Genomic DNA, 111428 nt, shown 5'->3' with positions numbered 1-111428 from the left:
ATCATGATGATCGAGGTGGCCTTTGCTACGCCCACGCCCTTGGGCGCCAGCCGCCCGCTGAGGGCAATGGCCGTGGCCCAGAAGCCGCCGATGCTGATGCCGAGCAATACGCGGCCGAACAGCAGCAGGCTGAAATCATTAGCGAAGGCCACCACCAAGTTGGCGATGATCATCACCAATGTCAGGCCGATCAGCAAGTAACGACGGTCCATGGCGCCAATGCTGACCGACAGAAACGGCGCGGCGAGGGCAGCCATGATGCCGGGCAATGTCACCATCAATCCGGCGTGACCGGCACTGATGCCCAAATCGCTGGCGACGTCGTTGAGTACGCCCACCGGTAGGAACTCACTGGTCACCAGGGCAAAGGCACCCACGGCGACCGAAAGAATCGCCAACCACTGCTGTTTGACGCTTTGTTGATTATGTTCAGGATGCCCGCTAGGGGCCTGGCTCGCGCTTGGCATGGGATTGGGTTCCGGGAGGAATGTCGCCTGAAGCCAGGCGAGGAGGGAATGTGGGGCGATTATAGGAATCAGTGTCGGCAATCGTTCAGGCGCTCGTTTCGATAGTAATCATCAGTGCTATCGATGTGAGCAATCATTTTTCGGCCAACCGTTCCAGAAGGCACTCAATAAACACCCCCTCCGCCCGACTCAACTTCTGCTCCCGGTTCCACAACAGATGAATATCCACATCCGCAATCCCCTCATCCGGCGGTAACCGCCACAGCAGCCCGCGCTCCACATCGTCCGCCACCACATGAGTGGGTAAGCAGCCCAAGCCAAACCCGGCAATGACCAATCGCCGCACTTCTTCCAGGCTGGAGGATGACGCCACGATCCGCCCGCCAAACCCTTGCTGATCACGGAAAATAGTCAGCGGCGACAACATGCCGCCAATCTGGTCGCTGGTAAAACTCACGAAATTCTCCGATTGCAGATCCCCTTCGACTAACCCTGTGCGTCCGAACAATGGGTGGTGTTTTCCACAAAAGAACGCATAACGCTGACGCAGAAACAGATGCTGTTCCAGGCGCGGTTGCGGCCGGCGATTGAGGCTGAGCCCCAGGGTCGCGGTTTTTTCCAGCAGCGCGGCGACAATGTCGGAGCTGCGCATCACTTCGACTTCCAGATCGACCCGTGGATGTTCGCGATGAAAACCCGCGAGAAAGTCGTCGAAAGTGTCGGAATTAATCCGGCTGATCATCAGCAAGCGCACTTTGCCGATCACTTCATCACCCGGCTTTTGCAGGGCGTTGCTCATCTGCGAGACCTGGCCGTACATCTCTCCGGCAATGGCAAAGATCTGCTCACCGGCTTCGGTGAGCACGAAGCGCGGGCCTCGGCGCAGGATGAGCTGGCAATCCAGTTGTTCTTCCAGGCGCTTGAGCGCCTGGCTGATGGCCGGTTGCGTCAGATGCAGGCGGGCGGCGGCGCGGCTGATGCTCAGTTCCTGGCCGATCACGCGGAAGGTGCGCAGCAGGTTCCAGTCCAGGCGGTCATTGAGCAGAGGGTGAATATCGCGGCGGAATTCGGGCATGGCGGTGCTCGATAATAAGCAGTTCTTATAATCAAGATAATAAATAGAAAATTGACTAATCATAGCCCCTGGCCGAAAAATCGGGTTTAACGAGCGCCACCAGAGCGCACCGGTTTGACTTTCTCCTGCCAAAAAAATAAACAAAGGAGCCAGCCCCATGAAGCCTTCCGCTTCGCCGCAGCCTCGCCGTGCTGCGGCCGCCGCCTTTATCGGCACCATGATCGAGTGGTACGACTTTTACATCTATGCCACCGCTGCAGCGCTGGTGTTCGGTCAACTGTTCTTCCCCTCCGACGATAAATTGTTCAGCACCATGGCCGCGTTCGGCACCTTCGCCGTCGGCTTTTTTGCGCGGCCGTTGGGCGGCATCGTGTTCGGTCATATCGGCGACCGCATCGGCCGCAAGAAATCCCTGGTGATTACCCTCGTGATGATGGGCGTGGTCACGGTGTGCATCGGCCTGTTACCGACCTATGCCCAGATCGGCGCTGCCGCACCGGTGCTGTTGATCCTGTTGCGGGTGGTGCAGGGTATTGCGGTTGGCGGCGAGTGGGGTGGGGCGGTGTTGATGGCTGGCGAGCACGCGCCGAAAGGGCGGCGTAATTTCTTTGCATCCTTCGCGCAGTTGGGCAGCCCGGCCGGTTTGATTCTTTCCTTGCTGGCGTTCAGTGCCGTCACTCGTTTACCTGAAGAGGACCTGCTCAGCTGGGGCTGGCGCCTGCCGTTCCTGGCCAGTGCCTTGCTGTTGATCGTCGGCCTCGCGATTCGCCTGGGTGTGAACGAGTCGCCGGAGTTCCTCGAAGACAAGGCTCTGGCGGAAAAAGCGCGAGCGATCAAGCAGGACCAAGCCCCCGTGCTGGAAGTGCTGAAGACCGCTTGGCGTCCACTGTTGTTGTGCATTGGCGCCAATACGTTGGGGATTGCCGGCGTGTATTTCACCAACACCTTCATGATTGCCTACAGCACTCAGCAACTTAATCTGCCGCGCTCGTTGATTCTGGAATGCCTGTTCTTCGTCGCCATTATTCAGTTCTGCGTCCAGCCTCTGGCCGCCTGGGTGGCGGAGAAGGTCGGCGCTACACGGTTTCTGTGCGCCATGTGCGTGCTGGCAATGGCCTCGCCGTACCCGATGTTCGTCCTGGTCAGCAGCGCTGAGGCGCCGTTGATCATCCTCGGCATTGCCCTGGCGGTGGTGTGCATGGCGTCGTTCTACGCCGTCATCGCAGGTTTTGTCAGCGGCCTGTTTGAAACCCGTGTGCGCTACACCGCGATCTCCCTGGCTTACCAGGTATGCGGCGCGCTGGCCGGCGGCCTGACACCGTTGATCGGCACCTGGCTGGCCCATCAATACCTGGGCCAATGGTGGCCGATGGCAGTGTTTTACAGCGTGATCGCGGCGGTTTCGTTGGTGTGCGTACTGGCCTTGTCCCGCCGCCATGCCACGGCCCACCGCCTGGAAATGGCACACAGTTGAGGGAGTCAGCAATGTTGAAGATTAATGGCGAGCGCCTGTGGCGTAGCCTGATGGACATGGCCGAGATCGGCGCGACCGCACGCGGTGGCAGCTGCCGCCTGGCGTTGAGCGCTGAAGACAAGGCCGGTCGTGAGCTGTTCAGCCACTGGTGTAAAGCAGCCGGCCTGACGTTGAGCGTGGATGCCATCGGCAACCTGTTCGCCCGCCGCGCGGGCACCGACAATGACGCCGCCCCGGTGATGATGGGCAGCCACCTGGATACCCAGCCCGAAGGCGGACGCTTCGATGGGGTGTACGGCGTATTGGCTGGCCTGGAGGTCATCCGCAGCCTCGACGACCAAGGCATCCAGACGCGCAAGCCGTTGGAAATTGCAGTGTGGACCAACGAGGAGGGCGCTCGTTTCACCCCGGCGATGCTGGGCTCGGCGGTATTCACCGGCACGCTCGCCCTGGACAAGGCACTGGCCACCGCCGATGTCGACGGTATCAGCGTGGCCGAGGCATTGCGCGCCACCGGCTACAACGGTGAGCGCCCGTTGGGTGGCGCGGTGGATGCGTATTTCGAAGCGCATATCGAGCAAGGCCCGATCCTGGAGGACAACGCCAACAGCATCGGCGTAGTCACCGGTGGTCAAGCGATTCGCTGGCTCGATGTACGGGTCGAAGGCATGGCCGCGCACGCTGGCACCACGCCGATGCCGTTGCGTAAAGATGCGCTGTACGGCGCGGCAAAAATGATCCAGGCCCTGGAAAACCTCGCTGCCGATTTTGCCCCGCAGGGCCTTACCACTGTGGGTGAACTGAGCATCGCCAAGTCGTCGCGCAACACCATCCCCGGCTTGCTCAACTTTACCGTCGACCTGCGCCATCACCGCGACGCCGACATCGACGCCATGGAGCAGCAAGTGCGTGCACGCCTGCAGGCTATCGCGGACAACCGTGGCCTGAGCGTCACCATCACGCCTCACTGGATCAGCCCGGCTACGCCGTTCGACGCCGAGTGCGTGGCTTGCGTGCAGGCTGCGGTGGACGGCTTGGGCTACAGCCAGCAGACCATCGTCAGCGGCGCCGGCCACGATGCGATTCACCTGGCGCGCTATTGCCCCACCGCGATGATCTTCATCCCCTGCGTCGGCGGCCTCAGCCACAACGAAGCCGAGGATGTCTTGCCCGACGATGTGCGCCAGGGTACCGATGTCTTGCTCAACGCCGTCTTGAAACGCGCCGGGCATGTTCATTTCTAAAGGCCGACGCCGCACCCCTGTGGGAGCTGGCTTGCCTGCGATAGCGGACTGTCAGAGAACAATTTACTGCCTGATTCACCGCTATCGCAGGCAAGCCAGCTCCCACAGGTTCTGTGTTTATCCAGGAGCAACTCATGAAGACGTTTTTTCACCCCGAACAACTCCTGCATCACCCGCGTAGCTACTACTCCCGCGGCCAGATGCGCACGCCCCAAGAGGTTCCCGAGCGAGCGCGCAACTTGCTGCTGGCTGCGCAAACCCTGGGCTTCGATATCCAGCAACCGACTGATTACGGTATGGATCCGTTGTTCGCCGTGCACGGCGGCGACTACCTGGCTTTTCTTCAAGAAGCTCACCAGCGCTGGAAAGAAATCCCCGAAGACTGGGGCGACGAAGTCATGTCCAACATCTTCGTGCGTGAACCCAATGCCTTGCGCGGCATCCTGGCCCAGGCGGCACGCTACCTGGCCGATGGCAGTTGCCCCATCGGTGAGTTGACCTGGCGCTCGGCTTATTGGTCAGCCCAAAGCGCCATCGCCGCAGCGGGAGAAATCCTCGATGGCGCCCCTGCCGCCTACGCCTTGTGCCGGCCGCCGGGCCATCACGCCCGCTTCGACGCGGCCGGTGGCTTCTGTTACATCAACAATGCGGCCGTGGCTGCGCAAGCGCTGCGCCAGGGTTTCCAGCGTGTCGCCGTGCTCGATACCGATATGCATCATGGCCAGGGCATCCAGGAAATTTTCTACGACCGCGACGACGTGCTGTATGTGTCGATCCACGGCGACCCGACCAACTTCTATCCTGGCGTCGCAGGCTTTGCCGACGAAAAAGGCAACGGCACCGGCGAGGGGTACAACCTCAACCTGCCGATGCCCCATGGTGCCAGCGAAGCGGTGTTCTTTGAAAAACTGGAGCAGGCCCTGGCAGCGGTGAATGACTTCTCGGCGGATGTGCTGGTGTTGTCACTGGGCTTCGATATCTATGAGCTGGACCCACAAAGCAAAGTCGCGGTGACGCGGGAAGGCTTTGCGCGGTTGGGAGCCCGCATCCGTGCGCTGGGGTTGCCCTGCGTGATCGTGCAGGAAGGCGGGTATCACTTGGAAACGTTGGACAGTAATGCCCAGGCGTTTTTCGGTGCACCAGCGGCTTGGAACGCGCTATCAGACCCTTTATTAAAGGGTGTTTGAACGCTAAAAGCCTGCTGATCAGTTTTCAGCAGGCTTTTCAGCCCTTGTCGGGTGCTCGTTCTGATCTGCGTGCAACAACGCCGTGTAATCTTGCCCGCCGTAAAACACCCCCACTATTGATACCGTTTTGAAGTCAGGCTTCACCCTGAAAGCAATAATGGTGCTGCGACGATAGTGAGTGATGCGCAAGTCTTTCAGCAGGTCGTCACGGCGCATGCCACGCAAGGGAAACAGGGCAAGGCTTTCACAGTAGCTGACAAGATTGTCGATAAAACGCGCCGCTACAGGAGGGGAGCCGACATCGCTGATGTAGTCTTCAAGGGCATCGAGTTGCGCCAAGACCTCGGGCGAAAAAACTACCGAGTAGCTCACGCTTCCCCTGTGCCTTTGCGCTGACGTCTGGCGGCCATATGTTCGCGGACCTGTTCTGGCGATAACCCAAGCTCAGGCTTCGCCTCAAGGGCGGTCGCTGCGGGGATGACTTCGGCTCTGAGCCAATCCTCCATGGCACGATCACGCGCCAGCAACGCCCGCAGGCCGTCGCGAATCACTTCACTTTCGCTGGCATATTCGCCAGCAGCCACCTTGGCTTTGACCAGGGCCGCCATTTCTAGGGGCAAGGTGATGCTCATTTGCTGGGTTGAGCGCATGGGTGTATCCGCCTGGGGTGAGTGGGATTCAATCCTACTCGACCATTGGCGCGATGCAAGAAGCAACTGATCGATGCCGATGCCCGGCGCCTCGTCGTCTATCCAGAAGGGGTAGGTTTCCATGAGTTGCTACGTCTCCAGTTGTGTAGGTCAGGCCGAAAGTATTGACCCGTTTTGGCGATCGCGTTGCCGTAGGTGGCTGATAACCTGCTGATATGTATGACTTCATATGTGTAACAGGATGATCTTGGCAAACCGTCTCGGCACACATGGCGTCCCACCGGCTCCCATAAGATAATGCTCGCCACCTCGACCACCTTTGGCCTGCCTCCCGTGATCATCAACTTCGACCTCAACGACCTCCAAGCTTTCCGCGCCGTGGTGGACAAGGGCAGTTTTCGTGGCGCTGCCGAGGCCATCCGTATCTCGCAACCGGCCCTCAGCCGGCGTATCGAAAAGCTCGAATCCGCGCTGGATGTAAAGCTGTTCGAACGCACCACGCGACGGGTCAGCCTGACCATGGTCGGGCGTGCATTTTTGCCCCAGGTTGAGCGCATGCTCGACGATCTCGACATCGCGCTGATGGGTATCAGCAACGTCGCCTCGACGCGCATGGGGAATGTCACCATCGCCTGCGTGCCGTCTACCGCGTACTACTTCATGCCCCATGTGATCTCCGAGTTCCACAAGCTATATCCGAAGATTCGCCTGCGGGTGCTGGATGCCAGTGCCGGCGAGGTGTGCAATGCGGTAGCCAGCGGCGAGGCGGACTTTGGCGTGAGTTTCAGCGGTAGCCTGGCCGATGAGGTGGAATTCGAGTTGCTGCTGCAGGAGCGCTACGTGCTGGCCTGTCGGCGTGATCACCCTCTGGCAGGGCGTGACAGCGTGAGCTGGACCGAGGCTTATGAGCATGACTACATTGAGGTGGACAAGACGTCGGGCAATCGCTTCCTGCTCGACCAGGCGCTGCGTGGCGTGCGGGTGAAAAAGCCGAGTATCTGCGAGACGCACCATGTGACCACCATGATCGGGCTGGTGGAGGCGGGGCTGGGCGTAGCGATGGTGCCGTCGATTGCGATGCCGGCGCACACTCACCCGATTCTGGTCAGTGTGCCGCTGGTGGAGCCCCAGGTACTGCGCAATGTGGGCTTGATCAAGCGCCGCGGGCGGACGTTGCCACCGGCGGCGCTGGAGTTGGAGCGACTGGTACGGGAGATGCCGTTCCGATCAGCGTGACACCGAGTCCAGGCCGGTGGATTGCACCTCCTGCTGGGCCTCGGGCGATGCCATGAACTGCAACAGTGCCTTGGCCTGCTCAGGGTGTTTGGCGTTCACTGGAATACCGGCGGCGAAACGGGTAACGGACTGCACGTCTTCCGGGATCTTGCCTACGAACGTCACGCCCTTGACTGGCAACAATTCCGCCACTTGTTGCAAGCCGACCTCGTAATCACCCTTGGCCACCTGTTCGCCCACCGGCACGCGTTGGATCATGGTTCCCTTGGCCGGCATGCCGAGTTTCTTGAACAATTCCTTCTCGACATAAACGCCGCTGGCGCTATCCGAATAGGCCACCGATTTGGCTTTGCTCAGCACGGCCTTCAACTCGGCGTCTGTATTGATCACAGGTTTGGCCGCACCTTCCTTCACCACCAGGCCAATCCGCGAGTCGGCCAGCTCCACGCGGGATGCGGGGTCGACTTTGCCTTGTTTGATCAACTCATCCAGGGCATAGCCGACCATGATCACCACATCTGCCTGTTCGCCACGGGCCAGGCGGTTGGGAATCGCTTCCGGCGCCTTGCCCATGGACGGGCCAAGGATGGTGTCGAGGGTGTCACCGCTTTGCTCGGCGTATTGCGGGCCGAGCAATTTATACGCGGCGGTGAAGCCGCCCGAGGTCATGACCTTGAGTTGTTCGGCCTGGGCTGATAGCGCCAGGGTGCCGAGGACGACAGCAGCGAGGGTCTTGAACAGGGGCTTCATTGCGCAGCCTCCTGCATGACTTGGCCGCGGGTATTGGCGCGGCGATACAACGCCAGGGTCGAACACAATGCACACAGCGCGGCGAAGATCATCCAATACGCAGGTGAAGCCTTGTCTTCGGTGATGTGAATGAACCAGGTGGAGATCGCTGGCGTGAAGCCACCGAACACTGCTGTCGCCAGGCTGTAGGCCAGGGAGAAACCCGCCACACGCACTTCCACCGGCATGATTTCAGTCAACGCCGGGATCATCGCGCCGTTATACATGCCATACAGGAACGAGAACCACAGCAGGGTTTCCAGCATGTGCGCAAAGCTTGGTGCGTTGACCACGTAGGACAATGCCGGATAAGCCGTAAGGACAGTCAGCACCGTCATGGCAATCAGCACGGGTTTACGGCCGAAGCGATCGCTTAACGTGCCGCCGATCGGCAGCCAGAAAAAGTTCGAGATCGCGACCAGCAAGGTCACCAGCAAGGCGTCCGAGGTGCTCAGGTGCAACACGGTTTTACCGAAAGTCGGCGCGTACACGGTGATCAGGTAGAACGCGGTGGTGGTCATGGCCACCATCAGCATGCCGCCGATGACCACGGTCCAGTTCTTCACCAGGGTCGCCATCACTTCACGCATGGTCGGGCGATGCTTGCGGTTGGCGAACTCTTCGGTTTCCTGCAGGTTGCGACGCAGCACGAAGATGAACGGAATGATCACGCAGCCGACGGCGAACGGAATACGCCAGCCCCAATCGGCCACCACCGCAGGTTCCATCCACACGTTCAGGCCATAACCCAGGGCCGCGGCGACGACGATGGAGATCTGTTGGCTGCCCGACTGCCAACTGGTGTAGAAGCCTTTACGGCCCGGCGTGGCCATTTCGGACAGGTACACCGACACGCCACCCAGCTCCGCACCGGCCGAGAAACCTTGCAGCAGGCGCCCCAACAGCACCAGAAACGGCGCCCACAGGCCGATGGTCTGATAACTCGGCACCAGTACGATCAGTAGCGTACCGCTGGCCATGATCGACAAGGTCACGATCAAGCCTTTGCGACGGCCCACGTCATCGATGTAGGCACCCAGAATAATCGCGCCCAATGGACGCATCAGGAAGCCAGCGCCGAACACGGCGAAGGTCATCATTAATGACGCAAACTCATTAGCGGCCGGGAAGAACGCGGCAGCGATATAGGTGGCGTAGAAACCGAACAGAAAGAAGTCGAACTGTTCGAGAAAATTGCCCGAAGTAACGCGCAATACCGCGCCTATTTTCGAGGGGGCAGCCGCAGGCCGGGAAGGGGTCGTCATGGTTTTGTGTCTCCAGCGTTCTTTTTAAAGTGCTTGTTTCGCTTAAGACTTGGGATAGTGGCTGACACATTTAGAAATGATAAGTGACTAATTTGGATGAATTGATGCGTGTTGGCTATCAATCCGTCCCGGCTTCAAAACAACCCGTCGTGTCCTATGCTTGAAGCTGTTTCCAATTCTTATGGGCGGAGGCCGTTATGGGCAACGAACACAAGCAGCACAACGAGCCGGAGCGTGAAGAACCCCGGCGGCAGCGCGAAGACGAAAAGCCGCAAACCTGGAAGCATCCGGACGATGGCACCGAGCTTTCCGAGCGTGACCAGGAGTTCCCGCTCAAGCCTTGAGTCAGGTAACCGCGGTCTAATTGCGGGCTTGCTCGCGAAGGCGGTGTGTCAGTCAACGGAGTCGTCGGCTGATCCACCGCCTTCGCGAGCAAGCCCGCTCCCACATTTTTAAGCGCAGCGGCAACCTTCAAACGCAGATTTACCGTCCCCAACCCGTTTATTGAGCAGTACGCACATAGACGCAGCCCCGCAGCCTTCCTAAACTGCCGCTTGTCTTGGGGAAAGGGGCGGGCGCCGATGAATCGCAATGAATTACGCAAGGCTGACATCAATCTGATGGTGGTCTTTGAAGCACTGATGCTTGAGCGCAATGTGACGCGGGTGGCGGAGAAGCTGTTTCTCGGCCAACCGACCATCAGTTCGGCCCTCAACCGCCTGCGTACCCTGTTCAACGACCCACTGTTTATTCGTGTCGGCCATCGCATGGAGCCTACGGCGCGCGCCGAGGAGATCATCCAGCACCTGTCGCCGGCCCTGGACTCGCTGTCTTCGGCCCTGAGCCTGACCCATGATTTCGACCCGTCCATCAGCACCATGACTTTCCGCATCGGCCTGTCCGATGACGTTGAGTTCGGCCTGCTGCCACCCTTGCTACGGGCCTTGCGTCAGGAAGCGCCGCAGGTGGTGTTCGTGGTGCAGCATGTGGATTATTGGCGCATTCCCGACCTGCTGGCTTCTGGCGATATTACCGTCGGCATCACCCAGACCCGCGGGTTGCCGGCCAATGCCAAGCGCAAGCTATTGCGGCACATCCGCCCGTGCCTGCTGCGCGCCGATGCCTCGGACACCCCGCTGACCCTTGACGAATATTGCGCACGGCCCCACGTGCTGGTGTCCCACACCGCCAATGTGGCCGGGTTTGCCGATGAGTGGCTGGCAGAGGTGGGCCGCAAACGCCATGTAGTGCTCTCGGTGCCGCAATACAGTTCGTTGCCGGCCTTGCTTGCCGGCACCGACATGATCGCCAGCCTGCCGGATTACACCGCCCAGGCTATGGCCGCCAGCGGGAATCTGTTCTGCGAGCCGTTCCCGTTCGAAACCCCGACCCTGGATTTGTCCATGGTGTGGCTCAGCCACGTTGACACAGACCCGGCGGAACGCTGGATGCGCTCGCGGCTGGAGGCATTCATGAGTGATCGCGGGTTGGTAGCGAATAAAGCCTGAGGTTTATACCCGTGCTAGGGGAAGGAGGGGGGCGCCTCAAGAACGGCTAATCCTGAACGTGCTCTTCTTGAACGGGGTTGCCAATCAGCGACGCACGCAAAATACGGATGCGTTGTTCGGAGTGATAGGCGCCTGCTTCCGTAAACCTGAGGAATGCTCGCGCGCAACACTTACAGCCCCAGACGCTTGAAATATTATAAGGAAAGAAATCAAAGCAGATAGGCGCGTCTTCAGACCAGAAATGGGTACCGTTCGGGTGGTATTCCTCAAGGCTGAGTTCTTGTGCCCTATCGGTCGAGATTTCGCCTAGGAAGCGCAACAGGCTGCTCGCCTCGAGTGTTTTGGGTAAGGTTTCCCACCCCTGCGACAAGCCCCGAACACAAGAGCAGGCAGTAGACTCCAGCGAAGAGCGTTCGGCAATCTGCCTGATATTTTCTGGCGTGAGTATCATTTTTATGCAGTTCCAGGCAGTAATAGCTCAGATTCGATTCTTGCTTAAAACCAGTTTGTTCAAATAGCTTTCAACTCTGGGTAAAACAAACTGCAGTATCTTCGGCATGGTGTGAATAGGCAGTTGGCAGCATGCAAAATACAACGCCATTGTGGGCGATAAGCTGACACCAAGAGCAGACCATAATAGCCCAACATTTCTATTGCCACCGTTGAGTGCCATGGTGAACTTGGCGATCAATGACCCGGGATATAAGCAGCCCATGAGGAGCTGCAGGCAGACGTTGATGCAATAGGCAATGGCGATCATTGATATGGCCAACGAAGGGGTCTCCAGAATTACCTGCTGCATGCCCGCCATCGTGCCTACTGCAAAGAGGAAAAGCGCGATGACGACAATACCGTCAATAGCCAGGCCGTGCGTGGCGACGAAGGTGTGCGAAAAACGACGTATCAAAATAGCAGCGCCTTCGGCGCCTCCTATCAACACGGCCAGTCGGATCGCCAGATCAACGGGGTTCAAGGAGAGTGAAAGGCCATCAGCGAATAGGTGGAGTATCAGCGGAGCGGTGACAGGGATAATTGCCATTGAGCAGAGCGCAGTCACCAGGGACATGGAAGGGTCAAGCCCGAGCATTCTCGCGACGGCTGCATTTCCGCTGGCGGGCGGGGCGGCAACAGCGATGGCTATCGCAAGGGAAAGTTCTTGATTGCCGGTGAGGTAAAGCGAAAGCATCCCAAAAATATAAGGGCAAGCCACCACCATCAGGGCTGGAAATATCAGGGATATTTTCAAGTTTCTGGCTGCAGTGATGACTTCAGCGTTGTTAATACGCAGGAGAGTGCCCAGAACAAATATGAAAACCATGACGGGGAGCAATGGCCTCGCCAAGTCTGCAAGATAGGGAATAGCCAATCCAATTGCGCAACCGCATGCGAGTACGGTAGGCCCTCTGCGCGTAATCTCGGGCAGAATTCTATGCATAAGAGTGCTCTCGAGGCGACGTCCCTTTCGGGACGCTGCTATTAGGTACGCAGAGTTATTTCAGGTGTGACAGATGGCGGTGGCGAGTTCCTGGATTGCCTCACGACCAGGCGCCCATCGATCAGAATCGAGGTAATACTTGGAAGGTCACCACTGCTGAAACTTCCAAGTACGCTGGGTTGCGCTCCTCCCAAAGGCCCACAGGCGATCAGAATGTCGGCTTCTCTTCCGACGCCCAGAATCCCGCGATTCAACTTTCTCACCTTGGCGGTGTTACCCGTTGCGAAACAGACGGCCTTTTCCGGTGGAACGTCGCCGAAACTACTGAGCAAGGCAATTGCCCTGAGCATGCCAAGCGCGGGAACCCCACATCCGGCAGGGGAATCCGTGCCAATGACGATACGGTCCAGTTGGTTCATTTCTCGTGCGTAATTCAGGGTGGTGACCGCCGCGAACTCGTTGCCGTTATGTACGATTTCCAGGGCACCCAGACAGCCTTCACACAGGCATCTGATTTGGCTGGGTGCCAGTGCGGTATAGCCGCCATTGATGTGCCCGATGATATCGGGCGCAATTTCAAGGATCTCTTCTGCACCCATGCTCTGGGAGGTAGAAATTGAAGGACCGCCCGTGTGGGTAATGGAGGTCATGCCGTGTTTGCGAGCCATCTTGACCAATTCAGATGCACGACTGACTGACTTGACCGGGCCTATCCCGACCTCTCCCAGTTGGTTGATGCCTTGAGCAACCATTGCGGCGAAATCCTCATCCGAAAATTCATCGTTGAGCAGTGGCGCGCCGGCTTCCATTTTTATTCCGCTAGGGCGCGCATTGGAGAAAGAGCGCTGCGCTGCGATTGCCATGGCGATAGTACCGACCCTGTCGGTCGGTAGCCCCGGAACGTGCACTTCCCCGGCAGAGATCATGGTCGTCACGCCGCCCTGCAAGGAGTGCCAGATCCAATTGTGGTTGCCAGAGCGCGGGCTGTACTCACCCAGGGTCGGGTGAGTGTGGTTGTCGATCAAACCTGGCATGACCGTGCTCTGTTTGGCGTCAATCAGCAGGTCTGCGTGTGAAAAATCCACATCTACTGCCTGACCCACGTAGGTGATCATGCCATCAACACTGACGAGGGTATCTGCTGTAATGAGTGGAGACGCGAGATCACCCGTGAGGAAAGTGCCTATATTATGAATAATTGACGTATATGGCTTATGGTTCGACATTTAATTTATCTCTTTATATCATCGAGTAACGGGTTCGAAGATCCGCGCGCCACACTTGTTGAATGAACGGAAGTTCCACAAGTTATTCGTGATGAACAAACGCTGGATCCAACGATACGCATGCCCCTCTGGATCGAAACTGGGGGTGAACTTGTCACGCGAATGGAGCATGAAACGATTGTTGATGTACACCAACTTGCCAGGTTGAATGTCCAGCGGCCGCGCTACGCTTTTAAGCGCGTTGTAAAACCTCAACAGGGTATTTTGTGCTTCGTGATCAGCGGCAATTACCATGTCCGGGTAAAACGCAGCAGTGACTCTAGGGTGAGTCAGCGGGCCGCTCAGAATTGGGTACACATGAGTTTCTTTCGCGCCTGCGGCACTGTTCCTCCAGCGGTAGGGCTGACGAATGATGAAATGTTTGCCATATAGGATTTCAATATCGGCCTGTTCCAGAACCTGAAGGGCTTCCCTCGCATCGGCCACCCAGGTTTTCGGGCCCACCCCGGCAGGGTCACCGCGAACGCCGAGAAGCAGAAGAGCCAGCGGCGAGGTGTCGCCACGGGAGTCATAAGCCTGAAAGGCATTTTCGGTGTGCAGGTCCAACTCCAGGTCCGAACCGTTGCCGGTATACTCGCCTACGGCCTCCGGATGCGGTACCAAGTCATTGACCAGTTTTGGCCCCTCATGCTTGATGGAGTAGGGCTCCGCTATCAAACTGCCCAGGGCAACCAGCACATTTTCAGAAAGATAACCACTTTTGAAGTTCAAGCTATTAGCGTCGCCTTGCGGGCTGCCAAATGTGTCATCAATCGGAAGGTTCTCAAATACACAATAAGAAGCATCGTCATCTTTAAGTGATTCAAGCTTTTTTAGAAGTCGCGCGGGAAACTTTTGATAAGCGGTCATGCGAATGAGGTGGATGTAGTCTCGCCCTCCCGTTGGCTCGTAACAAATGTCTATGAGCGCGTCCCGAATACTCTCTTTTTCAACAGCCGTCAGCCAGAAGCTGTTGGCGTCTGCACATGAATCGTCCACACGCACTCCTTTATAGATCTGATTGATTTGTCATGAGTTGAGTTATAAGTAAGTTACGACTTTCAAGCGCTGAGGTGGGGGTCTCCGTATCCACGACCTGACAGTGTCCATGCTTTGATAAGGCCCGACCTGAGTGGGTGACTCAACCTAAGAGCTTATCTGTGTACGCACCGGTGAAATGGTGGGTGTTAAATTGGCCATCAGCATCGTAGGGTTGTCCTTCATCGGTGCTGATGATTCTTGATAACCGCCCACGATGGTAGGCAGTCATGAAGTTGAAGAATGGCGTGCTTTCTTCTCTTGTTTCCGTTATTCCGTAAAGCCTCAACTGTTTGGTTATGGCAGCTTCCAGTTGTGGCAACATATACCAAGGGCATGTTGGAAAGCAGTGGTGGGCCGCGTGGTAACCAAAATTCAAAATAATCAGATTGAGGAAGGTAAACTTTCTTGCCACCGGTACGGAGAAGGTATTCTGGATTTCGTAGTGTTTTCCATGGGTTAGCTTTTCTCCCGCCGTATACACCTGCTGGAAAGAGTGCTGGAAACAGTCGACGAATCGTACGATGTGTATCCTAAGGAAGGAGGAGGCTTGCCATACCACCACAAGTATCAGGGAGAACCGGGCAAACGTAGCGAAGGCTACAACGTAAATGCACAGGCTTCCAATACCCCTTGCAACTTCGCGCCTGCTGCCACTGAATATCACGGAGTAAATATTGGTAAGCTTGATCACATAGTAGAAGGCGGGAAGATATATTTTTTCTGCAACAATGATTGCACTGAATAGCCTCGGATGAGCGACAGCAAAGTGACCACTATTGAACCCACCAATATCAATTTTTTCGGCATGATGGCGAACATGATCTTTTCTATAGGCTTCAAATGAAAAGAAAGAGAGGCCGTTAAGGAAAGACAGCAACTCTCCGATGACAGAATTGACTTTCTTCGACTTGAAAACAGAATTGTGCGCGCAATCGTGGCTCAGGTACCAGGACCAGATTTTGGCAAGGGCAATCAAGATAATCGCACCGAGTACCGCAACGATCTGTTGAGTATACGCCAGGAATATGCCCCCTACAGTGAAGGATGCTATTGCACTTAGTATCATCACCGATGGCAACAGTCTTCGCTCTTTAGCTATTGAAATAAGCAGGGTTTTCACGTTGGCGTCTTTGATGGCGCGCAGATAATTATCAGCATACAGTAAAGACATCTCATCACCTTCAAGAGCAAAATCACTGAAACGCTTATTGAGCTGGTAACCGATCATGCCTGGACAGGTGTAATCACTTCCGTGCGCATGTGGAACTAACGGCGGGGTTTGAATATGTGTGCATACACAATGCCAAAGATGTATTGCAGGTGTACGGCTGGCTAGGGTTCTTTTGCTGTTGCATCTGGCACCAGTGAAGGTGGTACTAGCGAGACCGTAGCGTGCGTATCCGCGTCCACGGGTTGTTCGCTGCTACTGGATTTGTAGCCGATCAGTATCACGCCGACGATGCACAATAAAACACCGGCAATATTTAAATAAGAGAGTCCTTCTTTAAGCAGAAATACCCCGATGAAGCCGAGCGCAATATTGATAATGGCGCCGGTAACGATATTGCCCGTACTGAGGTCCCATCCACTGCGATACATCATCAAAAAGCCGATTTCCATCATCAAGATGCAAAACGCGATGCCTCCCTGAAGCCAGGTCATTTGCTTCAAGCCCGCGAGTAACGTTCCACTGCCCAAAAAAAACGGCAACATCAAGGTGGACAGGATAACGATCGCCACATAAATACTGACAATTGAAACCAAGGGGTTGATCGTAGACGGTATTTTCTTCATGAGCATGTGATAGCCCACGGTGCCCAGTATCGCTACGATCGCTGATAGATAGAATGTGTATTCTTTACCTAGCACGTTCAATACTCCTACTAGTTGGGTTCAAGTTCACGAAATGTGGTGGTTTCCAAGAACCTCTGGTCCATGTACTCACCCGCGATGATCGCTCCGTATTTCGCAGGACTGCCGTCTGCGCAACAGCTGGGCAGGCACTCCACTTTGGCGGTGTAGTCTGGGTCCATAAAGAACGCCGCCGAATGGCGTAATTTGCCGGAGGTATTTATCACTCGATGCAGCGTTGCCTTGTAACGGTCATTCGTCCAGCGAGACATTAGATCCCCGACATTGACGACAAAGGCATTTGGGATGGGTTTGACTTTGATCCAGGTGCCGTTGGCACTCTGTACCTCCAACCCCCCGGTGGCACTTTCCGAGATCATCGTGATCCAGCCGAAGTCTGTATGCTCTCCAGCACCCATCGGCGCTCCCTGCGTATATTGGGTGGAGGGATAACGCAGGACTCTCAATTGGGCCATCGGCTTCTTGAATTTATCATCGAAGTAATCGATCGGCATATTGAGAGCAAGGGCAAACACGTTTAGCAGTTTTTTTCCGAACGCAAGCATTTGCGAGTGATATTCCCTCATCGCAAGCTTGAAGTCGGGTAATTCCTCTGGCCATACATTGGGGCCGTAAAAAGGTAATTTGGCTTTTACGAACTCGTCGTCAAGCGACAAGTCCGCGGCCATGTCAAAACCCTCTTTGACATCGCCCAATATGCCATCCGACTTATCAGCGCCTTCGCTAAAGTAGCCACGCATATAGGGGGATTTATGAATTTCGATTTTTTCCTTGGCCTGAACAGGCAGGTCAAAAAACGATTCTATTTGAGAGAAGACAGTTGAAATAAGCGTGTTATCTACACCGTGATTGACGACGGTGAAAAATCCGACCTCCCTGCACGCGTTGTCGATCTCCTTTACTAGACGTGGTGATATCTCTGCTCCCTGCGTCAAACTACCGACGTCAATGATAGGTATGTTCTTTTCCATGAATGCACCACTTGCTCTAAAAAAGGCGCAACGAGACCTACTCCATGAACGCTGAAGTGCACTCAGGGATAGACCGTATATAGGCCAGTGTCATTTAGTTAGACTAAAGAATTTCGTCAATCCGCAAGCGCTGTCAGTATGGACTCGACATTCTCGATCGACGCGCCTCCTGTTACCGGCTAGGTGGCGTAGCCTAGAATTCACTTCTATGAAAGCGAAGGCAAATCAGATAAAGTAAGCCTGGCTTAGTTTTTTTACCATGGAAGGGGGATTGATTAATGTTCGCAAAATTGCCGTTGACAGCCATTCGTGCATTTGAATCTGCCGCAAGACTCGGTGGGTTTAAAGCAGCCTCCGCGGAGTTGTTTGTTACCCCAGCGGCAGTATCACAACAAATAAAAACACTTGAAAACTTACTGGGCAGTATGCTTTTTGTACGCACTCCCCACGGTGTTCAACTCACAGCGAACGGTGAGAGGCTATATTCCAAGGTGCATCTTTCGTTTCTGGATATAAGCGGTAGTATGTCTTCGCTCAAGCCACCCGCCGACTCCAACACACTCCGAGTTTCTACCACGCCGGCATTTGCGTCTTTATGGTTGATCCCTCGGCTGGCGAAATTTTATAGCGAACATCCAGACATTCATGTCAGTGTTGAAACCAGTAATGAAGTGGTGGATTTGTTTCGTGACTCATCTGTTGATTTAGCTATTCGTTGTGGGTTTCGCGATTTTCCAGACTTGTACAGCCACGCGCTTATGCGCGAACAGTTTGGTGTTTTCTCTCATGCCCACTGGAGGCAAGAGGAAGTTAAAACTTCGTTGAAACTTATAAATATACGTTGGGCGACGTCATCGCCCGCTTCAATTAGTTGGGCGTCCTGGTGCGCGGCTGCGAATCATGAAAGTTGGCTATCAAACGCGGTCTATCGTGAATACAACGATGAGCATTTTGCGCTCCAGGCCGCTATTGCCGGGCATGGCTTGACGCTGGCGAGCACGGTCTTGGCGGCAGACTATGTTGCGAATGGATTGCTGATTCCTTACAGACCCGACATCAAGATTCCGGGCGCGCAGTTTTCAGCTGTATGCGTGCCGGGGCGTGAGCGTTCAGGTGCCGTAAAGCAGTTTCTGGCGTGGATGGTCAAAGTAATAGCAGACTGCCATATCGATTGCCCTGTCGCTCGGGATGTCGCGTCACAGGCTGTCACTAAGCGCCGAACGTCACTGGCTATCTGATTAGGGTGTGGAGAGCTTGATCAGGCGCGTTCCTATAACAAACCCTGATCCGCACACACCTTCACCACTTGTTCCCGAAACCAGGTATTGGCGCTGTCCTGCCCACTGGTTTCGTTCCACTGCATATCCAGGGTGAACCCCGGCAAACCGTTAGGTGCTTCGCAAACACCGAATGCCGGCGCCGGTGCCAGTAACTTTTGCACGCGGCGGGGCAAGGTGACGATGAAGTCGGTGCCGGCAATCATCTTCAATGCCGCGCTGTAGCTGTTGGCCCGTGCAATCACCTGACGCTTGCGGGCCTGGCGCGCAAGCCAGCCATCGATCATGTTGGTGTCGGAGGTCCACGGCGTAGGGAATACGTGGCGCCGCTCAACGAAGGATTGCAGGCTGAACGCCTGTTCTCTCGGCGCTGAGCGTTGGTCGCACACGCAGACCAAGTCGTCCTCCAACAGCATCTGGGTCTTGAAGTCTTTGTGAGCGCGGTGAAAGTGCGGGCCGAAGCAGATCACCAGGTCCAGGCGACCCTCACGCAGGTCGTCGGCGGGGATGTCGGTCTCCAGCTTCTGCACATTGACGATTACCGGCAGGTCGGCATGATCGAAGCGCTTCAGCAGGCGCGGCAGGATCAACTGTTCGAAATATTCCGGAGCGCACACATTGAAGGTCACGGCCTGTTGGGTCGGATCAAAAGCCTGGCCACCGGCATGGCACAGGTTGATGCTTTCCAGAATCTTGTGCACGTGCTCGTACATGGTGGTGGCCTTGTACGTAGGACGCATGCCTGCGCGGGTGTTGATAAACAGCTCATCTTCAAAGCTGGTGCGCAGCTTCTTCAGGCTATAGCTCACGGTGGACTGGCTGACGAACAGCGTTTCAGACACCTCGGTAACGCTGCTCTGGTCGTAGACGGCGATAAACACCATCAAATCCTGCATATCGAGCTTTCTGAGCAAGTTACTGTTTAGCATCGGTTTCGTCCGTAAACCCTTTGTACCGAATTCAGTACAAGACTGAGCAAAATGTTAACGGAACGCTCGTACCAATAGAAAGCTCTGTAGGACCCTTCAATGTTTTGTGTGGGACAAAAAATGTTTGTAATACGACGTCAGCGGATATGGCGTGCGTAATGCGCCGGGTTGAAACGCATAACGATCAGCAGCATCAGCCCGCTCACTGCCATCAATGACCACCAGGCCCATTCGAAGCTGCCCAATTGGTCGCGGATCATGCCGGCAATGAGCGGCGACAGGCCGGCGATCAGATAACCGATGCCCTGCACAAACGCGGTAAGGCCACCGGCGCGGCGCGGGTTGTCGAGGTGGTCCAGGGACAGGATCAGGCTCATCGGAAACAGGCCGCCAATCCCCAGGCCGAGCAGGCATGGCCACAACAGGCTCCAGTGTTGCGGGCTGAGAATGAGCCCGCAGAAACCCAGGATGATCAGCACCAGCAACACCGCCACCACGCCACGCTTATCCTGGCGGCGGTTGGCGATGGCCGGGGTGACCAGGCCGGAGATCACTTCCATGGCGGTCAAGAAGCCCAGCAGCAAGCCGGCATTCTGTTCACTCCAACCCTGCTCGACGTAGTAGGGCGCCAGCCACGCCAGCACACAGGTGTAGGACGCGGTGCCGAGGCCAAAAAAGATCGCCAGCAACCAGGCGCGGCGATTGCTGGAAAAAGCCTCCTGAGGGCCCGAGCCGGCTTGAGGCAACGGCGGCAGTGCCGCACGCTGGGCATACCAGAACACCAGGGCCAGCAACGCCAGCAGTGCCCAGATAGCCAGGCCGATACGCCAACTGCCGGTCCGGGCTTGCACCAACGGCGAGAACGAAGCAGCCAGGGCCGCGCCGCCCATGATCGCGGTGACATACAGGCCCATGAATAACGAGACATTGGCGCTGAACCGCGACTTGATCAGCGCCGGCATCAATGCCTGAATCAGCGCAATGCCGACTCCCGCCGCGATGGCACTCACTATCAGCTCCAGTGCCGAATCCAGGAACAACCGCGACAAGGTCGCCAGCCCAATCACCAGCAGCGACAGCACAATGCTGCGATGCTCGCCCACGCGCTTGGCCAGGCCCATGCCAAAGAACATCGCCAGGCCCATGGCCATGACCGGCAACATGGTCAGTAAGGCGGCGCTGCTGAAACTTAGCGGCACATCCGCACGAATCGACGCCAGCAAGGGCCCCACGGCCGCCATCGAGGGGCGCAAGTTGAGAGCGACGAGCACTACGCTGATCATCAGCCATAGTGCGGAGGTGGATTTTGCCTGAACGTTTTCCATGGGCCTGCCTTGAATGAACAAGGGCGAATCAGGCCATGGAGCGTGCAGCAGGGCAAATCAGAAAGTCGCAGGGGCTATTGAAAAAATGCGGATGCCGAGTGGTGAGGTAAGCGCGCATAGGGCGTTGGCTGGCAGGGCGTCACGGGAGCAAGCTCCCTCGCCACAGGTCCAGCGTTGCGGGATTACAGATTCGTCAACTCCCACCGCCCCTGGTCGATTTCAAGCAGCGTCGGCCCCTGGCGATCAGCAGCAGCATGCAATGCGGTGCGAAGATGTTCGATGCCGCGGATGCTTTCTGCCGCGCAACCCAAGGCCGTGGCCACGCCGATAAAGTCCGGCGTGTAGATGTCCACACCCACCGGCTCGATATCACGGTTGACCATGTATTTCTTGATCTCTTCATAACCCTGGTTATTCCACAGCAGCACGATCACCGGTGTACGCGCTTCCACCGCGCTGGCCAGCTCCGGCAGGGTAAATTGCAGGCCGCCGTCGCCGATCAGGCACACCACCGCTTGGCCATCGCCGCGCCCGAGCCAGGCACCCATGGCGGCGGGCAGGGCATAACCCAGGGTGCCGTAACCGGTGGAGGAATTGAACCAGCGGCGTGGGTGGTCGAGGTTAAGGGTCAGGTTGCCGCTGTACACCGGTTGAGTGGAGTCGCCCACGAACACCACGCCGGGCAATTCCTCCAGAACGGCGTTGAGAAACCGGGTTTGCGCACGCGTCGAAGCGTCCCAGGCAGGTTCCAGCTCGGCCCACAAACGGGCGACGCGTGCTGCACCCCAGTCGGCAGTGCGCGGCGCCAGCGGCTGGCGGTTGATTTCGGTAAGCAGGGCTTGGGCGGCAATGCGCGCATCGGCCACCAGTGCCACTTGGGGCGGGTAGTTGCGTACGGTCTGGTCCGGGTCGATATCGATGCGCAGCAGCGTTCCGGGAATGTTGAAACCGCCGGCGAAGGTGACGTCGTAGTCGGTCTCCGCCAACTCGGTGCCGATCGCCAATACCACGTCAGCTTCAGCCACCAAGGCACGGGTGGCGGGCAGTGTTTGCGTGGAGCCGATCAGCAGCGGGTGCGCGGCGGGCAACATACCCTTGGCGTTAATGGTCAAGGCCACGGGCGCGCCGAGGGTTTCTGCGAGGTGGGTCAGTTCGGTGGCGGCGTCAATGGCGCCGCCACCGGCCAGGATCAGCGGGCGCTTGGCCGCAGCCAGCCACTGGCGCATCTGCTCAATGGCAGCCGGGGCTGCGCCGGCACGGGTGACGCTGACAGGCGTGCTGCCCAGCAACGCGTCGGCATTTTCCACCAACACATCCAGGGGGATCTCGATATGCACCGGGCGCGGCCGACCAGCCTGGAACAACGCAAACGCCCGCGCCAGCACGGCGGGCAGTTCGGCCGCTGACATCAAGGTATGGGAGAACGCTGCCACTCCGGCCACCAGTGCGCTCTGGTTCGGCAGTTCATGTAACTTGCCGCGCCCGCCGCCCAACTGGCTGCGTGCCTGCACGCTGGAAATCACCAGCATCGGGATCGAGTCGGCATAGGCCTGGCCCATGGCGGTGGTGATATTGGTCATGCCGGGGCCGGTGATGATAAAGCACACGCCGGGCTTGCCAGAGGTGCGCGCATAACCGTCGGCCATGAAGCCGGCGCCCTGTTCGTGGCGCGGGGTGACATGCCGAATACTGGAGCGCGCCAGGCCCCGGTACAGCTCCACGGTGTGTACGCCGGGAATGCCGAACACGTGGTCCACGCCGTAGCGTTCCAGGAGGTGCACCAATACTTCGCCGCAGGTCGCCATACAGGTCGCTCTTGTGATGGATTCGAAGCGCTATTGGAGCGGTTGGCCGGTGGCGGCAACAATCGATAAAAAGTCATACTCGCCATGTCCTCCCGTCATGGCTGCGCCCCGATGAAACGCCTCCCTCCGTTACCTGCGTTGCACACCTTCTGGGTCACGGCCCAGTGCTGCAACTTCACCCGTGCCGCCGAACACCTGCACATCACCCAGGGCGCGGTGAGCCGGCAGGTGGCCGGGTTGGAAAGCCAGTTGGGCTATGCCCTGTTTCAGCGCCAGGCGCGTGGCTTGAGCCTGACGGAGGAGGGGCGCGAATGGCTGGCGTGCGCGCAACAGGTGTTTGGCTTGCTCGCTGACGCGGTGGAGCACATCGGTGACCGGCGCCGCACCTTGCAGCTCAAAGCGTCCACCTGCGTGATGCGCTGGTTGTTGCCGCGCTTGCTGCAATGGCAAAAAGAACGCCCGGATGTGCCGGTGGAGCTCACCACGACGGTGGCCTATAACGTCGACTTTCGTCGTGAGACGTTTGACGCGGCGGTGATCTATGGGCCCATCGCCGAGCAGTCCGCCGAGGCGCGGCACTTATTCGACGAGCGCCTAACGCCGGTCTGCGTGCCTGGGTTGCTGGGCAGTTTGCGTACGCCGCAGGATTTGCAGCATCAGGTACTGTTGCACCCGACCCGAGACGAGCGCGATTGGACGTTGTGGCTCAAGGCTGCAAATGCCTGTTTGAGCGATCCCATCCAACGGCACCACTTCGAAACCTTGGACTTGGCAATGACCGTAGCGTCCCAGGGCACCGGGGTGGCGATGGGCGACAGTGCGCTGATTGGCGAGGATCTGAAGGCGGGGCGGTTGGCGATGCCGTTTGAACTGCGGGTGTCGACGGGGATGGGGTATTTCCTGGTGTATCCGCCGGGGAAGGAACCGTCGGTTGGGTTGGTCGCGCTGATGGATTGGTTGGTCAGTGAGGCCAGTGCGTGAGCTGGCTTGCCCGTACATCGCCCTATGTAGGAGCGAGCTTGCTCGCGAAAAACGTCAACGATAACGCCTATATCCTGAATGAACGCGGCGCCTGTGAGTTTTTCGCGAGCAAGCTCGCTCCTACAAAAAAGGCAAGCCAGCGTTGGGTCAGTAACCGACGGTAAAGCGCTGGCGCGAATGCTTCGGTGTTTCCACTTCATCCAGCATGGCGATGGCGAAGTCGGCAAAACTGATCGAACTGTTGCCGTCACTGTTCACCAGCAGATCATCCTTGCCCAGGCGGAATTTGCCCGTGCGCTCGGTGCCGTCGAACAGGGCCGATGGCGACAGGAAGGTCCAATCCAGCTCCTTTTCCTGACGCAACGTTTCCAGGAAGTCAGCCCCGGCACTGGCTTCAGCTTTATATTCAGCCGGGAACCCTTCGCTGTCGATCACGCGCCCGCCACCGGGCAACAACAGCGAACCTGCGCCGCCGACCACCAACAAACGTTTCACCCCGGCCTTTTTCACCGGGCCGATCACGGCGCTGGCGGGAAGGGTGGCGAAGTGCGCCGCGCTGATCACCACGTCGCTACCGCTGATGGCGTGTTGCAAGGCCTCGGCATCCAGGGCATCAACCTGTTTGACCGTAACGCCTGGGCGCACAGCCAGCTTGTCGGTATTGCGGGCGATGGCGGTGACGGTATGCCCGCGACGCAGCGCTTCTTCCAGCAGTTGGCTACCGGCGCGGCCGGTGGCACCAATGATTGCAATCTTGCTCATGATGTTCTCCAACAGGGTTAAGGTTTAAAGCCAGTTACCACTTCATTTCGCCCTTGGCGACTTTGGCGCTCAGTTCCAGCGAGCTTTCGTCGGCGAGGGTGGGGTAGCGTTTTTTCATGGCCGCAATCAGGGCGGCGGAGTCCTTGGCCTTGGCGGTTTCGAGGTCGAAGGCCTTGATGTAATCAGCGGTGAAGGTGACCGAGGCCAGCGATGGCGTGCCCAGGTAATGGCCCGGCACCACGGTGTTCGGCTTCAGGTCTTCAATGCGCGTGAGGGTGGCCAACCAGTCTTTATGGGATTGCGCGCTCTGGGTATCGGCCATCCAGACGTGGATGTTTTCAGCGACCACCACACCACCGACCACGGCCTTGATCGACGGAATCCACACAAAGCTGCGATCTGGCTGCGGGCCGTCGAGGCCCACCACTTCAAGCTGCTGTCCTTCCAGGGTCAGGCTGTGGCCTTTAAGTACCTGCGGTACAAGGGTCTTGGCCGGTTTGTCTGCGCCCATTTTCGGGCCCCAGAAGGCCAGCTTGTCGGCGACCGTGGCGTTGATATGGTCGACCACCGGCTGCGGCGCCAGCACCTTGGCGTCGGGGAAGGCGGCGGTGAGGGTGTCCAGGCCGAAGTAGTAGTCCGGGTCGCCATGGCTGATGTAGATGGTGGTCAGGCGTTTGCCGCTGGCGCGGATCTTCTGCACCAGTTGCTCGGCTTGGCCTTTGCCGAATTGCGCATCCACCAGGATCGCGTCTTTCTCGCCGCTCACCAGCACCGAGCTGACCGGGAAGATCGCGGCTTCGCCTGGGTTGTACACGTCCAGTTTCAGCTCTGCCGCCGCTGCGTGGGCAGCGAATGCCAGGGCGGCAGTAGCCAGGGTCAAGCGTTTGAAGGTCGAGAACATCGGGCAGCTCCTGCCATAGATAAGGGATGCACAGAGCTTAGTTGCATAAAACGCGACAAAAAATGCGATGCTGGGACATAGTTTGTTTCTAAAAGCGGGCAAATCATGGATCGTCTTCAAGCAATGCGCGTGTTTGTCACCGTGGTGGACCTGGGCAGCCAATCCGCCGCCGCCGACCACCTTGACCTGTCGCGCCCGGTGGTCTCGCGTTACCTGGCGGAGCTGGAAGACTGGGTGGGTGCACGCCTGCTACACCGCACCACGCGCAAGCTCAGCCTCACTGCCGCCGGGGGTGAAACACTACCGCGTTGTCGGCAATTGTTGGATTTGTGTGGGGATATGCAGGCCGCCGTCAGCGAACCCGATGACGCGCCCCGAGGTCTGTTGCGCCTGAGCGTCAGCACCTCGTTCGGCCAGGCGCAGCTGGGCGCGGCGATTGCCGAATACGTCAAGCTTTACCCCCTGGTGACGGTGGATTTGCAGATGCTTGATCGCACGGTGAACCTGGTGGACGAGCGCATCGACCTGGCGATCCGCACCAGCAACGATCTGGACCCCAACCTGATCGCCCGGCGCCTGACCGTATGTCGCTCGGTGGTGTGCGCCACACCGGCTTATCTGCGCGAGCATCCGGCGCCGCAGAAAGTCGAAGACCTGGCCCGGCACAATTGCCTGACCCACTCTTACTTCGGCAAGAGCCTGTGGCATTTCGAAGAAAACGGAGAGCACGTGTCGGTGCCGGTCCACGGCAATATCACGGCCAATGAGGCCAGCACGTTGATGCGCGTGACGCTGGCCGGGGCAGGGGTGGCGATGCTGCCCAGTTATCAGGCCGGCGAGCTGATTCGCAGTGGGGAGTTGGTGCGCTTGCTGCCGCACGCCGAGCCACGACAAATGAACATCTATGCGGTGTACGCCTCACGCAAACATATGCCTTCGGCGTTGCGTAGCCTCCTGGATTTCCTGGTGCTGCGCTTTCCTGAAGAGCCGGTTTGGGATGTCGGGCTATGAGCTGAAATAAGCGCGCTGAATGACATCGCATCAGGGCAAGTTGACCTATGCTTTAAACAGCACCCTGTAGATCCGTTCAGAGGTCTGTGCCATGAGCATTAAAACCAGAAAGTACCTGACAATTTTCACCCTCTGCGCATTGGCGACAGCGCTGTATGGGACTGCCGCCTACCGCGTCGAGCAAACGCGCATGCAGCCAGCGGCGTTCGCTATCAGCTGCCATCAGGACCAATGCGTTCCCCGCACCGGCAGTTTCAGTGCGCTCAGGTAGGCTGCTCTGCCTTCAGTTGTTCACGAAACGCCTTGGGTGAAAACCCGACCCTGCGGCGAAACAGCCGTGAGAAGTTGGTCGGGTCGGAAAAACCCAGCACCTCGGACATTTCATTGATGGTCATGCTGGTGTAGGTCAGTAGGCGCTTGGCTTCCAGCAATTGGCGGTCATGCATGATCTGCAACGCCGGTTGCCCACCCAATTCCCGACACGTCCCGTTCAAGTGTGAGACCGAGATGCCCAGCTTGTGGGCCAGGTCTTCAATCTTCGGGTGTTCGCGGTAATGCTGTTCGACCAGTTGCGTAAACCGCCGAAAGTACTCACGACCCCGCGGCGCGCGTGGATGGCGGCGCTGGATCGCCTGGCGGCTGACCCATACCAACAACACGCTGACCAGGGCGTGCAGCATCATGTCCCGTGCCGGTTGGTCATCGGCGTATTCGTCCTGCAAGCGTACGAACAGGCTGTTCAAGTAATCGCTGTCCTTGCCCGCCGGGTAGCTGCCAAGTGTGTGCAGGCCATCGACGGTAGAGCCCAGTTGCGCCTGCAAGTGGCTGACCAGCGGCGCCGAAAGCGTTACCACAAACCCTTCCACATCCTCGGAAAAACGAAAGCCATGCACGCACAGCGGTGGCAGCACTTGCAGGCTCGACTCGTTAAGCGTGGTGCGCTGGCCCTCGATTTCCAGTTGTGCCTGGCCTTTGTGCACATACAGCAACTGGCACAGGTCCGCGTGCCGGTGGGGCTGGATTTCCCACTGGTATTCCCGACTGCGCCGGGAAATGGTTTCGCAGTGCAACAAATCGGGAGTCGGCCACTGCTGGCTTTCCCCGTAAAGCTTGAAGACCGGAATCGCGGTTTTGGTCATGGTTTCAATCCGATACTCAGGATAATGGTTCGGTAATCGCCCCGATTGGCGAAAAGCACAGGTTTTGACGCAGTTTTCACCTTCTTATGAGCCTCACTCAAGTGAAAAATGTCAGCCACAAGAGCAATGACAACTCTTTCACTCCATACGTTCGCGTGAAGCTTGAAGGTCATAAAAATAATGAAAACCCTGAAAACCCAAGTCGCCATTATTGGTGCCGGTCCTTCCGGATTGCTGCTCGGCCAACTGCTGCACAACGCTGGCATCCAGACCCTCGTTCTAGAGCGTCAGAGCGCCGATTACGTACAAGGCCGTATCCGCGCCGGTGTGTTGGAACAGGGCATGGTCGACCTGCTGCGCGAAGCCGGGGTCAGCCAACGTATGGACGCCGAGGGTCTGGTGCACGACGGGTTTGATATTGCCCTCAATGGCCAACTCACCTCCATTGACCTCAAGGCCTTGACCGGCGGCCAGTCGGTGATGATCTACGGTCAGACCGAGGTCACCCGCGACCTGATGGCCGCCCGCGCAGCCGCCGGTGCCATCACCCTGTACGAAGCCTCCGATGTTCAACCCCATGACCTGAAAAGTGAACAGCCCTGGCTGACCTTTGAGCACGAAGGCCAAGCCTACCGCCTGGAGTGCGATTACATTGCCGGCTGCGACGGTTTCCATGGCGTGGCCCGCCAGTCGATACCGGCGCAAGCGCTGAAGGTGTTCGAACGCGTCTACCCCTTCGGCTGGCTGGGCGTGCTGGCCGACACGCCGCCGGTACATGCCGAACTGGTGTACGCCAAACACGCGCGGGGTTTTGCGCTGTGCAGCATGCGGTCGCCGACCCGCAGCCGTTACTACCTGCAAGTGCCGGTCGAAGAGAAGCTGGAAGACTGGGCGGATGAACGTTTCTGGGATGAACTCAAAAGCCGCCTGCCCGGCTCATTGGCCGAACAATTGGTGACCGGCCCGTCGATCGAGAAAAGCATCGCGCCGCTGCGCAGCTTTGTGGTGGAACCCATGCAGTACGGGCGCCTGTTCCTGCTCGGCGATGCCGCGCACATTGTGCCGCCCACCGGTGCCAAGGGCTTGAACCTGGCAGCCAGTGATGTGAGCACCTTGTTCCGCATCTTGCTCAAGGTGTACCGCGAAGGGCGCCTGGACTTGCTGGAAAAATACTCGGCAATCTGCCTGCGCCGAGTGTGGAAAGCCGAGCGGTTTTCCTGGTGGATGACCTCGATGCTGCATCAGTTTCCCCAGGCGGATGACTTCAGCCAGCGTATTGCCGAAAGCGAACTGGACTATTTCATTCACTCCCAGGCCGGGCGCAAAACCATCGCAGAAAATTACGTCGGCCTTCCTTACGAGCCTATCGAATAGCCTGCTATCGTATCGAGCATTCCCACCGGTGACCGTTGCCTGTGGGCCCTGCTCGAAGGTTCTGCCGTGACTCACCTCAATCAGCCCGCTCCAACCGTTCCCGCCGTGCGCAGTATCCTGGTCGCGCTGATGATGGCGATCTTCCTGGGTGCCCTGGACCAGACCATTGTCGCCGTGTCCATGCCGGCCATTTCCGCGCAGTTCCATGACGTCAACCTGCTGGCCTGGGTGATCTCCGGCTACATGGTGGCGATGACCGTGGCGGTGCCGATCTACGGCAAGCTCGGTGACCTGTATGGGCGCCGGCCCATGATGCTCATCGGCATGGGCCTGTTCACCCTCGCGTCGTTGTTTTGCGGCCTTGCGCAAAGCATGGAGCAACTGGTGCTGGCTCGGGTTCTGCAGGGTATCGGCGCTGGCGGGATGGTCTCGGTGAGCCAGGCGATCATTGGCGACATTATTCCTCCCCGCGAACGGGGACGTTATCAGGGGTATTTCAGCAGCATGTACGCGGTGGCCAGCGTGGCCGGGCCGGTACTGGGCGGTTATATGACCGAGTACCTGTCGTGGCGATGGGTGTTTTTGATCAACCTGCCACTGGGCGTCGGTGCCTGGTACGTGGCCCATCGCACTCTGGTGGGGCTGCCGGTGCCGCAGCGCAAGCCGATCATCGATTACCTCGGCACGGTGCTGATGATCGTCGGCCTCACCGCCTTGTTGCTGGGCATCACTGAAATCGGCCAGGGCCATTCGTGGCGTGACGATCAAGTGCTGGGGTTGCTGGCCTGTGCCCTGTTGGCCTTGAGCGTGTTTGTATGGCACGAACGCCGCGCACGGGAACCGCTGTTGCCGATGCACTTGTTTGCCAACCGCAGTGCGGTGTTGTGCTGGTGCACGATTTTCGTCACCAGCTTCCAGGCGATTTCCCTGACGGTGCTGATGCCCCTGCGCTACCAGACCGTGACCGGCGCTGGTGCCGACAGCGCAGCCCTGCACTTGCTGCCGTTGGCGATGGGCTTGCCGATGGGCGCGTATTTCGCCGGGCGCATGACCTCGGTGACCGGCCGCTATAAACCGATGATCCTCAGCGGCGCGGTGTTGAGCCCGCTGGCGATTCTCGGCATGGCCTACAGCGCCCCCCAGGCGGTGGCGCTTACCAGCGTCTTCATGTTGTTGTGCGGTATCGCCGCCGGCATGCAGTTCCCGACCTCGTTGGTGGGTACGCAGAACTCGGTAGAGCAACGGGATATCGGTGTGGCCACCAGCACCACCAACCTGTTTCGCTCCCTGGGCGGGGCAGTGGGGGTGGCTTGCATGTCGGCGTTGCTGCTGGCGCTGTTGCACGATTCCAGTTTCGCCCATTTGACGAGCGGCGCACTGGTGGCCGAAGGCAGTTCCGGCAACGTACTGCTCGACGGCCTCAACGCCGCACCCGGCCCGGCGCAGGATGCGTTGCGCGACGAGCTGGCGGTGACGTTCCGGCATTTGCTGATGGTGAGTGCGGCGGTGTCGCTGCTGGGGTTGGCCGCTGCGATAGCGATGCCGAATCGGGTACTGCGCGGCCGTGAAGACAAAGTTAGATAAGCGGACGCGGAGCGTCCCAGGCGGCGTTCCCACGCAGAGCGTGGGAACGATCAGGATCAGGGGCTGTAATACCCCACCGCAACCATGAAATGCCCGCTCTTGCGCACATAGGCATGCTTGTTTTCGACCTTGCCGGTCACCGGGTTTTTCCAGCGGTATTTGTATTCGCCCTGGTCCTGTTCGGCCATCATCTGGAGGATCGGCACACCCACTGGTTTGCCATCCGGGTCCTTGATCTTGGCAAAATCGGTGTTGATCAGGCGCAGGTTGGTGCCATGGGCGACGTAGCGCCGCGTGTTCAGGTCCACCACGAATACGTAGAGATCATCTTGCAGGAAGCCGCCTTGCAAGGAGTTGATCGCCTTGAGCGTGCCGGTTTCATCCTTGACCAACGCCTCCACCGCCTTGTTGCGCAGCGCCCGTGCCTGTTCCGGCGTGGCGCGCGGCAAGTAATAACCGACCGCCAGGATGCGTTCGCCCACCCGCTGATAAAACACATGCTTGTGTTCGACCTTGCCGTCATTCCAGTTCTGCCAGCGGTAGTCAGCCTGCTGGATACCCTGGCCTTCGGGCACGCTAAGGGCTTGTTTGAACGAGGCTTGCAGGTCGGGCCCGAGTACCTCGGACACGTCGCGACCGATCAGCGCGGAGGAGGGCCCGCCACTGGCCAGGAGCACGCCTTTTGTATCGACCACAAACACATAGCGGTCCTGGTCGATGAACTCGCCCTGACGGCTGAAGGCGGCGAACGCCTTGTCACCTTGCTTGTGGTAGTACGCCAAGGCTTTTTCCAGCAGGGCCTTGGCGGCTTGGGCATCCGCTTCCTGTGCCGTGGCGGCATGCACCTGGCTGCAACACAACAGCAGCAGCCAGGTGAATCGGAGCAGTCTCTTCATTTACCCGTCCCTCGTTCTTGTTGGTGTGCCAAGAGCGTAGACGGTTGGCGGCAAATCAGAAGGGTTTGGTCGGCAGGTATTTACCGTCCAGGGTGATGACCGCACGGGAGCCGCCGTCCGGGTCTTCGACTTTCTTGATGTCCAGCTTGAAGTTGATGGCGCTGATGATGCCGTCGCCGAATTGCTCATGCACCAGGGCCTTCAAGGTAGAGCCGTAGACCTGCAGCATTTCGTAGAAACGGTACATGGTTGGGTCGGTCGGCACACCGCTCGGGAAGCTGCCGCGCAGTGGGACGCTTTGCAGCAGTCGGCTGGCGTCCTCGTCAAGGCCGAGTTTGCCGCACACGATGTCGGCCGCCTCCTTGGGCAGCGGGTGCTGGCCGAGCAGGGCTGCGGTGACGAATGCCAGGCTCAGCCCGGTGCCGTCGGTGAGGTCCTGCCACGACAGGTTTTTGCGTGCCTTGAGGTCGATAACGGTGTCGGCCAGGGCCAGACGTGGGGTTTGGGCGAATTGGGATTGCAACATGGTGACGTCCTCTTGGGTTGAATAAGGTTCAGGCAGCGTGGGCGCGGGTGCTGGGGTGGTCGAGCAGGGAGACGAAGCGCCCGGTGTGCCCGTCCAAAGCGTCGATGCCGCCGGTTTCGATGTCGTACACCCAGCCATGCAGGTTCATCCGGCCTTGTTCCAGCGCCAGGGCGACAGAAGGGTGAGTCTTGAGATTAGCCAGTTGGGCGACCACGTTTTCGCGCACCAAGGCATCCAGGCGGGCAGCGTCCGAGGCATGCGTACGGACTGCATTGATCACCTTGGCCGACTCGGCATGGCGCAACCAGTTGGCCACGGCGGGCAGGTGGTCCAGGCATTTGCAGGTAGAAATTGCAGTCATTGCACCGCAGTCCGAGTGCCCGCAAATCACAATGTCGCTGACGCCCAGCACCGCTACGGCATATTCGACTGTGGCCGACACGCCTCCCGGTTCCGGGCCGTAGGACGGCACTATGTTGCCGGCGTTACGGATGACGAATAGGTCACCGGGTTCCTGCTGGGTCAACAGCTCGGGGACTACGCGGCTGTCAGAGCAGGACACGAACAAGGTGCCGGGGTTTTGCGTGGTCGCCAGGTGTTTGAACAAGTCACTGCGCGGGGTAAAGGCTTCACGTTGGAATTTGCGAAAGCCGTCAATGAGGTGCTGCATGGTGGTTCTCCTTGCGTCGCTGATGGGGCAAGGATGGAAGTTTTCGGCTATAGCGTCCAAGACCGGTTTATTATGCTTTCTATAAGTTATGCCTATAGTTGGAGCACTGCCCATGCTGTTGCGTCATATCCGTTACTTGCTGGCCGTTGCCGAGCATCGCAATTTCACGCGTGCCGCCGAGGCGCTGCACGTGTCGCAGCCGACCTTGTCGCAACAGATCAAGCAACTGGAAGAAAGCCTGGGCGCGCCACTGCTGGACCGTTCCGGGCGCAGTGTCAGCCTGACCGACGCGGGGCAGGCCTATGTGCGTTATGCGCGGCTGGCCTTGCAGGATCTACAGGCCGGCACCCGCGCCATACATGACGTGCAGGACCTGCGCCGGGGGCATTTGCGCCTGGCCATGACGCCGACCTTCACCGCCTACCTGATCGGCCCGCTGCTGGCACGCTTCAATGCGTCGTATCCCGGCATCACCCTGAGCATTGAGGAACTGACCCAAGACCGCATCGAAGCCGCCCTGGGCGAGGACCTGCTGGATATCGGCATCGGCTTTACCGGCGAGCATGGGCTGGAGATCGACTGTGAGGCGCTGTTTGTCGAAGAGCTGAGCCTGGTCGTCAGTGCCAGCCATCCAGAACGCACACAACCAGCCTGGCTCGAACAGCCCCTGGTGCTACTGAACACAGGCTTCGCCACCCGCCGCTATATCGACGACTACTGCCACCAGCAAGGGGTTAAACCGCAGATTGCCATGGAGGCCAACTCCATCAGCGCGATCATCGAAATCGTGCGCAGCACGCCCCTGGCAACCATCCTGCCCCGCGCACTGGCCGAGGCCCAGGCAGGCCTGCATGCCGTGGTGATCAATCCACCGTTGCCGCAGCGCACCGCGGCACTGCTGAGTCGCAAGGGCGCGTATCGCAGCGCTGCGTGTGCGGCGTTTGTAGCGTTGATCAAGGCGTAGGACCGGGCTGACGCCCCAGGATCCCAATGTGGGAGCTGGCTTGCCTGCGATGACGGCCGGACAATCAACACCGATCTACCTGACACCCCGCATTTCAAGGCGCAGCCAACCACTGCCCCACAATCCCTGCATACGCCCCCGTCGCCACACTCAAATGCAACCACTGATCCACGTAACTCTTCCAGGCCACATCATCTCGCGGCAACAAAAACGCTTTTTCACTGTACTGCATCGGTTGCTCCGGGTTGACCGCGCACAACCCAGGCTTGAGCTTCTGCTGATAACGCGCCTCGCTGGCGTCGGTAATCATCACATCGGCTTTGCCCGCCAGCAGTTCATCAAAAATCGTCACGTTGTCATGCAGGCGAATCTGCGTCTGGCCCAGGTGCGCACGGGCAAACACTTCATTGGTGCCACCGGCGGGTTCGATCACTCGCACCTGGGGCTGGTTGATCTGTTCCACCGTCTGGTAGCGCTGCACATCGGCGCAGCGCACCAGTGGGATCTTGCCATCGACCCCGAGAGACTGGCTGAAGAAGGCTTTTTTCTGACGTTCCAACGACACGGAAATTCCGCCCACCGCGATGTCGCAGCGTTGGGTCAGAAAGTCCGGCATCAGGGTTTTCCAGGTGGTGGGCACCCAGTTGATTTTGGCGTTGAGGCTCTTGGCCAGGGACTCGGCCATGGCAATGTCGATACCTTCATAGCCGCCGTCGCTGCGCAGCGAGGTGTAAGGCTTGTAGTCGCCGGTGGTACACACGGTGAGGGTGCCGCGCGCAATCACGTCGTCAAGGCGAGATGCAGCGGTGTCGGCCTGGGCGACATTGGCCAGGCTTGCCAGTACACAGAGGGCCAGAGGCGCTTTCATGGAGTCGAATCCTTGGGGCTCGGTTGAAGCAGCCATAATGCCCGTTTTGGTAGGAACGAGCTTGCTCGCGGAAAAGCTGTGTGCGCCGCTGTGAACCAGGCACCCCGCGTTATCGTTAACGATCTTCGCGAGCAAGCTCGCTCCTCCAGACAGAATGTTTAGCCAAACTGCAACCAAACTCCATCAAGCCTGAATTTACCCGTGTAACCTCGCGTGTGACGCTCAAGTCTTTCTATCACTGTGAATCGCGCATGCACGCTTGCCCCGACACTCACACCGCGACATTGCCGTCTGCGCTTGCGTTCTGGGCCTTGTTCCATTGCCGACACGCGCGCCCGCCAGATACCTCTCTCCTACGTTGATCTACCCCAAGGATGACGCGCACCTGTGCGCATCTGCCCGGCGGCGCCTGCGCGCTTGCCTGACGCAAACGTATGAGAATTCCCATGAGTGTTTTTGCCAGCCTGCATGAAGCCCAGACCTTCCTTGAACAGAACCCCGACATTGAGATGTTCGAGCTGTTTATCCTCGATAACAACGGCGTACCGCGCGGCAAGCTGCTGCACCGCGACGAACTGCTGGCGGTGTACGAAAGTGGCCGGCCTCTGCCCAGTACCATCCTCGGCCTGACCATCAATGGCGATGACGTAGAAAACTCCGGGCTGGTCTGGGAGGTGGGGGATATTGACTGCCGCGCCTACCCGATCAGCGGCAGCTTGCAGCGCATGCCATGGCGCTTGATCCCCACCGCAGCGGTGCAAGTCAGCATGCACCCCACCGAAGGCCTGCCCGCCACCGTGGCCGACCCCAGGCACCTGCTGGCCAATGTTATCGAGGCGCTCAAGGCCGACGGTTATTACCCGGTGATGGCGGCGGAGCTGGAGTTCTATCTGCTCGACCAGAAGCCCGACAGCAACGGCCGCCCGCAACCGGCGCGGGATGTGGATGGCAATCGCCCGCGTTCGACGCAAGTCTACGGCCTGCGCGAACTGGAGCAGATCGAGCCGTTTCTTGCCGACCTCTACAGCGCCTGCAAACTGCAAGGGATTCCGGCGCGCACAGCTATCTCCGAGTACGCGCCGGGCCAAGTGGAAATCACCCTCGAACACCGCACCGACGCGCTGCAGGCGATGGACGAAGCCGTGCGCTACAAACGCCTGGTCAAGGGCGTGGCGCACAAACATGGAATGACCGCCTGTTTCATGGCCAAGCCGTTCGACGACCTGGCCGGCACCGGTATGCACATGCACGTCAGCCTGGCCGATGCCCAGGGCAATAACCTGTTTGCCAGTGAAGCGACCGACGGCACGCCACTGCTGCGCCAGGCCGTGGGCGGCATGCTCAGTACCTTGCTCGATTCACTGTTGATGTTCTGCCCCAACGCCAACTCTTATCGACGCTTCCAAACCAACAGCTATGCGCCGCTCGCTGCCACCTGGGGCGTGGACAACCGCACCGTCAGCCTGCGCGTGCCCGGTGGCCCGGCTCTATCCCGGCATATCGAACACCGCATCTGCGGTGCCGACGCCAACCCCTACCTGGCGGCTGCTGCGATCCTGGCCGGGATTCATCGAGGCATCCGCGAACAGCTCGACCCTGGCGCCCCGGTGCAAGGCAACGGCTACGCCCAGGCCAAGGAACTGCTGCCCACCGACTGGCTGACCACCTTGCGCGCGCTGGAAACCTCCCGCTGGGCACCGGATGCGTTCGGGCGCGAATTCCTAAGCGTTTACCTGGCGGTCAAACGTGCCGAATACCGCCAGTTCATGGGCGAGGTGGGGGAGCAGGATTGGCGGTGGTACTTGCATCAAGCGTGACCGGTTTTAGCGGGGTGGGCTTTCGACCTTTTTTTCACGTTGCGAAGGTTAAGCTGCGGATCAAGGTCGTTCACTACCGTTTCATTCACATGAGCCCGCGATGTCGCCACAACCTCCATCCTCCATCGAGACCGAATTCACCGAGCGCTATGACCGTGAGCATGCCAGGGGCTGTGGCGACCCGCGTCCGCCCAGGCTGTTGCAGCGCCTGTCGGCGTGGCGCGATGCGCGGTTGGTACGCCAGGCCCTGAAAGTGGCGGGCGAGCCAGGGCTTATCCTCGACCTGGCGTGTGGTTCCGGGCGCTTCTGGCCGGTGCTGGCCGAACACGTCAACCGTGTGATCCTGGCCTCGGACAACTCCCAGGCGATGCTCGATCACGCGCGCACCCATCACCCGGGCGCGTTGCTCAAGCGTGTCAAAACATTCCAGGGCTCGGCGTTTTCCATTGGCCTTTCGGCGAATGCGGTGGACTGCATTTTCTGCCTGGATTTGTTTCGCCATGTGCCCGGCAGCGATGCACGGCTCATGTTATTGCATGAGTTTCACCGCGTCAGTCGCGACACGGTGATTGTTGCCGTGAACGTGGGCACGCCGGTAGAGAGCGAGTTTCGCCAAGCCGGCTTCAAAATCCTCAATTACCAAGAGTTCCTGCCGGGCTCGCGGCGATGGTGCGTCTACGTTTTGCGTAAGAGAGGATAACGCCCGTTTGTCGGACTATTCTTCATCTCCTGTCGGAGTTTTCATGATGGCGTGTGCACTGCGGATGCTCGCAAGCCCCTTTCGCGATATATACTGCGCGCCATTCTTCAAGGGAGAGCCGTGTGGCCATCGATATTCACTGGATCTGCGACAACGATAGCCTCGGCCAGCATTGCGCCGAATGGCAGCAGTTGCCATTCGTCGCCCTCGACACCGAATTCATGCGGGTCGACACCTTTTACCCTATTGCCGGGCTGATCCAGATCGGTGATGGCGTGCGCGCTTACCTGATCGACCCCCTGACTATCGACAATTGGCAACCCTTGGCCGCCTTGCTGGAGAACCCGGCGGTGATCAAGGTGGTGCACGCCTGCAGCGAAGACCTGGAAGTGCTGTTGCGCCTGACTGGCAGCTTGCCAGTGCCGTTGTTCGACACCCAATTGGCGGCGGCGTACCTCAACCTCGGTTTCTCCATGGGCTACTCGCGCCTGGTGCAGGCGGTGTTGGATATCGAGCTGCCCAAGGGCGAAACCCGCTCCGACTGGCTGCAGCGGCCATTGTCAGAGACGCAGGTCAGCTACGCCGCCGAAGACGCCGTGCACCTGGCCGAGGTTTACACCCGCCTGCGCCCGCAACTGTCGGACGACAAATACGCGTGGGTATTGGAAGACGGCGCCGAACTGGTGGCCAACCTGCGCCGTGAGATCGACCCCTACGAGCTGTACCGCGACGCCAAGCTGGCGTGGAAATTGTCCCGTGCCCAACTCGCAGTGCTGCGTGAGCTCTGCGCCTGGCGCGAGCAGCAGGCCCGTGCCCGCGACTTGCCGCGCAACCGCATCGTTCGCGAGCACTCGTTATGGCCCCTGGCCAAATCCCAGCCGGATAACCTCGCCGCCCTGGGCAAGATCGAAGACATGCACCCGCGTACGGTGCGCCAGGACGGCCAGTTCCTGCTGGACCTGATCAAACGCACTGCCAGCCTGCCCATGGACCAATGGCCGCCTGCCGTGGCAGAGCCGTTACCGGTGGACGCTGCAGCGTTGATCAAGCAACTGCGTGCCCTGGGCCAAACCTTCGCCGAGCGCCTGGACATGGCGCCGGAACTGATGCTGCGCAAGAAAACCCTCGAAGCCCTGGTTAAAAGTGGCTACCCCGATGGGCCTTACCAATTGCCAGACTCGCTGCGTGGCTGGCGCCGCGAGTTGATGGGCCAGGCGTTGCTCGACAGCCTGGCCAATGCCGGAGAACAGCCTTGAAACGTATTTGCTCCATCTACCGCAGCAAGAAAAAAGACGGCATGTACCTCTATGTGCTCAAAAGCGATGCCCTGGAGCGCGTGCCCGAGCCGTTGATGGAAGCCTTTGGCAAGGCGCATCACGCCTTTGACATGGTGCTGACGCCGGAGCGCAAGCTGTCGCGCGAAGACATCGCCGTGGTGCTGGAAAACCTCGACAAGCAGGGCTACCACCTGCAAATGCCGCCGGCCGAGGACGAGTACATCGAGCACTTGCCCGAAGAGCTGCTGCGCCGCAACGACCCGATGTGATCGACCAGTGCCCGCTTCAGGGCACAGCTTCAATGGAATCGTATTAGAGGACGGTGGCCGTAAGGATGCGGGCGGCCGTCTGCACTGTTTTTTCAAAGGTTTGAACCATGCGTGTTCTGATTGCTGAACAGGATCATCCGCTCTACGCCCAATTGCTCAGGGACGCCGCCCCAGACCTCGAAGTGCTGACCAGCGGCGACTCGGCCGAACTCTCGCGCCTGGCCGCCGACTGTCCGGTGTGGCTGGGCCAGCCCGATCTGTTGGCTACCCTGCTGCGCCAGGGCCATCATCCGCAATGGCTGCAATCGACCTGGGCGGGCATCACGCCCCTGCTGGCCGATGGCTTGCCACGCGACTACCGGCTGACCCGCGCGGTAGGCATTTTTGGCCAGGTCATGGCCGAGTTTGTCCTCACCTACATGCTGGGCCACGAGCGTGAAGTGCTGGCGCGGTTGGTCAGCCAGGTGGAGCGCAAATGGGATAACCGCATGGGCCAGAGCCTGGCGGGGCGTAAGGCGCTGATCGTCGGCACCGGTGACATCGGCCAGCGCGTGGCCGAGTTTCTGCTGCCGTTCGGCGTGCAGTTGTATGGCATCGCCAGCCAGGCCCGCGAGCAGGCACCGTTTATCGAAGTGGCGGGGCTCGACCAGTTGGGCCGGCTGGTGGGGGAGGTAGATTACGTGATCAACCTGCTGCCCAACACGCCTGATACCCATGACCTGTACGACGCGGCGCTGTTCAAGCAATTCCAGCCCACCGGGTTGTTTATCAACGTCGGACGCGGCGTGGCGGTGGTGGACGCCGATCTGGTCGAGGCGCTCAAAGAAGGGCACCTGGCCGGCGCGGTGATCGACGTGTGCCGCCAGGAGCCCTTGCCGCAACGCCACCCGTTCTGGACGGCGTGGGGTTTGCTGTTGACCGGGCACAGCTCGGCCCCGACCTCGCCGCCAATGATGGTGGAGTTGTTTGTGCAGAACCTGCGGGCGTATCAGGCCAAGCAAGCGCTGCGCGGGGAAGTGGATTTCGAGCGCGGCTACTGAAGAGCTTGCCCGATGGCCTCATGTAGGAGCGAGCTTGCTCGCGAAAAACTCACAGGCGCCGCGCTTATTCAGAAAGTGCGCGTCATCGTTGACGTTCTTCGCGAGCAAGCTCGCTCCTACAGAGGATGAGAGGGCGATGCTTAGAGACTGAAGTTCCCCTCGGACACCAGCTCGCTCAACGGCTTGCGCGGGCTCGGCATTTCGCGCCCTTGCAGGTACTCCGGCAAACTCGACTTGTCACCCAGCTTGCCCACCGCCACGGCCGCATGCAGCGCATAACCCTGGGGAATCTTGAGCTCCTTGCGGGTCAGTTCCTGGTCGAAACCGGCCATGCCGTGGGTGTGCCAGCCACTGAGGCTGGCTTGCAGCGCCAGGTGGCCCCAGGCCGAGCCGGTGTCGAAGGTGTGCCACAGCGCCGGGGTTTCTTCGGTAGCACCCGGGGCGATGAAGTCGGTTTTCGACGCGATGATGATCAGGGCCGACGCATGCTGCGCCCAATTGCGGTTGAATTCATTCAGCAGGCCCAGGAAGCGCTCCCAGTCCGGCGTGTCACGGCGCGCATACAGAAACCGCCACGGCTGCGAGTTGTAGGCCGAAGGCGCCCAGCGTGCCGCTTCGAAGAAACTCAGCAGCGTCTCCTGCGGGATGCTCTCGCCGGTAAAGGCGCGGGGCGACCAGCGCTCGGTGAATTGGGTGTGGATCGGATAATCGGCAACACGGGGGTTATTGCTCATGGACAGACCCTGATGAAAAAAACGGGATTCAAAACTACTGCGCCCACCCAGGCCTGACAAGTCTTGCAACACCGTCAGTCGTAAGCGCTTGGCCCCAACGGGCTTGGGCACTAGACTGGCGGCCTTTTCACCTTCCGATACTGATGCAGAGCCATGGCCGCCAAAGTCGAACCTTTCTGGATACGCAAAACCCTTGAGCACCTCGACCAAGAGGAGTGGGAGTCATTGTGCGACGGCTGTGGCCTGTGCTGCCTGCAAAAGCTTGAGGATGAGGACGACAACAGCGTCTATTACACGCGTATCGCCTGCAAACTGCTCGACCTGAAAACCTGCCAGTGCACTGATTACCCCAACCGCCGCGCCTCGGTGCCCGATTGCATCCAGCTCACACCGGGCCAGGCCGATCAGTTCAAATGGTTGCCGCCGACCTGCGGTTACCGCCTGGTCAGCGAGCGCAAGGACTTGCCGCTGTGGCATCACCTGGTCTGCGGCGACCGTGACGCGGTACACCACGAACGCATTTCCCAGTCCGGGCGCATGCTCAGCGAAGGCAGCGTGCCCGAGGACGACTGGGAGGATTACCTGATTTTCCGCGCAGGCTGAATGAGGAGTGTGTATGAAGGTGGCCGCCAAGTGGGCAGCGGGCCTGGTCGTGCTGGCGCTGAGCGGGCCGGGCTGGTGCGCGAAGAAAGTCGACCTGGATTACCACATCAAGCTGTTGCCCCAAAGCCAGCAGGCCGAGGTGCGCGTCAGCCTGTCCCAGGGCGCGGCGGTGCGCAGCCTGAACTTCGACCTGGGCCGCGACGGTGACTACAGCGACTTCAAGGCCGATGGCCAGTGGCAAGTCACGGGCAACCGTGGCCTGTGGCAACCCAGCCCTGACAAGGCCAGCCTGACCTACCGGGTGCGCCTGGCCCATGCGCGCAAGCCCGGCGTGTATGACACACGCATCACGCCCGGCTGGGCGTTGCTGCGCGGCGAAGACCTGGTGCCGGCCGCACGTCTCGACCAGCAAGACGGCGTCGAGCTGGTCTCACGTCTGATGTTCGAACTGCCGACGGGTTGGAAGAGCGTCGAAACGGCCTGGCCGCGCATCGGCCAGAACAAATTCCGCATCGACAACGTGTCCCGCCTGTTCGACCGTCCCACCGGCTGGATGCTGGCGGGCAACCTCGGCAGCCGCCGCCTGCGCCTGGGTGAAACCGACGTCACCGTGGCCTCGCCCAAGGGCCAGGGCATGCGCCGCATGGACGTGCTGACGTTGCTGACGTTTGTCTGGCCCCAGGTGGAAGCCGCGTTCCCGCGCCATCCCGGCAAACTGTTGATTGTCGGTGCCAGTGACCCGATGCGGCGGGGCGCTTATTCGTTACGCGATTCGATCTACCTCAACAGCCGCACGCCGCTGGTGGGCGAAAATGGCAGCAGCCCGTTGCTGCGCGAAGTGGTGCAGGCCATCGGACGCTTCAATGACCACGACAGCAGCGACTGGATCAGCGAGGGCTTGGGCGAGTACTACGCGATTGAGCTGATGCGACGTGCCGGTGGCATCACCGATGAACGCTATGCGGCGATCCAGGCGCGGCTGACCAAAGAAGGCAAAGACGTCACCACTCTCAAAGGCGAGCACGTCAACGGCGCGAGGCTGGCGCGTTCGGTGGTGGTATTGCAGGAGCTGGACCGTGAGATCCGCGTGAAGACCCACAACAAACGCTCCCTGGACGATCTGGCGCAGGCGTTGATGCGGGTGAACAGCGTCAACACCAAAGAATTCGTGCAGTTGGCCGAGAGTGTGATCGGTGAGTCGTCGGTGGTACTGGACAGCAAACTGCTGCGCTGATCCAAACCCCTGTGCAATTCAAAATGTGGGAGGGGGCAAGCCCCCTCCCACATTTGAATCTCCAGCATGTCCAAGTCTCAGGTCAGGCTTTAGGTTTCACCGCCTTTTCAGCCGCCACTTCGGCCTTGGTCTTCAGGTTCTTCAACTCTTCACCGGCCCGTTCGATCTTGGTGCGCACGCTGTTCATTTCCTGGCGGCCCTGTTCCAGTTTGTCCTTGAGCGAACTGTGCCCGGTAAAGCCACGGGCCAGTGCCACGCCACCAATCGCCACCTGGATCAAGCCGAAAATCCCGCCGCGGCGCAAGCCTTTACCCACCATCATTACCCCGCCGGCCACCGAGCCGATGCGCTCCCAGCCATGCACGTTCTGGGTGGGTTGAGGCTTCAAGGGGGCGGCTTCGATGATAGGTCGCAAGGTTTTGCTGTCGCTCATGATCAGTCTCCAACAAGGGCAAGTGTTATTAGCTGACTGCGCGCATGTGCCGGATGTTCCCGCAATGTCAGTACTTGGGGCCCGAACGGGTGTTATTGCCCTTGGCCAGTCGGTCGTAGAGCACCACGTTGACCGTGGCCGCCAGGTTCATGCAGCCGGTGGTGGGGATGTACACCACATCCTCGCACCAGTCGCGGATCTCTTTGTCCAGGGAGCCGTCTTCGGGGCCGAAGATATACAGGGCGCGGTCGGGGTGGGTGTATTCAGGCAGCGGACGGGCGCCTTCGACCAGTTCCACGGCCACCGGAATGCAGCCCAGGGGCAGGATCTTTTTCAGGTCGTCAATGCCGATCAGCGGGATATCGTGGTGCACCTTCTTGGTGTCGGTGATGAAATCCCGGGCGCGCTCGTAACGCACGCCGGTGTAGAACACCGAGGCCACGCCGTAGCAGCCGGCGGCACGCATCACCGAGCCGACGTTTTCGGGGGATTTGGGGTTATACAGACCGATGCAGCTGTAGCGTTTATTGCCCACGGGAGTGCCTTTGAAAAAGGCAGCAGTATAGCTGCAAGCTACAAGCTGCAAGTTAAAAACCGAGCGGCTTTTTCTTGAGGCTTGCAGCTTGGAGCATTCAGCTGCCTTTTTTCATCAACCCCGCCAACGCCGCAAACGGGTTGTGCGTTGCCTTGGCAATGTTCGGGCTGCTGGTGGAGCCTTCGCCGAAGTATTGCTGGTCGGTGTAGCGCGAGTGTTCGTTGTCGTGGCAGTACAGGCACAGCAACTCCCAGTTGGAGCCGTCCTGGGGGTTGTCATCATGGTTGTGGTTGCGGTGGTGGACGGTCAGTTCACTCAAGCGCTTGCCGGAAAACTCACGGGCGCAGCGGCCACACACGTGGGGGTACATCTTCAAGGCTTTATCGCGGTAGCCCATTTCGCGGTCGCGCTGGGCATCGGCGAGGATGCGGTCCAGCTTGGCGGTGTGGGAGGGTGGGTTATTCGAGCTCATCATGGCTCCTGGCTATTATTGGGTGGTTCACGGACAAGGTTGATTCTAGCCGCTCCCACAGGGGATTGGCGCTATTGAATCAACCGTGATCAGCCCTTGAGCTTCTCTGCAATCCAGATGGTATGCCGCGTGCCCTTGTTGCCATGGGCAAACACTTGCACTTCCTCGGCCTTGAAACCGGCCTTGCGCAGTTTGTCACTGAACAGCTTGTCGGCGCTGGCCGACCACACCGCCAGCACACCCTTGGGCCGCAGGGCCTTGGCGCACGCGGCCAGGCCACTGGCCGAGTACAGCCAACTGTTAGCTTTTTGCGTGAGCCCCTCGGGGCCGTTGTCGACGTCGAGCATGATCGCATCAAAGCCTTGGGGCTCGGCCTGCAGTACCTTGGCCACGTCTTCCAGGCGGACCACGGTGCGCGGGTCCAGCAGCGGGCGTCCGGATTTCTCCCCCAGTGGCCCACGGTTCCATTCCACGACGCCGGGCACCAGTTCGGCCACCACCACTTCGGCGCTCTTGCCCAAATGCTTGAGCGCCGCGGCCAAGGTAAAGCCCATGCCCAGGCCGCCGATCAGCACCCGTGATCCTGGGCGTCCGGCCACTTTGCGGCAGGGAATCTCCGCCAGGGCATCTTCGGAGCCGTGCATGCGCGTGTTCATCAACTGGCCACCGTCACCGCCCTGGATCTTGATGACGAAGTCCTCGCCGTATTCGAACAGGCACAAGGCACCGCCGTTGTCGGGGATTGGGGTGGTGTCCAGCAGAACAAAACGTTTCATGGAAATCTCATTGGGAAGGGCATTCTTGCGCGGTTGGGAGTAGCCTTAGGGCATTCCGGTCAGGCCATGGAGCCATCGATGAAGTGCAGCATTCTAACGGTCATTGTGTTGAGCGCGCTCGCATTGGGTACCGCGCAGGCTCAGGAGTTACAAACCGTACCGGTCGCGCCCACGCCAACCCCAGGCGCGCCGGGCACGCCAACACCCACGTTGTACCCGCAAGTCACTCCGCCCGTTGCGCCCAAGACCCAGAATGGCTCGCCGCCGCTGGCGCCCATCGTGTTGCCGGCGCCGCCCAAGGACCAGACGGTCCCTGGCCTGCAGCAGAACGACAGCAAGCCGAAAACGCCGGGCGGTTAGACCAGACCGAGGGCCTTGAACACAAAGGCATATTCGAGGGCGACGTCACGTAAGCCCTGATAGCGCCCGCTCATGCCGCCATGGCCGGCACCCAGCTCGGTCTTGAGCAGCAGCAGGTTGTCGTCCGTCTTGATATCCCGCAGCTTGGCCACCCACTTGGCGGCTTCCCAGTACTGCACGCGGCTGTCGTTATAGCCGGCGATCACCAGCGTGGCCGGGTAAGCCTGGGCGCTGACGTTCTCGTACGGCGCGTAAGCCTTGATGCGCGCGTACACCTCGGGGTCCTCGGGGTTGCCCCACTCGTCGTACTCGGTGATGGTCAGCGGCAGTTCCGGGTCGAGCATGGTATTGAGCACATCGACGAACGGCACTTCGGCAATTGCCGCCTGGAACAATTCCGGACGCTGGTTGAGCACCGCGCCGATCAACAGGCCGCCGGCACTTCCGCCGCTGATCGCCAGTTGTGGGGAGGTGGTCAGGCCCTCGGCAATCAAATGTTCGGCGCAGGCGATAAAGTCGCTGAAGGTGTTCTGCTTGTGTTCCTGCTTGCCGTTGCGATACCAGGCTTCCCCCAGCTCACCCCCGCCGCGCACATGGGCGATGGCAAACGCCACGCCACGGTCGAGCAAGCTCAGGCGCGCATGGGAGAACCACGGGTCCAGGCTTGAGCCGTAGGCACCGTAGCCATATAGGTACAGCTGCGTCGGCTTGCCGAGCTGGTCACGCTTGACCACCAGGCTGATGGGTACCTGAGTGCCGTCGGCGGAAGTGGCCCACAGGCGTTGGCTGACGTAATCGTCGGCGTTGAAGACGCCCAGCACCGGAGTTTCCTTGAGCACGACCTGTGCGCCTGTCGCCAGCTCAAGCTGGCGCACTTGGGCCGGGCGGTTCAAGGCCTCATAGCGCAGGCGGATCTTATCGCTGGGGAACTCCAGGCTGTTCTGCACGTAGAGGCTGTAGGCGGCGTCAGGCAATTGCACCCGGTAGGCCGGCACATCCTCAGGGTGCACTTCGATAACCGGCAGGCCACCGATGCGCAAGCTCAAGGTCATGGCGTTGGCGTTCAGGCTCACGCCGTCGAGCATGACTTCGTCGCTGTGGGGGATCAGGTTCTGCCAGTCGGCTTCGGTGGGCGGCGTGCCGGTGTCGGCGGCCACGTACAGCGCATGGTTGATGCCGTCGCGGTTGCTGCGGATAAACCAGGTCCACTGGCCATTGCGCTTGCCGTGGTCGACATCGTATTCGTGGTCTTCGACCCGTGGCGCCAGGCAGGTGAAGGCCAGGTGCGGTTGCTCGGCGTCCAGCACCCAGACTTCGCTGGTGGTCTTGCTGCCCAGGGCCAGCAACAGTTGGCGTTCGGAGCTTGAGCGGTAGCAATGCAGGAAGAAACGGCCGTCGGGCTCGTGGAAGACTTCCTGCGCGGCGGTGCCGTCCAGGCGATAGCGATACAGCTTGTGCGGGCGATGGGTGTCGTCCAGTTCGCCGAAAAACAGGGTCAGGCTGTCATTGGCCCAGGTCATGCTGCCATCGCAGTTGTCGAACGCCAGTTCGCTGACCTTGTCGGTCGCCAATTCCTTCACGAACAGGGTGTAAATCTCTTCGCCGCTGGTATCGAGGCTGTAGGCCAGGCGTTGGTGATCGGGGCTGATGCTGAACGCGCCCAGGGAGAAAAAGCCGCCATTGGCCAGCACGTTTGGGTCCAGCAACAGCTCTTCGCTGCTGGTGTCCACCTGGTTGCTGTCATCGGCCGGGCGGCGGCAGCGGTAGTGGCGGGCGTATTCGTCGCCGGCGGTGGTGCGGGTGTAATACAGATAGGGGCCCCAAGGGGAGGGCAGGGACAGGTCAGTTTCCAGAATGCGGCCCTTGATCTCGTCGAACAGGGTCTCGCGCAACGCTTGCTGATCGGCCAGTTGGGCTTCCTGCCAGGCGTTTTCGGCCTTGAGGTAGTCGAGCACCTCAGGGTTGTCGCGTTCTTGCAGCCAGGCGTACGGGTCTGGGCCTGGGGCCTTGCGGGCAATCGGTGCGGTGGAAATAGGCATGGATAATTCCCTATCTGGCAGACGGTGGCAGGCATTGCAGCCGCGACACGCAAAAGCCGTTATCATAGCCGCCTGTTTGCCAACCTTGCCATGGACACCATGACCGAGAACGACTATCTGACCGCTTGGGGCCTTTACGCCTTCGCCGCTTTGGGCTGCCTGTTGGTGTGGTGGCGCATGACCCGCTGGATCTGGCGCTGGCTGCGCGAGCCCCTGCAATTGCTGATGGCGGTGTTGCTGCTCAGCCCGACCATTGTCGACCCGGTCAAGACCCAGTTTGCGCCGGCCGTGGCCATTACCGCCCTGGACCTGGTGCTCAAAGTCGGCAACAACGCCTGGCGCGCCATTTCCGACCTGTTCATGTACACGATGATCGCGTTTGCCCTGTACATCGTGTTTGTGCTGATCCGCTGGCCCATCGAGCGCGCCGCCAATGCTCGCCGTGAGCGCAAGGCTGCTGCGGATGCGGCCTTGGCCGCCGAGCCGGAAGACGACGAACCGTTCCGTCGTCCGGCGCCTGCCGGTGGTATGCGGGTCGAACCGCGCCTTTAACGTTGTTTGCCCTGCAGCGAGAGCCCTGGCATGTGTGAATTATTGGGCATGAGTGCCAACGTCCCCACCGATATCGTGTTCAGCTTTACCGGACTGATGCAGCGCGGTGGGCGTACTGGCCCGCACCGCGACGGCTGGGGCATCGCCTTCTATGAGGGCCGTGGCCTGCGCTTGTTTCAGGACCCGGCCGCCAGCAGCGAGTCGGAAGTCGCGTTGCTGGTGCAGCGTTACCCCATCAAGAGTGAAGTGGTGATCGGCCATATCCGCCAGGCCAATGTGGGCAAGGTCAGCCTGGCCAATACTCATCCGTTCGTGCGCGAGCTGTGGGGGCGTAACTGGTGTTTTGCCCACAACGGCCAACTGGCGGACTTCAACCCCCGCGCCACCTTCTACCGCCCTGTGGGCGATACCGACAGCGAAGCGGCGTTCTGCGACCTGCTCAACCGCGTGCGCGAGGCCTTTCCCGAACCGGTGGACATCGAACAGGTGCTGCCCGACCTGATCGCCGCCTGCGCCGAATACCGCAGCAAGGGCGTGTTCAACTGCCTGCTCAGCGACGGCGACTGGCTGTTCTGCTATTGCTCGACCAAGCTGGCGCAGATCACCCGGCGTGCGCCTTTTGGCCCGGCGCGCTTGAAAGATGTCGACGTGATCGTCGATTTTCAGGCCGAAACTACCCCCAATGATGTGGTAACGGTGATCGCCACCGAACCCTTGACCGACAACGAAAACTGGACCCGCTACGAACCGGGCCAATGGAGCCTGTGGCGACGCGGTGAATGTGTCAGCCAGGGCGTTACCGAGTAAGGAATCGAGCATGTTGCTTAGCTATCTGCGGTTGGTGCTGTTTGCCGTTGGCTTGTTGGTCGGCGTGCAGGTGCCGGGGTTTATCAATGACTACGCCAAGCGCGTCGAAGCCCACTTGATCGAGGCCCAGACCGGCTTGCGCGGTTTCGAGTCCACGGCGCAGCAGTTTTTCAACGGTGATATGCAAGCCTTGGTGGCGCATTACCGCGCCAGCGATGACCCGGTATTCCAGAGCGACGCCAGCAGCCTGGGCGCTATGCTCGATCGCCAACTCGAGTTGGACAAGCAATACCAGGCCATGCAAGGCCCGTGGTACATCCGTGCCCTGCAAGTGGCGGTGGCTGCCGACCCGGATATCCGTTCGGAGACCTGGAATGGCTACAGCTACCAGATTCTGCTGACGCCTGAAGCCATGGGCTGGGGCCTGGGCGGGGCGATGCTGTTGTCGTTCGGCATCGAGTGCCTGTACCGCTTGATCGACTGGGTGGTGTTGGGCGGCCGGCGCCTGCGCCAGAGCCGGCCCATCGAAGAACGGGACCTCAAGGGCCTCTAACGACCCACCGATCGTTCCCACGCTCCGCGTGGGAATACTTTTTCTGACGCTCCGCGTCGCGCTTCGAGGCGCAGAGCGCCCTAGGCTGCGTTCCCACGCAGAGCGTGGGAACGATTAATCGGGTTTATGCAGTTGCATGCGTTCTGCACCGACTTGCTCGGCATAGCGGGCGACGACTTTCTGGCACAACCCCACAATCTCCTCCACCAACTCCACCCCCACGCGCCACGACACCACTACTTGCAAGTTCGGCAGGCGCTGGGCCATGGGCAGCATCACCAATTCCCCTCGCTCCAGCTCTTCGCTCACCAGCACCGGCGGCAGTGCGCCGATGCCGAAGCCATCGCGCAGCAACCGGGTAATCGCTGACACCGAGTTCACGCAGTTCATGCGCGGTGCGGCCACGCCATTGGCCTGCATCAAACTCAACACGTCCTGATGCGGGTGAGAGTTTTTCGAGTAGGTGATGATGCGCTCCTGGGCCAGTTCGGCGAGGGAGGCGTAGTCGCGGTTGTAGATCGACTGGCTGGCCACGATCCAGGCCATGGGGTGGCTGGCCAGTTCCAGGCTGCGCACGGTTTCCAGGCGCAGCAGGTCGGTTTGCAGGATCAGGTCAAGAAAGCCTTTTTGTAGCTGATCGCTGAGGTTCAGCGCGGTATCGGCGATCAGCTCGATCTCCACCAGCGGGAACAGTTTCATCAGTTCAGCGACCAGCGGGCTGAGCCAGGTGTGGATCACCGTGTCCATCGCGCCGATCCGAATGCGCCCGACCTTGCTGCCGGTGGTCTCCAGAGACTGCTTCAAACCCTGCATGGTCACCATCATTTGCTCGGCATAGTCGAGCACTTTCAAGCCTTCCGGGGTCAGGCTCACGCCTCGCGAGTCACGCAGGAACAGCTTCACGCCCAGCTCGCTTTCAAGCACGGCAATGCGGCTGGAAATCGAGGCCTGGGTGGTGAACAGCTTCTCGGCAGTCAGGCGAAAGCTCTTGAGCCTGGCCACCCAGACGAAGGTTTCGAGGAACTTCAAATTCATGGGATCAACTTTTTCTTATGCATGGATCGGTTTTTATTAGTTGGACGTCGCACCGGGCAAGCGCCAAAAATCGAGCTATTCCACGATAAGCGTCGTCGGGGTGTCAGGACAAGTTGCGAGTTCTGCGTAAAAAATCCCACACTACAAGAAAACAAAGCCTACAGGAGCGACCACCGTGAGCCGCCTGCTACTGAACTGCGACATCGGCGAAAGCTTTGGCAACTGGACCATGGGTCTGGACGCCGAAGTCATGCCGTTCATTGATTGCGCCAACGTGGCTTGCGGTTTCCATGCCGGCGACCCGAGCATCATGCGCAAGACCGTCAGTCTGGCGTTCAAGCACGGCGTACAAGTGGGCGCCCACCCGGCCTACCAGGACCTGCAAGGCTTCGGCCGGCGCTCCATGAACTACACGCCGCAGGAAATCCAGGACCTGTTGCACTATCAGATCGGCGCGCTGGACGGCATCTGCCGCGCTCAGGGCGGGCGCGTCAGCTATGTGAAACCCCATGGTGCGATGTACAACGACATGATGGCCAACCCCGCGCAGTTGCGTGCGGTGATCCAGGCCGTGGCCGCCTACGGCGACCTGCCGCTGATGCTGCTGGCCACCCGGGATAACCGCGCGGCCCAAGCGTTGGGTGATGAATACGGGGTGACGCTGTGGTTCGAAGCCTTTGCCGACCGTGCCTATGACAGCAAGGGCCATCTGGTTTCCCGCCAGTTGCCCGGCGCGGTGCACCATGACAGCGAAACCATTGTGCAGCAGGCCCTGACCCTTTCCCGTGGCGAATCGCTGATTGCCAGCGACGGCAGTCCATTGGTACTCCAGGCCAATACCCTGTGTGTGCATGGCGACAACGCCAGTTCGGTCGCTGCCGTGCAGCGTATCCGTGAAGCGTTGAAAACAGCATGAACCCACGCATCGAAGTGGTGGCGATCGACTGCCTGATGGTGCGCCTGTTTGACGTGATCGCCGAAGCCAACATGCCGTGGATGCTCGCGGCTACCGAGCGCCTGCGCAATGGCTTTGGCTTGGCATTGGTGGACCTGGTGCCGTCCTACACCACCTTGATGGTGCATTACGATCTCACTGCGCTAACCCCGGCCCAGGCCCGGGCGCTGATTGACCAGGCCCTCACCGATCTGCAACCCCAGGCCCAGGGCAGCGGCCAGTGCCATGTGTTGCCAGTGTGGTACGACCTGAGTGTCGGCCCGGAACTGACCTTGCTGTCCCAGCGCAGCGGGCTGGCCGTGGAGGAGGTGGTCCGCCGCCACAGCGCCCACGAGTACCAGGTATTCGCCCTGGGCTTTGCCCCTGGGTTTGCCTTTATGGGGCTGGTGGACGAAGTGCTCGCCACCCCACGCCTCAACACGCCGCGCAAACGCGTGGCCGCTGGCAGTGTCGGTATCGCCGAACGGCAGACCGCCGCTTACCCGGTGGTGTCCCCAGGCGGCTGGAACCTGATCGGCCGCACCCCGGCCAAACTGTTCGACCGTGAGCGCGACGGCTACAGCCTGATGCAGCCCGGCGACACGGTGCGCTTCGAAGCGGTCAGCCACGCGCAATTCATCCACTTGGGTGGCGACGACACGCCGCTGGAGGCGCAGGCATGAGCCGCTTGATCATCGAGGCCAGCACGCCGCTGTGCCTGTTGCAGGACGGCGGGCGATTCGGCGTGCGTCATCTGGGCGTGACCCAGGGCGGCGCGCTGGATTGGGTGTCGATGTCCTGGGCCAACTGGCTTTTGGGCAATGCCCTGGATGCCCCGGTGGTGGAAATTACCCTGGGGGGCTTTACCGTACAGGCCGAGGATTATTGCCTGCTGGCCTTGGCCGGTGCGGACCTGGGCGCCTATGTCGATGAGCGGGCGATAAGCCCCGGTCGCAGTTTTATTCTGCAAAAGGGCCAGCGACTGCGCTTCACCCAGCCGTTCAATGGGGCACGCGCTTATCTGGCCGCGCCCGGTGGCTTTGATGCGCAGGCGGTACTGGGCAGTTGTGCCACGGTCGTGCGCGAAGCGTTGGGCGGCGTGGACGGTTTCGGCAAGGCCTTGGCCGAAGGCGGGCGGTTGGCGTATTCCGGTACGGGCGGTGCAATGAAGGTGCTGGTCAACCCGGATGTGCAATCCGCTGCATCACTGGACGTGATCATCGGCGCGCAGATAGGCCAGTTCAGCGGGCAGAGTCTGTTTGATGCCTTCAACGCCGAATGGTCTCTGGACAGCCGTGCCGACCGCATGGGCGTGCGTTTGCTCGGCACGCCGTTGCAGTATCAGGGGCCGTCGTTGATTTCCGAAGGGATACCGTTGGGCGCGATCCAGGTGCCCCCGGATGGGCAGCCGATTGTGTTGCTCAATGACCGGCAGACGATCGGCGGTTACCCGCGGTTGGGCGCGTTGACACCTTTATCCTTGGCGCGGCTGGCGCAGTGTCTGCCGGGGGAGAAGGTGCGGTTGGCACCGGTGGTGCAGGAGGCTGCGCATCGGCAGCACATCAAGTTTTTGCAGCAGTTTGCCGATCGCTAAAAAGCATCGCAGGCAAGCCAGCTCCCACAGAGGAATGCATTCCAACTTTGAAATGCAGTCAACATGTGGGCGCTGGCTTGCCTGCGATGAGGCCGGTCAAAACACCGCCTATTTCGAGAGAAAGCGCATACCTTCTTCCAACCCGCGCAGCGTCAGCGGGTACATCTGATCCTCCACCAACTCGCGAACAATCCCCGTCGACGCTGTATAGCCCCAAGTGTCTTTTGGGTAGGGGTTAATCCAGATCAGCTTCTTGTACTTGGCCATGAAGCGCTGCATCCACACATACCCCGGCTCCTCGTTCCAATGCTCGACGCTGCCGCCGGCCTGAGTGATTTCATAGGGCGCCATGGCCGCATCGCCGATAAAGATCACTTTGTAGTCGGCGCCGTATTTGTGCAGCAGATCCTGGGTGGACGTGCGCTCCGAGGTGCGACGCTGGTTGTTCTTCCACACCGACTCGTACACAAAGTTATGGAAATAGAAGTACTCCAGGTGCTTGAACTCGGTCTTGCACGCGGAGAACAGCTCTTCGCAGATCTTCACGTGGGCATCCATCGAGCCGCCGATGTCGAACAGCAGCAACAGCTTGATAGTGTTACGCCGTTCGGGGCGCATCTGGATATTCAGCAAGCCGGCATCGCGGGCGGTGTGGTCAATGGTGCCGTCGATATCCAGCTCTTCGGCCGCGCCCTGGCGGGCAAACTTGCGCAGGCGGCGCAGGGCGATCTTGATGTTGCGCGTGCCCAGTTCCACCTGGTCGTCGAGGTTCTTGTACTCGCGCTGGTCCCAGACTTTCACCGCCTTGCCCTGACGCTTGCCGGCGTCACCGACGCGAATGCCTTCAGGGTTGTAGCCGCCAGAACCAAAGGGGCTGGTGCCGCCGGTGCCGATCCACTTGTTGCCACCGGCGTGGCGTTCTTTCTGTTCTTCCAGGCGTTTCTTGAACTCCTCGATCAGCTTGTCGAGGCCACCCAGGGACTGGATCTGCGCGCGTTCCTCATCGCTCAAGGAACGTTCGAATTCCTTGCGTAGCCATTCTTCGGGGATCAGCGCCTGCAGGTGGTCGTCGAGCTTTTCCAGGCCGTTGAAATAGGCGCCGAAGGCCCGGTCGAACTTGTCGAAGTGCCGCTCGTCCTTGACCAGGATCGCCCGTGCCAAGTAGTAGAACTCGTCCATGTCGGCGAAGGTCACGCGCTGTTTGAGCGCGTTGATCAGGTCGAGCAGCTCGCGCACCGACACCGGTACCTTGGCGGCACGCATTTCGTTGAACAGGTTGAGCAGCATCAGCGATTACCGCGACGGCTCATGAACGCCAGACGCTCCAGCAACTGCACGTCTTGCTCGTTCTTCACCAGGGCGCCAGCCAGGGGAGGGATGGCCTTGGTCGGGTCGCGCTCGCGCAGCACTGCTTCGCCAATATTGTCGGCCATCAGCAGCTTGAGCCAGTCGACCAGCTCGGAGGTGGACGGTTTTTTCTTCAGGCCCGGCACCTTGCGCACATCGAAGAACACGTCCAGCGCTTCGCTGACCAGGTCTTTCTTGATGTCCGGGTAGTGCACATCCACGATCTTTTGCAGTGTGGTACGGTCGGGGAAGGCGATGTAGTGGAAGAAGCAGCGGCGCAGGAACGCGTCCGGCAGCTCTTTTTCGTTGTTGGAGGTAATGATGATGATCGGGCGCTTCTTAGCTTTGATGGTCTCATCGATTTCGTAGACGTAGAACTCCATCTTGTCGAGTTCTTGCAGCAGGTCGTTGGGGAACTCGATGTCGGCCTTGTCGATTTCATCGATCAACAGGATCACCCGCTCTTCGGACTCGAAGGCTTCCCACAGCTTGCCCTTCTTCAGGTAGTTGCGCACGTCGTGCACCTTGTCCACGCCCAGTTGGGAGTCGCGCAGGCGGCTGACCGCGTCGTACTCGTACAGGCCCTGGTGCGCCTTGGTGGTGGACTTGATGTGCCAGGTGATCAACCTGGCACCGAAGGATTCGGCCAGTTGCTCGGCAAGCATGGTCTTGCCGGTGCCCGGTTCGCCCTTGACCAGCAGCGGCCGCTCCAGGGTGATGGCGGCGTTGACGGCCAGTTTCAGGTCATCGGTAGCCACATAGGCCTGGGTGCCTTCGAACTTCATCGGTCATTCCTCGAATTCATCAATGGCCTGACTATACCGCGCAGCCCCGGCGACTGTGAACGCAGACGGGGCATTCAGTCTCTGAATGGCGGGTCACATCAGCCCTGGCCCATGCAGGAAGTGTGGGAGCTGGCTTGCCTGCGATGACGGTGTATCAGTGACAGATGAGTTGGCTGACCCACCGCCATCGCAGGCAAGCCAGCTCCCACAGGGTTAATCAGCGCTAGGCTTGGGCTGTTCGTAACGAGCATTGAAGGCCTGGATGAACCCATTGCGCAGAATCGCGATCACCGCAGAAAACGCACTGATATTTTGCTGATGCACGCTACCGCTCAGCTCCACACGGGTGGCGAACTGGTTTTTACGCTGGTTTTTCAGCACGGTTTCGCTGGCGCCCACCACGGCTTCCCAGATCGAACGGAAGATATTCTTGTCCTGGTTTTCAACGTCTTGTTGCCAGTCGAACACCTCCACATCACGCAGCAGTGGCTTGATGTAGCCGGTGAGCTGGCCATTTTCAGCCTGGGCTTCGATCACCACATCACCCGTGCCTGCCTTGAAGTCGAACTTGCCATAGGCCGATGCAAAGTCGTTCATGCGTTTGAGTTGCAGGTCGCGGGCGCGGAAGCGGAACTCGAACTCTTCGAAATCGCTCAGCGGGTCAAAGGTGGCGTTGGCTTCTAGGGGCGCCTGGCCTTGCAGCAGTGCCTTGCCTTCAAAGCGTGCATCGCGCTTGCCTTTGACATCCACCACATTGGTCAGGTTATAGAAGCTGGCGTTGACCCCGGTGGCGTTGATATTCACCTGAGGCTTGGAGCTGAAGTTATGGAAGGCGATCTCGCCGTCTTCGATGCGCACTTCATTGAGGGTAATCGGCAGCAGCTTGCGCAGTTGTTCCTGCCAGTCGGTGCCCTTACCGGTCTGGGACGCCTGTTTGTTGGCCCCGCCGTCGACGAAGTTGATCTGCGGGCGCACAAAATGTCCTTCGGCCACGACGGCATGGTCGTACCACAGCGAATGCCAGCTCACTGCGAACTCGATCAGCGGCGCCTTGACGAACGGCACCGGGACCTTGCCGTCCACCTTGACGATTTGCAGGCCGTTGATCCGGTATGCGCCGCGCCATAGCGCAAGGTCCACATCGGCAATCTCGCCACGGTAATCGCCCATGTTGGCGAGTTTGTCGTTCAGGTAGTTGCGCACCAGGTAGGGCAGCGCGATGTGCACGGCAATCAGGACCAGCACCAGAGCGGCGATTGTCCCTAACGGCCAACTGTAGCGACGTTTCATTGGGCAGTTCTCCTAGCTTGTAGGGGATTGACTGTTCTGATCGTCGCAACGTTCCTCCTTCTGGACGCTTGGGAGCACGAGGCATACCCTTGGGGCCTTTCCCAAAGTCTCGACAACAGGAATCGTCATGAGCCGCATCTTCGCAGACAACGCGCACTCCATCGGTAATACGCCTCTGGTTCAGATCAACCGCATCGCACCGCGTGGCGTGACGATCCTGGCCAAGATCGAAGGGCGCAACCCGAGTTATTCGGTCAAGTGTCGCATTGGCGCCAGCATGGTCTGGGATGCAGAAAGCAGCGGCAAGCTCAAGCCGGGCATGACCATTGTCGAGCCGACTTCGGGCAACACCGGTATCGGCCTGGCGTTTGTCGCCGCCGCCCGTGGCTACAAATTGCTGCTGACCATGCCGTCGTCCATGAGCCTTGAGCGCCGTAAAGTGCTCAAGGCTCTGGGCGCCGAACTGGTGCTGACCGAGCCGGCCAAGGGCATGAAGGGCGCCATCGACAAGGCTGCCGAGATCGTCGCCAGCGCCCCGGCCACCTACTTTATGCCGGCCCAGTTCGATAACCCGGCAAACCCTGCGATCCACGAGAAAACCACCGGCCCGGAAATCTGGAACGACACCGATGGCGCCGTGGACGTGCTGGTGGCAGGCGTGGGGACCGGCGGCACGATCACCGGAGTATCACGCTATATCAAGAACACGGCGGGCAAGCCGATTCTGTCGGTGGCCGTGGAACCCATGGTTTCCCCGGTGATCACCCAGGCCTTGGCGGGTGAAGAGATCAAACCCAGCCCCCACAAGATCCAGGGTATCGGCGCCGGATTCGTGCCGAAAAACCTCGACCTGTCGATGGTCGACCGCGTGGAGCTGGCGACCGACGAGGAGTCCAAAGCCATGGCCCGACGCTTGATGCTGGAAGAAGGCATCTTGTGCGGGATCTCCTGTGGCGCCGCCATGGCCGCGGCCGTGCGCCTGGCCGAGAAGCCGGAGATGCAGGGCAAGACTATTGTGGTGATCTTGCCGGACTCCGGTGAGCGCTACCTGTCGAGCATGTTGTTCAGCGATTTGTTTACCGAGCAGGAAAACCAGGCCTGATCTTAAGGGCAACCCTGTGGCGAGGGAGCTTGCTCCCGCTGGGTTGCGCAGCGGCCCCATTATTCTGGGAGCGCTTCGCACTCCAGCGGGAGCAAGCTCCCTCGCCACAAGGTTGATGTATGTCACCCGGTCGGTCTGGGCCTTCTGCATAATGGCTCAAGTGTTTATCATGGCCGGCTGTTACGTCTGGTTTCCCATTGACGGAAATTTGCTGGCCAGGCGCTTATTTCCAGGAGTTGCTGCATGACCTTTTCTTTGGCCGCCAAACTGTCGGTGTTGCTGCTGTTCATCGGCAGCACGCTGTATGTGCACCTGCGTGGCAAGGCCCGTTTGCCGATGTTGCGTCAGTTCGTCAACCATTCGGCGCTGTTCGCCCCATATAACGCCCTGATGTACCTGTTTTCCGCGGTGCCGTCCAAGCCCTACCTGGACCGCAGCAAGTTCCCGGAACTGGATGTGCTCAAGGACAACTGGGAAGTGATCCGCGAAGAGGCCATGCACCTGTTCGACGAGGGCTACATCCGCGCCGCCGAAAAGAACAACGACGCTGGTTTCGGTTCGTTTTTCAAGAAGGGCTGGAAGCGTTTTTACCTCAAGTGGTACGACAAACCGCTGCCATCGGCCGAGGCGCTGTGCCCCAAGACCGTGGCGTTGGTGAGCAGCATCCCTAACGTCAAGGGCGCGATGTTTGCGCTGTTGCCGGGCGGCAGTCACCTCAACCCGCACCGCGATCCGTTTGCCGGTTCCCTGCGTTATCACCTGGGGCTGTCCACGCCGAACTCCGACGACTGCCGTATCTTCGTCGACGGCCAGGTTTACGCCTGGCGCGACGGTGAAGACGTGATGTTCGACGAAACCTACGTGCACTGGGTGAAAAACGAAACCGAACAGACCCGGGTGATCCTGTTCTGCGACATTGAGCGGCCATTGAGCAACCGCGTGATGACCCGCATCAACCGCTGGGTCAGCAAGCAACTGGGTCGCGCAACCGCACCGCAGAACCTCGATGACGAGCGCGTGGGCGGCATCAACCAGGCGTACGCCTGGAGCAAGACCTTCAGCGACAAGTTCAGTGGCCAGGTCAAACAGTGGAAGCGCAAGCATCCCAAGGCCTACCGCATTGCGCGGCCGGTGCTGGCGGTGGCGGTGCTGGTGCTGCTCTGGAAGTGGTTGTTCGGGTAAAAGCAGTTTCTAGAGACAAGCTACAAGCTACAAGCTACAAGCTGGCAACTTACTTGCAGCTCAAAGCTTGTAGCTTGAGGCTGTCCTTTAGGACGCGATCAACTGGCGCAGCACGTAGTGCAGAATCCCACCGGCCTTGAAGTACTCCACTTCATTCAAGGTATCAATCCGGCACAGCACCTCAACCTTCGCGCTGCTGCCATCCTCCCGCGTGATCACCAGCGTCAGGTTCATTCGCGGCTCGATCTCGGCATCGGTCAGCCCGTGGATGTCGATCTTCTCCTTGCCGGTGAGCTTGAGCGTCTTGCGGTTCTGATCCAGCTTGAACTGCAACGGCAACACGCCCATGCCTACCAGGTTGGAGCGGTGGATACGCTCGAAACTCTCGGCGATCACCGCCTTGACCCCTAGCAGGTTAGTGCCCTTGGCCGCCCAGTCGCGGCTGGAGCCGGTACCGTATTCCTGGCCGGCGATCACCACCAGCGGTGTGCCCGAGGCCTGGTACTGCATGGCGGCATCATAGATCGCCATTTTCTCGCCCGTAGGGACATACAGCGTGTTACCGCCTTCTTCGCCGCCGAGCATTTCATTGCGGATACGGATATTGGCGAAGGTGCCGCGCATCATCACTTCATGGTTGCCCCGGCGTGAGCCGTAGGAGTTGAAGTCACGCGGCTCCACGCCCTGTTCGCGCAGGTAGCGCCCGGCCGGGCTATCGGCCTTGATATTGCCGGCTGGAGAGATGTGGTCGGTGGTTACCGAATCCCCCAGCAGGGCCAGCACGTTGGCGCCCTTGACGTCCTCGATCACCGGCAGCGGGCCAGCAATGTCGTCGAAGAACGGCGGGTGCTGGATGTAAGTGGAATCTTGCTGCCATACGTAGGTGGCTGCCTGCGGTACTTCAATGGCTTGCCATTGCTCGTCGCCGGCAAACACTTCGGCATATTCCTTGTGGAACATGCTGGTGCTGACTTGGGCCACCGCTTCGGCGATTTCCTGGCTGCTGGGCCAGATGTCCTTGAGGTACACCGGATTACCCTGCTGGTCATTGCCCAGCGGCTCGCTGCTGATGTCGATGCGCACGGTACCGGCCAGCGCGTAGGCGACGACCAGGGGTGGCGAGGCCAGCCAATTGGTTTTCACCAGTGGGTGCACGCGGCCTTCGAAGTTACGGTTGCCGGACAGCACCGAGGCCACGGTGAGGTCGGCCTTCTGGATGGCTTTTTCGATCGGCTCGGGCAGGGGCCCGGAGTTGCCGATACAGGTGGTGCAGCCGTAGCCCACCAGGTCGAAGCCAAGCTTGTCCAGGTACTGGGTGAGGCCCGCGGCCTTGTAGTAGTCGGTGACCACTTTGGAGCCCGGCGCCAGGGAGCTTTTCACCCAGGGCTTGCGGGTCAGGCCTTTTTCCACGGCTTTTTTCGCCACCAGCCCGGCCGCCATCATCACGCTGGGGTTGGAGGTGTTGGTGCAGGAGGTAATCGCGGCGATCACCACCGCGCCGTTTTTCAGGCGATAGGTGTTACCTTCGTATTCATAATCCGCCTCGCCGACCAGGTCGGCATTGCCCACGGCAACGCCGCCTCCGCCTTCGCTTTCCAGGCGGCCTTCTTCTTTGCTGGTGGGCTTGAATTGCAGGTCGAGAAAATCGCTGAACGCTTGGCCTACATTCGGCAGGGCGACGCGGTCCTGGGGGCGTTTGGGCCCGGCAAGGCTGGCCTCGACAGTGCCCATGTCCAGGGCCAGGGCATCGGTGAACACCGGCTCCTGGCCGGCGTTGCGCCACAGGCCTTGAGCCTTGGTATAGGCTTCCACCAACTTGACCGTCTCAGCCGGGCGGCCGGACAGCCGCAGGTAGTCCAGGGTCACCTCATCCACCGGGAAAAAGCCACAGGTCGCGCCATATTCCGGTGCCATGTTGGCGATGGTCGCGCGGTCGGCCAGGGGCAAATCGGCCAGCCCGTCGCCGTAGAACTCGACGAACTTGCCCACCACACCTTTCTTGCGCAGCATTTGCGTGACGGTCAGCACCAGGTCGGTGGCGGTAATGCCTTCCTTGAGCTTGCCGGTGAGCTTGAAGCCGATCACTTCCGGGATCAGCATCGACACCGGTTGGCCGAGCATGGCCGCTTCGGCTTCGATGCCGCCCACGCCCCAGCCCAATACGCCGAGGCCGTTGATCATGGTGGTGTGGGAGTCGGTGCCTACCAGGGTATCGGGGAAGGCGTAGGTGCGGCCGTCTTCCTCTTTGGTCCACACGGTGCGGCCCAGGTATTCGAGGTTGACCTGGTGGCAGATACCGGTGCCCGGCGGTACCACGCTGAAGTTGTCGAAAGCGCTTTGGCCCCAGCGCAGGAAGGCGTAGCGTTCGCCGTTGCGCTGCATCTCGATATCGACGTTCTGCTCGAAGGCGCTGGTGCTGCCAAACTTGTCGACCATCACCGAGTGGTCGATCACCAGGTCCACCGGTGACAGCGGGTTGATGCGCTGCGGGTCGCCCCCGGCCTTGGCCACGGCGGCGCGCATGGCGGCCAGGTCGACCACGGCGGGTACCCCGGTAAAGTCTTGCATCAGCACGCGAGCGGGGCGGTACTGGATCTCGCGGTCGGACTGGCGTTCTTTGAGCCAGGCGGCGATGGCCTTGAGGTCGGTGCCGGTGACGGTCTTGGCGTCTTCCCAGCGCAGCAGGTTTTCCAGCAGCACCTTGAGGGACATCGGCAGCTTGTCCAGGTCACCCAGGCTCTTGGCGGCTTCGGGCAGGCTGAAGTAGTGGTAGGTTTTGCTGTCTATTTGCAGTGTCTTAAGGGTTCTCAGGCTATCAAGGGATGACATTACATGACTCCTTATGGTCCGCACGGCTACGGACCTGACGGGACGAACAGAGCTATCACGTTAGCGCTGTTTTCATTAGCAGGCTAATAACTGGACTCTATCGCTGAGTCCAAGGTTCCGAACTCGGCTATCATGCGCGCGTTTTCATGACAGGTATTGCGATAGCGCAACGCCGGTTGATTCACCAGGAGATTCAATGAACACCCTTTTTATGCACTGCCGCCCGGGTTTTGAAGGCGAAGTCTGTTCCGAGATCGCGGAGCACGCTGCGCGCCTGAACGTTTCCGGCTACGCCAAGGCCAAGACCGGCAGCGCCTGCGCCGAATTTGTCTGCACCGAAGAAGACGGCGCCCAGCGCCTGATGCACGGCCAGCGCTTTGCCGAGCTGATCTTCCCCAGGCAGTGGGCGCGCGGGGTGTTTATCGACCTGCCGGAAACCGACCGCATCAGCGTGATCCTCGCCCACCTGCGCGAGTTTCCGCTGTGCGGCAGCTTGTGGCTGGAGATGGTCGACACCAATGACGGCAAGGAACTGTCGAACTTCTGCAAGAAATTCGAAGTGCACCTGCGCAAAGCCCTGCTTAACGCCGGCAAGCTGGTGGACGACCCGAGCAAGCCGCGCCTGCTGCTGACCTTCAAGAGCGGCCGCGAAGTGTTCATGGGCCTGGCCGAGTCGAACAACTCGGCGATGTGGCCCATGGGCATCCCGCGCCTCAAGTTCCCGCGTGATGCGCCCAGCCGCTCGACCCTCAAGCTGGAAGAGGCCTGGCACCACTTCATCCCCCGTGACCAGTGGGACGAACGCCTGCACGGCGACATGACCGGCGTCGACCTCGGCGCAGCACCGGGCGGCTGGACCTGGCAACTGGTCAACCGTGGCATGCTGGTGACCGCCATCGACAACGGCCCCATGGCCGAAAGCCTGATGGACACAGGCCTGGTGCAACACCTGATGGCCGACGGCTTCACCTTCGTGCCCAAGCAGCCGGTGGACTGGATGGTCTGCGATATCGTCGAGAAACCTGCGCGCAACGCGGCACTCTTGGAAACCTGGATCGGCGAAGGGCATTGCCGCGAGGCGGTGGTAAACCTGAAGTTGCCGATGAAACAGCGTTACGCTGAGGTGAAGCGCCTGCTGGAGCGCATCGAAGAGGGCTTCAAGGCGCGCGGCATTCGTGTGGAGATAGGCTGCAAGCAGCTCTACCACGACCGCGAAGAGGTAACCTGTCACCTGCGCCGCCTGGTAGACGTAAAGAAATCCAAAGGCCGCTGATATTAAATGTGGGAGCTGGGTTGCCTGCGAAAGCGGTATAACAGTCGAAGTTTATGTTGAATGTGCCCCCGTCATCGCGGGCAAGCCCGCTCCCACATTGTTGAGCGGTGCCAGTTTTAGGAGTGAAGTATGAGTCTTGAACAGCCTGTCGACGGCACCCTCGACGCCACCGGCCTCAACTGCCCGGAACCCGTGATGATGCTGCACCAGCACATCCGCGACCTGCCGGCGGGCGGCCTGCTCAAGGTCATCGCGACCGACCCGTCGACCCGTCGCGATATCCCCAAGTTCTGCGTGTTTCTCGACCACGAACTGGTGCGTCAGCAGGAAGATGCTGGCACCTACCTGTACTGGATCCGCAAAAAAGCCGATTAAGCCTGCGCCTTTTCGGCCCGTATGCGTCGGCGTGCGCTGCGCGCCAGACGCACCACCAACATCCCCGCCGCACAGCTCAAGCCCACGATCAGACCTTGCCATAAACCGCTCGGGCCGCTGGGCTCACCGAGCCAGTTGGTCAGGCCCAGGGCGTAACCCACCGGCAGGCCCACGCCCCAATAGGCGAACAAGGTCAGCACCATGGTCACCCGGGTGTCCTGGTAGCCGCGCAATGCGCCGGCGGCGGTGACCTGGATCGAGTCAGAGAACTGGAACAGCGCCGAGAACACGATCAGCATCGACGCCAGGTGGATCACTACCGGATCGGGGGTGTAGATCGCTGCAATCTGCTCGCGAAACAACAGCATCAAGCTGCAGGAAAAGCAGGCATACGCCAGTGCGGTGCCCATGCCGACGCCGGCGGCGAAGCGTGCTTCCCGAGGTTCGCCGCGCCCCAACGCCTGGCCGACGCGCACGGTGACGGCCATGCTCAGGGAATAGGGGATCATGAACACCAGGGAGCTGACGTTCAGCGCGATCTGGTGACCTGAGACCACCGTGGCGCCCAGGCTGCCGATCAACAAGGCGATCACCGCAAAAATACTCGATTCGGCAAAGATCGCCACGCCTATCGGCAGGCCAATGCCCAACACGCGCTTGATCACCGCCCACTGCGGCCAGTCGAAGCGCTTGAACAATTCGCTGCTTTGATAGGCCGCGCCCCAGCGCGTCCAGATGGCCAGGCCGATCATCATCACCCACATCGCAATCGCGGTAGCCCAGCCACAACCCACGCCGCCCATGGCCGGTACGCCCAAGTGGCCGTAGATGAAGATGTAGTTCAGCGGAATATTCAGCGCCAAGCCGCACAAGCCCATGACCATGCTCGGCCGTGTGCGGCCCAGGCCGTCACTGAAACAGCGAAACACGTAGTACAACGCCACCGCCGGCATACCGGCGGCGATGCCGTGCAGGTAGCCCATGGACGGCTCGATCAAGTCGGGTTCGACCTTCATCGCATGCAGGATCGGCTCGGCGCATAGCAACAACAGCGCCCCTGCGATGCCAACCACGACGGCCAGCCACAATGACTGACGCACCAAGGGCCCGATCTCGCTGAACTGGCCCGCACCGTAGCGCTGGGCGACTTTCGGCGTGGTGGCCAGCAGAGTGCCGGTCATCAACAGGTACACCGGGATCCAGATCGAATTACCCAGGCCCACCGCCGCCAGGTCCTGCGGGCTCACGCGCCCGGCCATCACCGCGTCGACGAAGCTCATCGCGGTGGTGGCCAGTTGGCCGATCATGATCGGCAAGGCCAGCGTCAGCAGGCCGCGCACTTCCCGGCTGATGCGGGCGGGGCGGGAGAGGGTAGCGGTGGCAGTGTTCACGTACAGGTGTCCAATAAAAAGGCAGTCGCAAGGACGGCGGATTCTACGCGTTGACGCAGCGGTCAGGAAAAAACCTGTGTTAGGGATTTGTAAGCGATGCGCCCAGGCCAGCGCTGACCCCTGTGGGAGCTGGCTTGCCTGCGATGCGGGCACCTCGGTCCATCAGGCAAACCGGGTCGATGCAATCGCAGGCAAGCCAGCTCCTACACAGGATCTTCTGTACACTGCCAATCCGCCAAAGGAGCCTGCCATGCTGATTGTTGCCGACGAAAATATCCCGCTGCTCGATGCATTCTTCGAAGGGTTTGGCGAGATTCGCCGCGTGCCCGGCCGTTCCATCGACCGCGCCACCGTCGAGCAGGCCGATGTACTGCTGGTGCGCTCGGTGACCAACGTCAACCGTGCCTTGCTTGAGGGCAGTAACGTGCGCTTTGTCGGCACCTGCACCATCGGCACCGACCATCTGGACCTCGACTACTTCAGGCAAGCGGGTATCCAGTGGTCCAGCGCGCCCGGCTGCAATGCGCGTGGGGTGGTGGACTACGTGCTTGGCAGCTTGCAGACCCTGGCTGAAATCGAAGGCGCTGACCTCAAGCAGCGTACCTACGGCATCGTCGGCGCGGGTGAAGTCGGCGGGCGCTTGGTCAAGGTGCTCCAGGGCCTGGGCTGGAATGTGTTGGTGTGCGATCCGCCGCGCCAGATTACCGAGGGCAGTAATTTCGTCAGCCTGCAGCAGATCATCGAGCAATGTGACGTGATCAGCTTGCATACGCCGCTGATCAAGTCCGGCAACGGTTCTACCTGGCACCTGCTTGATCGCCAGCGCCTGGAACAGCTCAAGCCAGGCACATGGCTGATCAATGCCAGCCGGGGCGCGGTGGTGGACAATGCGGCCCTGCGCGAGGTGTTGCTGGCGCGCGAAGACCTGCAAGCGGTGCTGGACGTGTGGGAAGGCGAGCCCGAGGTGGACGTCGACCTGGCTGACCTGTGCGTGCTGGCCACGCCCCATATCGCCGGTTACAGCCTTGATGGCAAGCAGCGTGGCACTGCGCAGATTTACCAGGCGCTGTGCGCGCACCTGGGCCATGAACCGAGTATTCGACTGAGTGATTTGCTGCCGGCCCCCTGGCTGGCCGAGATGCACCTGCATCCTGAGACTGACCCGGCCTGGGCGCTGGCGACCTTGTGCCGCAGTGTGTACGACCCACGCCGTGACGACGCGGATTTCCGTCGCAGCCTGGTGGGCACTGTGCAGGAGCAGCGCCAGGCCTTCGACCTGCTGCGCAAGCATTACCCGGAACGTCGCGAGGTCGATGGCTTGAAGGTGCGCATCAAGGGGGAGTCGGCGGTGCTGTCACAGATCGTGACTGCTCTGGGTGCCGAACACCTATAACTGTAGGAGCGAGCTTGCTCGCGAAAAACGTCAACGATAGCGCAGCGTTTCTGATTTAACGCGGCGCCCTCAGGTTTTTCGCGAGCAAGCTCGCTCCTACAGGGGTCATAAAAAACCCGGCCACCTGGGCCGGGTTTGAAAGAGCGTGGGCGCTTCAGCCTTGCTGGGCAGGCTTGACCAGTCGCTGTTCCAGCTCGCTGCAGGCTTGCTGGATCATTTCTTCGGTAATCTGCACTTCCCGGCCCTTGGCATCGATGTACGAGCAAGGCAGTTGCTGCGGCTGGCGGATCACTTCAATCTTGGCGTCGCTGCTATTTTGCAAGGTCATGGCCTGTCTCCTCATCAGGTTGTGTACCTACTTTAATTCCCCCTCATGAACGCGCTGTTACAACTCCTTACACGCTCGTCGGTTCCAACACCCAGTCCACCAGAAACCGGTACATATTTCCAGATGAGTCTTAGACCGATAGCCTCTAGCGGCCTGCATCGGTGGGCATAATTAACCTGACTCATTGTTATTTGTGCAAGTTCCCCCAATGTTGATGTATAGACTCTCCATTGGTGATCCTTCCATGTTCTCAATCCGTCAACGCCGTGCGATTCGCCTGGCCAGCCGCTTTATCGCGCCCTACCGCTGGCAGGCGCTTGGCGCACTGCTGGCGCTGATCGTCACCGCTGGCATCACCTTGTCCATGGGGCAGGGCATACGCCTGTTGGTGGACCAGGGCTTCATGACCCAGTCGCCGCATCTGCTCAACCAGTCTATAGGCCTGTTCATGCTGCTGGTGCTCGGCCTGGCCGTGGGCACCTTCACGCGGTTTTACCTGGTGTCGTGGATTGGCGAGCGGGTGGTAGCCGATATTCGCCGGCAGGTGTTCAACCACCTGATCTACCTGCACCCCGGCTTCTACGAGAACAACCGCAGCTCGGAAATCCAGTCGCGGCTGACCACCGACACCACCTTACTGCAATCGGTGATCGGCTCATCACTGTCGCTGTTTCTGCGCAACGCCCTGATGGTGATCGGCGGCATCGTGTTGCTGTTTATCACTAATCCAAAGCTCACTAGCATCGTGGTGGTGGCGTTGCCGCTGGTGCTGGCGCCGATTCTGATCTTCGGGCGCCGGGTGCGCAGCCTGTCGCGTTTGAGCCAGGACCGTATCGCGGACGTCGGCAGCTATGTCGCCGAGACGTTGGGCCAGATCAAGACCGTGCAGGCCTATAACCATCAGGTGCAGGACGAACAACGCTTTGCCGTCACCGTCGAGGACGCCTTTGTCACGGCACGTAAACGCATCTTGCAGCGCTCCTGGCTGATCACCTTGGTGATCATGCTGGTGCTCGGCGCGGTAGGCGTGATGCTGTGGGTGGGCGGCATGGACGTGATCAGCGGACGCATTTCCGGCGGTGAGCTGGCGGCGTTCGTGTTCTATAGCCTGATTGTCGGCAGCGCCGTCGGCACCCTGAGCGAAGTGCTTGGCGAGTTGCAGCGTGCCGCCGGGGCAGCCGAGCGTATCGGTGAGCTGTTGCAGTCAGGCAACGAGATCCAGGCGCCGGCCACTGGCGGCGTACGTTTGCCGGAACGGGTCAGTGGCCGCATGGAGCTGCAGGACCTACGCTTTTCCTATCCTTCGCGACCGGACAGCTACGCCATCGACGGCTTGAACCTGACCATCAACCCGGGCGAAACCCTGGCGTTGGTAGGGCCGTCCGGTGCGGGCAAGTCGACGATTTTCGATCTGCTGCTGCGCTTCTACGACCCCCAGCAAGGCCGCATCCTGCTCGAAGGCCAGCCGCTGACCGAGCTTGACCCGTTAGACCTGCGGCGCCATTTCGCTCTGGTGTCCCAGAGCCCGGCGTTGTTCTTCGGCAGCGTCGAGGACAATATCCGCTACGGCAACCCCTCTGCCACCATCGCCCAGGTAGAAGCCGCCGCCCGAATCGCCCACGCCCACGACTTCATCCTGAAAATGCCCGACGGCTACCAGACCCATTTAGGTGAAAGTGGCCAGGGCCTCTCCGGCGGCCAGCGCCAACGCCTGGCCATCGCGCGCGCCTTGCTGGTCGACGCGCCGATCCTGCTGCTGGACGAAGCCACCAGCGCCCTCGATGCCCAGAGTGAACACCTTATCCAGCAAGCGCTGCCGCAGCTAATGCAGGGGCGCACCACGCTGGTGATCGCCCACCGTTTGGCCACGGTGAAGAATGCCGACCGCATTGCGGTGATGGACCAGGGAAAGCTGGTGGCGGTGGGCACGCATCAGCAGTTGATTGCGAGCAATCCGCTGTATGCGCGGTTGGCGGCGTTGCAGTTCAGTGATGGAGATGAACAGGTGAATCAGCGCCCATAAAAAATGCCCGCATCTTTCGATGCGGGCAATGAAACCTCTGTAGGAGCGAGCTTGCTCGCGAAAAACTCACAGGCGCCGCGTTTATCCAGGAAGCACGCGTTAGCGTTGACGTTCTTCGCGAGCAAGCTCGCTCCTACTGGTCGTCGAAGTACCGCTCATGCCAATCCACCAAAGGCTGTGGTGAGTTGAGCTTCTGCCCGTAGATCACCGAATAAGACAGCACGTTCTGCACATACTGGCGGGTTTCGTCGAAGGGGATGCTTTCCACCCATACGTCGAAACTCAGGTGGTCTGCGCCGCGCAGCCATTGGCGCACGCGGCCTGGGCCGGCGTTGTAGGCAGCGGAGGCGAGCACGCGGTTGCCGTTGAACTGGCTGTGAACCTGGCTCAGGTAAGCAGCGCCGAGCTGGATGTTTTTATCCGGGTCCAGCACCTGGGCCGGGGAGGCCAGGGGGATGCTGAACTTGCGTGCGGTTTCTTTGGCGGTGCCGGGCATCAGTTGCATCAGGCCGCTGGCGCCGACGCCGGAGCGGGCATCGTCCATGAACGCGCTTTCCTGGCGGGTGATGGCAAAGATCCAGCTGGAGTGCAGGCCACGTACCTTGGCTTCGCGCACCAGGGTGTCGCGGTGGGCCATCGGGAAGCGGATGTCCAGATCGTCCCAGTACTGCGCCTGGCTGATGGTGCGGATGGCCGGAAAGTACCACTTCATGTCGTAGGCCAACTTGGCCTGGGCGACCATCTCGTCACGGTTGAAATGACGACTGACGTGGTACCACTCACGGCGACCGTCGACGATCTGGCCACGGGCGTAGAATTCCAGGGCACGCCGCACCCCAGGGGTATTGCGCACCTTGTTGACCAGCGCCTGGCTCATCACCAGCGGCTTGTTGTTCAACTGGTAAGGAGATTTGGAGCGGTCAGCGGCGAGGAAACCGTAGAAGTCCCGCTCCTTGGCCACGTTTTTGTACAGGACCAAGGCTTGCGGGTTCTTCGGCTCGGCCAGCTCCAGGCTGCGTGCCTGCCAGTAGCGCCAACGGTTGGTGGTGGCCAGGTCCTGTGGGAGTTTGCGGGTCAACTGGTAGGCGTCTTCCCAGCGCGCCAGGCGCAACAGCAGGCGCAGACGCCACTCTGAAACCGTATTGTCGCGCAACTCGGGGTCGTACTTGGTCATGACCTCTAGCGCGCGCGGGTCGAAGCGCTTGGCCAGGGTCAAGCCGATCTCGCGGGCAATCGACACCTTTTCGTCACGGGAGAAGTGCATGCTGCTGGCGTAGCCATCGAGCAGCGACATGGCTTTGTCCGGATCCTGGCGCGCCAGGCGACGCAGGCCCAGGCCCACGGCGTCAGACATGGCCTCGGTGGCCGGCTGGAAGCGTGACGGGTCGCTGAGCATGTCTGGCTTCTGTGCCACATCCACCATCAGGCGGCCCTGGGCGCCAAGGGTCGGCAGGGTTTTCACCAGGCTGTTGGCCAGCGCGTAATTACGCGCTTCGGCGGCGAGCTTGGCGCGGTCCCAGATCTTCTGCTCGGTGAGTTGGCCGGCAGCGGCCCATTGGCCAAACGTGACGTCACAGGCGGCTGGCTGGGATTTGCCGGTCATCCACAGTTTTTCGGCGGTCTTGTAGCCTTCGGCCTTCAGGTTGTGGCTGAGCTGGTATTGGCCATGCAGGCAGTCCAGCTCGACGAAATTGAGCTTGGTGTCGTAGTACTTTTCAAAAGTCTGCCAATCGCCGCGTTCGGCCAGCCAGCGCAGCCAACGCAGTTTCATCCAGTTGGCCTGGGGCAGGTCGCCGTGTTTGGCGAGGAATTGTTCGATTTCCTCGTTACTTGCGGTTTTCAGGCGCGCGGTCAGTTCGTCATAGGCCAGATAGGGCGTGAGCGGGTAGTCGGCCAGGGCCTGGCTGTATTGCATGTAAGGGCCGGTGTCGCCCTTGGCCAGGGCGCGTTTGGCTTGATCGTAATACTGGCGTTGAGTGGTGAGATCCACCGCCTGGGCGGATTGAACGGCAGTGGCGGAAAGGAGCAGACAAGACAAAAAGTTGAAAAGGCGACTGCGCATGAGACGTCCGTGCAGAGAAATCACGACTAGCACCGGCACCGCCGACACTGATTGCCCCTAGCTTAGCCTTTTGCCAGCGGCCCGCGAAAGCTTTGCCGGCTGGTTCGTTCAAGTTCGCCGGAAATGTCCTACAGAACGTGTCTATACAGAAAATCCCGACCGCATCCCACCTTCAACTCAGGTAGAATGCGCGCCCAGTTTTTGGAGAAGCGTATGACCCTGCTCAAATTCAGCGATGTGTCCCTTGCTTTCGGCGCCATGCCGTTGTTGGACAAGGTGTCCTGGCAGATCGCCCGTGGTGAGCGGGTGTGCATCATCGGCCGCAACGGCACCGGCAAGTCCAGCATGATGAAGCTGGTAAAAGGCGACCAGAAGCCCGATGACGGCTCTGTCTGGCGTGCCCCGGGCCTCAAGATCGGCGAATTGCCGCAAGAATTGCCGGTGGCCGACGGACGGACAGTGTTCGACGTGGTAGCCGAAGGCCTGGACGGCGTAGGCGAGTTGCTCGCGCAATACCATCACCTGGCACAGAACTGCGTCACCGAAGAAGACCTGGACAAACTGATGCACGTCCAGCAAGACCTCGAAGCCCGTGATGGCTGGCGCTTGCAGCAACTGGTGGACAGCACCCTGAGCCGCCTGCAACTGCCGGCCGACAAGACCCTCGCCGAATTGTCCGGTGGCTGGCGTCGTCGCGTGCTGCTGGCCCAGGCGCTGGTGTCCGAGCCGGACCTGCTGCTGCTCGACGAACCGACCAACCACCTGGACATCGGCGCCATCGCCTGGCTTGAAGAGGCCATCAAGGACTTCCAGGGCGCCGTCCTGTTTATCACGCACGACCGTGCATTCCTGCAGAGCCTGGCCACGCGCATCCTCGAGCTGGACCGTGGCGGCCTGATCGACTGGAACGGCGACTACGCCAGCTTCCTGGTGCACAAGGAAGCCGCCTTGGCGGCCGAAGAAACCGCCAACGCGCTGTTCGACAAGAAGCTGGCCCAGGAAGAAGTCTGGATCCGCCAGGGCATCAAGGCCCGTCGCACCCGTAACGAAGGCCGCGTGCGTGCCTTGAAAGCCTTGCGCGTGGAGCGCAGTGAGCGCCGCGAGCGTACCGGCAAGGCCAATATCCAGCTCGATACTGCCGACAAGTCGGGCAAGCAAGTGATGGTGCTGGAGAACGTCAGCTTCCATCACCCGGACGGCCCGTTCCTGATCAAGGACTTCTCCATGGTCCTGCAGCGTGGCGATCGTATCGGCCTGCTGGGCGCCAACGGTACCGGCAAGACCACCTTGCTCAAGCTGATGCTCAGCGGTCTGCAACCGACCAGTGGCAAGGTAGAAGAGGGCACTCGCATCGACGTGGCCTACTTTGACCAGCTGCGCCACCAGTTGGACCTGGAAAAGACCGTGATCGACAACGTCGCCGAAGGTCGCGACTTTATCGACATCGACGGCCAGAGCCGCCACGTACTCAGCTACCTGGGCGACTTCCTGTTCAGCCCGCAACGTGCGCGCACGCCGGTCAAGGCTCTGTCTGGTGGTGAGCGCGCGCGCCTGCTGCTGGCCAAGCTGTTCAGCAAGCCGGCCAACCTGCTGGTGCTCGACGAACCGACCAACGACCTCGACGTGGAAACCCTGGAACTGTTGGAAGAGGTCTTGCTGACCTTCAACGGCACCGTGCTGATGGTCAGCCACGACCGGGAATTCCTCGACAACGTGGTCACCAGCACCCTGGTTTTCGAAGGCGAAGGCAAGGTGCGTGAATACGTGGGCGGTTATCAGGACTGGCTGCGTCAGGGCGGCTCGCCGCGCCTGCTGGGCGTGACCGAGAGCAAGTCGGGCAAGGCCGACCTGAACACGGCGGTGGTGGCTCCGGTCGCTGCCGAAACGCCTGCACCGGCTGCTGAAGCTGCGCCTGCCAAGAAAAAGCTCAGCTACAAGTTGCAGCGTGAACTGGAAGCCTTGCCAGGCGATATCGATGCCAAGGAACAGCAGATCGCTGCGGTCGAAGCGGAAATGGCTGACGCCGGCTTCTACCTGCGCCCTGCGGCAGAAACCGCCAAGGTCATCGCCTCTCTGGAGACGCTGAACCAGGAGCTGGAAGCGTTGGTTGAGCGTTGGGCCGAGCTGGATGCCTGACTGATCGACCCGCAATAAAAAAGCCCGGCACTCTTCTATGAGCGCCGGGCTTTTTAATATGAAATGCGATTCAACTGTGGGAGCTGGCTTGCCTGCGATAGCAGTCTGTCAGTTGATGTATCGGGTGGCAGATACACCGCTATCGCAGGCAAGCCAGCTCCCACATTAGACCTTCATCGGTCTTACGAACTCTTTACCAGTTTGACGGCCAGTACATCGCACGGTGCGCCGTGCAATACATCATTGGCGGTCGAACCCAGCAGCAAGGCCAAGCCGTGGCGCCCATGGCTACCCACTACGATCAGGTCACAACCCTGTTCTTTGGCCAGGTGGTGGATTTCCTGGCGCGGTTGGCCGTAGGTAAGATGGGAATTTTCCTTGCTGACCTTGGGATACTTGAGGATCAAACGGTCAAGGCGCTCTTTGGCCTGGTCGAATTGTTGCTGCTGCAGCTGAGAAAGGTCCATCGGCACGTCACCACCAAAGGCCATGGCCATGGGCTCGACGATGTGCACCAGCGACAGTTTGGCGCCATTGGCAATCGCGGATTCCTGTGCGCGCTTGATCACTGGATCGCACTCTTCGGTCAGGTCGACAGCGACCAGAATATGTTCGTAGGGCATGAGGCGTTCCTCCAGGGGGCTGCAATAAGTTCAGTATGGCTGCTTTCAAGCGGATGGGGTTGCCGCAGATCAAATCCGCTCATCTAGAAATTCGGGAGTACACATATGACGGTCTGGATAGTGGTGTCAATCCTTGCGGTGGTTTTAAGCCCCCTGGTATGGCTGCGCCCTTCGCGCCAGCAGAGTGGGCGCATGGCCCTGCGCATGGAGGCACGCCGCATCGGGCTGGCCATGCAGTTGGCGCCCCAGGAGTGGCCGCACTGGCTCAAACAGGAGCCGCCGAGCCCGTGCGCGCAGTATTGCCGGCCACGACGCGGCAACGCGCCCGCAACCTGGAGCTACTGGCAGCTGGAGCCCGGGCTGTGGGTCAATCAGTGGCGTGAACCCTGTGTGGATGAGAAGTTGTTGCCGCATTTTGCAACGCTGCCGGCAAACGTCTACAAGGTCGAGGCCGACAAACAAATGATTGCCCTGTATTGGGGCGAAAAGGGCGAAGCAAGTGTGCTGAAAGACATCGATGCGCTGCTCAGGGCCCTGGCCTGACCCACACCTGTAGGAGCGAGCTTGCTCGCGAAAATCGCCAACGATAACGCGGATAATCAGGCTATACGCGGCGCTCTCCAGGTTTTCGCGAGCAAGCTCGCTCCTACAGAAAAGCCGGCCAATAAAAAGCCCGACATCATCATCGGGCTGGAGCTGGCCAGGCAGGCCGGTAAATCTGTAGGTTGCCGCTAGCCTAGCCGTGTATTGCGTTCTGTACAGCTTTTTCCCACACCTTTTCTATTATTGATCCTGTGAATATTTGAATATTGGCGGGTGGCCAGCCTGTGGGCCGGGTTCTGAAATGACCGGAAAGTCGCGTTTTTCCTAGCCTTTGGAGCGATTGACAATTGCTCGGAATTGGATGAAGGTGGCGTACCCAAATCAAACGGGCGTATGAATTGAGCGTTTGCCTGTCAGACGACTCATACAAAACCCGACTATCGCACTGGCGGGTGTGCCTGGCGGATTGGCGTGAGCATTGATTCAACTGTCAATGTCAAACCAGAGACCAGCGTCCAGTGTGTACTGTTCAGCTTCCATATCGTGGAGATCAGTTGATGATTTACGAAGGTAAAGCCATCACGGTTAAGGCTCTTGAAAGTGGCATCGTCGAACTCAAATTCGACCTCAAGGGTGAGTCCGTCAACAAGTTCAACCGTCTAACCCTGAACGAACTGCGTCAGGCCGTAGACACCATCAAAGCAGATGCTTCGGTCAAGGGCGTGATCGTCTCCAGCGGCAAGGACGTGTTTATCGTCGGCGCTGACATCACCGAATTCGTCGACAACTTCAAGCTGCCCGATGCCGAGCTGGTGGCTGGCAACCTCGAAGCCAACAAGATCTTCAGCGATTTCGAAGACCTCAACGTGCCGACCGTTGCTGCCATCAATGGCATCGCGTTGGGCGGCGGCCTGGAAATGTGCCTGGCGGCAGACTTCCGCGTCATGTCTGCGACGGCCAAGATCGGCCTGCCGGAAGTCAAGCTGGGCATCTACCCAGGCTTTGGCGGTACCGTGCGCCTGCCGCGCCTGATCGGTGCCGACAACGCGATCGAATGGATCGCCGCCGGCAAGGAAAACAAAGCTGAAGATGCACTGAAAGTCGGTGCTGTCGACGCTGTGGTTGCCCCGGACAAATTGGCCGAAGCCGCGCTGAACCTGATCAAGGGCGCCATCAGCGGCGAATTTGACTACAAGGCCAAGCGTCAGCCGAAGCTGGAAAAACTCAAGCTCAACGCCATCGAACAGATGATGTCGTTCGAAACCGCCAAAGGTTTCGTGGCCGGCCAGGCCGGCCCGAACTACCCGGCGCCGGTGGAAGCGATCAAGACCATCCAGAAGGCCGCGAACTTCGGTCGCGACAAAGCCCTGGAAGTGGAAGCGGCAGGCTTCGTCAAACTGGCGAAAACCTCGGCGGCCCAGAGCCTGATCGGCCTGTTCCTGAACGATCAGGAACTGAAGAAAAAGGCCAAGGCCTACGACGAAATCGCCAAGGACGTGAAACAGGCCGCCGTACTCGGCGCCGGTATCATGGGCGGCGGTATCGCCTATCAGTCGGCGTCCAAAGGCACGCCGATCCTGATGAAAGACATCAACGAACACGGTATCGAACAGGGCCTGGCCGAAGCCGCCAAGCTGCTGGTGGGCCGCGTTGATAAAGGTCGCATGACCGCTGCAAAAATGGCTGAAGTGCTTAACGGCATTCGCCCTACGCTGTCCTACGGCGATTTCGGCCACGTCGACCTGGTGGTCGAAGCGGTTGTCGAAAACCCGAAGGTCAAGCAAGCCGTACTGGCTGAAGTGGAAGCCCAGGTCAAAGATGACACCATCCTGGCCTCCAACACCTCGACCATTTCCATCTCGCTGTTGGCCAAGGCCCTCAAGCGTCCGGAAAACTTCGTCGGCATGCACTTCTTCAACCCGGTGCACATGATGCCGCTGGTAGAAGTGATCCGTGGCGAGAAGTCCAGCGAGCTGGCCGTGGCCACCACCGTTGCCTACGCCAAGAAAATGGGCAAGAACCCGATCGTCGTCAACGATTGCCCGGGCTTCTTGGTCAACCGCGTGCTGTTCCCGTACTTTGGCGGTTTCGCCAAGCTGGTCAGCGCCGGTGTGGATTTTGTGCGCATCGACAAGGTCATGGAAAAATTTGGCTGGCCCATGGGCCCGGCGTACCTGATGGACGTGGTCGGCATCGACACCGGCCACCACGGTCGCGACGTCATGGCTGAAGGCTTCCCGGACCGCATGAAAGACGACCGTCGTTCGGCTGTCGATGCACTCTACGAAGCCAAGCGCCTGGGCCAGAAGAACGGCAAGGGCTTCTACGCCTACGAGACCGACAAGAAGGGCAAGCAGAAGAAAGTGGCCGACCCGTCGGTGCACGAAGTACTCGCTCCGGTCATCTACGAACAGCGTGAGGTGTCCGACGAGGACATCATCAACTGGATGATGATCGCCCTGTGCCTGGAAACCGTGCGTTGCCTGGAAGACGGCATCGTCGAAACCGCCGCCGAAGCCGATATGGGCCTGGTGTACGGCATTGGTTTCCCTCCATTCCGTGGTGGTGCGCTGCGTTACATCGACTCCATCGGTGTGGCCCAGTTCGTTGCCCTGGCTGATCAGTACGCTGATCTGGGCCCGCTGTACCACCCGACCGCGAAGCTTCGTGAAATGGCCAAGAATGGCCAGAGCTTCTTCGGTTAAGTGCCCAGACGACTAGAGCGAGAATATTTATGAGCTTGAATCCAAGAGACGTCGTGATCGTCGACTTCGGTCGTACGCCGATGGGCCGCTCCAAGGGCGGCATGCACCGCAACACCCGCGCCGAAGACATGTCGGCGCACCTGATCAGCAAAGTGCTGGAGCGCAACACCAAGGTCGACCCGAACGAAGTCGAGGACGTGATCTGGGGCTGCGTCAACCAGACCCTGGAGCAGGGCTGGAACATCGCGCGCATGGCGTCGTTGATGACCCAGATCCCGCACACCGCGGCCGGCCAGACCGTCAGCCGTCTGTGTGGTTCGTCGATGAGCGCGCTGCACACCGCTGCGCAAGCGATCATGACCGGCAACGGCGATGTATTCGTGGTCGGCGGCGTGGAGCACATGGGCCACGTCAGCATGATGCACGGCGTCGATCCTAACCCGCACATGTCCCTCTACGCGGCGAAAGCCTCGGGCATGATGGGCCTTACCGCGGAAATGCTCGGCAAAATGCACGGCATCACCCGTGAAGCCCAGGACGCCTTCGGCCTGCGCTCCCACCAGCTCGCCCACAAGGCGACTGTGGAAGGCAAGTTCAAGGATGAAATCATCCCGATGAACGGCTACGACGAGAATGGCTTCCTGAAACTGTTCGACTACGACGAAACCATTCGTCCGGACACTACCCTGGAAAGCCTGGCGGCCCTCAAGCCAGCCTTCAATCCAAAGGGCGGCACCGTGACAGCCGGTACTTCCTCGCAAATCACCGATGGTGCTTCGTGCATGATCGTGATGTCGGCACAGCGTGCCCAGGACCTGGGTATCCAGCCGCTGGCGGTGATTCGTTCGATGGCAGTGGCGGGTGTGGATCCGGCGATCATGGGCTATGGTCCAGTACCGGCCACACAAAAAGCGTTGAAGCGCGCAGGCCTTTCCATCTCCGATATCGACTTCTTCGAGCTCAACGAAGCTTTCGCTGCACAGGCCCTGCCAGTGCTGAAAGATTTGAAAGTACTCGACAAGATGAACGAGAAGGTTAACCTGCACGGCGGTGCGATTGCCCTGGGCCACCCATTCGGTTGCTCCGGTGCGCGTATCTCTGGCACTTTGCTTAACGTGATGAAGCAAAATGGCGGCAACCTTGGGGTTGCAACCATGTGCATTGGTCTCGGCCAAGGCATCTCTACCGTCTTCGAACGCGTCTAAACGTTCGGTTGACGGAAGCCGGGGCCCAGTGCCCCGGTTTTTGTTTTTTGGAACTTTTAAATATTTTTTTTCAACAAATTTTGCATGAGGGCCAGAGCATGAAAGTCGAACCAGGGCTCTACCAGCATTACAAGGGGCCGCAGTACCGTGTTTTCAGCGTGGCGCGCCACTCTGAAACCGAAGAAGAAGTGGTGTTTTACCAAGCGCTGTATGGCGAATACGGCTTTTGGGTGCGCCCTTTGAGCATGTTCCTGGAGACCGTCGAAGTTGACGGCGAGCAGGTCCCGCGCTTTGCTTTGGTCACGGCCGAACCCAGTCTTTTTACAGGGCAATAACGGCAGGTCGCGCAGAATGCTGCGCTTGACCTCATCCGGTTGCCACTATATATAGCGTTGCCGCGTCAGGCGCCAACTGCCTTTCACTTCTCGAATTCAGGAATTTTCCGATCCATGGGCAAATCGCTGGTCATTGTGGAATCCCCGGCTAAGGCCAAGACCATCAACAAGTACTTGGGCAACGAGTACGTGGTGAAGTCGAGTATCGGCCATATCCGAGACCTGCCCACCAGCGGTTCGGCTAGCGCCAGCAAGGAGCCTGCCGCCAAGCGCGGCAAGGCCGCCGCGGGCGAAGGTCCGGTACTCACGCCTAAAGAAAAAGCGCGCAAGCAACTGGTTTCGCGCATGGGTGTGGACCCGGACCATGGCTGGAAGGCCAAGTACGAAATCCTTCCGGGCAAGGAAAAGGTCATCGAAGAGCTGCGCCGGCTCGCCAAAGATGCTGACACCATCTATCTCGCGACGGACTTGGACCGCGAAGGGGAAGCCATTGCCTGGCACCTGCGCGAAGCCATCGGCGGTGATGACAGCCGCTACAAGCGCGTGGTGTTCAACGAAATCACCAAGAAAGCCATTCAGGAAGCCTTCTCCAAGCCGGGCGAGCTGGACATCGACCGTGTCAACGCCCAGCAGGCCCGTCGCTTCCTCGACCGCGTCGTCGGCTACATGGTCTCGCCACTGCTGTGGGCGAAGATCGCTCGTGGCCTGTCCGCCGGCCGTGTGCAATCGGTTGCGGTGAAGCTGGTGGTGGAACGTGAGCGCGAGATCCGTGCGTTCATTCCTGAAGAATACTGGGAAGTCCACGCCGACCTCGGCACTGCCAAGGGCGCCAATGTGCGCTTTGAAGTGGCCCGTGAGAAAGGCGAGGCCTTCAAACCACTGAACGAAGCCCAGGCCATGGCCGCGCTGGAGAAGCTCAAGGCTTCCAGCTACAGCATCGTCAAGCGTGAAGACAAACCGACCAGCAGCAAGCCGTCGGCGCCGTTCATCACCTCCACCCTGCAACAGGCCGCGAGCAACCGCCTGGGCTTCGGGGTGAAGAAGACCATGATGATGGCCCAGCGTCTGTATGAGGCTGGCTACATCACCTATATGCGTACGGACTCCACCAACCTCTCGCAAGACGCGGTGGCGATGGCGCGTACCTATATTGAAAGCGAATTCGGCAAAACCTACCTGCCGGAGAAGCCGAACGTCTACAGCAGCAAGGAAGGCGCACAAGAGGCTCACGAAGCGATTCGTCCTTCTGACGCAAACACCACGCCTGCCAAGCTGAGCGGCATGGAGCGCGACGCTGAGCGCCTCTACGAGCTGATCTGGCGCCAGTTCCTGGCTTGCCAGATGCTGCCGGCGCAATACCTGTCTACTACCGTCAGCGTGGGCGCGGGCGATTTCGAGTTGCGTGCCAAGGGCCGTATCCTCAAGTTCGACGGCTACACCCGTGTGATGCCGCAGATCGCCAAGCCTGGCGATGATGATGTGCTGCCGGACATGGCCCAGGGCGACACGCTGAAGCTGATCAAGCTCGACCCGTCCCAGCACTTCACCAAGCCACCGGCGCGTTATTCCGAAGCCAGCCTGGTGAAAGAGATGGAGAAGCGCGGTATCGGTCGTCCGTCGACCTACGCGGCGATCATCTCCACCATCCAGGACCGTGGCTACGTTGCGTTGCACAACCGTCGTTTCTATTCGGAAAAGATGGGTGACATCGTGACCGAGCGTCTGTCGGAGAGCTTCTCCAACCTGATGGACTACGGCTTCACTGCTGGCATGGAAGAGAACCTCGATGACGTGGCCCAGGGCGAACGCGACTGGAAAAACGTGCTGGACGAGTTCTACGGCGACTTCAAGAAAAAGCTCGAAGTGGCTGAGAACCCCGAGAACGGGATGCGCGCCAACCAGCCGGTGATGACGGATATTCCGTGCACTACCTGCGGTCGACCGATGCAGATTCGTACCGCCTCCACCGGCGTGTTCCTCGGTTGCTCGGGCTACAGCCTGCCGCCCAAAGAGCGCTGCAAGGCGACCGTCAACCTGGTGCCGGGCGATGAAATCGCGGCTGACGACGAGGGTGAGTCCGAGTCGCTGGTGCTGCGTGGCAAGCATCGCTGCCCGATCTGCAGCACGGCGATGGACGCCTACCTGCTGGACGAGAAGCACAAGCTGCACATCTGTGGTAACAACCCTGATTGCAACGGCTACGAGATCGAAGAGGGCACCTATCGCATCAAGGGCTATGAAGGCCCGAGCCTGGAATGCGACAAGTGCGGCAGCGAGATGCAGCTCAAGACTGGCCGTTTCGGCAAGTTCTTCGGGTGCACCAACCCAACCTGCAAGAACACCCGCAAACTGCTGAAAAGCGGTGATGCGGCGCCGCCGAAGATGGACCCGGTGAAAATGCCCGAGCTCAAGTGCGAGAAGGTCAACGACACCTACATCCTGCGTGACGGCGCTTCGGGGCTGTTCCTGGCTGCGAGCCAGTTTCCGAAAAACCGCGAGACCCGTGCGCCACTGGTGATGGAGATCGTGCCGCACAAGGACGAGATCGATCCGAAGTACCACTTCCTGTGTGAAGCGCCGAAGAAGGACCCGGATGGTCGCCCAGCCGTGATCCGCTATAGCCGCAAGACCAAGGAGCAGTACGTGCAGACCGAAGTGGACGGCAAGCCTACTGGCTGGAAAGCGTTCTACGACGGCGGCAAGTGGAAGGTCGAGGACAAGCGCCAGGGCGCTTGATCCGCTAGTCTGTTAACGCCAAAAGCCGTCTGTATAGACGGCTTTTGCTTACTGTAGGATTGAGCTTGTTGTGGCGAGCAAGCTTGCTTGCGCTGGGGTGCGAAGCGCCCCCAATAGCTGGCGACTGCTACGCAGTCGAGCGGGAGCAGGCTCCCTCGCCACAGCTAGCTCGTTCCTACACAGCCAGCATCACGCCTATTCGTTGTGGAGATTGCCGTCATGGCCAACGAACTCTATACCCGTACCAATCAGAAAATTTACTTCGCGGGTTTATCCCTGGACGCCCTTGGCCGTGCCGAGGAAGGGAAAGAGATGAATGCCATCGCGCTGGTGCAGGCGGGGCGCGAAGCGGCGTTGTTCCACCTGTACGGTGCCTTGCTGGGGCTGTGCCATGAAATCGCCGGGTTCTACCGCCTACCCCAGGCCGGTGCGCCGCGTGCAGAAATGATCATGAATCGTGAAGTGCTGGACGCCATGGCGATCCCCGAGTTGGCCGAACTGGTGGAAATGGCCCAGAGCCCCGACAGTTGGGTGGCGCGGCTGCTCAAAGCACATGCGGATATGTTTCAGCCGCCGCGTATTCCCCATGTGCCCAAGGGGGATGTCACCCAGCCGCTGATCGTCGCCGTGGCCTTGGAGCAGGATGAGCCCAAGCCGTTGAGCCGTGAGGAGTTGGAAGGCTGGCGCCAGGAGCTGAAGAAGATGGCGCTGCGCTTTCGTGAAGGGCTCAACGAGTGCTGAAGGAGTAAATGAGGGGGGCTGGCTGCGCAGCGACGCTGAACCTGTGGCGATGGAGCTTGCTCCCGCGACGGCCGGACGGCCGACGCTTATCTACCTGACGCCCTAGGATCCAAATGTGGGAGCTGGCTTGCCTGCGACGGCGGCCTGCCAGCCGACACCTATCTACCTGATTCCTTGCGATCAAACTGTGGGAGCTGGCTTGCCTGCGATGGCGGCCTGACAGGCGACCCTGTTATACCCAGTACATATCCATTCCTGCGGTAACGGCCACTTAGGGTTCCGCCTGACGGCGGGTCACTTTCGAAAAGCGCGAAAGTAACCAAAGCGCTCTTGCCCCACCACTCGGCACCTCGCCTAGGCTCGGTGTGCCCGAACACAGGCTTGAATCCGTGGGCCGCCGCCACGCGCCATCCATGGCGCGGGGCGGCTAACCCGGCGTCCTGCCGGGTTACCCACGAATTCAAGCCTGCGTTCGGCCAGCGTGGTTTAACGGGGCGCCTGAGATCAAAAGCCAGATCAAGATCACAAGCAGATCAAGATCAAGATCAAGAGCGGCTCGCTTCGCATCGTGGTTACCGTTGGCTGCTACAGCTTGCAAAGTTCTGTGAATGCCCATGCTGCGATAGAGGCGAGTCAGAAAAGCCCTGAGATAACTGACCACCGCCATCGCAGGAGAGCCAGCTCCCACATTGATTAGCGTTTTGCCATGGCACCATTCATCAAGCCGTCAACAAACCTGTCCATATCCCCTGCGAGGCTGGGTGGATGACTGATATAATCCCAGGCCTTTCGTGGAGAACAGACTTTTATGCCAACGTCCTTTCTGGAAATTGTTGAACTGCCTGACGGCCGAATCGAACTGCGCCGGGCGGAGGACGAGGGTTCTCTGGTTATTCTGGATTTCTCCGAAGACGCCAAGGTCTTCCTGCAAGGCCAGCACGTCGAAGTGGCTAAAGCCATGTTGAGCGTGGGTGTGCAGATGGCAGGTCGCCTTGCCGAAGGCGAGCCGGAGAAAGAAGAAGGGCCGCGCGTTCTTCACTGAGTCCTTCGTGAAGGCTGCTTCGGTGGCGCGCCCATCATTACCCCAATCGAATATTCAAACTCTGTGCATCACCCGTACGCGCAGCGCTGATCAGTTGCTGCTTGGCGCTGGCATTCAGCGGGTTCAACCAGCTCACCACCGTATGGCTACGGCCCAGGCGCAAGGCTTCGCAAGTTAGTTGCTGGGCGCTTTGTGCGCCGCGTGGTTGCAGCAACAGGATGCGCTCGCGGTTGAGCCCGGCGTCCCGCAGCCAGGCCTGGGTGAGGCTGGCGGGCGGGGCGATCAATGTCAGCCAGCGGGCGTCCTGATCTTCGCTCAATTCGCGCAGGATAGGTGCCAGCAGGTTCAGGCAGCTCTCAGCCGCACCGCGCAACGACAATTCACTGAACGCCTCAGGTTCGCCGCCCCAGGGGGCTTCGACCGTTTCCTTGAGGATTGGCGCAAGGGGCTGGGCCATGAAGGCCTCGAACAGCGACAGTTGTGTGTGTTGTGGGGTGTGCACGAGCTGCATGATGCCTCCTTTAACGGCGAATGACGCCGACACTCAAGCCTTCGATCACCAGGTCCTGGTCTTTCAGGTTGACTTCGATCGGGGCAAACTCAGGGTTTTCGGCCAGGAGCCAGACCTTGCTGCCTTCGCGCTTGAAGCGTTTGACCGTGACCTCGTCGCCGATACGGGCAACGACGATCTGGCCATTGCGGGCTTCGCGGGTGGTATGCACGGCCAGCAGGTCACCGTCGAAGATGCCCACGTCCTTCATGCTCATGCCGTGCACACGCAACAGGTAGTCGGCACGCGGATGGAAGAAGGTCGGGTTGATGTTGCAGGATTCCTCGACGTGCTGCTGCGCCAGGATCGGCGCACCTGCGGCGACGCGACCGATGATCGGCAATGTCGACTCGTCTGCCTTGGCTTCGAAGCCAGGGATGCGAATACCCCGCGAAGCACCGGGGGTCATCTCGATCGCACCTTTGCGAGCGAGTGCCTTGAGGTGTTCCTCGGCGGCGTTCGGGGACTTGAACCCCAATTCCAGGGCAATCTCCGCACGGGTAGGCGGGTAACCATTGTCATCAAGGCAGCGCTTGATAAAAGCCAGAATCTCAGCTTGGCGTGGCGTCAGTTTTAGCATGTTGATCGCTCTGTCTTTTTATACAGTGACTGGGATTATATACAGTGAACTGCGCTTGGCAATCATCCTTTTTGGCGGCTCCGCTGGACGGTCATCCGTCAGCCGTCCTACAGAGCAGAAGCGGCGCTGCCTACAGAGCTGCGAGGATATGATTAAATAGCGGTGAAACAGATGACCGACCAGCCGCAAAGCGGACCCGCAGGCTTGACAAGACACACTCTGAAACGTATGTTTCAAACAAGTGTTTGTCAGGCGGAGTAGCCATGGCCCAGTCGGAAACCGTTGAACGCATTCTCGATGCTGCCGAGCAATTGTTCGCGGAAAAAGGATTTGCTGAAACTTCATTGCGTCTGATCACCAGCAAGGCTGGGGTCAACCTGGCCGCCGTGAATTACCACTTCGGCTCGAAAAAGGCTCTGATCCAGGCGGTGTTCTCACGCTTTCTGGGCCCGTTCTGCGCAAGCCTCGACCGTGAGCTGGAACGCCGCCAGGCCAAGGCCGATCACAAGCCCAGCCTGGAAGAGCTGCTGGAAATCCTCGTGGAGCAAGCGTTGGTCGTGCAGCCCCGTAGCGGCAACGATTTATCGATCTTCATGCGCCTGCTTGGCCTGGCGTTCAGCCAGAGCCAGGGCCACTTGCGCCGTTATCTGGAAGACATGTACGGCAAGGTGTTCCGCCGCTATATGCTGCTGGTCAACGAAGCGGCGCCGCGTATTCCGCCTATCGAACTGTTCTGGCGTGTGCATTTCATGCTCGGTGCCGCAGCTTTCAGCATGTCGGGTATCAAGGCGTTGCGGGCAATTGCCGAGACCGATTTCGGTGTGAACACGTCCATCGAGCAAGTCATGCGCCTGATGGTGCCGTTCCTTGCCGCTGGCATGCGCGCCGAAACCGGCGTCACCGACCCGGCCATGGCCACCGCCCAGTTGCGCCCGCGCAGTAAAACCGTACCGGTCGCCGCCAAGGTTTGATCGCTGCGGGTGGGCGCGGTCGCTTGCATCCGCTAAGCTAGCCGCCATGCCGATTTCAGCTATTTATTCACAACCCGTCGTCCTTGCCCTGCCTGGCAGGGACCACGGGTTGTGTGCGTTATTTAAGGAAGGTTTATGACTGCTGCCCTGCAAGGTTCTTTGATGGTCGACGTCGCCGGTACCTGGCTCACGGCCGAGGATCGTCATCTGTTGCGCCAACCGGAAGTGGGCGGCCTGATCATTTTTGCGCGCAATATCGAGCACCCGCGTCAGGTTCGCGAGTTGAGCGCAGCCATTCGCGCAGTGCGCCCGGACCTGCTGCTGGCTGTGGATCAGGAAGGCGGCCGCGTACAGCGTCTGCGCCAAGGCTTCGTGCGCCTGCCGGCCATGCGTGCGCTGGCGGATAACCCCAACGCTGAATACCTGGCTGAGCAGTGCGGCTGGATCATGGCCACCGAGGTGCTGGCGGTGGGCCTGGACCTGAGTTTTGCCCCCGTGCTGGACCTCGACTACCAACGCAGCGCCGTGGTCGGTACCCGTGCTTTCGAAGGCGACCCCGAGCGCGCTGCCGTGCTCGCGGGCGCATTTATCCGTGGCATGAACAGCGCCGGCATGGCCGCCACCGGCAAGCACTTCCCTGGCCATGGTTGGGCCGAGGCCGATTCCCACGTCGCCATTCCCAATGACGAGCGCAGCCTGGAGCAGATTCGCGCCAACGACCTGGTGCCTTTCGCACGCCTGAGCAAGCAATTAGCCGCCGTGATGCCGGCGCACGTCATCTACCCGCAGGTCGATGCCCAGCCTGCTGGTTTTTCGCGTCGCTGGTTGCAGGACATCCTGCGCGGTGAGTTGCAGTTTGACGGGGTGATCTTCAGCGATGACCTGTCCATGGCCGGCGCCCATGTGGTCGGCGATGCGGCCAGTCGGATCGAAGCGGCGCTGACCGCTGGTTGTGACATGGGCTTGGTGTGCAATGACCGTGCGGCGGCCGAGCTGGCGCTCAGTGCAGCACAGCGGATGAAGGTCACGCCATCGGCGCGGATTGCGCGTATGCGTGGGCAGGCGGTTGCGTCGACTGATTACAAACAGGATCCGCGTTGGCTGACAGCGCTTACTGCGTTGCGTGATGCGCAGTTGATCGACTGAAAACCGAAGCGCGGCCATCGCAGGCAAGCCAGCTCCCACATTTTGATTTGTGAATACATTCAGGTGTGGGAGCTGGCTTGCTCGCGAAGGCGGCCTAACAGTCAGCGCTTCTCTTGCTTGTTGGGCAACGGCGCAAACAACGCTTCAATCTCGTCATTGCCCAACTGCCAATCCCCCGTCGTTCGCCCATCCAGCACGCCCGCAGCCAGATCGGACTTCTCCTTCTGCAAATGCTGGATTTTCTCCTCCACCGTGCCCCGGGCAATCATCTTGTACACGAACACCGGCTTTTCCTGCCCGATGCGGTACGCACGGTCGGTGGCCTGGTTTTCCGTGGCCGGGTTCCACCAGGGGTCATAGTGGATAACCGTATCGGCTTCGGTCAGGTTCAAGCCGACGCCGCCGGCCTTCAGGCTGATTAAAAAAATCTGCAACTTACCGCTCTGGAAATCCTTCACCGGTGTACGTCGATCCCGCGTCTGGCCAGTCAGCAGGGCGTAGGCAATGCCGCGCTTTTTCAGTTCGGCCTCGATCAGGCTCAGCATCGAGGTGAACTGCGAGAACAGCAGGATCCGGCGGCCTTCGGCAAACAGCTCGTCGAGCATGTCCATCAGGCTGTCGAGCTTGCCCGAGCTGCTGCCACGGGCGGGCAGGGTGGCGTCGTTGACAAGGCGCAGGTCGCAGCATACCTGGCGCAGTTTGAGCAGGGCTTCAAGAATGATGATCTGGCTGCGAGCCACGCCCTTGCGGGTGATCTCGTCGCGGACCTTTTTATCCATGGCCAGGCGCATGGTTTCGTACACGTCGCGCTGGGCCTCGTTGAGGTCGACCCAGTGGATGATTTCGGTCTTGGGTGGCAGTTCGGTTGCCACTTGTTCCTTGGTGCGGCGTAGCAGGAAGGGTTTGATCCGACCGTTGAGGTGCTGCAATCGCACCTCGCTGGCACGTTTTTCAATCGGCACGCGGTAATCACGGTTGAAGCTCTTCACGTCGCCCAGCCAACCCGGCAACAGGAAGTGGAACAGCGACCACAGTTCGCCCAAGTGGTTTTCCAAAGGCGTGCCGCTCAGGCACAGGCGCTGGCGGGCATTCAGCTCGCGTGCGGCCTGGGCCGCCTTGCTGGACGGGTTCTTGATGTACTGCGCTTCATCCAGGATCAAGACGTGCAAGGGCAGGGCGGCGAGCTGTTCAATGTCCTTGGGCAGCAGGGCGTAGGTGGTCAGCAACAGGTCGTAGTCATTCAGGTTGGCGAAATGTTTCTTACGTCCTGCGCCATAAAGTGCCTGCACTCTCAGTTGCGGGGTGAAGTGCGCGGCTTCATCCAGCCAGTTCGGGATCAGGCTGGTAGGCATCACGACCATGCACGGCCGATCAAGGCGCCCTGCGTTTTTTTCGGTAAGGATGTGCGCCAGGGTCTGCAAGGTTTTGCCCAGGCCCATGTCATCCGCGAGTATCCCGCCCACCTCGAGTTGGCGCAGCGACTGCATCCAGCTCAGACCTTCCAGCTGGTAGGGGCGCAAGGTCGCATTCAGACCTTCGGGCGCCACGCAGGTGAAATCCTTGATATCGCGCAGACGCTGGGCGAAGTTGCGGATCTTCTCGCCGCCTTCCCATTGCAGAGGCAGGTCTTCCAGCGGGTTGAGGCGTATGGCGTCGGCCTTGGCCAAGCGCAGCGCGGTGGTGCCGGCTTCCTGCAGGTAGAACTCGCCGAGGGTCGCCAGTACCGGCTTCAAGCGGCCGTAGGGCAGCGCCACTTGCAGCGGGCCGTGGCCGTTGGGCAGGCCGGGGATGTTCACCAGGATCAGCTCTTCATCGCGGCGCCGCGCGAGTTTCTCCGGGTTGAGGATCTCGGTATGAGAGCGCATCAGGTTCAGCAGGATCGGCAGCAGGCTCAAGCGTTCGCCGTTGACGATGATGCCCAGCTCCAGGTCGAACCAATCGCGTTCCGGCCCTTCATCGACCGTGGCATACCAGTCATCGACGGGGCTGAGGTCAAAGCCGAAGTCTTCATCGATCTGCAGCTCCCAGCCCTCGGCACGCAAAGTGGGCGACACATTGAGGGTGAAGTTCAGCCAGGCACTGTCATTGACCATCTCGAACAACTCGCCGGCGCTTTCCGGCAGGGCCTTGCTCTGGCGCGTGGCGATCTTGAAGCCAAGCAGGCGCAGGTGTTCGCGATAGGCCTGCTCTTGCTCGGGTTGGCGCTTGATCCGCAGGCTCTGCGTCTCCTGGCGCACAATGATGTCGGCATTTTTTTGCCCGCTGACATAGTTGCCCAGGTAGTTGAACGACAGCGCCGCACGGTGCTGGATATAGCGCTGCATCTTGCCGTTGCGCGGTTCGAACGCGCTGAACTCCACGCTGGCCAGCCACAGGCGTGGCACCGGCTGCACGTCGTCCATCACCACTTGCGGCAGGACCACGCGGTTATCGAGCACCGCCTGGAGCTTCTCCAGCAGCTGCGCATCCTGAGCCGCTGCCGGGTAGGCCAGGGTTTCCTGGACCTTGAGCAGCACCGCCGCGATGTGTTTGCAGTTGGTGTGCACCGGGCACGTGCAGCGGCTGTCCACCAGGATCAGCAGGCCCTTGGCCGATTCGCGCAGTGAGATGGTCTGGCGGTAAACATTACCGCCCGAGCCTTCGCAACTGGCGGTGATGGTGCTGTCGCCGCACTCGACGATGCGCACGCGGTTCTCCAGGGCGTAGCGTCGCCCGCGCTCGAGGCTTTGCTCTTTGAAGCGATTGGCCCACGAAGGGGCCAGGGGTTTGGTCAACGACGACGTCAGGGGCATGGCGCGCAATCAGTCCTGAAGGTCGGGCGGTGGTGCGCTGGGTGGCTTGGCGGTCAGCGAGGTGATCTTGATCAGCAGCGCCAGGTGGCCGCCGTCCAGGTAGTTGAGCTGGTTGTTCTTGGTGCGCACGTCTTTCTGGCTCAAGTGTTCGCTGGCGATCACGCTGCCGTTGCCGTCGAACTGGTTGATCCAGAAGTCCGCGTCGATATCGGTAAAGCGCCCCAGTTGCAGGCTCAACACCCCTTCGATAGGGAACTGGCCGAATTGCTCCTGGCCGTCGGTGATCGCCACCTTCACCGGTTGCTCGCCCAGGTTCTGTTCCCAGGCCTTGTGGGCCAGTACCGTGTAGTTGGCGTCGGCGCGCAGCTTGTCGACGATATTGCCCAGGCGCGGCGGGCTCATCCGCTCACCCAGGCGCGGCGCGCCCGCATCCCAGTTTTCCGGGGCGGCGCGGCTGTTGATCACCGGTTCTGCATTCTGGCGCACCAGGATCATTTCCACCTGATACAGGCTGTCGGCAAAGGCCGAAGGTGCGAGTACCACCAACAACAGGCTCAAAATGCGGAACACGCGCATGGGGGCGTCCTTAAACGGATTTCGGAATAAGGCGTTCAAACAGCGCCTCCAAGGTGTTGAAGCGTTCTTCGGCACGTTCCATCGGCACCATGAACTTGAACAGCGTAGCCCCTTCGAACTTGTAGCGGTTGGGCTGGCCCTGGATCAGCTTGATCAGCACCAACGGGTCGACCGGCGTCTGCGCTTCGAATTCGATACGCCCGCCTTGCGGCCCGGCGTCGACTTTCTTGATGCCCAACTGCTCGGCCTGCAACTTGAGCAGGGTCAGGCGCACCAGGTTCTTGGTCGGTTCCGGCAGTAGGCCGAAACGGTCGATCATCTCTACCTGCAAGTCCTTGAGGCCTTCTTCGTCGGCCGCCGAGGCAATGCGCTTGTACAGGATCAACCGTGCATGCACATCCGGCAGGTAGTCTTCGGGAATCAACGCCGGCAAGCGCAGGTTGATCTCCGGGCCGCCGCCCAAGGGTTGGTCGAGGTTAGGTTGTTCGCCTTTGCGGATGGCTTTTACCGCGCGTTCGAGCATCTCCATATACAGCGTGAAACCCACCGCCTGGATCTGCCCGCTCTGGCCGTCGCCGAGCAATTCACCGGCACCCCGGATTTCCAGGTCATTGGTGGCCAATACAAAGCCGGCCCCGAGGTCCTGGGTATTGGCGATCGCTTCCAGGCGTTTTTCCGCATCGGAAGTGATCTGCTGGCGCGGCGGTGTGAGCAGGTAGGCATAGGCCTGGTGGTGACTGCGCCCGACGCGACCGCGCAATTGGTGCAGCTGCGCCAGGCCGAACTTGTCGGCACGCTCGATGATGATGGTGTTGGCGCTCGGCACGTCGATGCCGGTCTCGATGATGGTCGAGGCGATCAGTACGTTGAAGCGCTTGTGGTAAAAGTCGCTCATCACCTGTTCGAGTTCGCGCTCGCGCATCTGCCCGTGGCCAATGGCGATACGGGCCTCAGGTACCAGTTCGGCGAGGTCGGCGGCGCATTTCTCGATGGTTTTCACATCGTTGTGCAGGTAATACACCTGGCCGCCGCGCAGCAGTTCGCGCAGCAGGGCTTCCTTGACCGTGCTCTTGTTCTGCTCCATCACGAAGGTGCGCACCGACAGGCGACGCGCCGGTGGCGTGGCGATGATCGACAGGTCGCGCATGCCCGACACCGCCATGTTCAGCGTGCGCGGAATTGGCGTGGCGGTGAGGGTGAGGATATCGACTTCACTGCGCAGGGCCTTGAGCTGTTCTTTCTGGCGCACACCAAAGCGGTGTTCTTCGTCGATGATCACCAGGCCCAGGTTCTTGATCTTCACATCGTCCGACAGCAGCTTATGAGTACCGATGACGATGTCGATTTTGCCCTCGGCCAGATCGGCGACGGCGGCATTCACTTCCTTGGCGGACTTGAAGCGGCTCATTACCTCCACGGTCACCGGCCAGTCGGCAAAGCGGTCGCGGAAGCTGTTGTAGTGCTGCTGGGCAAGCAGGGTGGTTGGCACCAGGATCGCCACCTGGCGACCGCCGTGTACCGCAATAAAGGCTGCACGCATGGCCACTTCGGTCTTGCCGAAGCCCACGTCGCCACACACCAGGCGGTCCATCGGCTTGGGCGCGAGCATGTCGGCGCGCACCGCTTCGATGGTGGTTTGCTGGTCCGGGGTTTCTTCGAAGGCGAAGCCCGCACTGAAGGTGGCGTAATCGGCTTTGGGGTCAGCGAAGGCATAACCTTCGCGGGCAGCACGGCGGGCATAGATGTCGAGCAGTTCGGCGGCCACGTCGCGCACCTGTTCGGCGGCCTTGCGCTTGGCTTTCTGCCAGGTCTCGGAGCCCAGGCGGTGCAACGGCGCCAAGGCGTCGTCGCTGCCGGTGTAGCGGGCGATCAGGTGCAGGTTGGCCACCGGCACGTAGAGCTTGGCGCCCTCGGCGTATTCCATGGTGAGGAATTCGGCGGCCTGGTTGTCGATCTCCAGGGTCTGCAGACCCAGGTAGCGGCCCACGCCATGGTCGATATGCACCACCGGCGCGCCTTCGCGCAGCTCAGTGAGGTTCTTGATGACAGCGTCATTGTTGGCGTCTGCGCGTTTTTCCCGGCGACGGCGTTGCATCACGCGCTGGCCGAACAGCGGGCTTTCGGCGATCAAGGCCAGCGCCGGGTCATCCAGCTGCAGCCCTTCGTCCAGCGGCGCGATGGTGATTGCCAGGCGTTCTTTGCTGGCGACAAAATCCGGCCAGCTGTCGACGGTTTTTGGCCGCAGCTTCAGGCGTTCCAACAGCTCCAGCAGCACTTCGCGACGCCCGGCGGATTCGGCGGTAAACAGCACGCGGCCCGGGAAGTCACCGAGGAAGTTAGACAGCGCCTCCAGCGGTTGCGTGGCTTTGGCCTGGATCGCCAGATCGGGCAACGCGCTCGCCGGGAAACGCTCGCGGCCGCTGCCGGCGTCCACGTCCTGCTGGCTGGCGACCACACGCGGCCAGTTTTTCAGGCGCGCGAAGCAGTCTTCAACTGGCAGGAACAGTTCAGCGGGCGGCAGTAAAGGCCGTGATGGATCGACGCGGCGTTCTTCGTAGCGGTTGCGCACATCGTTCCAGAAGTTTTCCGCCGCCTGTTCGATACCCGGCAGGGAGAACACCTGGGTGTCCTGCGGCAGGTAGTCGAAGAGGGTGGAGGTTTCGTCGAAGAACAACGGCAGGTAGTACTCGATACCGGCAGGTGTAATCCCGCTGCTCAAGTCCTGGAAGATCGGGCAGCGACGGAAGTCCACATCGAAGCGCTCACGAAAGCGCGCCTTGAAGCGTGTTACCGCGTCTTTTTGCAACGGGAATTCCCGCGCCGGCAGCAGCTTGATCGAGTCGACCTTGTCGATGGAACGCTGGTTCTCCGGGTCGAAGGTGCGCAGCGTCTCGATCTCGTCATCGAACAGGTCGATGCGGTACGGCAACTTGCTGCCCATCGGGAACAGGTCGATCAAAGCGCCGCGCACCGCGAACTCACCGTGCTCGTACACCGTGTCGACGCAGCGGTAGCCGCTGGCTTCCAGGCGCGTGCGCATCTGCTCGACGTCGAGCTTCTGGCCCACGTCCAGCACCAGGCTGCTGCCGAGCAGGAACTTGGTCGGTGCCAGGCGGTGCAGGGCGGTGGTGATCGGCACCACCAGCACGCCGTGGGCCAGTTCGGGCAAGCGGTACAGGCTGGCGATGCGCTGGGAGATGATGTCCTGGTGCGGCGAGAACAGGTCGTAGGGCAGGGTTTCCCAGTCGGGAAAATGCAGCACCGGCAAATCCGGGGCGAAGAAGCTCAGCTCCTGCTCCAACCGTTCGGCACTTTGGCTGTCGGCGGTGAGCAGCAGGGTAAAGCGCTTGGCTGCGCTGGCAGCCTCGGCTATGGCCAGGCTCAGGGCGGCACCGGGCAGGTTGCCCCAGTGCTGTTTACCTGCCGCGGCAGGGAGTAACGGTAGACGCAGAACGGGCACGGAAGGTTGAGCTCCAAGCGTTGCGACAAAGTCGGTAATTGTAACGGCCCCAGGTGCCGCCTGTCAGTTGCTGACTGTGCCTATTACGGTTTGCAGGAAATGTAGTGGCTAAGACAAACAATGGCGGGTTTTGACTCAATATGTAGTGCCAAAAAGCGCGAATGTTTAGGAGAGTTACGGACAAGTCGGCCTGCTCGCCAAACTAGTGGCCTTCTGGAACCCGCGTGTTTCCTGGGCTGTAGCGCGGTGGTATTTTTTTGCAAGGGCTTTTTGTTGCCCTTCGCGCATTGCTCAACGCTCAGTCGGACGACATAATGTAGCCCCTTTTTTCTGCCCCTACATGTGGAAGGTTCCCGTGACTCAGAAGCCCGACCAGTGTCTTGGTGAATGGATCGACCGTGAAGCACTCGCTGAAGCGATGATTCCGCTTATCGGTCAGCTGTACCGCAATAACAATGTGGTGAGCTCGATCTATGGCCGCAGCCTGATCAACCAGTCTGTCATCGCGATTCTCAAAGCCCATCGCTTTGCGCGCCATCGCTCCGCCGACGACAGCGAACTCTCCGTCCACGAAACATTCCCACTGCTCAAAGCCATGAGCGAGCTCAAGCTCGGCGCGGCTTCGGTAGACCTGGGCAAGTTGGCCTACAAATTCCGTAAAGAAGGTGCCGGCCGCACTGCCGAGCAGTTCGTACGTGAAGAAATGGCCGATGTGGTTGGCCAGCAAAACGCTGCCGCCCGCAAAGGCACCGATGTGGTGTTGTACGGCTTTGGCCGTATCGGCCGCCTGCTGGCGCGCATCCTGATCGAGAAAACCGGTGGTGGCGACGGCCTGCGCCTGCGTGCCATCGTGGTGCGCAAAGGTGCCGAGAACGACCTGACCAAGCGCGCCAGCCTGCTGCGTCGCGACTCGGTACACGGCTCGTTCAATGGCACCATCACCATTGACGAAGAAAACAACACCATCACCGCCAACGGTAACCTGATCCAGGTGATCTACGCGAAGAACCCGACCGAGGTGGATTACACCCAGTACGGCATCCAGAACGCCCTGCTGGTGGACAACACCGGCGTATGGCGTGATGCCGAGGGCCTGGGCCAGCACCTGGCTTGCCCGGGTGTCGACCGCGTTGTGCTGACCGCGCCTGGCAAGGGCAAGCTCAAGAACATCGTGCACGGCATCAACCACGCTGAAATCACCGCTGACGACAAGATCGTGTCCGCCGCTTCCTGCACCACCAACGCCATCGTGCCGGTGCTCAAGGCTGTGAATGACAAGTTCGGCATCGTTAACGGCCACGTTGAAACCGTTCACTCGTACACCAACGACCAGAACCTGATCGACAACTTCCACAAAGGCGATCGCCGTGGCCGTAGCGCCGCGTTGAACATGGTGATCACCGAGACCGGTGCTGCCACTGCCGCTGCCAAGGCCCTGCCTGAACTGGCCGGCAAGCTGACCGGTAACGCGATCCGTGTACCGACGCCGAACGTGTCGATGGCCATTCTCAACCTCAACCTTGAGAAAGCCGCCACCCGCGAAGAGATGAACGAGTACCTGCGCTACATGGCGCTGCACTCCGACCTGCATAAGCAGATCGACTTCGTCAATTCCCAGGAAGTGGTCTCCACCGACTTCGTTGGCTCGCGCCATGCTGGTGTGGTGGACGCGGAAGCGACCATCACCCAGGACAACCGTGTTGTGCTGTACGTGTGGTACGACAACGAGTTCGGCTACAGCTGCCAGGTGGTTCGCGTGATGGAAGACATGGCTGGGGTCAACCCGCCTGCGTTTCCGCGCTAAGCCTTTGCGCTGAATGAAGAAGCCCCGACTGGTTCGGGGCTTTTTTATGGCCGTGGGTTTTGTGGTGTCTGGGAGGGCCTTATCGCAGGCAAGCCAGCTCCCACAGTTGAACTGCATTTACCTGTGGGAGCTGGCTTGCCTGCGATGACGATGGAACCGTCCACGCCGCCATCACTTGAATAGCGTGTTGCGCAAACTGTCCGACAGCCCTTTGGGCGCCAGCCAGATACCCAGGTAGGCCTTCGCTAATTCAGCGTCCGGGCTGCTGAACACCACCTGCCCATTAATCTCCAGATTCAACCCGCGCCCCGGACGAAAATCCAGGGCATAGCGATCGCCGCTGCGAATATCCCGAAAGCGCGCGTGCAGCTTGGCTACCTCCGGGTTCAACCCGGCATTGGCCTGCTGGCGTTCCAGGGTGACGGTGGCCGCCTTGATCACATCATCGCGGTCAATGTCGCGAAAGTAGTACAGCGCCAGGCGCACCGCCTTCTGCTGGTCCCAGGCCTGCTTTGCCGGCAGGTCAGCGGGTGCATACAGCGCGGCGGCATACACCTCCGCCCAGAGATAGTTGAACACCGCCTGGTTTTTCAGGGCCAGCCCCTCGACCTGTGCGGGGAAGCTTGCCTGCTTGAGCCGCTGTGCGTCGTTGGCGTGCGCCGTGAGCGACACCATCAGCATCAAACAGAAAAATAGTTGTCGCATAATGGCTCATCCTGAATTCGGCGCTGATGTGCGTCCTGTAGTATGGCAACACTGGCCTACGACGCGACCAAGGGTTAATGTTCGCGGCGCTCGGCCTTCTATAGACTGTGCCCCGGTTCACACACTTGAGCCAAATTGTCCTTCATGCTCGCTGGCCGCGGCATGATTTAGCCCGGCGTCCAATCGTACGCCTGGCCTGTTCTGAGGAGTACGCATGGCTGTCTACAACTACGACGTGGTGGTACTGGGTTCCGGCCCAGCTGGAGAAGGTGCGGCGATGAACGCTGCCAAAGCAGGGCGCAAGGTGGCGATGGTTGATAGCCGTCGCCAGGTCGGCGGTAACTGCACCCACCTGGGTACCATCCCGTCCAAGGCGTTGCGTCACTCGGTACGGCAGATCATGCAGTTCAATACCAACCCGATGTTCCGGGCCATTGGTGAGCCGCGCTGGTTCTCGTTCCCGGACGTACTGAAAAGCGCTGAAAAAGTCATCTCCAAGCAAGTCGCCTCGCGTACCGGCTACTACGCCCGTAACCGCGTCGACCTGTTCTTCGGCACCGGCAGTTTTGCCGATGAGCAAACCGTCGAAGTGGTCTGCGCCAATGGCGTGGTCGAGAAACTGGTGGCCAAGCACATCATCATCGCCACCGGTTCGCGCCCGTATCGCCCGGCGGATATCGATTTCCACCACCCGCGTATCTACGATAGCGACACCATCCTGAGCCTGGGCCATACCCCGCGCAAACTGATCATCTACGGCGCCGGCGTGATCGGCTGTGAATACGCCTCGATCTTCAGTGGCCTGGGTGTACTGGTCGAGCTGGTGGACAACCGCGACCAGTTGCTCAGCTTCCTCGACTCGGAAATCTCCCAGGCGTTGAGCTACCACTTCAGCAACAACAACATCACCGTGCGCCACAACGAAGAGTACGAGCGGGTCGAAGGCCTGGACAATGGGGTGATCCTGCACCTCAAGTCCGGCAAGAAGATCAAGGCCGACGCCTTGCTGTGGTGCAACGGCCGTACCGGCAACACCGACAAGCTGGGCATGGAAAACATCGGGGTCAAGGTCAACAGCCGTGGCCAGATCGAAGTGGATGAGAACTACCGCACCTGCGTGCCGAACATCTACGGCGCCGGTGACGTGATCGGCTGGCCAAGCCTGGCCAGTGCCGCCCATGACCAGGGCCGCTCGGCCGCTGGCAGCATTGTCGACAATGGCAGCTGGCGCTACGTGAACGACGTGCCGACCGGGATCTACACGATTCCCGAGATCAGCTCGATCGGCAAGAACGAGCACGAACTGACCAAGGCCAAGGTGCCTTACGAAGTGGGCAAGGCGTTCTTCAAGAGCATGGCGCGTGCGCAGATTGCCGGTGAGCCGCAAGGCATGCTGAAAATCCTGTTCCACCGCGAAACCCTGGAAGTACTCGGCGTGCATTGCTTCGGCTACCAGGCCTCGGAGATCGTGCACATCGGCCAGGCGATCATGAACCAGCCAGGTGAGCAAAATACCCTCAAGTATTTCGTCAACACCACCTTCAACTACCCGACCATGGCCGAAGCCTATCGGGTAGCGGCCTACGACGGCCTCAACCGGCTTTTTTGAGCGGCTCCGGCCGGTGGCCTGAGCCGGCCGGGGAGACCGATTTCAGTAATTCTCGAGGGTGGCAGTGGCCAAACCGGGAAAGTCTGTAATCAGGCTATCTACGCCGAAGTCGGCGAGCCTGCGCATCAGCGCAGGTTCGTTGACTGTCCACACGGACACATGCAAGCCCTGGCGCTGGGCTTTTTCCAGCCGCTCGGGGGTGCACAGCGTCCAGTTCAATGCCAAATACTCACAGCCGTAGTTCTGCGCGACCTTCAGCGGGTCGAGCCAGGCATATTCGGCGACCAGCCCGCGTGACAGGTCCGGGGTGAGTTCCACGGCGGCCTTGAGCACTTCCCGCGAGCTTGACGTGACCGTGACCTTGTCCATCAAGCCAAAGCGCACAGCCATTTCGCGAATCGCCAGCACAGTGGTGGCGGCACGGGTACGCGAGGCGCTTTTGACTTCCAGTTGCCAGTGATCGAAGTCGCACTGTTCGAACAACTCCTCCAGGCGTGGAATCGGGCAGGGGCTTACCCAGCCTGGGCCGCCTTTGCGCGCGTCCATTTTCACCAGATCAGCCGCAGAGTACTCGACGACCTTGCCGCGCCGGTCGGTGGTGCGCTTGAGGGTCGGGTCGTGGATGACCATCAACTCGCCGTCCATGGACAGGTGCAAGTCCAGTTCGCAACGACGTACGCCGTGTTTGAGACATTCCTGAAAACTGGTCAGGGTATTTTCCGGTGCTTCGCCTTTGGCACCGCGGTGGCCGTAAATCAGGGTCACAGTTGCTCCTTTGCGCCAGGATGGCTGGCGTCGTGAATACGCATTCAGAGGTCTTCGCTTTGTTCTCGCGCCAGGCGGCGTTCCTGGGCCTGTTTCTGCAGGATATAGCGCGCCAGCAGTTGGCGTTGGGCGTCGGTCATGGACTCGAACTCCGTGCCCACATCAAAGCCGTCGCCCTTGGGGTCGCAATGGGTCACCCGCGCGCGCAGCAACAGGCCGAGCGCCTGGGGCATCAGCACCAGCTTGACCGCCAGGTGAGTGTCGGCGGCCAGCGGTGTCGGGTGCTGGAAGTCGATGCCGCCCTCGGAGAGGATCACCGGTTGCGGCGCACCCACCTCGTTCAGCAAACCGCGAGCCATGACCTGGCTGAGCAGATCCAGGCGTTTGTTCTGCACTTTGAGGAAGGCCGCCAGGCTGCGGTCTTTCTCGCTGATCTGGCGCAGCAGGTGCTGGGCTTCGAATTCGCTCAAGTGCAGCTCGCTGAGCAGATTGAACAGCGGTGAATCATCCAGCAACACTTCCTTGCTCGCCGCGTCGGGGCCCGACAGGGGTTTGATTTGAAGTGCGATCATGTCGTCGATACGGTAGTATTCGCGGCGCTCTTCTTCATCTAATGTCGACATGGCGAACCCCAGGTAACGGTAATGGTCTGAGTGTAAAGCTGCTGACCAGACCCCGCCACCGGGACGTCTTCTTTTCCTCCGAACAAGCCCCGACATGTTCAGACCTCTCTTCGTATTTATCGGCACGCGTTATACCCGTGCAAAGCGTCGCAATCATTTTGTGTCGTTCATTTCCTTGACCTCGATGATCGGTCTCGCCCTGGGCGTGGTCGTGATGATCGTGGTGCTGTCGGTGATGAATGGCTTCGATCATGAGATGCGTACCCGCGTGCTGGGCATGGTGCCCCACGCGACCATCGAGGGCGATGCGCCCATCAACGACTGGCAAAGCCTGGCCGCCAAGGTCCAGCAGAACCCCAAGGTGGTGGCGGTAGCACCGTTTACCCAGATGCAGGGGTTGCTGACCAATGACGGCAAAGTGCAGAAGATCCTGCTCAACGGCATCGACCCGGCCCAGGAGCGCAACGTCTCGATCATCGACAAGTTCATGCTGCAAGGTAAGCTCGACGAGCTGTCGCCGGGCAGCTTTGGCATCGTCATCGGTGACAAGGCCGCGGCCAAGCTGGGCGTAGAGGTTGGCGACAAGCTGACCTTCGTCGCCCCGGAAGTCACCGTGACCCCGGCCGGCATGTTCCCGCGCATGAAGCGCTTTACCGTGGTGGGCACCTTCCACGTCGGCGCTGGCGAGATCGACGGTTACATCGGCCTGACCAATCTCACCGACCTGGCCCGCCTGCATCGCTGGCAGCCCGACCAGGTGCAGGGCCTGCGCCTGAAATTCAACGACCTGTTCGATGCGCCGCGCGGCGCCTGGGAAATTGCCCAGCACCTGGGTGAAACCGAGTACTACGCTCGCGACTGGACCCGCACCCACGGCAACCTGTATCAGGCCATCCGCATGGAAAAAGCCATGATCGGCCTGTTGTTGTTGCTGATCGTCGCCGTGGCGGCCTTCAACATCATCTCCACGCTGGTGATGGTGGTGAACGACAAGAAGGGCGACATCGCCATTCTGCGTACGTTGGGCGCCACGCCGGGGCAGATCATGGCGATCTTCATGGTGCAGGGCACCGTGATCGGCGTGGTTGGCACCTTGATCGGCACGGCGGTGGGCATTTTGGCCGCGCTGAACGTCAGCGCCGCCATCGCCCTGCTTGAAAAGGTGATCGGCCACAAGTTTCTCAACGCCGACGTCTACTTCATCGATTACTTGCCGTCCCAGGTGCAAACCCAGGACGTGCTGATGGTGGGCGGCGCTGCGTTGGTCCTGAGCTTCCTTGCCACCCTGTATCCAGCCTGGCGCGCGGCACGTACCCAGCCAGCACAGGCATTACGTTATGAGTGAATCGGGCATGAGTGAAAAAGCAATCCTGAGCTGCCGCAACCTGGGCAAATCCTACGAGGAAGGCCCGGAGTCGGTGGTGGTGCTGTCCAACCTGCAGCTTGAACTGCACCCTGGCGAACGTGTGGCGATCGTCGGCAGTTCCGGTTCCGGCAAGAGTACCTTGCTCAACCTGCTGGGCGGCCTCGACACGCCGTCCCAGGGCAGCGTATGGCTGGCCGGTGAAGAACTGTCGGCGTTGAATGAAAAGGCCCGCGGCCAACTGCGCAATCGCTCGTTGGGCTTTGTGTACCAGTTCCACCACTTGCTGCCGGAATTCACCGCCCTGGAAAACGTGTGCATGCCGCTGTTGATCGGCAAGACCGCGATTCCTGAAGCGCGTCAGCGTGCCACGGCCTTGCTCGAGCGCGTCGGCCTCGGCCACCGCCTGGAGCACAAGCCAGCGGAGTTGTCCGGTGGTGAGCGCCAGCGCGTGGCGATTGCTCGTGCCCTGGTGAACAACCCGGGCCTGGTGATGCTCGACGAGCCGACCGGCAACCTCGACTCCCACACCGCTCAGGGCATCAAGGACTTGATGCTGGAACTGAGCACCCAGATGCGCACCGCGTTCCTGGTGGTGACCCATGACATGAGCATGGCCCGGCAGATGGACCGCGTACTGCATTTGCAGGAAGGTCATCTGGTCGCTATCTGACCTGTTGCAAGCCCGGTTTTTTGAGGTCGGGCTTTTTCATTTTTCCAACGGTGCCCGCGAATGTTCAGACCGTTATCGATTTTTATCGGCACGCGCTATACCCGCGCCAAGCGCCGCAACCGTTTTGTCTCGTTTATCTCGATGACCTCGATGATCGGCCTCGCCCTGGGCGTACTGGCGATGATCGTGGTGCTTTCGGTAATGAACGGCTTTCAGCGTGAAATGAGCTCGCGCATCCTCGGCATGGTGCCCCACGCCACCATCGTCGGCGTAAAGCCGATTGATGATTGGCAGCCGGTGGCCGCGGCCGCGATGAAGAATCCGCAAGTCACCGCCGCTGTGCCCTTCACCCAGATGGATGGCATGTTTTCCTATAAGGGCGCGATGCAGCCGATCGAGATCAGTGGCGTCGACCCGGCCCAGGAAGGCAAGGTGTCGATCGTGGCCCAGCACATCGTGCGCGGCAAACTCGACGACCTCAAACCTGGCGAGTTCGGTGTGGTGGTCGGTGATATCACTGCGCGGCGTTTTCGCCTGAACGTGGGCGACAAGCTGACCCTGATCGTGCCGGAGCTCAGCAGCGCCCCGGGCGGTATCACCCCGCGCATGCAGCGCCTGAATGTGGTGGGCATCTTCAAGGTCGGCGCCGAACTGGATGGCTCCATGGCCCTGATCCACATGGCCGACGCCGCTGAAATCCAGCATTGGCAGCCCAACCAGGTGCAAAGCGTGCGCCTGGCGGTGAAGGACCTGTATGCAGCGCCCAAAGTCTCGGCAGATATCGCCGCCAGCCTGGGCGCGGCTTACAAGCCGGATGACTGGACCCACACCCAGGGCAGCCTGTTCAGCGCGATGAAAATGGAAAAGACCATGATCGGCCTGCTGCTGCTGATGATCGTCGCCGTGGCCGCGTTCAACATCATCGCCACCTTGATCATGGTGGTGAACGACAAGGGCGCGGATATCGCCATCCTGCGTACCATCGGCGCCACACCTCGGCAGATTATGGCGATCTTCATGGTGCAGGGCACCGTGATTGGCGTGGTCGGCACCTTGATCGGCGGCGTGCTGGGGGTGATTGCGGCGCTGAACGTGAGTGAGCTGGTGGGCTGGCTGGAGCGGGTGAGCGGGCAGCATATCTTCAGCTCGGATGTGTACTTTGTCAGCAACCTGCCTTCGGAGCTGCAAGGTGGGGATGTGTTGCTGATTTGCTCGGCGGGGTTTGTGTTGAGCTTCTTGGCGACGATTTACCCGGCGTATCGGGCGGCGAAGATTGAGCCGGCGCACGCCCTCAGGTATTCGTAACCTGCTCGTCTGATCGTTCCCACGCTCCGCGTGGGAATGCCTCACCGGACGCTCCGCGTCCGCTGTTGGGACGCAGAGCGTCCCGGAATGCATTCTCACGCGGAGCGTGGGAACGATCAGCAGTCGCCCTTGGGCAACTCAATCACAAACCTGGTCCAGCCCGCCTGCGACTCACAATAAATCCTCCCGCCATGCGCCCGTACAATCGACTGGGTAATCGCCAACCCCAGCCCCGCATGTTCACTGCTGCCTGCGCGCCTCGACGGGTCGGCTCGGTAGAACCGGTCAAACAGCCTCGGCAGTAACGACGCAGGAATGCCTTCCCCGCTGTTCTCAACCGTCAGTGTCACGCCACTCTCGATCCGCACCCGCACTTCACCGCCCGGTGGGGTAAACCGCAGCGCGTTATCCAGCAGATTCGACAAGGCCCGACGCAACATACCGCGATCGCCCATCGTCTGGGCGGTGCCTTCGCGCACCAGCGTCACCTGTGCGTCCTCCGCTAGCAGGGTAAAGAACTCCAACAGTGCGTCGACCTCATCGCCCAAATCCAGAGCTTCTCGGCTGGGCATCAGCAAGCCGTGGTCAGCTTTGGCCAGGTACAGCATGTCGTTGACCAGTTGCGCCATCCATTGCAGCTCTTCCAGATTGCTGTGCAGCGCCTCGCGGTAATCCTCCAGTGGGCGCGGTTGGGTGAGGGTGACTTGGGTCTGGGTCAGCAGGTTGGACAGCGGTGTGCGCAGTTCGTGGGCGATATCTGCGCTGAAGGCAGACAGGCGCTGGAACGCGTCATCCAGGCGCGCCAGCATGGCGTTGACGGCTTGGGCCAGTTCCGCGAGCTCCACCGGCATTTGTTCTTGGGGTAAGCGTTGCGTTAGGGAGTGGGCGGAGACACTGGCGGCCACTTCGCCCATGCGCCGCAGCGGTCGCAAGCCACTGCGCGCAGCCCAGGCGCCGAGCAGGGCAGTGGCCAGGGCCGAGAGGCCGACGGTCAGCCAGATCAAGCGTTGCATGCGTTGCAGAAAGTGCTGGTGGTGGGTGATGTCGAGGATCAGGGTCAGTTGTGGCGAATCCAGTTGGCTGGGCGTCAAGGGCGCGATGAATACGCGATAGTCGGTGCCTGCGTATTGCAGGCTGTGCAGGCCGGGTGCTTGGGGCAAGGGAAGGTGTGGCGCGCCGTCCAGCCAACGTTGCCCAGCTCCGGTGATGCGCAAGGCGAGGTCGGGCTGGTGATCGAGTTCGGCGCGCAGTTGAGGGGTTCGCCGGGCGAGGTCTTCCGGTGAGGCGACACCTTGCAAGGTGCTGCGCAGGGCTACCAGTTTGCTTTCGAGCTGTTGCTGGTCCAGCTCCATGAAGTGCGCCTCGCTGGCCCGGTTGAACAACACTCCGGCGATCAACGAGACCACCGCCGTGCAGGCGGCAAACAGCAGCGCCAGGCGGCTGGTCAGGGACAGGCGCTTGATCACGTGAACCGTTCCTCCAGCACGTAACCCATGCCGCGCACGGTGTGGATCAGCTTATTGGGGAAATTGTCGTCGACTTTCAGGCGCAGGCGGCGAATGGCGACTTCGATGATGTTGGTGTCGCTGTCGAAATTCATGTCCCACACCTGGGAGGCGATCAGCGTCTTGGGCAGCACTTCGCCCTGGCGGCGTAGCAGCAGCTCCAGCAAGGCGAACTCCTTGGCGGTGAGGTCGATGCGCTGGCCGCTGCGCTCGACACGGCGGCGGATCAAGTCCAGGCTCAGGTCGGCCAGTTGCAGCGTGGTCTCCTGCGGCATGCTGCTGCCACGGCGCAACAAGGTGCGCACCCGCGCCAGCAGTTCGGAAAACGCGAAGGGTTTGACCAGGTAATCGTCGGCGCCCAGCTCCAGGCCATGTACTCGGTCTTCTACGGCATCGCGAGCGGTGAGGAATAGCACCGGGATGTCCAGGCCGGCACTGCGCACCGCCTGCAGGATTTGCCAGCCATCGCGGCCGGGCAGCATCACATCGAGGATCAACAAGTCATAGTCGCCCGTCAGCGCCAAGTGCTGGCCACTGGTGCCGTCGGCCACCAGTTCGGTGGTAAAGCCCGCTTCGGCCAGGCCCTGGCGCAGGTAATGACCGGTTTTGGGTTGGTCTTCGACGATCAGCAGTTTCATTCAGGACTCTTGGAGGTTGGGTACAGGGCTATGCAGGAGCGAGCTTGCTCGCGAAAAACGCCAACGATAACGCGGGCTGTCTGGCTTAACGTGTTGTGCTCAAGCCCTTCGCGAGCAAGCTCGCTCCTACAAAAAAACATTGGGCTTTATACCGTGCTCGTCAGGGTATGGGCGCAAGCTGACAAAGTTGTAATCTAGCAGTCAGCTGGCTGGCAGCGAGGCCATCTTAAAGTGTTGCCCAAGCTGGATACCTATTTTGGAGAGTGAAAGATGGCGTTGCGTACACCTCTGTTATTGGCAGGCTGCCTGATGGCGTTGAGTTTCAATGCCCTGGCAGATGCGACTCACACCTACGCGTTCGGCCAGCCGGCCCCGGCGGATAAAGCCACGCGCACCGTTGAAGTCACGCTGCGGGACATTGCCTTTGAGCCCAAGTCCCTGGACGTCAAGGCCGGTGAAACCGTGCGCTTTGTGCTGGTCAACAAAGGCCAGTTGCTGCATGAGTTCAACCTGGGAGACGCGGCCATGCATGCCGCCCACCAGAAAGAGATGTTGCAGATGCAAGCCAGTGGCATGCTCACCGCCACCGGCATGGGCAAGATGGATCACAGCGCCATGGGCCACGGCGACATGGGCGGCATGAAGCACGACGATCCCAACAGTGTGTTGGTGGAGCCGGGCAAGACGGCCGAACTGACCTGGACGTTCAAGCAGGCCACAGGCCTTGAGTTCGCCTGCAACCTGCCCGGGCATTACCAGGCGGGCATGGTCGGTAAACTGACCGTTGAGTGAGGCGTTTGTTAAGGGGGCGAGCAAAGGCTGGTAGACTGGCGCGGTTTATTTAGCCAGGTTTCCGCCATGCATCCCGCAGCCGAACATTCGCCGCTGGGCAAGTCCAGTGAATACATCAGCACTTACACGCCTTCGTTGTTGTTTCCGATTCCACGCGCCGCCAAGTGGGCCGAGCTGGGCCTGAGCGCCGAGACCCTGCCTTACAAGGGCGTGGACTTCTGGAACTGCTTCGAACTGTCCTGGTTGTTGCCCTCGGGCAAGCCGGTGGTGGCCATCGGTGAGTTCAGCATTCCGGCCGACTCGCCGAACATCATCGAGTCCAAGTCGTTCAAGCTGTACCTCAACTCGCTGAACCAGACCGCGTTTGCCGATACGCAAAGCCTTGAAGCCACCTTGCGCACCGACCTCAGCTTTGCGGCCGGCAAGCCAGTGAGCGTGCGCATTCGCAGCCTGGCCGACATCGAGGCAGAAGGCGTGATGGCGTTGCCGGGCGTGTGCATTGACGGCCTGGATATCAACGTCAGCAGCTACGAACACCCGCGCCCGGAACTGCTGCGTTGCGATGATTCGCGCGTGGTGGAGGAGAGCGTGCACAGCCACCTGCTCAAATCCAATTGCCCGGTGACCAGCCAGCCTGACTGGGGCAGCGTGGTGGTGGAATACCGCGGTGCGGCGCTGGATCACGCCAGCCTGCTGGAATATATCGTCAGCTTTCGCCAGCACTCGGACTTTCATGAGCAGTGCGTGGAGCGGATCTTCCTGGACTTGCAGCGCTTGCTCAAGCCAGAGAAGTTGACCGTGTATGCACGGTATGTGCGTCGGGGTGGGTTGGATATCAATCCGTATCGCAGCACTGAGAACACCCAGTTCCTGAACGTGCGGCTGGCGCGTCAGTAAGCCTTCATACAAAAAACTGTGGGAGCTGGCTTGCCTGCGATTGCGATTTTTCAGTCCTTCATCAAGTGACTGATACACCGCTATCGCCGGCAAGCCAGCTCCCACATTTGGTTTTGTGTTTGGCTTGGGCTCGGGTTAGATGCCGATATTGCCAAGGGTCAGCACGATATTGCGCAACGTCCCGGCAATGCCTGGATGGTCCAGTTCAAAACCTTCCACTGCCCGGTTCACATCGTCAGCGATGCTGGGCGTCTGGGTGGCCGGTTCCATTTCCAATTGGACTTCGAACTTGGCGATCAACTCTTCCAATGCTTGACGTTTCTCGGCGGGCAACTCGGGATGGTTCTCCAGTTGCTCACGCACAATATCGGCCTGCTGTTGTAACTTCTCGCGATCAGGCATGACGTTCTTTCCTTTTATCGATAGGCACTGGCATAGACCGCGGCGCACGGCGAAAGGTCTACGGGCTGACCTGTAGATTAATCCACTGGGGCCAACTGTGCATGATCTCGATCAGGGCTTCTCGCCCTTGAGCTGGCGCAGGCGGATGTCGGCCAGGCAGGTGCCGAGTTCGCCGAGATGGTCGATCACCGAGTGCACGCCCAGGCCATAGAGCGCCACCGTGGCCTTGCCGCGCTTGTGTTCGCGTTGCTGCTCGGTCAGTGCCTGCCATTGCCGGGGCGACAGGCCGCAGAGCGAACCGCAGGAGGCCAGGCCGATGGTCCACAAACCGGCATTCAGGCCCGATTGCAGCAGACGCGGCTCGCCGCTGACCAGTACGCAGCCTTCCAGACGTTCGATGTTCAACTCCATCAGCGCTTGCCAGCAGGCGTGGGGCGCGGGCCAGCGAATGGAGGAGGGCGAGGCGGCCTTGAGCCAGCCAGGCAGGCCGGCGCAGAGTGGCGCGGTCACGGCGGGAGGCAGTTCGTCCAGCCAGGCGCAGGGCACGCCTTGTTCTTTGAGACTGCGCAGGATTTTCAATGCGCCTGGCGTGGACTCGGCGTCGGCGCAAGGTGAGTCGCTGCGCGCCAGGGAACCAAAATCCACCAGGCAGCCACTCAGGCCAAATAACACGGCGGTCAATGAGGGCGCGGCGGCGACGGCAATCTCGGCGTGTGGCATCTGAACGTCCCTGAAATAGCTGCCACGCTATCGGGGCGGCATGACAAGGGGATGACACTGTCGGTATTTGTAGGAATTTTGTGCATTTTCCCTAAGACGATTCTAGGTAGCTGCCTAAATCGACACTTCCGTCATATACTGACAGCCTTATTCAGGGCATAGCGCCCATGACAGACCATTCAAGGAGCAAAAGCTATGCGCTGGAGCCAGTACTTCGCTCAGCTATCGGTGTGTGCCACCATCCTGTTGGCGCCTTTCGCAGCCCAAGCGGCCTCGGAAGATGACCCATGGGAAAGCGTCAACCGCCCCATCTTCACCTTCAACGACACCGTTGACACCTATGCCCTCAAGCCAATCGCCCAGGGCTATCAGTTCGTCACCCCACAATTTGTGCAGGACGGCGTTCACAACTTCTTCCGCAACATCGGTGATGTCGGCAACCTGGCCAACAACGTGCTGCAACTCAAGCCGCACAATGCAGGCGTCGACACCGCCCGCCTGTTGGTCAACACCACATTTGGCGTACTGGGCTTTATTGACGTCGGCACCAAAATGGGGCTGCAGCGCAGCGACGAAGACTTCGGCCAGACCCTCGGCTACTGGGGCGTGGGCAGTGGCCCGTACGTGATGATCCCGTTGCTGGGCCCAAGCACCTTGCGTGATGCGCCGTCCAAATACGTCGACAGCTACACCCAACCGTACCGCTACATGAACGATATCGGCTGGCGTAACAGCACCTTCGGCCTCAACGTCGTTGACGTGCGCGCCAGCCTGCTCGACAGCGAGAAGCTGATCAGCGGCGACAAGTACACCTTCATTCGTAACGCTTACCTGCAGAACCGCGAGTTCAAGGTCAAGGACGGCAAGGTCGTTGACGACTTTTAAGCTGTGACGTTTTGAAATGAAAAAGGCGACCTTTGTAAGGTCGCCTTTTTTGTGCGCGCTGATCGTTCCCCACGCTCCGCGTGGGAATGCATCCCGTGACGCTCCGCGTCACCTTTGCGCAGGGGCTGGATGTTGCGTTAGCGCATTTTCAGAATCTTGAGGCCCAGATGCTGGTCATCGCCTACCGCCTTGGCCCACACCACCTCGGTATCCGCCTCAAGACCCCTGAGCGCGGCGTGCTCTGAATCAATGCGCACGGTCAGCAGGTCGCCCACAGTGAACTGGCGAGGTGCCTGCACCTGCATGCCGGAACTGGAGAGGTCCACGCAGGTGCCGGCAATCTCCTGCCCGGCATGGATCAAAGACACATCGGCATCTATTCGCATGCGGATGAAATCGCGTTTTTCGGCGTAGTCGCGCTCGTGTTCGCTCACAGCATCCATCCTTACTTTGCGTTGTGGTTGTGAGGGTTCTTATAACTCCGGGTGATTTGCGGTGTAAAGACGCCCGGCGACCATCGGCATGAGCTTGAAACCCCTCACGGATGGGAGTACCGTCTGCGCCTTAGAAGGGCACCTCTGCTTTACCGTTGTGCATGGGCCAAATCCCATTGCTTTGTAGGACAGAGAGGCTAGAAAGCGAATCCAGTACGTGAGCCCGGCCATTGCCGAGCCGCCTACGCCAACCTAATTCTGGCGCCGTTTGCCCACATGCAAAAAACCAGTGCCACGCTGCTGATTATCGATGACGACGAAGTAGTGCGCGCGAGCCTCGCGGCCTACTTGGAAGACAGTGGCTTCAGCGTCCTGCAGGCCAGTAATGGCCAACAGGGTCTCCAGGTATTCGAGCGCGACAAGCCCGACCTTGTGATCTGCGACCTGCGCATGCCCCAGATGGGCGGCCTGGAGCTGATTCGCCAGGTGACCGACCTTGCCCCGCAAACGCCGGTGATTGTCGTGTCCGGTGCCGGTGTCATGAACGATGCCGTTGAAGCCTTGCGCCTGGGCGCCGCCGATTACCTGATCAAGCCCCTGGAAGACCTGGCCGTGCTGGAGCACTCGGTGCGCCGCGCTCTGGACCGTGCACGCCTGCTCGTGGAAAACCAGCGCTACCGCGAAAAGCTCGAGACCGCCAACCGCGAGCTCGAAGCCAGCTTGAACCTGCTGCAGGAAGACCAGAACGCCGGGCGCCAGGTGCAGATGAACATGCTGCCGGTGAGCCCCTGGACGATTGACGAGTTCAAGTTTGCCCACCAGATCATCCCGTCGTTGTACCTGTCGGGTGATTTTGTCGACTATTTCCGTGTCGATGAGCGCCGTGTGGCGTTCTACCTGGCCGACGTTTCCGGCCACGGCGCGTCTTCCGCGTTTGTTACCGTGTTGTTGAAGTTCATGACCACACGGCTGTTGTTCGAGTCCAAGCGCAACGGCACCTTGCCGGAGTTCACCCCCTCCGAGGTGCTGGGCCACATCAACCGGGGCCTGATCAGCTGCAAGCTGGGCAAGCACGTGACGATGGTCGGCGGCGTGATCGACGAAGAAACCGGTCTTTTGACCTACAGCATTGGCGGTCACCTGCCGATGCCTGTTTTGTACACTCCTGACAGTGTGCGCTACCTGGAAGGGCGTGGCCTGCCCGTAGGCTTGTTTAACGAAGCCACCTACGAAGACCACATCCTGGAACTGCCGCCGACCTTCAGCCTGACGCTGATGTCTGACGGTATTCTGGACCTTCTTCCAGAGCCTACACTCAAAGAGAAAGAAGCCGCCTTGCCCCAAAAGGTCAAGTCGGCGGGCGGCAGCCTGGATGGCCTGCGGCAGGTTTTTGGATTGGCCACGCTAGGGGAGATGCCGGATGATATCGCCCTATTGGTGTTGAGCAGGAATCTTTGATGAGTACCGGAAGAATCCAATTCGCCGAGCAAGACGGGACCTTCGTCCTGAAGTTTGTCGGTGAAGTGCGCCTGACCTTGTGTTCGGCCCTGGATGCGACGATCGAGCGGATCTTCACTGCGCTGAACTTCTCGGCGATCGTGATCGACCTGACCGAAACGCGCAGTATCGATAGCACCACCCTGGGCCTGTTGGCCAAATTGTCCATTCTGTCTCGGCAGAAGGTCGGCCTATTGCCGACCGTGGTCACCACCCACGAAGACATCACCCGTCTGTTGCAATCCATGGGCTTTGACCAGGTGTTCAACATCGTTGACCGCCCCATCCCGTGCCCTGAGTGCCTGACCGACCTGCCGTCCCAGGACCAGTCCGAGGAAGTGGTGCGGGTCAAGGTGCTGGAAGCGCACAAAATCCTGATGGGCTTGAATGAGTCCAACCGCGAAGCCTTCCACGACCTCGTCAACGCCCTCGAGCGGCACTGACGGCCTCCCTGCCCAAACACACACAGTCCAATGTGGGAGCTGGCTTGCCTGCGATTACGCAGTGTCAGTCGATGACGTGTTGGCTGGCCCACCGCTATCGCAGGCAAGCCAGCTCCCACATCGGACGGCGGTGACACCGACGCACAAAAAAGGGCGACACCCTCACAGGTGCCGCCCTTTTTGCTGCTATCTGCTTTTACAGCTTGGCCGACAACAACGCCTCCAGTTTCTCCTGGTCCCGAGCAAACTGACGAATCCCCTCCGCCAGCTTCTCAGTCGCCATCGCGTCCTCGTTGGACTCCCAACGGAACTGCGCTTCAGTCATATGCACACGGGCCTCACCGGCATGGCCTGGCGCCAATTTGCGCTCCAGCTTGCCTTCATCGGCTGCCAGCTTCTCCAACAGGTCCGGGCTGATGGTCAGGCGATCACAACCGGCCAGTTCCTCGATCTGGCTGAGGTTACGGAAGCTCGCACCCATCACTACTGTTTTGTAGCCGTTAGCCTTGTAGTAGTTATAGATGCGCGTCACCGACTGCACGCCCGGGTCATCGGAACCGGTGTAGTCGTTGCCGTTGGCCTTCTTGTACCAGTCGTAGATACGGCCCACGAACGGCGAAATCAAAAACACACCCGCTTCCGCACAGGCAACGGCCTGGGCGAAGGAGAACAGCAGCGTCAGGTTGGTCTGGATGCCTTCTTTTTCCAGCTTCTCGGCTGCGCGGATGCCTTCCCAGGTGGAGGCGATCTTGATCAGCACGCGGTCGCGGCTGACGCCGGCTTTGTCGTACAGGTCGATCAGACGGTGCGCACGCTTGAGAATAGCGGCCTCGTCGAACGACAGGCGCGCATCCACCTCAGTGGAAATACGGCCCGGCACGACTTTGAGAATTTCTTGACCCACCGCCACCGCAAAGCGGTCACTGGCCAGGCCCACATCGCCGTTGCAGTCCTGCACGCACTCATCCAGCAGCTTGGCATAGCCAGGAATCGACGCAGCCTTGAGCAGCAGGGAAGGGTTGGTGGTCGCGTCTTGCGGCTTGAGCTTGGCGAGGGTGGAGAAATCGCCGGTATCGGCTACGACGGTGGTGAATTGCTTGAGTTGTTCCAGCTTGGAAGTCATGGGCGTGCTCTGTCCTGTGGGTCTAGTGACATTACCCGAGCGCTGGCAGGCGCTCAAGGGCGCAAATGCGTTAGGTCGTTTGCGAGGGCAATAACCTGGAAACGGCCGTTTGAATCACCGGCCGTAGTGCTCAATTGGAGGGCAAAATCGCAGCTAGGTTCAACTGGATTCCACCCGTCCTGCGCCACTGGTTTCAAGCCAGTTGATAGAGGCAATATCAATGTTTTGAAGTTGTGAAAAGTTTATTTTCCAGCTCTTTAGTTGTTGCTGTTTTTACTTGTGCTATACCTGACTGGCAAGCGCTAACTTGGGCCGATAAAAACTCTGATGACATAACTGTCCGCGGCGAAGTGTGTGCGTCTGTGCATTAAAATCTGCTGGTTCGTTAGTTTGAAAGCAAAGGAGAGATGTAATGAAACGGAATATATCAACACTATTCGCCGCCCTGGGTTTTATTTGTTCAACAACGGTATTTGCCGATGTGACGGTACAGCAGGCCCTCAGCGCCGGTTGTTACGATACCCAGGAAATGCGTGGCATCATTGACACTGCCAAGGCAGGTAAACCCATGGGGAGCCGCACCCTGGAAAAGGAAAACGAACTGACCTCATCCTACGGCGGCAAGATCACCGATACCAGAGTGACTGCGCCTGCCACCTGGGTGTACCGCGCGTATGAGAGCGCGGACACCAACAATTGGCACGTCCAGAAACTCAAGGCCGGGGTGATCTACTCCAAAGCGCAGAACGACCTGGACAAATACCTCAGGGACGGTGGTACACCCGAAAAATACTGGGCCATCGATGGGCCTGACCTACACGCGCTGGGTTTTATCGGTGCCACCTACACGACAATGCGACTGCTCGCCTTACAGTCCAGCGACACCCCGAAAAGTCAGTTCGTGAGTTTTGCACTGGACTACGCCACCACCGGAACCTTTGGAGACGCCGTGTATGCACTGCAAGTAAACCCGAACTCACCCATTCTGGGGTTGGTTAACTGCAAAACGCCAGGCGGTGAAGTTCAATTTCAAATACTCGGCGGCACCACATTCAACACGCTTTACCGAAAAGTCAGGACCGATAAAGTTTGGAAAAGGTATAACCGAGACACCGACCAATGGGTAACGGTGCCCAAAGGAACAGTGCCGGAAAACTAAGCAACAGTGCAGCAAGGGCCGGCAGCACCTGCCGCGCTCTTGCAATCACCGCTAAATATGTGGGAGCTGGCCTGCGATAGCGCCGGTACACCCAGTGAGCACTTACCTGACACTCACCAGGCAAAAATGTGGGAGCTGGCTTGCCTGCGATAACGTCGGTACGCCCAATGAGCATCTACCTGACACTCGACCAATCACCGCCCCTCCAACAACGTCCCCGCCTGATCCAGCAACGCCAACGGATCCGCCGCCTTATGAATATCCACCGACAACAACTGCCTGAACTTGCGCGCCCCTGGAAACCCCGTGC

At 60.1% G+C, this 111428-nt stretch carries 107 protein-coding genes and 1 pseudogene (2 of these 108 only partly in view); 55 read left to right on the top strand and 53 right to left on the bottom strand.

Annotated features, from left to right (window positions below; all coding sequences use genetic code 11):
• Together HU730_RS05410 and HU730_RS05405 are read right to left on the bottom strand one after the other, a co-directional pair.
• Nucleotides 1–467, bottom strand: the start of a protein-coding gene (locus HU730_RS05410) for an MFS transporter (RefSeq protein WP_057975665.1). The gene continues 760 nt to the left of window position 1, outside the view; 467 of the gene's 1227 nt are visible here — the first part of the coding sequence; its start codon is at nt 465–467; its stop codon lies beyond the left edge, outside the window.
• Nucleotides 468–600: 133 nt separating this feature from the next.
• Nucleotides 601–1542 (bottom strand): LysR family transcriptional regulator, encoded by a 942-nt coding sequence (locus HU730_RS05405; RefSeq protein WP_034126590.1) that lies wholly within the window; start codon nt 1540–1542, stop codon nt 601–603.
• A 157-nt stretch (nt 1543–1699) separates the two neighbouring features.
• Between HU730_RS05405 and HU730_RS05400 the strand changes: the two genes are divergently transcribed.
• The 3 genes from HU730_RS05400 to HU730_RS05390 all read left to right on the top strand — a co-directional run bounded on the left by HU730_RS05400 (nt 1700) and on the right by HU730_RS05390 (nt 5447).
• A complete protein-coding gene (locus tag HU730_RS05400; protein ID WP_096143712.1) occupies nt 1700–3016 on the top strand; it encodes an MFS transporter in 1317 nt (438 codons plus the stop codon).
• 11 nt (nt 3017–3027) lie between these two features.
• Nucleotides 3028–4260: a Zn-dependent hydrolase gene (locus tag HU730_RS05395; protein WP_060764424.1), complete on the top strand. Its 1233-nt coding sequence runs from the start codon at nt 3028–3030 to the stop codon at nt 4258–4260.
• Nucleotides 4261–4394: 134 nt separating this feature from the next.
• Entirely contained in the window at nt 4395–5447 is a 1053-nt protein-coding gene (locus HU730_RS05390; RefSeq protein ID WP_060764425.1) for a histone deacetylase family protein, read from the top strand.
• An 18-nt stretch (nt 5448–5465) separates the two neighbouring features.
• Here HU730_RS05390 and HU730_RS05385 read toward each other — a convergent pair whose 3' ends face one another.
• Nucleotides 5466–5819: a type II toxin-antitoxin system RelE/ParE family toxin gene (locus HU730_RS05385; RefSeq protein ID WP_034126594.1), complete on the bottom strand. Its 354-nt coding sequence runs from the start codon at nt 5817–5819 to the stop codon at nt 5466–5468.
• A complete protein-coding gene (locus tag HU730_RS05380) occupies nt 5816–6097 on the bottom strand; it encodes a type II toxin-antitoxin system ParD family antitoxin (RefSeq protein WP_034127030.1) in 282 nt (93 codons plus the stop codon). The genes HU730_RS05385 and HU730_RS05380 overlap by 4 nt, the downstream gene beginning before the upstream one ends.
• Before the next feature lie 333 nt (nt 6098–6430).
• Between HU730_RS05380 and HU730_RS05375 the strand changes: the two genes are divergently transcribed.
• The gene (locus HU730_RS05375) at nt 6431–7333 is read left to right on the top strand and encodes a LysR family transcriptional regulator (RefSeq protein ID WP_034127031.1); all 903 of its coding nucleotides are present in this window, start codon (nt 6431–6433) and stop codon (nt 7331–7333) included.
• Here the strand turns inward: HU730_RS05375 and HU730_RS05370 are convergent.
• Entirely contained in the window at nt 7325–8083 is a 759-nt protein-coding gene (locus tag HU730_RS05370) for a substrate-binding domain-containing protein (protein ID WP_034126595.1), read from the bottom strand. The two genes, HU730_RS05375 and HU730_RS05370, sit on opposite strands and share 9 nt — an antisense overlap.
• Entirely contained in the window at nt 8080–9387 is a 1308-nt protein-coding gene (locus HU730_RS05365) for an MFS transporter (protein WP_034126596.1), read from the bottom strand. The genes HU730_RS05370 and HU730_RS05365 overlap by 4 nt, the downstream gene beginning before the upstream one ends.
• Before the next feature lie 197 nt (nt 9388–9584).
• Between HU730_RS05365 and HU730_RS05360 the strand changes: the two genes are divergently transcribed.
• Both HU730_RS05360 and HU730_RS05355 read left to right on the top strand, forming a co-directional pair.
• Nucleotides 9585–9731 (top strand): hypothetical protein, encoded by a 147-nt coding sequence (locus tag HU730_RS05360; protein WP_164919346.1) that lies wholly within the window; start codon nt 9585–9587, stop codon nt 9729–9731.
• Between the two features lie 237 nt (nt 9732–9968).
• On the top strand, nt 9969–10895 hold the full coding sequence (locus HU730_RS05355) for a LysR substrate-binding domain-containing protein (protein ID WP_003189553.1): 927 nt from the start codon (nt 9969–9971) through the stop codon (nt 10893–10895).
• Between the two features lie 46 nt (nt 10896–10941).
• On the opposite strand, the gene HU730_RS05350 is transcribed toward HU730_RS05355, so the two are convergent.
• The 7 genes from HU730_RS05350 to HU730_RS05320 all read right to left on the bottom strand — a co-directional run bounded on the left by HU730_RS05350 (nt 10942) and on the right by HU730_RS05320 (nt 17479).
• Nucleotides 10942–11346: a hypothetical protein gene (locus tag HU730_RS05350; RefSeq protein ID WP_186526603.1), complete on the bottom strand. Its 405-nt coding sequence runs from the start codon at nt 11344–11346 to the stop codon at nt 10942–10944.
• Between the two features lie 27 nt (nt 11347–11373).
• Entirely contained in the window at nt 11374–12213 is an 840-nt protein-coding gene (locus HU730_RS05345; protein WP_252730571.1) for a hypothetical protein, read from the bottom strand.
• Between the two features lie 158 nt (nt 12214–12371).
• Nucleotides 12372–13556 carry an amidohydrolase family protein gene (locus HU730_RS05340; RefSeq protein WP_186526604.1) on the bottom strand — a complete coding sequence of 395 codons (1185 nt, stop codon included), beginning with the start codon at nt 13554–13556 and terminating at the stop codon, nt 12372–12374.
• Nucleotides 13557–13574: 18 nt separating this feature from the next.
• Nucleotides 13575–14594 carry a TauD/TfdA family dioxygenase gene (locus HU730_RS05335; protein ID WP_034126600.1) on the bottom strand — a complete coding sequence of 340 codons (1020 nt, stop codon included), beginning with the start codon at nt 14592–14594 and terminating at the stop codon, nt 13575–13577.
• A gap of 142 nt (nt 14595–14736) precedes the next feature.
• A complete protein-coding gene (locus HU730_RS05330) occupies nt 14737–15864 on the bottom strand; it encodes a fatty acid desaturase (RefSeq protein ID WP_186526605.1) in 1128 nt (375 codons plus the stop codon).
• A gap of 104 nt (nt 15865–15968) precedes the next feature.
• Nucleotides 15969–16505 (bottom strand): hypothetical protein, encoded by a 537-nt coding sequence (locus HU730_RS05325; RefSeq protein WP_052199952.1) that lies wholly within the window; start codon nt 16503–16505, stop codon nt 15969–15971.
• Nucleotides 16506–16519: 14 nt separating this feature from the next.
• Nucleotides 16520–17479: a 2-oxoglutarate and iron-dependent oxygenase domain-containing protein gene (locus tag HU730_RS05320; protein WP_034126602.1), complete on the bottom strand. Its 960-nt coding sequence runs from the start codon at nt 17477–17479 to the stop codon at nt 16520–16522.
• 278 nt (nt 17480–17757) lie between these two features.
• On the opposite strand from HU730_RS05320, the gene HU730_RS05315 reads away from it, so the two are divergent.
• The gene (locus HU730_RS05315) at nt 17758–18717 is read left to right on the top strand and encodes a LysR substrate-binding domain-containing protein (protein ID WP_080757711.1); all 960 of its coding nucleotides are present in this window, start codon (nt 17758–17760) and stop codon (nt 18715–18717) included.
• 32 nt (nt 18718–18749) lie between these two features.
• On the opposite strand, the gene HU730_RS05310 is transcribed toward HU730_RS05315, so the two are convergent.
• The 3 genes from HU730_RS05310 to HU730_RS05300 all read right to left on the bottom strand — a co-directional run bounded on the left by HU730_RS05310 (nt 18750) and on the right by HU730_RS05300 (nt 22815).
• The gene (locus HU730_RS05310) at nt 18750–19685 is read right to left on the bottom strand and encodes a LysR family transcriptional regulator (protein WP_034126603.1); all 936 of its coding nucleotides are present in this window, start codon (nt 19683–19685) and stop codon (nt 18750–18752) included.
• 137 nt (nt 19686–19822) lie between these two features.
• Nucleotides 19823–21010, bottom strand: a complete 1188-nt coding sequence (locus HU730_RS05305) for a cyanate transporter (protein WP_186526606.1) — start codon at nt 21008–21010, stop codon at nt 19823–19825.
• A gap of 182 nt (nt 21011–21192) precedes the next feature.
• Nucleotides 21193–22815, bottom strand: coding sequence for a 5-guanidino-2-oxopentanoate decarboxylase (locus HU730_RS05300; protein ID WP_096143702.1), 1623 nt, complete (start codon nt 22813–22815; stop codon nt 21193–21195).
• Nucleotides 22816–22926: 111 nt separating this feature from the next.
• Between HU730_RS05300 and HU730_RS05295 the strand changes: the two genes are divergently transcribed.
• Complete coding sequence (locus HU730_RS05295) at nt 22927–23796, top strand: LysR substrate-binding domain-containing protein (protein ID WP_054898841.1); 870 nt, start codon at nt 22927–22929, stop codon at nt 23794–23796.
• Between the two features lie 147 nt (nt 23797–23943).
• On the opposite strand, the gene HU730_RS05290 is transcribed toward HU730_RS05295, so the two are convergent.
• Both HU730_RS05290 and HU730_RS05285 read right to left on the bottom strand, forming a co-directional pair.
• Entirely contained in the window at nt 23944–24558 is a 615-nt protein-coding gene (locus HU730_RS05290; RefSeq protein ID WP_096143701.1) for an NAD(P)-dependent oxidoreductase, read from the bottom strand.
• Nucleotides 24559–24592: 34 nt separating this feature from the next.
• Nucleotides 24593–25459 carry an MBL fold metallo-hydrolase gene (locus HU730_RS05285; RefSeq protein ID WP_096143700.1) on the bottom strand — a complete coding sequence of 289 codons (867 nt, stop codon included), beginning with the start codon at nt 25457–25459 and terminating at the stop codon, nt 24593–24595.
• Nucleotides 25460–25564: 105 nt separating this feature from the next.
• On the opposite strand from HU730_RS05285, the gene HU730_RS05280 reads away from it, so the two are divergent.
• Nucleotides 25565–26470 carry a LysR family transcriptional regulator gene (locus HU730_RS05280; protein ID WP_096143699.1) on the top strand — a complete coding sequence of 302 codons (906 nt, stop codon included), beginning with the start codon at nt 25565–25567 and terminating at the stop codon, nt 26468–26470.
• A 91-nt stretch (nt 26471–26561) separates the two neighbouring features.
• Nucleotides 26562–26741, top strand: a complete 180-nt coding sequence (locus HU730_RS26585; RefSeq protein ID WP_003189580.1) for a hypothetical protein — start codon at nt 26562–26564, stop codon at nt 26739–26741.
• On the opposite strand, the gene HU730_RS05275 is transcribed toward HU730_RS26585, so the two are convergent.
• A complete protein-coding gene (locus HU730_RS05275; RefSeq protein WP_014717471.1) occupies nt 26734–27609 on the bottom strand; it encodes a helix-turn-helix domain-containing protein in 876 nt (291 codons plus the stop codon). The genes HU730_RS26585 and HU730_RS05275 overlap by 8 nt on opposite strands.
• Nucleotides 27610–27798: 189 nt before the next feature.
• Between HU730_RS05275 and pobA the strand changes: the two genes are divergently transcribed.
• Together pobA and HU730_RS05265 are read left to right on the top strand one after the other, a co-directional pair.
• Nucleotides 27799–28983, top strand: a complete 1185-nt coding sequence (gene pobA / locus HU730_RS05270) for a 4-hydroxybenzoate 3-monooxygenase (protein ID WP_186526674.1) — start codon at nt 27799–27801, stop codon at nt 28981–28983.
• Between the two features lie 66 nt (nt 28984–29049).
• On the top strand, nt 29050–30567 hold the full coding sequence (locus tag HU730_RS05265; protein WP_186526607.1) for an MDR family MFS transporter: 1518 nt from the start codon (nt 29050–29052) through the stop codon (nt 30565–30567).
• A 56-nt stretch (nt 30568–30623) separates the two neighbouring features.
• Here the strand turns inward: HU730_RS05265 and HU730_RS05260 are convergent, their stop codons facing one another.
• From HU730_RS05260 to HU730_RS05250, 3 genes are read right to left on the bottom strand one after another with little or no spacing between them, the layout of a single operon-like run.
• Nucleotides 30624–31463, bottom strand: a complete 840-nt coding sequence (locus tag HU730_RS05260; protein WP_034126612.1) for a cache domain-containing protein — start codon at nt 31461–31463, stop codon at nt 30624–30626.
• Between the two features lie 55 nt (nt 31464–31518).
• Nucleotides 31519–31989, bottom strand: coding sequence for a cyanase (gene cynS, locus HU730_RS05255; RefSeq protein ID WP_014717475.1), 471 nt, complete (start codon nt 31987–31989; stop codon nt 31519–31521).
• A 28-nt stretch (nt 31990–32017) separates the two neighbouring features.
• Nucleotides 32018–32659, bottom strand: coding sequence for a carbonic anhydrase (locus HU730_RS05250; RefSeq protein ID WP_034126613.1), 642 nt, complete (start codon nt 32657–32659; stop codon nt 32018–32020).
• 112 nt (nt 32660–32771) lie between these two features.
• Here HU730_RS05250 and cynR point away from each other — a divergent pair, with 112 nt between their 5' ends.
• Nucleotides 32772–33623 carry a transcriptional regulator CynR gene (cynR, locus tag HU730_RS05245; protein ID WP_034126614.1) on the top strand — a complete coding sequence of 284 codons (852 nt, stop codon included), beginning with the start codon at nt 32772–32774 and terminating at the stop codon, nt 33621–33623.
• A 94-nt stretch (nt 33624–33717) separates the two neighbouring features.
• Here cynR and HU730_RS05240 read toward each other — a convergent pair whose 3' ends face one another.
• Entirely contained in the window at nt 33718–34491 is a 774-nt protein-coding gene (locus HU730_RS05240) for a transporter substrate-binding domain-containing protein (RefSeq protein WP_034126615.1), read from the bottom strand.
• Between the two features lie 446 nt (nt 34492–34937).
• Here HU730_RS05240 and HU730_RS05235 point away from each other — a divergent pair, with 446 nt between their 5' ends.
• From HU730_RS05235 to HU730_RS05215, 5 genes are all read left to right on the top strand, one after another.
• Nucleotides 34938–36308, top strand: a complete 1371-nt coding sequence (locus tag HU730_RS05235) for a glutamine synthetase family protein (protein WP_034126616.1) — start codon at nt 34938–34940, stop codon at nt 36306–36308.
• 100 nt (nt 36309–36408) lie between these two features.
• A complete protein-coding gene (locus HU730_RS05230) occupies nt 36409–37008 on the top strand; it encodes a class I SAM-dependent methyltransferase (protein ID WP_034126617.1) in 600 nt (199 codons plus the stop codon).
• Nucleotides 37009–37130: 122 nt separating this feature from the next.
• Nucleotides 37131–38264, top strand: a complete 1134-nt coding sequence (gene rnd, locus HU730_RS05225; RefSeq protein WP_034126618.1) for a ribonuclease D — start codon at nt 37131–37133, stop codon at nt 38262–38264.
• A complete protein-coding gene (locus tag HU730_RS05220; protein ID WP_003189597.1) occupies nt 38261–38554 on the top strand; it encodes a YcgL domain-containing protein in 294 nt (97 codons plus the stop codon). The genes rnd and HU730_RS05220 overlap by 4 nt, the downstream gene beginning before the upstream one ends.
• A gap of 107 nt (nt 38555–38661) precedes the next feature.
• Nucleotides 38662–39594, top strand: coding sequence for a D-2-hydroxyacid dehydrogenase (locus HU730_RS05215; RefSeq protein ID WP_054919992.1), 933 nt, complete (start codon nt 38662–38664; stop codon nt 39592–39594).
• Nucleotides 39595–39734: 140 nt separating this feature from the next.
• Here the strand turns inward: HU730_RS05215 and HU730_RS05210 are convergent, their stop codons facing one another.
• Nucleotides 39735–40328, bottom strand: a complete 594-nt coding sequence (locus HU730_RS05210) for a nitroreductase family protein (RefSeq protein WP_034126620.1) — start codon at nt 40326–40328, stop codon at nt 39735–39737.
• A gap of 153 nt (nt 40329–40481) precedes the next feature.
• Here HU730_RS05210 and HU730_RS05205 point away from each other — a divergent pair, with 153 nt between their 5' ends.
• Together HU730_RS05205 and HU730_RS05200 are read left to right on the top strand one after the other, a co-directional pair.
• Nucleotides 40482–40931, top strand: coding sequence for a YcgN family cysteine cluster protein (locus HU730_RS05205; RefSeq protein ID WP_003172524.1), 450 nt, complete (start codon nt 40482–40484; stop codon nt 40929–40931).
• Between the two features lie 13 nt (nt 40932–40944).
• The gene (locus HU730_RS05200; protein WP_057975680.1) at nt 40945–42165 is read left to right on the top strand and encodes a hypothetical protein; all 1221 of its coding nucleotides are present in this window, start codon (nt 40945–40947) and stop codon (nt 42163–42165) included.
• 82 nt (nt 42166–42247) lie between these two features.
• On the opposite strand, the gene HU730_RS05195 is transcribed toward HU730_RS05200, so the two are convergent.
• The 4 genes from HU730_RS05195 to HU730_RS05180 all read right to left on the bottom strand — a co-directional run bounded on the left by HU730_RS05195 (nt 42248) and on the right by HU730_RS05180 (nt 44381).
• Nucleotides 42248–42598, bottom strand: coding sequence for a DUF2892 domain-containing protein (locus HU730_RS05195; RefSeq protein WP_014717485.1), 351 nt, complete (start codon nt 42596–42598; stop codon nt 42248–42250).
• A 67-nt stretch (nt 42599–42665) separates the two neighbouring features.
• Nucleotides 42666–43133: an RNA methyltransferase gene (locus HU730_RS05190; RefSeq protein WP_003189607.1), complete on the bottom strand. Its 468-nt coding sequence runs from the start codon at nt 43131–43133 to the stop codon at nt 42666–42668.
• A gap of 97 nt (nt 43134–43230) precedes the next feature.
• A complete protein-coding gene (locus HU730_RS05185) occupies nt 43231–43605 on the bottom strand; it encodes a YajD family HNH nuclease (RefSeq protein WP_186526608.1) in 375 nt (124 codons plus the stop codon).
• 89 nt (nt 43606–43694) lie between these two features.
• Nucleotides 43695–44381 carry a hypothetical protein gene (locus HU730_RS05180; RefSeq protein WP_034126624.1) on the bottom strand — a complete coding sequence of 229 codons (687 nt, stop codon included), beginning with the start codon at nt 44379–44381 and terminating at the stop codon, nt 43695–43697.
• Nucleotides 44382–44459: 78 nt separating this feature from the next.
• On the opposite strand from HU730_RS05180, the gene HU730_RS05175 reads away from it, so the two are divergent.
• On the top strand, nt 44460–44741 hold the full coding sequence (locus HU730_RS05175; RefSeq protein WP_034126625.1) for a hypothetical protein: 282 nt from the start codon (nt 44460–44462) through the stop codon (nt 44739–44741).
• On the opposite strand, the gene HU730_RS05170 is transcribed toward HU730_RS05175, so the two are convergent.
• Complete coding sequence (locus HU730_RS05170) at nt 44738–46780, bottom strand: S9 family peptidase (protein WP_186526609.1); 2043 nt, start codon at nt 46778–46780, stop codon at nt 44738–44740. The genes HU730_RS05175 and HU730_RS05170 overlap by 4 nt on opposite strands.
• A gap of 24 nt (nt 46781–46804) precedes the next feature.
• Here HU730_RS05170 and HU730_RS05165 point away from each other — a divergent pair, with 24 nt between their 5' ends.
• From HU730_RS05165 to HU730_RS05155, 3 genes are read left to right on the top strand one after another with little or no spacing between them, the layout of a single operon-like run.
• Complete coding sequence (locus tag HU730_RS05165; RefSeq protein WP_034126627.1) at nt 46805–47332, top strand: hypothetical protein; 528 nt, start codon at nt 46805–46807, stop codon at nt 47330–47332.
• A 30-nt stretch (nt 47333–47362) separates the two neighbouring features.
• On the top strand, nt 47363–48139 hold the full coding sequence (locus HU730_RS05160; RefSeq protein ID WP_003189615.1) for a class II glutamine amidotransferase: 777 nt from the start codon (nt 47363–47365) through the stop codon (nt 48137–48139).
• 10 nt (nt 48140–48149) lie between these two features.
• On the top strand, nt 48150–48692 hold the full coding sequence (locus tag HU730_RS05155) for a DUF2937 family protein (RefSeq protein WP_034126628.1): 543 nt from the start codon (nt 48150–48152) through the stop codon (nt 48690–48692).
• Nucleotides 48693–48806: 114 nt separating this feature from the next.
• On the opposite strand, the gene HU730_RS05150 is transcribed toward HU730_RS05155, so the two are convergent.
• On the bottom strand, nt 48807–49727 hold the full coding sequence (locus HU730_RS05150) for a LysR family transcriptional regulator (RefSeq protein WP_186526610.1): 921 nt from the start codon (nt 49725–49727) through the stop codon (nt 48807–48809).
• A 175-nt stretch (nt 49728–49902) separates the two neighbouring features.
• Here HU730_RS05150 and HU730_RS05145 point away from each other — a divergent pair, with 175 nt between their 5' ends.
• From HU730_RS05145 to HU730_RS05135, 3 genes are read left to right on the top strand one after another with little or no spacing between them, the layout of a single operon-like run.
• Nucleotides 49903–50643: a 5-oxoprolinase subunit PxpA gene (locus HU730_RS05145; protein ID WP_034126630.1), complete on the top strand. Its 741-nt coding sequence runs from the start codon at nt 49903–49905 to the stop codon at nt 50641–50643.
• On the top strand, nt 50640–51344 hold the full coding sequence (locus HU730_RS05140) for an allophanate hydrolase subunit 1 (RefSeq protein WP_186526611.1): 705 nt from the start codon (nt 50640–50642) through the stop codon (nt 51342–51344). Before HU730_RS05145 ends, HU730_RS05140 begins: the two co-directional genes overlap by 4 nt.
• Complete coding sequence (locus tag HU730_RS05135) at nt 51341–52255, top strand: biotin-dependent carboxyltransferase family protein (protein WP_186526612.1); 915 nt, start codon at nt 51341–51343, stop codon at nt 52253–52255. Before HU730_RS05140 ends, HU730_RS05135 begins: the two co-directional genes overlap by 4 nt.
• A gap of 108 nt (nt 52256–52363) precedes the next feature.
• On the opposite strand, the gene HU730_RS05130 is transcribed toward HU730_RS05135, so the two are convergent.
• The 3 genes from HU730_RS05130 to HU730_RS05120 form a co-directional block, all read right to left on the bottom strand.
• Entirely contained in the window at nt 52364–53542 is a 1179-nt protein-coding gene (locus HU730_RS05130) for a VWA domain-containing protein (protein WP_003189625.1), read from the bottom strand.
• Nucleotides 53542–54387, bottom strand: coding sequence for a MoxR family ATPase (locus HU730_RS05125; RefSeq protein ID WP_003189627.1), 846 nt, complete (start codon nt 54385–54387; stop codon nt 53542–53544). The genes HU730_RS05130 and HU730_RS05125 overlap by 1 nt, the downstream gene beginning before the upstream one ends.
• A 213-nt stretch (nt 54388–54600) precedes the next feature.
• Nucleotides 54601–55677 (bottom strand): DUF748 domain-containing protein, encoded by a 1077-nt coding sequence (locus tag HU730_RS05120; RefSeq protein ID WP_186526613.1) that lies wholly within the window; start codon nt 55675–55677, stop codon nt 54601–54603.
• A gap of 127 nt (nt 55678–55804) precedes the next feature.
• On the opposite strand from HU730_RS05120, the gene cysK reads away from it, so the two are divergent.
• Entirely contained in the window at nt 55805–56779 is a 975-nt protein-coding gene (gene cysK / locus HU730_RS05115) for a cysteine synthase A (RefSeq protein ID WP_186526614.1), read from the top strand.
• A gap of 243 nt (nt 56780–57022) precedes the next feature.
• Nucleotides 57023–57961, top strand: a complete 939-nt coding sequence (locus tag HU730_RS05110) for an aspartyl/asparaginyl beta-hydroxylase domain-containing protein (RefSeq protein WP_034126635.1) — start codon at nt 57023–57025, stop codon at nt 57959–57961.
• An 87-nt stretch (nt 57962–58048) separates the two neighbouring features.
• Here the strand turns inward: HU730_RS05110 and acnA are convergent, their stop codons facing one another.
• On the bottom strand, nt 58049–60790 hold the full coding sequence (gene acnA / locus HU730_RS05105; protein ID WP_186526615.1) for an aconitate hydratase AcnA: 2742 nt from the start codon (nt 60788–60790) through the stop codon (nt 58049–58051).
• Nucleotides 60791–60986: 196 nt separating this feature from the next.
• On the opposite strand from acnA, the gene rlmM reads away from it, so the two are divergent.
• On the top strand, nt 60987–62063 hold the full coding sequence (gene rlmM / locus HU730_RS05100) for a 23S rRNA (cytidine(2498)-2'-O)-methyltransferase RlmM (protein ID WP_054919968.1): 1077 nt from the start codon (nt 60987–60989) through the stop codon (nt 62061–62063).
• Between the two features lie 129 nt (nt 62064–62192).
• Complete coding sequence (gene tusA / locus HU730_RS05095) at nt 62193–62438, top strand: sulfurtransferase TusA (RefSeq protein WP_054919964.1); 246 nt, start codon at nt 62193–62195, stop codon at nt 62436–62438.
• Here the strand turns inward: tusA and HU730_RS05090 are convergent.
• Nucleotides 62435–63829 carry an MATE family efflux transporter gene (locus HU730_RS05090; RefSeq protein ID WP_014717502.1) on the bottom strand — a complete coding sequence of 465 codons (1395 nt, stop codon included), beginning with the start codon at nt 63827–63829 and terminating at the stop codon, nt 62435–62437. The two genes, tusA and HU730_RS05090, sit on opposite strands and share 4 nt — an antisense overlap.
• A 250-nt stretch (nt 63830–64079) precedes the next feature.
• Here HU730_RS05090 and pdxB point away from each other — a divergent pair, with 250 nt between their 5' ends.
• Entirely contained in the window at nt 64080–65222 is a 1143-nt protein-coding gene (gene pdxB, locus HU730_RS05085; protein ID WP_186526616.1) for a 4-phosphoerythronate dehydrogenase PdxB, read from the top strand.
• Nucleotides 65223–65376: 154 nt separating this feature from the next.
• On the opposite strand, the gene HU730_RS05080 is transcribed toward pdxB, so the two are convergent.
• On the bottom strand, nt 65377–65550 hold the full coding sequence (locus HU730_RS05080) for a PA1571 family protein (protein ID WP_014717504.1): 174 nt from the start codon (nt 65548–65550) through the stop codon (nt 65377–65379).
• Between the two features lie 214 nt (nt 65551–65764).
• On the opposite strand from HU730_RS05080, the gene HU730_RS05075 reads away from it, so the two are divergent.
• Nucleotides 65765–67573, top strand: a complete 1809-nt coding sequence (locus HU730_RS05075; RefSeq protein WP_186526675.1) for an ABC transporter ATP-binding protein/permease — start codon at nt 65765–65767, stop codon at nt 67571–67573.
• Between the two features lie 133 nt (nt 67574–67706).
• Here the strand turns inward: HU730_RS05075 and HU730_RS05070 are convergent, their stop codons facing one another.
• Nucleotides 67707–69635 (bottom strand): transglycosylase SLT domain-containing protein, encoded by a 1929-nt coding sequence (locus HU730_RS05070; RefSeq protein WP_034126641.1) that lies wholly within the window; start codon nt 69633–69635, stop codon nt 67707–67709.
• 213 nt (nt 69636–69848) lie between these two features.
• Between HU730_RS05070 and HU730_RS05065 the strand changes: the two genes are divergently transcribed.
• Complete coding sequence (locus tag HU730_RS05065; protein WP_034126642.1) at nt 69849–71771, top strand: ATP-binding cassette domain-containing protein; 1923 nt, start codon at nt 69849–69851, stop codon at nt 71769–71771.
• A gap of 182 nt (nt 71772–71953) precedes the next feature.
• On the opposite strand, the gene HU730_RS05060 is transcribed toward HU730_RS05065, so the two are convergent.
• Nucleotides 71954–72394, bottom strand: coding sequence for a universal stress protein (locus tag HU730_RS05060; RefSeq protein ID WP_034126643.1), 441 nt, complete (start codon nt 72392–72394; stop codon nt 71954–71956).
• Nucleotides 72395–72499: 105 nt separating this feature from the next.
• Between HU730_RS05060 and HU730_RS05055 the strand changes: the two genes are divergently transcribed.
• From HU730_RS05055 to HU730_RS05020, 8 genes and pseudogenes are all read left to right on the top strand, one after another.
• Nucleotides 72500–72937 (top strand): hypothetical protein, encoded by a 438-nt coding sequence (locus HU730_RS05055; protein WP_186526617.1) that lies wholly within the window; start codon nt 72500–72502, stop codon nt 72935–72937.
• Nucleotides 72938–72958: 21 nt separating this feature from the next.
• A pseudogene (locus tag HU730_RS05050) lies at nt 72959–73045 on the top strand (outer membrane lipoprotein carrier protein LolA); the annotation flags it as partial.
• 449 nt (nt 73046–73494) lie between these two features.
• A complete protein-coding gene (fadB, locus tag HU730_RS05045; protein WP_003189649.1) occupies nt 73495–75642 on the top strand; it encodes a fatty acid oxidation complex subunit alpha FadB in 2148 nt (715 codons plus the stop codon).
• 29 nt (nt 75643–75671) lie between these two features.
• Nucleotides 75672–76847: an acetyl-CoA C-acyltransferase FadA gene (gene fadA / locus HU730_RS05040; protein WP_003189650.1), complete on the top strand. Its 1176-nt coding sequence runs from the start codon at nt 75672–75674 to the stop codon at nt 76845–76847.
• Nucleotides 76848–76945: 98 nt separating this feature from the next.
• Nucleotides 76946–77182 carry a DUF1653 domain-containing protein gene (locus HU730_RS05035; RefSeq protein ID WP_003189651.1) on the top strand — a complete coding sequence of 79 codons (237 nt, stop codon included), beginning with the start codon at nt 76946–76948 and terminating at the stop codon, nt 77180–77182.
• Between the two features lie 114 nt (nt 77183–77296).
• The gene (topA, locus tag HU730_RS05030) at nt 77297–79918 is read left to right on the top strand and encodes a type I DNA topoisomerase (protein ID WP_003189652.1); all 2622 of its coding nucleotides are present in this window, start codon (nt 77297–77299) and stop codon (nt 79916–79918) included.
• Between the two features lie 219 nt (nt 79919–80137).
• Nucleotides 80138–80659 carry a DUF6586 family protein gene (locus tag HU730_RS05025; RefSeq protein ID WP_127881803.1) on the top strand — a complete coding sequence of 174 codons (522 nt, stop codon included), beginning with the start codon at nt 80138–80140 and terminating at the stop codon, nt 80657–80659.
• Nucleotides 80660–81467: 808 nt separating this feature from the next.
• On the top strand, nt 81468–81701 hold the full coding sequence (locus HU730_RS05020) for a hypothetical protein (RefSeq protein WP_003189656.1): 234 nt from the start codon (nt 81468–81470) through the stop codon (nt 81699–81701).
• Nucleotides 81702–81738: 37 nt separating this feature from the next.
• Here HU730_RS05020 and sulA read toward each other — a convergent pair whose 3' ends face one another.
• Nucleotides 81739–82212, bottom strand: a complete 474-nt coding sequence (gene sulA / locus HU730_RS05015) for an SOS-induced cell division inhibitor SulA (RefSeq protein WP_005786162.1) — start codon at nt 82210–82212, stop codon at nt 81739–81741.
• 10 nt (nt 82213–82222) lie between these two features.
• Nucleotides 82223–82831, bottom strand: coding sequence for a transcriptional repressor LexA (lexA, locus tag HU730_RS05010; RefSeq protein ID WP_003172575.1), 609 nt, complete (start codon nt 82829–82831; stop codon nt 82223–82225).
• Between the two features lie 263 nt (nt 82832–83094).
• On the opposite strand from lexA, the gene HU730_RS05005 reads away from it, so the two are divergent.
• Together HU730_RS05005 and nagZ are read left to right on the top strand one after the other, a co-directional pair.
• Entirely contained in the window at nt 83095–83802 is a 708-nt protein-coding gene (locus tag HU730_RS05005) for a TetR/AcrR family transcriptional regulator (RefSeq protein ID WP_034126647.1), read from the top strand.
• Between the two features lie 135 nt (nt 83803–83937).
• The gene (gene nagZ, locus HU730_RS05000) at nt 83938–84948 is read left to right on the top strand and encodes a beta-N-acetylhexosaminidase (protein ID WP_019818244.1); all 1011 of its coding nucleotides are present in this window, start codon (nt 83938–83940) and stop codon (nt 84946–84948) included.
• A 101-nt stretch (nt 84949–85049) separates the two neighbouring features.
• On the opposite strand, the gene HU730_RS04995 is transcribed toward nagZ, so the two are convergent.
• From HU730_RS04995 to mfd, 3 genes are read right to left on the bottom strand one after another with little or no spacing between them, the layout of a single operon-like run.
• Nucleotides 85050–87740: a DEAD/DEAH box helicase gene (locus tag HU730_RS04995; protein WP_034126648.1), complete on the bottom strand. Its 2691-nt coding sequence runs from the start codon at nt 87738–87740 to the stop codon at nt 85050–85052.
• Between the two features lie 9 nt (nt 87741–87749).
• On the bottom strand, nt 87750–88316 hold the full coding sequence (locus HU730_RS04990; RefSeq protein ID WP_078802725.1) for a CsiV family protein: 567 nt from the start codon (nt 88314–88316) through the stop codon (nt 87750–87752).
• Between the two features lie 10 nt (nt 88317–88326).
• Nucleotides 88327–91776, bottom strand: coding sequence for a transcription-repair coupling factor (gene mfd, locus HU730_RS04985; RefSeq protein WP_057975694.1), 3450 nt, complete (start codon nt 91774–91776; stop codon nt 88327–88329).
• A 340-nt stretch (nt 91777–92116) separates the two neighbouring features.
• Here mfd and HU730_RS04980 point away from each other — a divergent pair, with 340 nt between their 5' ends.
• Complete coding sequence (locus HU730_RS04980) at nt 92117–93580, top strand: glyceraldehyde-3-phosphate dehydrogenase (protein WP_032873405.1); 1464 nt, start codon at nt 92117–92119, stop codon at nt 93578–93580.
• Nucleotides 93581–93751: 171 nt separating this feature from the next.
• On the opposite strand, the gene HU730_RS04975 is transcribed toward HU730_RS04980, so the two are convergent.
• Nucleotides 93752–94285, bottom strand: coding sequence for a chalcone isomerase family protein (locus HU730_RS04975; protein WP_186526618.1), 534 nt, complete (start codon nt 94283–94285; stop codon nt 93752–93754).
• 214 nt (nt 94286–94499) lie between these two features.
• Between HU730_RS04975 and sthA the strand changes: the two genes are divergently transcribed.
• Nucleotides 94500–95894 carry a Si-specific NAD(P)(+) transhydrogenase gene (gene sthA / locus HU730_RS04970; RefSeq protein ID WP_003189670.1) on the top strand — a complete coding sequence of 465 codons (1395 nt, stop codon included), beginning with the start codon at nt 94500–94502 and terminating at the stop codon, nt 95892–95894.
• 42 nt (nt 95895–95936) lie between these two features.
• On the opposite strand, the gene HU730_RS04965 is transcribed toward sthA, so the two are convergent.
• On the bottom strand, nt 95937–96659 hold the full coding sequence (locus tag HU730_RS04965) for a glycerophosphodiester phosphodiesterase family protein (RefSeq protein ID WP_014717518.1): 723 nt from the start codon (nt 96657–96659) through the stop codon (nt 95937–95939).
• 44 nt (nt 96660–96703) lie between these two features.
• Entirely contained in the window at nt 96704–97282 is a 579-nt protein-coding gene (locus HU730_RS04960) for a PilZ domain-containing protein (RefSeq protein ID WP_054899069.1), read from the bottom strand.
• Nucleotides 97283–97376: 94 nt separating this feature from the next.
• Between HU730_RS04960 and HU730_RS04955 the strand changes: the two genes are divergently transcribed.
• From HU730_RS04955 to HU730_RS04945, 3 genes are read left to right on the top strand one after another with little or no spacing between them, the layout of a single operon-like run.
• Nucleotides 97377–98627, top strand: coding sequence for a lipoprotein-releasing ABC transporter permease subunit (locus HU730_RS04955; protein WP_054899068.1), 1251 nt, complete (start codon nt 97377–97379; stop codon nt 98625–98627).
• Between the two features lie 7 nt (nt 98628–98634).
• On the top strand, nt 98635–99318 hold the full coding sequence (lolD, locus tag HU730_RS04950; RefSeq protein WP_019818240.1) for a lipoprotein-releasing ABC transporter ATP-binding protein LolD: 684 nt from the start codon (nt 98635–98637) through the stop codon (nt 99316–99318).
• A gap of 60 nt (nt 99319–99378) precedes the next feature.
• Nucleotides 99379–100623 (top strand): lipoprotein-releasing ABC transporter permease subunit, encoded by a 1245-nt coding sequence (locus tag HU730_RS04945; RefSeq protein WP_014717521.1) that lies wholly within the window; start codon nt 99379–99381, stop codon nt 100621–100623.
• Nucleotides 100624–100739: 116 nt separating this feature from the next.
• On the opposite strand, the gene HU730_RS04940 is transcribed toward HU730_RS04945, so the two are convergent.
• Both HU730_RS04940 and HU730_RS04935 read right to left on the bottom strand, forming a co-directional pair.
• Nucleotides 100740–102089 (bottom strand): heavy metal sensor histidine kinase, encoded by a 1350-nt coding sequence (locus HU730_RS04940; RefSeq protein WP_186526619.1) that lies wholly within the window; start codon nt 102087–102089, stop codon nt 100740–100742.
• Nucleotides 102086–102766: a heavy metal response regulator transcription factor gene (locus HU730_RS04935; RefSeq protein ID WP_019818238.1), complete on the bottom strand. Its 681-nt coding sequence runs from the start codon at nt 102764–102766 to the stop codon at nt 102086–102088. The genes HU730_RS04940 and HU730_RS04935 overlap by 4 nt, the downstream gene beginning before the upstream one ends.
• A gap of 270 nt (nt 102767–103036) precedes the next feature.
• Between HU730_RS04935 and HU730_RS04930 the strand changes: the two genes are divergently transcribed.
• Together HU730_RS04930 and queF are read left to right on the top strand one after the other, a co-directional pair.
• Nucleotides 103037–103558 (top strand): cupredoxin family protein, encoded by a 522-nt coding sequence (locus HU730_RS04930; RefSeq protein WP_054899085.1) that lies wholly within the window; start codon nt 103037–103039, stop codon nt 103556–103558.
• Nucleotides 103559–103624: 66 nt separating this feature from the next.
• Nucleotides 103625–104455, top strand: coding sequence for an NADPH-dependent 7-cyano-7-deazaguanine reductase QueF (gene queF / locus HU730_RS04925; RefSeq protein WP_073523316.1), 831 nt, complete (start codon nt 103625–103627; stop codon nt 104453–104455).
• Between the two features lie 135 nt (nt 104456–104590).
• Here queF and HU730_RS04920 read toward each other — a convergent pair whose 3' ends face one another.
• Entirely contained in the window at nt 104591–104857 is a 267-nt protein-coding gene (locus HU730_RS04920) for a DUF4404 family protein (RefSeq protein ID WP_014717525.1), read from the bottom strand.
• Nucleotides 104858–104968: 111 nt separating this feature from the next.
• Nucleotides 104969–105577: a phosphatase gene (locus tag HU730_RS04915; RefSeq protein WP_096143674.1), complete on the bottom strand. Its 609-nt coding sequence runs from the start codon at nt 105575–105577 to the stop codon at nt 104969–104971.
• 195 nt (nt 105578–105772) lie between these two features.
• Between HU730_RS04915 and HU730_RS04910 the strand changes: the two genes are divergently transcribed.
• Nucleotides 105773–106462: a VacJ family lipoprotein gene (locus HU730_RS04910; protein WP_003189688.1), complete on the top strand. Its 690-nt coding sequence runs from the start codon at nt 105773–105775 to the stop codon at nt 106460–106462.
• A 137-nt stretch (nt 106463–106599) separates the two neighbouring features.
• On the opposite strand, the gene HU730_RS04905 is transcribed toward HU730_RS04910, so the two are convergent.
• Nucleotides 106600–106896, bottom strand: a complete 297-nt coding sequence (locus tag HU730_RS04905; protein ID WP_060764547.1) for a PilZ domain-containing protein — start codon at nt 106894–106896, stop codon at nt 106600–106602.
• A gap of 276 nt (nt 106897–107172) precedes the next feature.
• Here HU730_RS04905 and rssB point away from each other — a divergent pair, with 276 nt between their 5' ends.
• Together rssB and rssC are read left to right on the top strand one after the other, a co-directional pair.
• Nucleotides 107173–108354, top strand: a complete 1182-nt coding sequence (rssB, locus tag HU730_RS04900; protein WP_057975702.1) for a two-component system response regulator RssB — start codon at nt 107173–107175, stop codon at nt 108352–108354.
• Nucleotides 108354–108836, top strand: a complete 483-nt coding sequence (gene rssC / locus HU730_RS04895) for an anti-sigma factor antagonist RssC (protein WP_003172602.1) — start codon at nt 108354–108356, stop codon at nt 108834–108836. Before rssB ends, rssC begins: the two co-directional genes overlap by 1 nt.
• A gap of 196 nt (nt 108837–109032) precedes the next feature.
• Here the strand turns inward: rssC and tal are convergent, their stop codons facing one another.
• On the bottom strand, nt 109033–109959 hold the full coding sequence (tal, locus tag HU730_RS04890; protein ID WP_003189693.1) for a transaldolase: 927 nt from the start codon (nt 109957–109959) through the stop codon (nt 109033–109035).
• Between the two features lie 412 nt (nt 109960–110371).
• Here tal and HU730_RS04885 point away from each other — a divergent pair, with 412 nt between their 5' ends.
• Nucleotides 110372–111118: a hypothetical protein gene (locus HU730_RS04885; RefSeq protein ID WP_060764552.1), complete on the top strand. Its 747-nt coding sequence runs from the start codon at nt 110372–110374 to the stop codon at nt 111116–111118.
• Nucleotides 111119–111312: 194 nt separating this feature from the next.
• Here HU730_RS04885 and dusA read toward each other — a convergent pair whose 3' ends face one another.
• Nucleotides 111313–111428 carry the end of a tRNA dihydrouridine(20/20a) synthase DusA gene (gene dusA, locus HU730_RS04880; protein WP_186526620.1) on the bottom strand. 871 nt of this gene lie beyond the right edge of the window, so the window shows 116 of its 987 coding nt (coding positions 872–987); the start codon falls outside the window, past its right edge; its stop codon occupies nt 111313–111315.

It is taken from the genome of Pseudomonas sp. SWRI22, from assembly GCF_014268395.2.
Taxonomy (GTDB): domain Bacteria; phylum Pseudomonadota; class Gammaproteobacteria; order Pseudomonadales; family Pseudomonadaceae; genus Aquipseudomonas; species Aquipseudomonas paracarnis.
The sequence above is the reverse complement of the archived record's forward strand: the minus strand, read 5'-3'. Positions and strand labels throughout refer to the sequence as shown.

Excerpts from the sequence above, each read along its gene's own strand:
- HU730_RS05405 (WP_034126590.1), bottom strand. The coding sequence starts at position 1,542 with ATGCCCGAATTCCGCCGCGATATTCACCCTCTGCTCAATGACCGCCTG.
- HU730_RS05400 (WP_096143712.1), top strand. The coding sequence starts at position 1,700 with ATGAAGCCTTCCGCTTCGCCGCAGCCTCGCCGTGCTGCGGCCGCCGCC.
- HU730_RS05395 (WP_060764424.1), top strand. The coding sequence starts at position 3,028 with ATGTTGAAGATTAATGGCGAGCGCCTGTGGCGTAGCCTGATGGACATG.
- HU730_RS05390 (WP_060764425.1), top strand. The coding sequence starts at position 4,395 with ATGAAGACGTTTTTTCACCCCGAACAACTCCTGCATCACCCGCGTAGC.
- HU730_RS05380 (WP_034127030.1), bottom strand. The coding sequence starts at position 6,097 with ATGCGCTCAACCCAGCAAATGAGCATCACCTTGCCCCTAGAAATGGCG.
- HU730_RS05370 (WP_034126595.1), bottom strand. The coding sequence starts at position 8,083 with ATGAAGCCCCTGTTCAAGACCCTCGCTGCTGTCGTCCTCGGCACCCTG.
- HU730_RS05365 (WP_034126596.1), bottom strand. The coding sequence starts at position 9,387 with ATGACGACCCCTTCCCGGCCTGCGGCTGCCCCCTCGAAAATAGGCGCG.
- HU730_RS05360 (WP_164919346.1), top strand. The coding sequence starts at position 9,585 with ATGGGCAACGAACACAAGCAGCACAACGAGCCGGAGCGTGAAGAACCC.
- HU730_RS05355 (WP_003189553.1), top strand. The coding sequence starts at position 9,969 with ATGAATCGCAATGAATTACGCAAGGCTGACATCAATCTGATGGTGGTC.
- HU730_RS05350 (WP_186526603.1), bottom strand. The coding sequence starts at position 11,346 with ATGATACTCACGCCAGAAAATATCAGGCAGATTGCCGAACGCTCTTCG.
- HU730_RS05345 (WP_252730571.1), bottom strand. The coding sequence starts at position 12,213 with ATGGTTTTCATATTTGTTCTGGGCACTCTCCTGCGTATTAACAACGCT.
- HU730_RS05340 (WP_186526604.1), bottom strand. The coding sequence starts at position 13,556 with ATGTCGAACCATAAGCCATATACGTCAATTATTCATAATATAGGCACT.
- HU730_RS05330 (WP_186526605.1), bottom strand. The coding sequence starts at position 15,864 with ATGATCGGTTACCAGCTCAATAAGCGTTTCAGTGATTTTGCTCTTGAA.
- HU730_RS05320 (WP_034126602.1), bottom strand. The coding sequence starts at position 17,479 with ATGGAAAAGAACATACCTATCATTGACGTCGGTAGTTTGACGCAGGGA.
- HU730_RS05315 (WP_080757711.1), top strand. The coding sequence starts at position 17,758 with ATGTTCGCAAAATTGCCGTTGACAGCCATTCGTGCATTTGAATCTGCC.
- HU730_RS05310 (WP_034126603.1), bottom strand. The coding sequence starts at position 19,685 with ATGCTAAACAGTAACTTGCTCAGAAAGCTCGATATGCAGGATTTGATG.
- HU730_RS05305 (WP_186526606.1), bottom strand. The coding sequence starts at position 21,010 with ATGGAAAACGTTCAGGCAAAATCCACCTCCGCACTATGGCTGATGATC.
- HU730_RS05300 (WP_096143702.1), bottom strand. The coding sequence starts at position 22,815 with ATGGCGACCTGCGGCGAAGTATTGGTGCACCTCCTGGAACGCTACGGC.
- HU730_RS05295 (WP_054898841.1), top strand. The coding sequence starts at position 22,927 with ATGAAACGCCTCCCTCCGTTACCTGCGTTGCACACCTTCTGGGTCACG.
- HU730_RS05290 (WP_096143701.1), bottom strand. The coding sequence starts at position 24,558 with ATGAGCAAGATTGCAATCATTGGTGCCACCGGCCGCGCCGGTAGCCAA.
- HU730_RS05285 (WP_096143700.1), bottom strand. The coding sequence starts at position 25,459 with ATGTTCTCGACCTTCAAACGCTTGACCCTGGCTACTGCCGCCCTGGCA.
- HU730_RS05280 (WP_096143699.1), top strand. The coding sequence starts at position 25,565 with ATGGATCGTCTTCAAGCAATGCGCGTGTTTGTCACCGTGGTGGACCTG.
- HU730_RS26585 (WP_003189580.1), top strand. The coding sequence starts at position 26,562 with ATGAGCATTAAAACCAGAAAGTACCTGACAATTTTCACCCTCTGCGCA.
- HU730_RS05275 (WP_014717471.1), bottom strand. The coding sequence starts at position 27,609 with ATGACCAAAACCGCGATTCCGGTCTTCAAGCTTTACGGGGAAAGCCAG.
- HU730_RS05260 (WP_034126612.1), bottom strand. The coding sequence starts at position 31,463 with ATGAAGAGACTGCTCCGATTCACCTGGCTGCTGCTGTTGTGTTGCAGC.
- cynS (WP_014717475.1), bottom strand. The coding sequence starts at position 31,989 with ATGTTGCAATCCCAATTCGCCCAAACCCCACGTCTGGCCCTGGCCGAC.
- HU730_RS05250 (WP_034126613.1), bottom strand. The coding sequence starts at position 32,659 with ATGCAGCACCTCATTGACGGCTTTCGCAAATTCCAACGTGAAGCCTTT.
- cynR (WP_034126614.1), top strand. The coding sequence starts at position 32,772 with ATGCTGTTGCGTCATATCCGTTACTTGCTGGCCGTTGCCGAGCATCGC.
- HU730_RS05240 (WP_034126615.1), bottom strand. The coding sequence starts at position 34,491 with ATGAAAGCGCCTCTGGCCCTCTGTGTACTGGCAAGCCTGGCCAATGTC.
- HU730_RS05235 (WP_034126616.1), top strand. The coding sequence starts at position 34,938 with ATGAGTGTTTTTGCCAGCCTGCATGAAGCCCAGACCTTCCTTGAACAG.
- HU730_RS05230 (WP_034126617.1), top strand. The coding sequence starts at position 36,409 with ATGTCGCCACAACCTCCATCCTCCATCGAGACCGAATTCACCGAGCGC.
- HU730_RS05215 (WP_054919992.1), top strand. The coding sequence starts at position 38,662 with ATGCGTGTTCTGATTGCTGAACAGGATCATCCGCTCTACGCCCAATTG.
- HU730_RS05210 (WP_034126620.1), bottom strand. The coding sequence starts at position 40,328 with ATGAGCAATAACCCCCGTGTTGCCGATTATCCGATCCACACCCAATTC.
- HU730_RS05205 (WP_003172524.1), top strand. The coding sequence starts at position 40,482 with ATGGCCGCCAAAGTCGAACCTTTCTGGATACGCAAAACCCTTGAGCAC.
- HU730_RS05200 (WP_057975680.1), top strand. The coding sequence starts at position 40,945 with ATGAAGGTGGCCGCCAAGTGGGCAGCGGGCCTGGTCGTGCTGGCGCTG.
- HU730_RS05195 (WP_014717485.1), bottom strand. The coding sequence starts at position 42,598 with ATGAGCGACAGCAAAACCTTGCGACCTATCATCGAAGCCGCCCCCTTG.
- HU730_RS05185 (WP_186526608.1), bottom strand. The coding sequence starts at position 43,605 with ATGAGCTCGAATAACCCACCCTCCCACACCGCCAAGCTGGACCGCATC.
- HU730_RS05180 (WP_034126624.1), bottom strand. The coding sequence starts at position 44,381 with ATGAAACGTTTTGTTCTGCTGGACACCACCCCAATCCCCGACAACGGC.
- HU730_RS05175 (WP_034126625.1), top strand. The coding sequence starts at position 44,460 with ATGAAGTGCAGCATTCTAACGGTCATTGTGTTGAGCGCGCTCGCATTG.
- HU730_RS05170 (WP_186526609.1), bottom strand. The coding sequence starts at position 46,780 with ATGCCTATTTCCACCGCACCGATTGCCCGCAAGGCCCCAGGCCCAGAC.
- HU730_RS05160 (WP_003189615.1), top strand. The coding sequence starts at position 47,363 with ATGTGTGAATTATTGGGCATGAGTGCCAACGTCCCCACCGATATCGTG.
- HU730_RS05155 (WP_034126628.1), top strand. The coding sequence starts at position 48,150 with ATGTTGCTTAGCTATCTGCGGTTGGTGCTGTTTGCCGTTGGCTTGTTG.
- HU730_RS05150 (WP_186526610.1), bottom strand. The coding sequence starts at position 49,727 with ATGAATTTGAAGTTCCTCGAAACCTTCGTCTGGGTGGCCAGGCTCAAG.
- HU730_RS05140 (WP_186526611.1), top strand. The coding sequence starts at position 50,640 with ATGAACCCACGCATCGAAGTGGTGGCGATCGACTGCCTGATGGTGCGC.
- HU730_RS05135 (WP_186526612.1), top strand. The coding sequence starts at position 51,341 with ATGAGCCGCTTGATCATCGAGGCCAGCACGCCGCTGTGCCTGTTGCAG.
- HU730_RS05130 (WP_003189625.1), bottom strand. The coding sequence starts at position 53,542 with ATGCTGCTCAACCTGTTCAACGAAATGCGTGCCGCCAAGGTACCGGTG.
- HU730_RS05125 (WP_003189627.1), bottom strand. The coding sequence starts at position 54,387 with ATGAAGTTCGAAGGCACCCAGGCCTATGTGGCTACCGATGACCTGAAA.
- HU730_RS05120 (WP_186526613.1), bottom strand. The coding sequence starts at position 55,677 with ATGAAACGTCGCTACAGTTGGCCGTTAGGGACAATCGCCGCTCTGGTG.
- cysK (WP_186526614.1), top strand. The coding sequence starts at position 55,805 with ATGAGCCGCATCTTCGCAGACAACGCGCACTCCATCGGTAATACGCCT.
- HU730_RS05110 (WP_034126635.1), top strand. The coding sequence starts at position 57,023 with ATGACCTTTTCTTTGGCCGCCAAACTGTCGGTGTTGCTGCTGTTCATC.
- acnA (WP_186526615.1), bottom strand. The coding sequence starts at position 60,790 with ATGTCATCCCTTGATAGCCTGAGAACCCTTAAGACACTGCAAATAGAC.
- rlmM (WP_054919968.1), top strand. The coding sequence starts at position 60,987 with ATGAACACCCTTTTTATGCACTGCCGCCCGGGTTTTGAAGGCGAAGTC.
- tusA (WP_054919964.1), top strand. The coding sequence starts at position 62,193 with ATGAGTCTTGAACAGCCTGTCGACGGCACCCTCGACGCCACCGGCCTC.
- pdxB (WP_186526616.1), top strand. The coding sequence starts at position 64,080 with ATGCTGATTGTTGCCGACGAAAATATCCCGCTGCTCGATGCATTCTTC.
- HU730_RS05080 (WP_014717504.1), bottom strand. The coding sequence starts at position 65,550 with ATGACCTTGCAAAATAGCAGCGACGCCAAGATTGAAGTGATCCGCCAG.
- HU730_RS05075 (WP_186526675.1), top strand. The coding sequence starts at position 65,765 with ATGTATAGACTCTCCATTGGTGATCCTTCCATGTTCTCAATCCGTCAA.
- HU730_RS05070 (WP_034126641.1), bottom strand. The coding sequence starts at position 69,635 with ATGCGCAGTCGCCTTTTCAACTTTTTGTCTTGTCTGCTCCTTTCCGCC.
- HU730_RS05065 (WP_034126642.1), top strand. The coding sequence starts at position 69,849 with ATGACCCTGCTCAAATTCAGCGATGTGTCCCTTGCTTTCGGCGCCATG.
- HU730_RS05060 (WP_034126643.1), bottom strand. The coding sequence starts at position 72,394 with ATGCCCTACGAACATATTCTGGTCGCTGTCGACCTGACCGAAGAGTGC.
- HU730_RS05055 (WP_186526617.1), top strand. The coding sequence starts at position 72,500 with ATGACGGTCTGGATAGTGGTGTCAATCCTTGCGGTGGTTTTAAGCCCC.
- fadB (WP_003189649.1), top strand. The coding sequence starts at position 73,495 with ATGATTTACGAAGGTAAAGCCATCACGGTTAAGGCTCTTGAAAGTGGC.
- fadA (WP_003189650.1), top strand. The coding sequence starts at position 75,672 with ATGAGCTTGAATCCAAGAGACGTCGTGATCGTCGACTTCGGTCGTACG.
- HU730_RS05035 (WP_003189651.1), top strand. The coding sequence starts at position 76,946 with ATGAAAGTCGAACCAGGGCTCTACCAGCATTACAAGGGGCCGCAGTAC.
- topA (WP_003189652.1), top strand. The coding sequence starts at position 77,297 with ATGGGCAAATCGCTGGTCATTGTGGAATCCCCGGCTAAGGCCAAGACC.
- HU730_RS05025 (WP_127881803.1), top strand. The coding sequence starts at position 80,138 with ATGGCCAACGAACTCTATACCCGTACCAATCAGAAAATTTACTTCGCG.
- HU730_RS05020 (WP_003189656.1), top strand. The coding sequence starts at position 81,468 with ATGCCAACGTCCTTTCTGGAAATTGTTGAACTGCCTGACGGCCGAATC.
- sulA (WP_005786162.1), bottom strand. The coding sequence starts at position 82,212 with ATGCAGCTCGTGCACACCCCACAACACACACAACTGTCGCTGTTCGAG.
- lexA (WP_003172575.1), bottom strand. The coding sequence starts at position 82,831 with ATGCTAAAACTGACGCCACGCCAAGCTGAGATTCTGGCTTTTATCAAG.
- HU730_RS05005 (WP_034126647.1), top strand. The coding sequence starts at position 83,095 with ATGGCCCAGTCGGAAACCGTTGAACGCATTCTCGATGCTGCCGAGCAA.
- nagZ (WP_019818244.1), top strand. The coding sequence starts at position 83,938 with ATGACTGCTGCCCTGCAAGGTTCTTTGATGGTCGACGTCGCCGGTACC.
- HU730_RS04995 (WP_034126648.1), bottom strand. The coding sequence starts at position 87,740 with ATGCCCCTGACGTCGTCGTTGACCAAACCCCTGGCCCCTTCGTGGGCC.
- HU730_RS04990 (WP_078802725.1), bottom strand. The coding sequence starts at position 88,316 with ATGCGCGTGTTCCGCATTTTGAGCCTGTTGTTGGTGGTACTCGCACCT.
- HU730_RS04980 (WP_032873405.1), top strand. The coding sequence starts at position 92,117 with ATGTGGAAGGTTCCCGTGACTCAGAAGCCCGACCAGTGTCTTGGTGAA.
- HU730_RS04975 (WP_186526618.1), bottom strand. The coding sequence starts at position 94,285 with ATGCGACAACTATTTTTCTGTTTGATGCTGATGGTGTCGCTCACGGCG.
- sthA (WP_003189670.1), top strand. The coding sequence starts at position 94,500 with ATGGCTGTCTACAACTACGACGTGGTGGTACTGGGTTCCGGCCCAGCT.
- HU730_RS04960 (WP_054899069.1), bottom strand. The coding sequence starts at position 97,282 with ATGTCGACATTAGATGAAGAAGAGCGCCGCGAATACTACCGTATCGAC.
- HU730_RS04955 (WP_054899068.1), top strand. The coding sequence starts at position 97,377 with ATGTTCAGACCTCTCTTCGTATTTATCGGCACGCGTTATACCCGTGCA.
- lolD (WP_019818240.1), top strand. The coding sequence starts at position 98,635 with ATGAGTGAAAAAGCAATCCTGAGCTGCCGCAACCTGGGCAAATCCTAC.
- HU730_RS04945 (WP_014717521.1), top strand. The coding sequence starts at position 99,379 with ATGTTCAGACCGTTATCGATTTTTATCGGCACGCGCTATACCCGCGCC.
- HU730_RS04935 (WP_019818238.1), bottom strand. The coding sequence starts at position 102,766 with ATGAAACTGCTGATCGTCGAAGACCAACCCAAAACCGGTCATTACCTG.
- HU730_RS04930 (WP_054899085.1), top strand. The coding sequence starts at position 103,037 with ATGGCGTTGCGTACACCTCTGTTATTGGCAGGCTGCCTGATGGCGTTG.
- queF (WP_073523316.1), top strand. The coding sequence starts at position 103,625 with ATGCATCCCGCAGCCGAACATTCGCCGCTGGGCAAGTCCAGTGAATAC.
- HU730_RS04920 (WP_014717525.1), bottom strand. The coding sequence starts at position 104,857 with ATGCCTGATCGCGAGAAGTTACAACAGCAGGCCGATATTGTGCGTGAG.
- HU730_RS04915 (WP_096143674.1), bottom strand. The coding sequence starts at position 105,577 with ATGCCACACGCCGAGATTGCCGTCGCCGCCGCGCCCTCATTGACCGCC.
- HU730_RS04910 (WP_003189688.1), top strand. The coding sequence starts at position 105,773 with ATGCGCTGGAGCCAGTACTTCGCTCAGCTATCGGTGTGTGCCACCATC.
- rssB (WP_057975702.1), top strand. The coding sequence starts at position 107,173 with ATGCAAAAAACCAGTGCCACGCTGCTGATTATCGATGACGACGAAGTA.
- rssC (WP_003172602.1), top strand. The coding sequence starts at position 108,354 with ATGAGTACCGGAAGAATCCAATTCGCCGAGCAAGACGGGACCTTCGTC.
- tal (WP_003189693.1), bottom strand. The coding sequence starts at position 109,959 with ATGACTTCCAAGCTGGAACAACTCAAGCAATTCACCACCGTCGTAGCC.
- HU730_RS04885 (WP_060764552.1), top strand. The coding sequence starts at position 110,372 with ATGAAACGGAATATATCAACACTATTCGCCGCCCTGGGTTTTATTTGT.